This window comes from Actinoplanes sp. NPDC048796, assembly GCF_040650035.1.
Taxonomy (GTDB): domain Bacteria; phylum Actinomycetota; class Actinomycetes; order Mycobacteriales; family Micromonosporaceae; genus Actinoplanes.
Map to the genome: position 1 here is coordinate 136,653 of NZ_JBEZGO010000003.1, position 112,297 is coordinate 248,949.

The 112,297-nt window shown below is 70.2% G+C and carries 112 protein-coding genes and 4 pseudogenes (1 of these 116 running past the window's edge); 44 read left to right on the plus strand and 72 right to left on the minus strand.

What is annotated here, in order from left to right; translation table 11 throughout:
* Positions 1 to 544: 544 nt before the first annotated feature.
* The gene (locus AB0C26_RS14360; protein ID WP_360246793.1) at positions 545 to 1,186 is read right to left on the minus strand and encodes a hypothetical protein; all 642 of its coding nucleotides are present in this window, start codon (positions 1,184 to 1,186) and stop codon (positions 545 to 547) included.
* 96 nt (positions 1,187 to 1,282) lie between these two features.
* Positions 1,283 to 2,197 (minus strand): DMT family transporter, encoded by a 915-nt coding sequence (locus AB0C26_RS14365; protein ID WP_360246795.1) that lies wholly within the window; start codon positions 2,195 to 2,197, stop codon positions 1,283 to 1,285.
* 137 nt (positions 2,198 to 2,334) lie between these two features.
* Between AB0C26_RS14365 and AB0C26_RS14370 the strand changes: the two genes are divergently transcribed.
* Positions 2,335 to 3,045 carry an HAD family hydrolase gene (locus AB0C26_RS14370; protein WP_360246797.1) on the plus strand — a complete coding sequence of 237 codons (711 nt, stop codon included), beginning with the start codon at positions 2,335 to 2,337 and terminating at the stop codon, positions 3,043 to 3,045.
* 9 nt (positions 3,046 to 3,054) lie between these two features.
* Positions 3,055 to 3,552 (plus strand): hypothetical protein, encoded by a 498-nt coding sequence (locus AB0C26_RS14375; RefSeq protein ID WP_360246799.1) that lies wholly within the window; start codon positions 3,055 to 3,057, stop codon positions 3,550 to 3,552.
* Between the two features lie 4 nt (positions 3,553 to 3,556).
* On the opposite strand, the gene AB0C26_RS14380 is transcribed toward AB0C26_RS14375, so the two are convergent.
* Complete coding sequence (locus tag AB0C26_RS14380) at positions 3,557 to 4,429, minus strand: PhzF family phenazine biosynthesis protein (protein ID WP_360246801.1); 873 nt, start codon at positions 4,427 to 4,429, stop codon at positions 3,557 to 3,559.
* A gap of 27 nt (positions 4,430 to 4,456) precedes the next feature.
* Here AB0C26_RS14380 and AB0C26_RS14385 point away from each other — a divergent pair, with 27 nt between their 5' ends.
* From AB0C26_RS14385 to AB0C26_RS14395, 3 genes are read left to right on the plus strand one after another with little or no spacing between them, the layout of a single operon-like run.
* A complete protein-coding gene (locus tag AB0C26_RS14385; protein WP_360246803.1) occupies positions 4,457 to 5,743 on the plus strand; it encodes a magnesium transporter MgtE N-terminal domain-containing protein in 1,287 nt (428 codons plus the stop codon).
* Positions 5,740 to 6,282 (plus strand): DUF1003 domain-containing protein, encoded by a 543-nt coding sequence (locus tag AB0C26_RS14390; protein WP_360246805.1) that lies wholly within the window; start codon positions 5,740 to 5,742, stop codon positions 6,280 to 6,282. Before AB0C26_RS14385 ends, AB0C26_RS14390 begins: the two co-directional genes overlap by 4 nt.
* A gap of 25 nt (positions 6,283 to 6,307) precedes the next feature.
* Positions 6,308 to 7,456, plus strand: coding sequence for an Mrp/NBP35 family ATP-binding protein (locus AB0C26_RS14395; protein ID WP_360246807.1), 1,149 nt, complete (start codon positions 6,308 to 6,310; stop codon positions 7,454 to 7,456).
* Between the two features lie 122 nt (positions 7,457 to 7,578).
* On the opposite strand, the gene AB0C26_RS14400 is transcribed toward AB0C26_RS14395, so the two are convergent.
* Together AB0C26_RS14400 and AB0C26_RS14405 are read right to left on the minus strand one after the other, a co-directional pair.
* Entirely contained in the window at positions 7,579 to 7,992 is a 414-nt protein-coding gene (locus AB0C26_RS14400) for a preprotein translocase subunit TatB (RefSeq protein WP_360246809.1), read from the minus strand.
* Positions 7,993 to 8,103: 111 nt separating this feature from the next.
* On the minus strand, positions 8,104 to 9,372 hold the full coding sequence (locus AB0C26_RS14405; protein ID WP_360246811.1) for a trypsin-like peptidase domain-containing protein: 1,269 nt from the start codon (positions 9,370 to 9,372) through the stop codon (positions 8,104 to 8,106).
* A gap of 248 nt (positions 9,373 to 9,620) precedes the next feature.
* Here AB0C26_RS14405 and AB0C26_RS14410 point away from each other — a divergent pair, with 248 nt between their 5' ends.
* On the plus strand, positions 9,621 to 10,193 hold the full coding sequence (locus AB0C26_RS14410; RefSeq protein WP_360248229.1) for an O-methyltransferase: 573 nt from the start codon (positions 9,621 to 9,623) through the stop codon (positions 10,191 to 10,193).
* Here the strand turns inward: AB0C26_RS14410 and AB0C26_RS14415 are convergent.
* Positions 10,170 to 11,555: a leucyl aminopeptidase family protein gene (locus AB0C26_RS14415; RefSeq protein ID WP_360246813.1), complete on the minus strand. Its 1,386-nt coding sequence runs from the start codon at positions 11,553 to 11,555 to the stop codon at positions 10,170 to 10,172. The genes AB0C26_RS14410 and AB0C26_RS14415 overlap by 24 nt on opposite strands.
* 77 nt (positions 11,556 to 11,632) lie before the next feature.
* Entirely contained in the window at positions 11,633 to 11,800 is a 168-nt protein-coding gene (locus AB0C26_RS14420; protein WP_014694782.1) for a DUF3117 domain-containing protein, read from the minus strand.
* A gap of 259 nt (positions 11,801 to 12,059) precedes the next feature.
* Between AB0C26_RS14420 and AB0C26_RS14425 the strand changes: the two genes are divergently transcribed.
* The 3 genes from AB0C26_RS14425 to AB0C26_RS14435 all read left to right on the plus strand — a co-directional run bounded on the left by AB0C26_RS14425 (position 12,060) and on the right by AB0C26_RS14435 (position 14,544).
* Positions 12,060 to 12,869 carry a PaaX family transcriptional regulator C-terminal domain-containing protein gene (locus AB0C26_RS14425; RefSeq protein WP_360246815.1) on the plus strand — a complete coding sequence of 270 codons (810 nt, stop codon included), beginning with the start codon at positions 12,060 to 12,062 and terminating at the stop codon, positions 12,867 to 12,869.
* Positions 12,866 to 13,654 carry an enoyl-CoA hydratase-related protein gene (locus AB0C26_RS14430; RefSeq protein ID WP_360246817.1) on the plus strand — a complete coding sequence of 263 codons (789 nt, stop codon included), beginning with the start codon at positions 12,866 to 12,868 and terminating at the stop codon, positions 13,652 to 13,654. The genes AB0C26_RS14425 and AB0C26_RS14430 overlap by 4 nt, the downstream gene beginning before the upstream one ends.
* A gap of 95 nt (positions 13,655 to 13,749) precedes the next feature.
* Positions 13,750 to 14,544 (plus strand): serine protease, encoded by a 795-nt coding sequence (locus tag AB0C26_RS14435; RefSeq protein WP_360246819.1) that lies wholly within the window; start codon positions 13,750 to 13,752, stop codon positions 14,542 to 14,544.
* Positions 14,545 to 14,710: 166 nt separating this feature from the next.
* On the opposite strand, the gene AB0C26_RS14440 is transcribed toward AB0C26_RS14435, so the two are convergent.
* The 5 genes from AB0C26_RS14440 to ndhC form a co-directional block, all read right to left on the minus strand.
* A complete protein-coding gene (locus AB0C26_RS14440; RefSeq protein WP_360246821.1) occupies positions 14,711 to 15,238 on the minus strand; it encodes a hypothetical protein in 528 nt (175 codons plus the stop codon).
* Between the two features lie 13 nt (positions 15,239 to 15,251).
* Entirely contained in the window at positions 15,252 to 15,851 is a 600-nt protein-coding gene (locus AB0C26_RS14445; RefSeq protein ID WP_360246823.1) for a DNA-3-methyladenine glycosylase I, read from the minus strand.
* A 37-nt stretch (positions 15,852 to 15,888) separates the two neighbouring features.
* Positions 15,889 to 16,380 carry an SRPBCC family protein gene (locus AB0C26_RS14450; protein ID WP_360246825.1) on the minus strand — a complete coding sequence of 164 codons (492 nt, stop codon included), beginning with the start codon at positions 16,378 to 16,380 and terminating at the stop codon, positions 15,889 to 15,891.
* On the minus strand, positions 16,377 to 16,859 hold the full coding sequence (locus AB0C26_RS14455) for a DivIVA domain-containing protein (protein ID WP_360246827.1): 483 nt from the start codon (positions 16,857 to 16,859) through the stop codon (positions 16,377 to 16,379). The genes AB0C26_RS14450 and AB0C26_RS14455 overlap by 4 nt, the downstream gene beginning before the upstream one ends.
* A 69-nt stretch (positions 16,860 to 16,928) precedes the next feature.
* Positions 16,929 to 17,306, minus strand: coding sequence for an NADH-quinone oxidoreductase subunit A (ndhC, locus tag AB0C26_RS14460; protein ID WP_360246829.1), 378 nt, complete (start codon positions 17,304 to 17,306; stop codon positions 16,929 to 16,931).
* A 210-nt stretch (positions 17,307 to 17,516) separates the two neighbouring features.
* Between ndhC and AB0C26_RS14465 the strand changes: the two genes are divergently transcribed.
* Together AB0C26_RS14465 and AB0C26_RS14470 are read left to right on the plus strand one after the other, a co-directional pair.
* Positions 17,517 to 19,370 (plus strand): 2-oxoacid:acceptor oxidoreductase subunit alpha, encoded by a 1,854-nt coding sequence (locus AB0C26_RS14465; RefSeq protein WP_360246831.1) that lies wholly within the window; start codon positions 17,517 to 17,519, stop codon positions 19,368 to 19,370.
* Positions 19,363 to 20,367, plus strand: coding sequence for a 2-oxoacid:ferredoxin oxidoreductase subunit beta (locus tag AB0C26_RS14470; protein ID WP_360246833.1), 1,005 nt, complete (start codon positions 19,363 to 19,365; stop codon positions 20,365 to 20,367). The genes AB0C26_RS14465 and AB0C26_RS14470 overlap by 8 nt, the downstream gene beginning before the upstream one ends.
* Here AB0C26_RS14470 and AB0C26_RS14475 read toward each other — a convergent pair.
* Positions 20,364 to 21,377, minus strand: coding sequence for a potassium channel family protein (locus tag AB0C26_RS14475; protein WP_360246835.1), 1,014 nt, complete (start codon positions 21,375 to 21,377; stop codon positions 20,364 to 20,366). The two genes, AB0C26_RS14470 and AB0C26_RS14475, sit on opposite strands and share 4 nt — an antisense overlap.
* 120 nt (positions 21,378 to 21,497) lie before the next feature.
* On the opposite strand from AB0C26_RS14475, the gene AB0C26_RS14480 reads away from it, so the two are divergent.
* Complete coding sequence (locus AB0C26_RS14480) at positions 21,498 to 21,989, plus strand: phospholipase (RefSeq protein ID WP_360246837.1); 492 nt, start codon at positions 21,498 to 21,500, stop codon at positions 21,987 to 21,989.
* Here the strand turns inward: AB0C26_RS14480 and AB0C26_RS14485 are convergent.
* The 3 genes and pseudogenes from AB0C26_RS14485 to AB0C26_RS14495 all read right to left on the minus strand — a co-directional run bounded on the left by AB0C26_RS14485 (position 21,979) and on the right by AB0C26_RS14495 (position 26,556).
* Entirely contained in the window at positions 21,979 to 24,096 is a 2,118-nt protein-coding gene (locus AB0C26_RS14485) for an adenylate/guanylate cyclase domain-containing protein (protein ID WP_360248231.1), read from the minus strand. The genes AB0C26_RS14480 and AB0C26_RS14485 overlap by 11 nt on opposite strands.
* A gap of 453 nt (positions 24,097 to 24,549) precedes the next feature.
* Positions 24,550 to 25,017, minus strand: a pseudogene (locus AB0C26_RS14490) (adenylate/guanylate cyclase domain-containing protein); the annotation flags it as partial.
* A gap of 1,317 nt (positions 25,018 to 26,334) precedes the next feature.
* The gene (locus tag AB0C26_RS14495) at positions 26,335 to 26,556 is read right to left on the minus strand and encodes a zinc ribbon domain-containing protein (RefSeq protein WP_360246839.1); all 222 of its coding nucleotides are present in this window, start codon (positions 26,554 to 26,556) and stop codon (positions 26,335 to 26,337) included.
* A 1,341-nt stretch (positions 26,557 to 27,897) separates the two neighbouring features.
* Between AB0C26_RS14495 and AB0C26_RS14500 the strand changes: the two are divergent.
* From AB0C26_RS14500 to AB0C26_RS14510, 3 genes and pseudogenes are all read left to right on the plus strand, one after another.
* Positions 27,898 to 28,557: pseudogene (locus AB0C26_RS14500) on the plus strand (murein transglycosylase); the annotation flags it as partial.
* A gap of 88 nt (positions 28,558 to 28,645) precedes the next feature.
* Positions 28,646 to 29,665 (plus strand): GNAT family N-acetyltransferase, encoded by a 1,020-nt coding sequence (locus tag AB0C26_RS14505; RefSeq protein ID WP_360246841.1) that lies wholly within the window; start codon positions 28,646 to 28,648, stop codon positions 29,663 to 29,665.
* A gap of 150 nt (positions 29,666 to 29,815) precedes the next feature.
* A pseudogene (locus AB0C26_RS14510) lies at positions 29,816 to 32,023 on the plus strand (endonuclease); the annotation flags it as partial.
* Here the strand turns inward: AB0C26_RS14510 and hemB are convergent.
* From hemB to AB0C26_RS14550, 8 genes are all read right to left on the minus strand, one after another.
* Complete coding sequence (gene hemB / locus AB0C26_RS14515) at positions 32,020 to 33,003, minus strand: porphobilinogen synthase (protein WP_360246843.1); 984 nt, start codon at positions 33,001 to 33,003, stop codon at positions 32,020 to 32,022. The pseudogene AB0C26_RS14510 and the gene hemB overlap by 4 nt on opposite strands.
* A 9-nt stretch (positions 33,004 to 33,012) precedes the next feature.
* The gene (locus AB0C26_RS14520; protein ID WP_360246845.1) at positions 33,013 to 34,599 is read right to left on the minus strand and encodes a uroporphyrinogen-III synthase; all 1,587 of its coding nucleotides are present in this window, start codon (positions 34,597 to 34,599) and stop codon (positions 33,013 to 33,015) included.
* Positions 34,596 to 35,525 (minus strand): hydroxymethylbilane synthase, encoded by a 930-nt coding sequence (hemC, locus tag AB0C26_RS14525; protein WP_360246847.1) that lies wholly within the window; start codon positions 35,523 to 35,525, stop codon positions 34,596 to 34,598. Before hemC ends, AB0C26_RS14520 begins: the two co-directional genes overlap by 4 nt.
* Complete coding sequence (locus AB0C26_RS14530) at positions 35,522 to 36,811, minus strand: glutamyl-tRNA reductase (protein ID WP_360246849.1); 1,290 nt, start codon at positions 36,809 to 36,811, stop codon at positions 35,522 to 35,524. The genes hemC and AB0C26_RS14530 overlap by 4 nt, the downstream gene beginning before the upstream one ends.
* Positions 36,808 to 37,560 carry a redox-sensing transcriptional repressor Rex gene (locus tag AB0C26_RS14535; RefSeq protein ID WP_360246851.1) on the minus strand — a complete coding sequence of 251 codons (753 nt, stop codon included), beginning with the start codon at positions 37,558 to 37,560 and terminating at the stop codon, positions 36,808 to 36,810. Before AB0C26_RS14535 ends, AB0C26_RS14530 begins: the two co-directional genes overlap by 4 nt.
* A 171-nt stretch (positions 37,561 to 37,731) precedes the next feature.
* Complete coding sequence (locus AB0C26_RS14540) at positions 37,732 to 38,376, minus strand: HAD hydrolase-like protein (protein WP_360246853.1); 645 nt, start codon at positions 38,374 to 38,376, stop codon at positions 37,732 to 37,734.
* 10 nt (positions 38,377 to 38,386) lie between these two features.
* The gene (locus AB0C26_RS14545) at positions 38,387 to 38,635 is read right to left on the minus strand and encodes a glutaredoxin family protein (protein ID WP_360246855.1); all 249 of its coding nucleotides are present in this window, start codon (positions 38,633 to 38,635) and stop codon (positions 38,387 to 38,389) included.
* Positions 38,632 to 40,080, minus strand: coding sequence for an AMP-binding protein (locus tag AB0C26_RS14550; RefSeq protein WP_360246857.1), 1,449 nt, complete (start codon positions 40,078 to 40,080; stop codon positions 38,632 to 38,634). Before AB0C26_RS14550 ends, AB0C26_RS14545 begins: the two co-directional genes overlap by 4 nt.
* Before the next feature lie 493 nt (positions 40,081 to 40,573).
* On the opposite strand from AB0C26_RS14550, the gene AB0C26_RS14555 reads away from it, so the two are divergent.
* Together AB0C26_RS14555 and AB0C26_RS14560 are read left to right on the plus strand one after the other, a co-directional pair.
* Entirely contained in the window at positions 40,574 to 41,443 is an 870-nt protein-coding gene (locus AB0C26_RS14555) for an ECF subfamily RNA polymerase sigma factor, BldN family (RefSeq protein WP_360248233.1), read from the plus strand.
* Positions 41,444 to 41,612: 169 nt separating this feature from the next.
* Positions 41,613 to 42,458, plus strand: a pseudogene (locus tag AB0C26_RS14560) (DUF5667 domain-containing protein); the annotation flags it as partial.
* 422 nt (positions 42,459 to 42,880) lie between these two features.
* On the opposite strand, the gene AB0C26_RS14565 reads toward AB0C26_RS14560, so the two are convergent.
* From AB0C26_RS14565 to AB0C26_RS14585, 5 genes are all read right to left on the minus strand, one after another.
* Entirely contained in the window at positions 42,881 to 43,882 is a 1,002-nt protein-coding gene (locus tag AB0C26_RS14565; RefSeq protein WP_360246859.1) for a lysophospholipid acyltransferase family protein, read from the minus strand.
* Positions 43,879 to 44,949 (minus strand): NAD-dependent epimerase/dehydratase family protein, encoded by a 1,071-nt coding sequence (locus AB0C26_RS14570; protein ID WP_360246861.1) that lies wholly within the window; start codon positions 44,947 to 44,949, stop codon positions 43,879 to 43,881. Before AB0C26_RS14570 ends, AB0C26_RS14565 begins: the two co-directional genes overlap by 4 nt.
* Before the next feature lie 81 nt (positions 44,950 to 45,030).
* Positions 45,031 to 45,132: a 30S ribosomal protein bS22 gene (locus AB0C26_RS14575; protein WP_007465623.1), complete on the minus strand. Its 102-nt coding sequence runs from the start codon at positions 45,130 to 45,132 to the stop codon at positions 45,031 to 45,033.
* A 149-nt stretch (positions 45,133 to 45,281) separates the two neighbouring features.
* Complete coding sequence (locus AB0C26_RS14580; RefSeq protein ID WP_097317749.1) at positions 45,282 to 45,494, minus strand: helix-turn-helix domain-containing protein; 213 nt, start codon at positions 45,492 to 45,494, stop codon at positions 45,282 to 45,284.
* 212 nt (positions 45,495 to 45,706) lie between these two features.
* Positions 45,707 to 46,585 (minus strand): proline dehydrogenase family protein, encoded by an 879-nt coding sequence (locus AB0C26_RS14585; RefSeq protein ID WP_360246863.1) that lies wholly within the window; start codon positions 46,583 to 46,585, stop codon positions 45,707 to 45,709.
* A gap of 89 nt (positions 46,586 to 46,674) precedes the next feature.
* Here AB0C26_RS14585 and AB0C26_RS14590 point away from each other — a divergent pair, with 89 nt between their 5' ends.
* Complete coding sequence (locus tag AB0C26_RS14590; RefSeq protein WP_360246865.1) at positions 46,675 to 47,235, plus strand: CGNR zinc finger domain-containing protein; 561 nt, start codon at positions 46,675 to 46,677, stop codon at positions 47,233 to 47,235.
* Between the two features lie 241 nt (positions 47,236 to 47,476).
* Here the strand turns inward: AB0C26_RS14590 and AB0C26_RS14595 are convergent, their stop codons facing one another.
* A complete protein-coding gene (locus tag AB0C26_RS14595; RefSeq protein ID WP_360246867.1) occupies positions 47,477 to 48,298 on the minus strand; it encodes a sugar phosphate isomerase/epimerase in 822 nt (273 codons plus the stop codon).
* A 111-nt stretch (positions 48,299 to 48,409) separates the two neighbouring features.
* Between AB0C26_RS14595 and AB0C26_RS14600 the strand changes: the two genes are divergently transcribed.
* Entirely contained in the window at positions 48,410 to 49,276 is an 867-nt protein-coding gene (locus AB0C26_RS14600) for a hypothetical protein (protein ID WP_360246869.1), read from the plus strand.
* Here AB0C26_RS14600 and AB0C26_RS14605 read toward each other — a convergent pair.
* A complete protein-coding gene (locus AB0C26_RS14605) occupies positions 49,273 to 49,956 on the minus strand; it encodes a response regulator transcription factor (RefSeq protein WP_097317745.1) in 684 nt (227 codons plus the stop codon). The genes AB0C26_RS14600 and AB0C26_RS14605 overlap by 4 nt on opposite strands.
* Before the next feature lie 31 nt (positions 49,957 to 49,987).
* Positions 49,988 to 51,253, minus strand: a complete 1,266-nt coding sequence (locus AB0C26_RS14610; RefSeq protein ID WP_360248235.1) for an ATP-binding protein — start codon at positions 51,251 to 51,253, stop codon at positions 49,988 to 49,990.
* Positions 51,254 to 51,476: 223 nt separating this feature from the next.
* Here AB0C26_RS14610 and phoU point away from each other — a divergent pair, with 223 nt between their 5' ends.
* Positions 51,477 to 52,130, plus strand: a complete 654-nt coding sequence (gene phoU / locus AB0C26_RS14615; RefSeq protein WP_360246871.1) for a phosphate signaling complex protein PhoU — start codon at positions 51,477 to 51,479, stop codon at positions 52,128 to 52,130.
* A 65-nt stretch (positions 52,131 to 52,195) separates the two neighbouring features.
* On the opposite strand, the gene AB0C26_RS14620 is transcribed toward phoU, so the two are convergent.
* Entirely contained in the window at positions 52,196 to 52,942 is a 747-nt protein-coding gene (locus AB0C26_RS14620) for a phosphoglyceromutase (RefSeq protein ID WP_360246873.1), read from the minus strand.
* A 143-nt stretch (positions 52,943 to 53,085) separates the two neighbouring features.
* On the opposite strand from AB0C26_RS14620, the gene AB0C26_RS14625 reads away from it, so the two are divergent.
* Together AB0C26_RS14625 and AB0C26_RS14630 are read left to right on the plus strand one after the other, a co-directional pair.
* Positions 53,086 to 54,579, plus strand: a complete 1,494-nt coding sequence (locus AB0C26_RS14625) for an MFS transporter (protein WP_360246875.1) — start codon at positions 53,086 to 53,088, stop codon at positions 54,577 to 54,579.
* 77 nt (positions 54,580 to 54,656) lie between these two features.
* Complete coding sequence (locus AB0C26_RS14630) at positions 54,657 to 55,892, plus strand: MFS transporter (RefSeq protein WP_360246877.1); 1,236 nt, start codon at positions 54,657 to 54,659, stop codon at positions 55,890 to 55,892.
* A gap of 1,243 nt (positions 55,893 to 57,135) precedes the next feature.
* Here the strand turns inward: AB0C26_RS14630 and AB0C26_RS14635 are convergent.
* The 3 genes from AB0C26_RS14635 to mshA all read right to left on the minus strand — a co-directional run bounded on the left by AB0C26_RS14635 (position 57,136) and on the right by mshA (position 59,741).
* Positions 57,136 to 57,909 carry a hypothetical protein gene (locus AB0C26_RS14635; RefSeq protein WP_360246879.1) on the minus strand — a complete coding sequence of 258 codons (774 nt, stop codon included), beginning with the start codon at positions 57,907 to 57,909 and terminating at the stop codon, positions 57,136 to 57,138.
* Positions 57,910 to 57,990: 81 nt separating this feature from the next.
* Positions 57,991 to 58,479, minus strand: coding sequence for a YbjN domain-containing protein (locus tag AB0C26_RS14640; protein ID WP_360246881.1), 489 nt, complete (start codon positions 58,477 to 58,479; stop codon positions 57,991 to 57,993).
* Complete coding sequence (gene mshA, locus AB0C26_RS14645; protein WP_360246883.1) at positions 58,473 to 59,741, minus strand: D-inositol-3-phosphate glycosyltransferase; 1,269 nt, start codon at positions 59,739 to 59,741, stop codon at positions 58,473 to 58,475. Before mshA ends, AB0C26_RS14640 begins: the two co-directional genes overlap by 7 nt.
* Before the next feature lie 154 nt (positions 59,742 to 59,895).
* Between mshA and AB0C26_RS14650 the strand changes: the two genes are divergently transcribed.
* Both AB0C26_RS14650 and AB0C26_RS14655 read left to right on the plus strand, forming a co-directional pair.
* Positions 59,896 to 60,651: an SDR family NAD(P)-dependent oxidoreductase gene (locus AB0C26_RS14650; protein WP_360246885.1), complete on the plus strand. Its 756-nt coding sequence runs from the start codon at positions 59,896 to 59,898 to the stop codon at positions 60,649 to 60,651.
* On the plus strand, positions 60,648 to 61,451 hold the full coding sequence (locus AB0C26_RS14655; protein WP_360248237.1) for a class I SAM-dependent methyltransferase: 804 nt from the start codon (positions 60,648 to 60,650) through the stop codon (positions 61,449 to 61,451). Before AB0C26_RS14650 ends, AB0C26_RS14655 begins: the two co-directional genes overlap by 4 nt.
* A gap of 129 nt (positions 61,452 to 61,580) precedes the next feature.
* On the opposite strand, the gene AB0C26_RS14660 is transcribed toward AB0C26_RS14655, so the two are convergent.
* Together AB0C26_RS14660 and AB0C26_RS14665 are read right to left on the minus strand one after the other, a co-directional pair.
* A complete protein-coding gene (locus tag AB0C26_RS14660) occupies positions 61,581 to 61,967 on the minus strand; it encodes a response regulator (protein WP_360246887.1) in 387 nt (128 codons plus the stop codon).
* A gap of 71 nt (positions 61,968 to 62,038) precedes the next feature.
* Positions 62,039 to 62,935 carry a S8 family peptidase gene (locus AB0C26_RS14665; protein ID WP_360246889.1) on the minus strand — a complete coding sequence of 299 codons (897 nt, stop codon included), beginning with the start codon at positions 62,933 to 62,935 and terminating at the stop codon, positions 62,039 to 62,041.
* Positions 62,936 to 63,179: 244 nt separating this feature from the next.
* On the opposite strand from AB0C26_RS14665, the gene AB0C26_RS14670 reads away from it, so the two are divergent.
* Positions 63,180 to 63,392, plus strand: a complete 213-nt coding sequence (locus AB0C26_RS14670) for a hypothetical protein (protein WP_097317735.1) — start codon at positions 63,180 to 63,182, stop codon at positions 63,390 to 63,392.
* A gap of 78 nt (positions 63,393 to 63,470) precedes the next feature.
* Positions 63,471 to 64,874, plus strand: a complete 1,404-nt coding sequence (locus AB0C26_RS14675; protein WP_360246891.1) for a PAS domain-containing sensor histidine kinase — start codon at positions 63,471 to 63,473, stop codon at positions 64,872 to 64,874.
* 12 nt (positions 64,875 to 64,886) lie between these two features.
* Here AB0C26_RS14675 and AB0C26_RS14680 read toward each other — a convergent pair whose 3' ends face one another.
* The 8 genes from AB0C26_RS14680 to AB0C26_RS14715 all read right to left on the minus strand — a co-directional run bounded on the left by AB0C26_RS14680 (position 64,887) and on the right by AB0C26_RS14715 (position 71,827).
* The gene (locus AB0C26_RS14680; RefSeq protein WP_360246893.1) at positions 64,887 to 65,666 is read right to left on the minus strand and encodes an SRPBCC family protein; all 780 of its coding nucleotides are present in this window, start codon (positions 65,664 to 65,666) and stop codon (positions 64,887 to 64,889) included.
* Positions 65,667 to 65,748: 82 nt separating this feature from the next.
* Complete coding sequence (locus AB0C26_RS14685; RefSeq protein WP_360246895.1) at positions 65,749 to 66,483, minus strand: hydrolase; 735 nt, start codon at positions 66,481 to 66,483, stop codon at positions 65,749 to 65,751.
* Between the two features lie 101 nt (positions 66,484 to 66,584).
* Positions 66,585 to 68,144, minus strand: coding sequence for a methyl-accepting chemotaxis protein (locus tag AB0C26_RS14690; protein WP_360246897.1), 1,560 nt, complete (start codon positions 68,142 to 68,144; stop codon positions 66,585 to 66,587).
* 90 nt (positions 68,145 to 68,234) lie between these two features.
* Positions 68,235 to 68,477, minus strand: coding sequence for a carbon storage regulator CsrA (gene csrA, locus AB0C26_RS14695; RefSeq protein WP_360246899.1), 243 nt, complete (start codon positions 68,475 to 68,477; stop codon positions 68,235 to 68,237).
* An 82-nt stretch (positions 68,478 to 68,559) separates the two neighbouring features.
* A complete protein-coding gene (locus AB0C26_RS14700) occupies positions 68,560 to 68,958 on the minus strand; it encodes a flagellar assembly protein FliW (RefSeq protein ID WP_360246901.1) in 399 nt (132 codons plus the stop codon).
* A 41-nt stretch (positions 68,959 to 68,999) separates the two neighbouring features.
* On the minus strand, positions 69,000 to 69,899 hold the full coding sequence (locus tag AB0C26_RS14705; protein ID WP_360246903.1) for a flagellin: 900 nt from the start codon (positions 69,897 to 69,899) through the stop codon (positions 69,000 to 69,002).
* Between the two features lie 33 nt (positions 69,900 to 69,932).
* Positions 69,933 to 71,342: a flagellar hook-associated protein FlgK gene (gene flgK, locus AB0C26_RS14710; RefSeq protein ID WP_360246905.1), complete on the minus strand. Its 1,410-nt coding sequence runs from the start codon at positions 71,340 to 71,342 to the stop codon at positions 69,933 to 69,935.
* A complete protein-coding gene (locus AB0C26_RS14715; protein ID WP_360246907.1) occupies positions 71,342 to 71,827 on the minus strand; it encodes a flagellar protein FlgN in 486 nt (161 codons plus the stop codon). Before AB0C26_RS14715 ends, flgK begins: the two co-directional genes overlap by 1 nt.
* Before the next feature lie 267 nt (positions 71,828 to 72,094).
* On the opposite strand from AB0C26_RS14715, the gene AB0C26_RS14720 reads away from it, so the two are divergent.
* From AB0C26_RS14720 to AB0C26_RS14785, 14 genes are all read left to right on the plus strand, one after another.
* Complete coding sequence (locus AB0C26_RS14720) at positions 72,095 to 73,348, plus strand: flagellin (protein ID WP_360246909.1); 1,254 nt, start codon at positions 72,095 to 72,097, stop codon at positions 73,346 to 73,348.
* Positions 73,349 to 73,476: 128 nt separating this feature from the next.
* Positions 73,477 to 74,823 carry a flagellar filament capping protein FliD gene (gene fliD / locus AB0C26_RS14725; protein ID WP_360246911.1) on the plus strand — a complete coding sequence of 449 codons (1,347 nt, stop codon included), beginning with the start codon at positions 73,477 to 73,479 and terminating at the stop codon, positions 74,821 to 74,823.
* A 60-nt stretch (positions 74,824 to 74,883) separates the two neighbouring features.
* Complete coding sequence (fliS, locus tag AB0C26_RS14730; protein ID WP_360246913.1) at positions 74,884 to 75,264, plus strand: flagellar export chaperone FliS; 381 nt, start codon at positions 74,884 to 74,886, stop codon at positions 75,262 to 75,264.
* Between the two features lie 10 nt (positions 75,265 to 75,274).
* On the plus strand, positions 75,275 to 75,610 hold the full coding sequence (locus AB0C26_RS14735; protein ID WP_360246915.1) for a hypothetical protein: 336 nt from the start codon (positions 75,275 to 75,277) through the stop codon (positions 75,608 to 75,610).
* Between the two features lie 205 nt (positions 75,611 to 75,815).
* On the plus strand, positions 75,816 to 76,163 hold the full coding sequence (gene flgB / locus AB0C26_RS14740; protein ID WP_360246917.1) for a flagellar basal body rod protein FlgB: 348 nt from the start codon (positions 75,816 to 75,818) through the stop codon (positions 76,161 to 76,163).
* A gap of 2 nt (positions 76,164 to 76,165) precedes the next feature.
* Positions 76,166 to 76,558: a flagellar basal body rod C-terminal domain-containing protein gene (locus AB0C26_RS14745; protein ID WP_360246919.1), complete on the plus strand. Its 393-nt coding sequence runs from the start codon at positions 76,166 to 76,168 to the stop codon at positions 76,556 to 76,558.
* A gap of 10 nt (positions 76,559 to 76,568) precedes the next feature.
* Entirely contained in the window at positions 76,569 to 76,925 is a 357-nt protein-coding gene (fliE, locus tag AB0C26_RS14750; RefSeq protein WP_360246921.1) for a flagellar hook-basal body complex protein FliE, read from the plus strand.
* Position 76,926: 1 nt separating this feature from the next.
* The gene (fliF, locus tag AB0C26_RS14755; protein ID WP_360246923.1) at positions 76,927 to 78,552 is read left to right on the plus strand and encodes a flagellar basal-body MS-ring/collar protein FliF; all 1,626 of its coding nucleotides are present in this window, start codon (positions 76,927 to 76,929) and stop codon (positions 78,550 to 78,552) included.
* A 78-nt stretch (positions 78,553 to 78,630) separates the two neighbouring features.
* A complete protein-coding gene (fliG, locus tag AB0C26_RS14760; RefSeq protein WP_245922739.1) occupies positions 78,631 to 79,662 on the plus strand; it encodes a flagellar motor switch protein FliG in 1,032 nt (343 codons plus the stop codon).
* Positions 79,646 to 80,320: a FliH/SctL family protein gene (locus AB0C26_RS14765; RefSeq protein WP_360246926.1), complete on the plus strand. Its 675-nt coding sequence runs from the start codon at positions 79,646 to 79,648 to the stop codon at positions 80,318 to 80,320. Before fliG ends, AB0C26_RS14765 begins: the two co-directional genes overlap by 17 nt.
* Positions 80,321 to 80,329: 9 nt before the next feature.
* Complete coding sequence (locus tag AB0C26_RS14770) at positions 80,330 to 81,643, plus strand: FliI/YscN family ATPase (protein ID WP_360246928.1); 1,314 nt, start codon at positions 80,330 to 80,332, stop codon at positions 81,641 to 81,643.
* A gap of 569 nt (positions 81,644 to 82,212) precedes the next feature.
* A complete protein-coding gene (locus AB0C26_RS14775; RefSeq protein ID WP_360246930.1) occupies positions 82,213 to 82,659 on the plus strand; it encodes a cell envelope biogenesis protein TolA in 447 nt (148 codons plus the stop codon).
* Positions 82,656 to 83,669: a transglycosylase SLT domain-containing protein gene (locus AB0C26_RS14780; RefSeq protein ID WP_360246932.1), complete on the plus strand. Its 1,014-nt coding sequence runs from the start codon at positions 82,656 to 82,658 to the stop codon at positions 83,667 to 83,669. The genes AB0C26_RS14775 and AB0C26_RS14780 overlap by 4 nt, the downstream gene beginning before the upstream one ends.
* A gap of 21 nt (positions 83,670 to 83,690) precedes the next feature.
* The gene (locus tag AB0C26_RS14785) at positions 83,691 to 85,724 is read left to right on the plus strand and encodes a flagellar hook-length control protein FliK (protein ID WP_360246934.1); all 2,034 of its coding nucleotides are present in this window, start codon (positions 83,691 to 83,693) and stop codon (positions 85,722 to 85,724) included.
* Between the two features lie 52 nt (positions 85,725 to 85,776).
* Here AB0C26_RS14785 and AB0C26_RS14790 read toward each other — a convergent pair whose 3' ends face one another.
* From AB0C26_RS14790 to AB0C26_RS14910, 25 genes are all read right to left on the minus strand, one after another.
* Positions 85,777 to 86,022 carry a hypothetical protein gene (locus AB0C26_RS14790; protein ID WP_360246936.1) on the minus strand — a complete coding sequence of 82 codons (246 nt, stop codon included), beginning with the start codon at positions 86,020 to 86,022 and terminating at the stop codon, positions 85,777 to 85,779.
* The gene (locus tag AB0C26_RS14795; RefSeq protein ID WP_360246938.1) at positions 86,019 to 87,602 is read right to left on the minus strand and encodes a hypothetical protein; all 1,584 of its coding nucleotides are present in this window, start codon (positions 87,600 to 87,602) and stop codon (positions 86,019 to 86,021) included. The genes AB0C26_RS14790 and AB0C26_RS14795 overlap by 4 nt, the downstream gene beginning before the upstream one ends.
* The gene (flhA, locus tag AB0C26_RS14800) at positions 87,580 to 89,622 is read right to left on the minus strand and encodes a flagellar biosynthesis protein FlhA (protein WP_360246940.1); all 2,043 of its coding nucleotides are present in this window, start codon (positions 89,620 to 89,622) and stop codon (positions 87,580 to 87,582) included. Before flhA ends, AB0C26_RS14795 begins: the two co-directional genes overlap by 23 nt.
* 84 nt (positions 89,623 to 89,706) lie before the next feature.
* Entirely contained in the window at positions 89,707 to 90,798 is a 1,092-nt protein-coding gene (locus AB0C26_RS14805) for an EscU/YscU/HrcU family type III secretion system export apparatus switch protein (protein ID WP_360246942.1), read from the minus strand.
* 13 nt (positions 90,799 to 90,811) lie between these two features.
* Positions 90,812 to 91,576 (minus strand): flagellar biosynthetic protein FliR, encoded by a 765-nt coding sequence (locus tag AB0C26_RS14810; protein ID WP_360246943.1) that lies wholly within the window; start codon positions 91,574 to 91,576, stop codon positions 90,812 to 90,814.
* On the minus strand, positions 91,573 to 92,436 hold the full coding sequence (gene fliP / locus AB0C26_RS14815; protein WP_360246945.1) for a flagellar type III secretion system pore protein FliP: 864 nt from the start codon (positions 92,434 to 92,436) through the stop codon (positions 91,573 to 91,575). Before fliP ends, AB0C26_RS14810 begins: the two co-directional genes overlap by 4 nt.
* On the minus strand, positions 92,433 to 92,864 hold the full coding sequence (locus AB0C26_RS14820; protein WP_360246947.1) for a flagellar biosynthetic protein FliO: 432 nt from the start codon (positions 92,862 to 92,864) through the stop codon (positions 92,433 to 92,435). The genes fliP and AB0C26_RS14820 overlap by 4 nt, the downstream gene beginning before the upstream one ends.
* 4 nt (positions 92,865 to 92,868) lie before the next feature.
* Positions 92,869 to 93,627, minus strand: coding sequence for a flagellar motor switch protein FliN (gene fliN, locus AB0C26_RS14825; RefSeq protein WP_360246949.1), 759 nt, complete (start codon positions 93,625 to 93,627; stop codon positions 92,869 to 92,871).
* On the minus strand, positions 93,624 to 94,544 hold the full coding sequence (locus AB0C26_RS14830; protein ID WP_360246951.1) for a flagellar motor switch protein FliM: 921 nt from the start codon (positions 94,542 to 94,544) through the stop codon (positions 93,624 to 93,626). Before AB0C26_RS14830 ends, fliN begins: the two co-directional genes overlap by 4 nt.
* 139 nt (positions 94,545 to 94,683) lie before the next feature.
* Complete coding sequence (locus AB0C26_RS14835; RefSeq protein WP_360246953.1) at positions 94,684 to 95,136, minus strand: flagellar basal body-associated FliL family protein; 453 nt, start codon at positions 95,134 to 95,136, stop codon at positions 94,684 to 94,686.
* A 14-nt stretch (positions 95,137 to 95,150) separates the two neighbouring features.
* Complete coding sequence (locus tag AB0C26_RS14840) at positions 95,151 to 96,167, minus strand: flagellar motor protein MotB (RefSeq protein ID WP_360246955.1); 1,017 nt, start codon at positions 96,165 to 96,167, stop codon at positions 95,151 to 95,153.
* A gap of 3 nt (positions 96,168 to 96,170) precedes the next feature.
* Positions 96,171 to 96,962 (minus strand): motility protein A, encoded by a 792-nt coding sequence (locus AB0C26_RS14845; RefSeq protein ID WP_360246957.1) that lies wholly within the window; start codon positions 96,960 to 96,962, stop codon positions 96,171 to 96,173.
* A 2-nt stretch (positions 96,963 to 96,964) separates the two neighbouring features.
* Positions 96,965 to 97,243, minus strand: a complete 279-nt coding sequence (locus AB0C26_RS14850; protein ID WP_097318682.1) for a flagellar FlbD family protein — start codon at positions 97,241 to 97,243, stop codon at positions 96,965 to 96,967.
* 197 nt (positions 97,244 to 97,440) lie between these two features.
* Positions 97,441 to 98,718 (minus strand): flagellar hook protein FlgE, encoded by a 1,278-nt coding sequence (locus AB0C26_RS14855; RefSeq protein WP_360246959.1) that lies wholly within the window; start codon positions 98,716 to 98,718, stop codon positions 97,441 to 97,443.
* Between the two features lie 28 nt (positions 98,719 to 98,746).
* On the minus strand, positions 98,747 to 99,298 hold the full coding sequence (locus AB0C26_RS14860; protein ID WP_360246961.1) for a flagellar hook capping FlgD N-terminal domain-containing protein: 552 nt from the start codon (positions 99,296 to 99,298) through the stop codon (positions 98,747 to 98,749).
* 126 nt (positions 99,299 to 99,424) lie between these two features.
* Entirely contained in the window at positions 99,425 to 99,913 is a 489-nt protein-coding gene (locus tag AB0C26_RS14865; protein WP_097317699.1) for a hypothetical protein, read from the minus strand.
* Between the two features lie 7 nt (positions 99,914 to 99,920).
* Positions 99,921 to 100,283, minus strand: coding sequence for a response regulator (locus AB0C26_RS14870; protein ID WP_097317698.1), 363 nt, complete (start codon positions 100,281 to 100,283; stop codon positions 99,921 to 99,923).
* Positions 100,280 to 100,765 (minus strand): chemotaxis protein CheX, encoded by a 486-nt coding sequence (locus tag AB0C26_RS14875; protein ID WP_360246963.1) that lies wholly within the window; start codon positions 100,763 to 100,765, stop codon positions 100,280 to 100,282. Before AB0C26_RS14875 ends, AB0C26_RS14870 begins: the two co-directional genes overlap by 4 nt.
* The gene (locus tag AB0C26_RS14880) at positions 100,762 to 101,148 is read right to left on the minus strand and encodes a response regulator (protein WP_360246965.1); all 387 of its coding nucleotides are present in this window, start codon (positions 101,146 to 101,148) and stop codon (positions 100,762 to 100,764) included. Before AB0C26_RS14880 ends, AB0C26_RS14875 begins: the two co-directional genes overlap by 4 nt.
* 7 nt (positions 101,149 to 101,155) lie before the next feature.
* Positions 101,156 to 102,001, minus strand: coding sequence for a CheR family methyltransferase (locus AB0C26_RS14885; protein ID WP_360246967.1), 846 nt, complete (start codon positions 101,999 to 102,001; stop codon positions 101,156 to 101,158).
* Positions 101,998 to 103,191 (minus strand): chemotaxis response regulator protein-glutamate methylesterase, encoded by a 1,194-nt coding sequence (locus AB0C26_RS14890; protein ID WP_360246969.1) that lies wholly within the window; start codon positions 103,189 to 103,191, stop codon positions 101,998 to 102,000. The genes AB0C26_RS14885 and AB0C26_RS14890 overlap by 4 nt, the downstream gene beginning before the upstream one ends.
* Before the next feature lie 14 nt (positions 103,192 to 103,205).
* Positions 103,206 to 104,078, minus strand: a complete 873-nt coding sequence (locus tag AB0C26_RS14895) for a hypothetical protein (RefSeq protein WP_360246971.1) — start codon at positions 104,076 to 104,078, stop codon at positions 103,206 to 103,208.
* Positions 104,078 to 104,515, minus strand: coding sequence for a chemotaxis protein CheW (locus AB0C26_RS14900; RefSeq protein ID WP_097317692.1), 438 nt, complete (start codon positions 104,513 to 104,515; stop codon positions 104,078 to 104,080). Before AB0C26_RS14900 ends, AB0C26_RS14895 begins: the two co-directional genes overlap by 1 nt.
* Position 104,516: 1 nt before the next feature.
* Positions 104,517 to 106,895: a chemotaxis protein CheW gene (locus AB0C26_RS14905; protein WP_360246973.1), complete on the minus strand. Its 2,379-nt coding sequence runs from the start codon at positions 106,893 to 106,895 to the stop codon at positions 104,517 to 104,519.
* Positions 106,896 to 106,986: 91 nt separating this feature from the next.
* Complete coding sequence (locus AB0C26_RS14910) at positions 106,987 to 107,685, minus strand: response regulator transcription factor (protein ID WP_097317690.1); 699 nt, start codon at positions 107,683 to 107,685, stop codon at positions 106,987 to 106,989.
* Between the two features lie 403 nt (positions 107,686 to 108,088).
* On the opposite strand from AB0C26_RS14910, the gene AB0C26_RS14915 reads away from it, so the two are divergent.
* Positions 108,089 to 108,568: a CAP domain-containing protein gene (locus AB0C26_RS14915; RefSeq protein WP_360246975.1), complete on the plus strand. Its 480-nt coding sequence runs from the start codon at positions 108,089 to 108,091 to the stop codon at positions 108,566 to 108,568.
* 47 nt (positions 108,569 to 108,615) lie between these two features.
* On the opposite strand, the gene AB0C26_RS14920 is transcribed toward AB0C26_RS14915, so the two are convergent.
* Positions 108,616 to 109,635 (minus strand): UDP-N-acetylmuramate dehydrogenase, encoded by a 1,020-nt coding sequence (locus AB0C26_RS14920; RefSeq protein ID WP_360246977.1) that lies wholly within the window; start codon positions 109,633 to 109,635, stop codon positions 108,616 to 108,618.
* 69 nt (positions 109,636 to 109,704) lie between these two features.
* Here AB0C26_RS14920 and AB0C26_RS14925 point away from each other — a divergent pair, with 69 nt between their 5' ends.
* The 3 genes from AB0C26_RS14925 to AB0C26_RS14935 form a co-directional block, all read left to right on the plus strand.
* On the plus strand, positions 109,705 to 110,436 hold the full coding sequence (locus AB0C26_RS14925; RefSeq protein ID WP_360246979.1) for a hypothetical protein: 732 nt from the start codon (positions 109,705 to 109,707) through the stop codon (positions 110,434 to 110,436).
* A 103-nt stretch (positions 110,437 to 110,539) separates the two neighbouring features.
* Positions 110,540 to 111,961 carry a GH1 family beta-glucosidase gene (locus AB0C26_RS14930; protein ID WP_360246981.1) on the plus strand — a complete coding sequence of 474 codons (1,422 nt, stop codon included), beginning with the start codon at positions 110,540 to 110,542 and terminating at the stop codon, positions 111,959 to 111,961.
* A gap of 6 nt (positions 111,962 to 111,967) precedes the next feature.
* On the plus strand, positions 111,968 to 112,297 hold the 5' end (the start) of the coding sequence (locus AB0C26_RS14935; protein ID WP_360246983.1) for a LacI family DNA-binding transcriptional regulator. It continues 681 nt past the right edge of the window; only the first 330 of its 1,011 coding nucleotides appear in the window; the start codon lies at positions 111,968 to 111,970; its stop codon lies off the right edge, out of view.

Genomic DNA, 112,297 nt, shown 5'->3' on the forward strand with positions numbered 1-112,297 from the left:
CAAGGGCAAGGCACGACGGGCAAGGCGCCAAGGGCAAGGCACGACGGGCAAGGCGCCAAGGGCAAGGCACGACGGGCAAGGCGCCAAGGGCAAGGCGCCAAGGGCGAGGCGCCAAGGGCGAGGCACGACGGGCAAGGCGCGCGGCGCGAGGTGAGGCACGAGGCCGAGGCGCGGGGCGAGGCGCGGGGCGCGGGGCGAGGTGAAGGGCGATGGCGCGAGCGGCGGCGGCGCGATGGCGCGAGGGGCGATGGCGCGAGGCGCGATGGCGCGAGGCGCGATGGCGCGAGGCGCGATGGCGCGAGGCGCGATGGCGCGAGGCGCGATGGCGCGAGCGGCGATGGACCAGGGGCGGGCGACGAGGGGCGGGCGACGAGGGCATGACTCCGCCCGGGCGCGGGGGCGCTAGGCGTGACCGCGGGCGGAATGGCGGAACGCCGCGGGAGAGGCCGGCGGGCGGCAGAGGCTCCGCGCGCGTGCCCGGCTCGGGGAGGCGGCGGCCTTCGGCGTGGGGTGGAACTTTGCCGGGCACGGGGGCGGAGCAGGATCAGTTGGGGTGGGGCTTTGCGGTGGGGCTCCGTAGGGGATGGACCGGGCCCTCCTCGATGAACAGCAGGGGGGCTCGGGCGCCGTAGCGGGCCGGCAGTTCGAGGCGGGCTCGGTCGAGGTCGCGGGTGCCGATTTCGAGGCCGGTGCCGTCGTGGCGGGCTCCGATGGAGACCAGGCGGATGCCCCGGTGGCTCCAGAACTGGATGTCGGCCAGTACCCGGTCGTGCCAGAAGGCCAGGTCGGTTGCGGAATGGTCGGCGTCGCGGACGACGATGCAGGCGTCCTCGGCGGCGCGGCGGATGAACTGGTCGAAGGCCGCCGACGGCACGCGGTAGACGATCGCCCGTACCCGCTGCTGGTCGACCTCGAGGCCGGCGTAGCTGTCGGCGAACTCGGTCCGGCCGCCGCGGTCGATGCGGTCCATCGCGGCTTCCAGTTTGGCCGGGGTGGCCGGCATGAGCAGGCCGGCCACCGGCACGTGTTCGGCTCGGCGGTGGAATTCGCAGCCGGCCGTGCTCCAGCCGCCGGTCAGGCCCGGGCGGTCCACCGGCTGATCCTCCGGCTGATCGCCGCATCCGGCGATCATGAGGATCGCCCCGACCGTCGCTGCCAGTCCGGCCAGGAATCGAGCGCGGTACATCGCATTCCCCCTCTCTACCCCGGCCCGGCGCTGCCCGCCAGGCGAGACCCGCAGGGCTCAACGACCGAAAGCCGCGAACCGCGCATTCAGGGAATCTCAGTCGGTCAGCGCCGGATCGACGGTGGGGCGGGTGGCCCGGGTGGCGCCGAGGATGACCACGGCCACGCCGAGCAGGAGAAGCACCAGTCCCGGCAGCGCGGCCGGGCGCGGCGTCTGCCCCAGCCAGAGCCAGGCGAGCAGGGCGGCACCCGGCACTTCCAGCAGGATCAGGACGCTGACCGTGGTGGCCGACGTGCGCTGCAGGGCGTAGTTGAACATCGAGTGACCCAGCAGCTGGGCCCCGACGACCAGGGCGAGGATCGCGGCCCAGGTGTGCGCGTCGTAGCCGCCGAGCTGAACGCCGGAGACCAGGCAGACGATCAGGAGCAGTACGGCGCAGACGCCGTAACAGATCCAGGTGTACGTGGTCGTGCTCAACGTCGCCCGCGCCTGCTCGCCGAGCGCGGTGTAGGCGGCCGCGAAGATCGCGCCGAACAGGGCCAGCACGTCGGCCAGAACCGCCTGCCCGGAAACGCCGACGTCGGCGCCCGTGGCCCAGGCCGCGCCGGCCACGGCCAGCACGATGCCGGCCCATCCGGCCGCCGAGGGGCGGCGGCCCTGAGCCAGGGCGATCAGGCCCTGCCACACCGGCTGCGTGGCGACCAGCGCCGTCGCGGTGGCCACCGAGCCCAGCTGCACGCTCGGCATCCAGGTGGCGAAGTGCGCGGCCAGCGCCACCCCGGCCAGCACGCCGAAGAGCACGGACCGGCGGGACGCGCCCCTGATCTCGGAGCGCCGGGGCCCGTACGTGATGGGTGTCAGCGCAACCGTCGCCAGGAAGTTGCGCCAGAAGGCGATGGCCAGGGCCGGAGCGGCCGCGAAGGCGATCAGCGGCGCCGACGAGGACACCGCGAGGACGGCGACGGCCAGCGCGGCAACCGACCCGTTCACGCGCGATGAGGGCTTATTCATCCCCGGCCGTCGCTTCTTGCGGACTTGTACACCACAGTTCATTGACGCCTATTGAACTGAGAGTGACGCTGTCGTTACAGTCACCGAGGTTTCGCATGACCCCTTTGAACCCCTGATGCCTCGGAGGCTGATTTACCATGCCCGCATACCGTGCGGTCGTGTTTGACTTTTTCGGCACACTCACCCGCTCGGTCCAGCGCGGACCTCAGCACGCCGAGATCGCCCGGGCCCTCGGCGCCGATCCGGAAGCGGTCCGCGGGGTGCTGGACCGGACGTTCCGGGCACGCGCCCGGGGCCGGTACGGCTCCGCGGAAGCCACCCTACGATGGGTGATCGAGCAGGCCGGTGGCCGCCCCCTGACCGACCAGGTGCGAGCCGGCGTGCCGGCCCGGATCAGGGCGCTCAAGGCCGACACCCGGCTGCGCGACGACGCGGTCAGCGCCCTCGCCGCGATCAAGCGCCGCGGCCTGTCCACGGCGGTGATCAGTGACTGCACACATGAGCTGCCCGCCTTCCTGCCGAGCCTCCCGGTGGCGCCGCTGCTGGACGCGACGATCTACTCCGTACGGCTGGGAATCTGTAAGCCCGACCCGCAGATCTACCTGGCGGCGTGCGACGAGCTCGGCGTCCAGCCGAGCGATTGCCTGTACGTCGGTGACGGCGGCAGCCACGAACTGACCGGCGCCGCGGCGGTGGGCATGACGCCCGTCCGGCTGGCCGCTCCCGACCTGGCCAACCACCTCACCTTCGACGCCGACACGAACTTCGCCGGCCGTACGGTCCGCTCGCTGACCGAGATCGTCGGGCTGGTCGATCAGGCCCGGGTCTCACAGCCCGCGGCCGCTTAGGATGACGCGGTGACTTCACCGCTGCTCGACGAGGCCCTGAAGAAAGCGGCGCTGGCCTGGATCTCGGTCGGGGACGGGCCGGCGCTGGCGCTCTGGTGCCTGCCGCTGGAGGGCACGCTGATCGTGGTCAGCGGCCCCGGCGAGCAGTTCGCGCCCGGGCTGGCCGAGGCGACCCGGGCGACCGTGCGGCTGCGCGGCGACAACGGCGGCCTGATCCTGGTCACCGAGGCGACAGTGACGCGGCTGACGCCGGGCAGCGAGGAGTGGGAGACGGTCGCGCCGCAGCTCGCGGTCAAACGCCTGAACGCCTCGGGCACCGCCGAGCAGGTGGTGGCCCGATGGGCGGAGACGGGCTGCGCGGTCGTACGGCTGACGCCGGCGCCCGGCCAGGCCCCGCTCAGCCGCCCGGACCTGCCCAAGGACTCCGGCGCCGCGCCACCCCGCGAGACCCCGGCCCGGGTCGAGGTGACCCGCCCGTTCCGCCTGCACAAGGTCCGCAAGCGCTGACCCGTCAGCCGACGAACGGTGGTACGGCGATCTCGCCGGCCGCGACCGGCCACACGTGGCCGGCGACGGTGGCCGCAGTGGCCGCGCCGGCGAGGGCCGTGACCGTGCAGTCCAGCCGCGACGGGCGTTTCATCTCGATGCCCTGGTGGATGCGGTACGACCAGATGCCGTCGGCGGGGAGCAGGCCGGCGTCGACCAGCCACACGCCCAGGGCCAGCGCCGCCGACCCCGTGGCCGGGTCCTCCGGGACCGCGCCGCCGGGGATGAAGACGCGGCTGTGGGCCTCCGCCGTCTCCGGATCCCAGGCCACCACGCTGAGGTCGCTGATGCCGTGTGACTCGGCGGCGTGGGGGTCGATGCGGATTTTGGCCAGCGCTTCCCGGCGTACGGGGAAAACCACCCAATCCAAGCCGCACCCGGCCCACCGTGCCGCACCGCCCGCATGGTCCTCGGCCGTGAGGCCGGTGACGGCCAGCAGGTGCTCGACCGGCACGGGAGCGCCCAGCGACGGCTTGCCGCCGGTCAGCGTGGCCTCGCCGTGTGACGTCACCGTGATCGGCAGCAGGCCGGCGCCGCACTCCTGGGTCACGTCGCCGGCCGGGAACAGGCCCCGGCGCATCGAGGTCACCGCGGCGCCCACGCTCGGGTGACCCGCGAACGGGATCTCCGACTCCGGAGTGAAGATCCGCACACGATAGGTGGCCGTAGGGTCGGTGGGCGGGAGCACGAACACGGTCTCGGACAGGTTGAACTCGCGGGCCAGAGTGTGCATCTGATCTGCGGCGAGACGGTCCGCGCCGTAGACGACCGCGAGTGGATTGCCCGCGAACGGGCGATCGGTGAATACGTCCACGATCTCGTACGCCACACCTGACATGTCCGGACCCTAACCTAGGCTGAAGGCGTGACCATGGGGACGAGGGTTTATGTGGCCCGCCTCGCCGGTCTGCCCGTGTTCGACCCCAACGGGGACCGGGTCGGGCGGGTACGCGACGGCGTGGTCCGCCTGCGCACCACGACCCGGCCGCCTCAGGTCGTGGGACTGGTGGCGGAGATGGCGCTGCGCCGGCGGATCTTCCTGCCGATCGGGCGGGTGACGTCGATGGACGCCGAGAACGTCGTGCTCAGCAGCGGCAGTCTCAACCTGCGGCGGTTCGAGAAACGGCCCAACGAGCTGCTCGTCATCGAGGAGCTGCTCGACCGCCGGGTCGAGGTGGTGCCCGAGCACGGCGAGGGCCCGGCCACGCCGGGCACGGTCGTGGACATCGGAATGGATCTCAACCGCAACAACGAGTGGCTGGTCACCCGGGTCGCCGTGCGGGAGCACACCGGGCGGCTGACCCGCCGCGGGCACGTCTTCCAGGCCGAGTACGAACGGGTGCGCGGGCTCGTGGGCCCCACCGACACGCAGGGGACCTCCAACCTGCTGGCGCTGCTCGAGCAGATGCGCCCGGCCGACATGGCGAACGCGCTGCAGGACCTGCCGGACGCCCGCCGGAACGAGGTCGCGGCCGCGCTCAGCGACCGGACGCTGGCCGACGTGCTGGAGGAGCTGCCCGAGCACGATCAGGTGGAGATCCTGGTCCGGCTCGACCGGGAGCGCGCCGCCGACGTACTGGAACGCATGGATCCGGACGACGCGGCCGACCTGCTGGCCGAGCTGCCCCAGGCCGAGCAGACAGTGCTGCTCGACCTGATGGAGCCGGAGGAGGCGGCGCCGGTCCGGCAGCTGATGAACTACCGCCCGGGCACGGCCGGCAGCGTGATGACCTCGGAGCCGGTGATCCTCACCCCGGACACGACGGTGGCCGAGGCGCTGGCCCGCATCCGGGAGCCGGAGCTCTCCCCGGTGGTCGCCGCGCAGGTTTTCGTCGCGCGGGCGCCGTCGGCCACGCCGAGTGGGAAATACCTGGGCATGGTGCATTTCCAGCGGCTGCTGCGCGAGGCCCCGGCGTCGATCCTGGGCGGGATCGTGGACAACGACATCGAGCCTCTGCGTCCCGACGCGAGCCTCGCCGAGATCATCAAACGGATGGCGACGTACGACCTGGTGGCGATGCCGGTGATCGACTCGACGCACCGGCTGGTCGGCGCGGTGACCGTGGACGACGTGCTCGACCACTCGCTGCCGCGGGACTGGCGCGAGCGGGACAGCCTGGGCACCGATGAGACGGACGAGGTCACGCTGTGACGGAGCCTCGGCGGGACCGCCTGGATCAGCCCGTCGAGCCGGGACGGGTGCGGCTGCCCCGGTTCAACCCGGAGGCGTTCGGGCAGTGGTCGGAGAACATCGCCCGCTACATGGGCACGGCGCAGTTCATCGTGTGGATGACGCTGGTCATCGGGGTCTGGTTCCTGTGGAACACGTTGGCGCCGGCGAACCTGCGCTTCGACCCGTACACGTTCACGTTCCTGACCTTGATCTTGTCGTTGCAGGCGTCGTACGCGGCGCCGCTGATCCTGCTCGCGCAGAACCGGCAGACCGACCGGGACCGGCTGGCGATGGAGGAGGACCGGCGGCGGGCCGCCATGCAGAAGGCCGACACCGAATATCTGGCCCGGGAGATCGCCTCGCTGCGGATCGCCCTGGGCGAGGTCGCGACCCGCGACTTCCTGCGCTCGGAACTGGCCCGGCTGGCCGACGAACTGGACGAGGCGGCACACCGCCGGGACAAGCGGGCGCGGCAGGAGTGGGAGGACGACCGCAAGGAGTGGGAGGCGGAGCACTAGTAAGGAGCGACGTAGCATGGCATCCATGTCCGCTCCCGCCTCCACCATCGAGGACGCGATTCAGGCCGCTCTGGCCACGGTCGACGACCCCGAGATCCGCCGCCCGATCACCGAACTCGGCATGGTCAAGGGCTTCACTGTCGCCGACGGCTCGGTCCGGGTCGAGTTGCTGCTCACCGTGGCCGGCTGCCCGCTGCGCGACAAGCTGAACAACGACATCACCGCCGCCCTGACGAAGATCCCCGGCATCTCCTCGGTGAGCATCGATTTCGGTGTGATGTCCGAGGAGCAGCGCAAGGCGCTGCAGACCACGCTGCGCGGTGGTTCCGCTTCGGCGGAACCGGTCATTCCGTTCGCCCAGCCCGGCTCTCGCACGAGGGTGTACGCCGTGGCCAGCGGCAAGGGCGGTGTCGGCAAGTCCAGCGTCACCGTCAACCTGGCGGCCGCCCTGGCCAAGCGGGGCCTGTCGGTGGGTGTGATCGACGCCGACATCTACGGCCACTCGGTGCCGCGCATGCTGGGCGTCGAGGCCCGCCCGACCCGGGTCGAAGAGATGATCATGCCGCCGCAGTCGCACGGCGTGAAGGTGATCTCGATCGGCATGTTCACCGCCGGCAACGCGGCAGTGGTGTGGCGCGGCCCGATGCTGCACCGCGCGCTGCAGCAGTTCCTGGCCGACGTCTACTGGGGCGACCTCGACGTTCTGCTGCTCGACCTGCCGCCGGGCACCGGCGACGTGGCGATCTCGCTGGCCCAGCTCCTGCCGAACGCGGAGATCCTGGTCGTCACCACCCCGCAGGCGGCCGCGGCCGAGGTGGCCGAGCGGGCCGGGGCGATCGCCCTGCAGACCCACCAGCGGGTCATCGGCGTCGTGGAGAACATGTCCTGGCTGGAGCTGCCGGACGGCTCGCGCATGGAGGTGTTCGGCGCGGGCGGCGGGCAGACCGTGGCCGACTCGCTGACCACCTCGATCGGCGCCTCGGTGCCGCTGCTGGGTCAGGTGCCGCTGGACACCCGGGTCCGCGAGGCGGGCGACGCCGGCGACCCGATCGTGCTGGCCGCTCCCGACGCGCCGGCGGCCAAGGCCCTCGACGCCGTCGCCGCCAAGCTGGCCGTCCGCCGCGACTCCCTGATCGGCAAGCCGCTGAGCCTCTCGGTCATGGCCAAGAAGTAACGCGATCGCCGCCGGTGAGATGGCAGTCGGTTTTTCGACGCCCGCGGGGTTTGCGGGTGGCGGAAAATCGCCTGCCATCTCACCGGCGGCGATCGCCCGCGGAGCGAAGCGGAGCCAGCCAGCTAAGTAGCGTCCAGGTCCAAGGTTCGCGCCTTCGGTGCCGCCGGTGAAACCGACGGGGCCGAGGGCGCTTTCTTGATGTCGGCGGCGTCGGCCACGTCGGCCAGGTCGCTCCGCACGCCGCTCAGGTCGGACTTCACGTCCTCGAGGAGGCCCTGCAGCGGCTTGCGGATCGCCGCTTCCTCGTCCTCGCTGATCAGGTGCTTGCGGATGAACGCCTTGGGGTGAAGGTCCTGCAGCTGCAGGTCGGTGCCGAGCTCGCGGTTGAGGTCGCTCGTCGCGTTCTGCGCCATGGCGCGCAGGCCGCGCAGCATGCGCATGCCGTCGCCGATGACCTTCGGAAGCCGCTCGCCGAAGATCAGCAGCGCGAGCAACAGCAGCGCGCCGATCTCCCACCAGTTCAGGTTTTCGAACATGAGGGCTGCCTCCCTTGTCTCCGCGCCCAGCCTACGCACGGAACCTGTCGGGTGGCAGTCCCGAGCGAGGGTTTGTCCTGTCGCTCCCACGTGACCTGCAGGACAAACCCTCTAGTTGGAGTCCGCGACCAATGTCACGGAGGCCGTCTGGGTCTTGGTGCCGCGACGGTACTCCACCGAGACGGTCGAGTCGGGAGCGTACTTGCGCACGAGGGCGATCAGGTCGGTGCCGTCCTCGACCGCGTGACCGTCGATCTTGGTGACCACGTCGCCCGCCTTGAGGCCGGCGGTGGCGGCCGGGCCCGAGGGCTCGACCGAGCGCAGCCGGGCGCCGGTCGCGCTGGTGCCGCCGGTGGCGACCTCGGCGCCGATCACCGTACGCCGGGCCTTGCCGGTGTCGATGATGTCACCGGCCACCCGGCGGGCCTGGTTGATCGGGATGGCGAAGGCCAGGCCGATGTTGCCGGCCTCGGTCTCGGTGCCGCCGACCGAACGGATCACCGAGTTGACCCCGACCACCTGACCGGCCGCGTTCACCAGCGGGCCGCCGGAGTTGCCCTGGTTGACCGCGGCGTCGGTCTGGATGGCCGCGTAGTACCGGGTCGTGCCACCCGACTCGCCGCCCGCCTCGATGGCCCGGTCGAGCGCGCTGACGATGCCGGCGGTGACCGTGTTGACCAGAGCCAGCGGCGATCCGAAGGCGAGCACCGGGTCGCCCACCGCGAGCGAGTCGGAGTTGCCGATGGCGACCGGCGTGAGGTTGGACTTGGCGACCTTGATCACGGCGATGTCGGACTCGGGATCGCGGCCGACCACCTTGGCCCCGGCCGTCGAGCCGTCGCTGAACGCGACCGACATGGTGTCGTCGTCGGCGCCCTCGACCACGTGGTCGTTGGTGATCACGTAGCCGTCCTTGGACACCACGAAGCCGGAGCCGATCGCGCCGGTCACCCGGACCGTCACCACGCTGGGCAGCACCTTCTTGGCCACGCCGGCCAGCGAGTCGGGCGCCCGGTTGGCCGCCGCCGGGGCGTCCTCGGCCGGCGCGCCCAGGCTGGACGAGGCACCGCCGCCGACCCCGCCGCGCACGGCGAAGACATAGCCCAGCGTGCCGCCCAGGCCACCCGCGAGCAGCGCGGTGACCAGGCAGATCAAGAGAATTGGGGTGTACGAACGACGGGGCGCGTCCGGGTCGGTGACCGGCTCCGGAGGCGGGCCGGGGGTCTGCGGGCCGCTCGGCACGACGACGGCGGCCGGAGCGTACGGGTCGCGCCACGGGTCGGCCATCGACCCGGACCACAGCGCGTCGGACCCCCAGGGCGAGGGTGGCTGACCATTGGCAGGCGGCGGAGTGGGACGCGCGTTCCAACCGTCGGTCACGTCGGTGCCTCCACTCATGTTCCGCCCGGCTCCCCCTCCAGAATGACACGGATCCCTCGCACTGCCTCTCCCCGGCCCTTTTATCCCATCGACGCCCGGCTGCGTGCTAGAGGACCATCGTCTTACTCTTTATGCGCATCCTCAGCCGCTCCCGGAGGTTCGTCATCGTCCCGTCAGCCCGCTCCATCGGTCCCCAGCCGGCCACCAACGGTTCCCAGTTCGCCGAGGCGTACGCGGACGAGGACATCGTGCTCCAGACCGCGCGCAGCCTTGCCCACGAGCTCGGCCTGTTCAGCGTCACCCCGGCCGCCGGGTCCGTGCTGCGCCTGCTGGCTGCCGCGGGCAGCGCCAAGGCGGTGGTGGAGATCGGCACGGGTACGGGCGTGAGCGGTGTCTGGCTGTTGCGGGGCATGCGGGCGGACGGGGTGCTGACCACCATCGACGTCGAGAACGAGCACCAGCGGATCGCCCGGCGGATCTTCGTCGAGGCCGGGTTCGCGGCGTCGCGCACCCGGATCATCACCGGGCGGGCGCTCGACGTACTGCCCCGGCTCGCCGACGGGGCGTACGACCTGGTCTTCGTCGACGCCGACCCGACCGAGTTCGGTGCCTGCGCCGACGAGGCGCTGCGACTGCTGCGCCCGGGCGGCGCGCTTGTGATCAACGGCGTGCTGGCCGGCGGCCGGATCGCCGACCCGTCGGCCCGCGACGTCGACACGCTCACCATCCGCGAGACGGTCCGCTCGGTGCGCGAGTCCGAGGAGTGGATCCCCGCGGTGATCCCGTCCGGCGGCGGGTTACTGACCGCCGTCAAGCGCTGAGAGGTAGCGCAGCAGAGTCCGGGTGCCCCAGCCGGTCGCGCCGCGCCGGGTCGCCGGCTCCTCGGTGTCGCTCCAGGCCGGTGCGGCCATGTCCACGTGAGCCCAGCGGTTCGCGTACGGCCCGAGGAAGTCACGCAGGAACAGGGCGGCCACGACGGCGCCGGGGCCGCCCGTGGGCGAACTGTGCCGGTCGGCCACGTCGCTGCGGAGCAGGTCGCGGTATTCGGCCGGCAGTGGCATCCGCCACATCTTCTCCCCGGCCCGCTCACCGGCCGCCCGCAGGGCGCCGGCCAGCTCGTCGTTCTCGGTGAAGAGGGCGGAGATCTCGGGGCCCAGCGCGACCTTCTGCGAGCCGGTCAGGGTGGCCAGGTCGACGATCACGTCGGGATCGAGGCCCTCGACCGCGTAGCCGAGCGCGTCGGCCAGCACCAGGCGGCCCTCGGCGTCGGAGTTGGTGGTCTCGGTGGTGCTGCCGTCGTACTGGGTGATCACGTCGCCGGGGCGGAACGCGGAGCCGCTCATCGCGTTCTCGGCCAGCGGCATCAGGGCGGTGATCCGTACCCGCAGTCCAAGGTCGGCCGCGGCGAGCGTGGCCGCGGCCACTGCGGCCGCGCCGGCCATGTCGTTCTTCATCCGCTTCATGCCCTCGCGGGTCTTCACCGAGAGGCCGCCGCTGTCGAACGTGATGCCCTTGCCGACCAGCACCACGTGGGTGGTCGCGCCGGGCGGCCGCCAGGTCATCTCGACCATGCACGGGCGCCACTTGGAGCCGCCGCCGACGGCGCGCAGGCCGCCGAAGCGCTCGATGCCGGGGCCGGCGTGGACACGTACCTCGACGCCGGGCCGCCGGGCGGACGCGCCGGAGATCTCCTCGGCGAACCAGTCCGGGATCTTCAGGTTCGACGGTGTGTTGGTGAGGTCGCGCGCCAGCCAGGTGGCGCGGGCCGCGATCTGCGCCTGGGCCAGGCTCCGGGCGTACACCTCAGGCCTGGTCGTGACCAGATCGATCGGGGCCGTGCGGGGTTCCTCGCGGGCGTCGCGATAGCGGTAGCCGCCGAGCCAGAGGCCCTCGGCGAGGTCGCGGACGTCCTCGTCGACGAGGATCTGCAGCGGCTCGTCGCCCACCTGCCGGACGATGGCCGCGCCGGCGGCACGCCAGCCGGGGCGTACGTCGGCCAGGAGGACTTTCGCCGGACGGCTCAGCGGCCGGCGCAGGACGATCAGCGGATCGGGACCGTCACCCAGAGCGGCGATCTCGTCACCGAGGGCGCCGTCGACGTGCGACAGTGGACCCGACGAGCCGATCGGCACCACGCGGGTCAGGCCGTCGTCGAGGCGGTCGGTCAGCCGGATCGGAAACACGGGAGCATGACCTTTCTCGAAGACGTGGAAAGCCCGCCGGTACGGGCGGTACCGTACCGGCGGGCTCGCGTGAAACGTCAGCCGGCGATCGACTTCAACGCGTCACCCAGCGCGCTGGCCTCGTCCGGAGTCATCTCAACGACGAGACGGCCACCACCTTCCAGCGGGACACGCATGACGATGCCCCGACCCTCCTTGGTGACCTCCAGCGGACCATCGCCCGTCCGCGGCTTCATCGCCGCCATCTTGTCTCCCCTCAGACCCACATCAGGGTGTCGGTGGGTTACCCCACAGCCACTTGTCAACGGTCACGTGCTCAGCCCCACGTGACGTGGTACCTCGTATCCGACCGGCGGCCGAGGGGCCTTTGCGCGTCATCACGCAGAGCGGCCCACCGTGCCGATCAAACATTTTCCCTGATGAACACCGGCGAACCCAAACCCAGCCCGGGCGGATGTGACAGCGTCTAGCATATCGTCTTTTGGGCTGTCACAATGTGCGGTCATGCAGGCGCGGTCCGCACTCTTCGACCTGTACGGCGACTACCTCCGTCCCCGAGGGGGCCGTGCGCCGGTCGCGGCCCTGGTCAAGCTGCTCGCGCCACTCGGCATCGCTCCTCCCGCTGTGCGCACCGCGGTGTCCCGCATGGTGCGCCAAGGCTGGTTGCACCCTATGCGATTGGTCTCAGGACCGGGATATCTCCTGACCCCGAAAGCCGCCCGGCGGCTCGACGAGGCGGGGGCGCGAATCTACCGGACCGGGCGGGTGAGCTGGGACGGCAAATTCGACCTGATCCTGCTGCACGGCCCGCTGGCCAAGCGGGACGCCGCCCGGCTGGCCTACCTCGGCTACGGGTCGCTGGGCGAGCACGCGTGGGTCGCGCCCCGGGCCGTCGAGGAGGCGGACACGGTGCTGACCGACGCCGGGGTGCCGTACGAGCGGTTCAGCGCCGCCCACGCGGCCGGCTCCCCGGGCGCGGCCGAGGTCGTCGGCAAGGCGTGGGACCTGCCCGAGCTGGCCCGCTCCTACGAGGACTTCGTGTCCGACCTGCGACCGGTGGTGACCACGGTGAACGCCCGGAGCAGCGACGAGGAGGCGTACGCGGCCCGCTTCCGCCTGGTCCACTCGTGGCGCTCGTTCCTGTTCCGCGACCCTCAGCTGCCCACCTCCCTGCTGCCGGCACCCTGGCCGGGCACGAGCGCGGCCGGCTTCTTCGACCGGCACGCGGCCCGGCTGCGCCCCGCGGCCGACCGCTATGTGGAACGTTGCCTGCAGTCCGTGACTCGCTCCCGTGTGGGATTCTCAGACTCATGACAGACTCCCTGCTGGTCGACCGCAGCGACGCGGTGGTCACCCTCACGCTCAACCGGCCGTCGGCGATGAACGCCCTCGATGTGGACCTCAAGGAAGCGCTGCGGGACACGCTGGCCTCCCTGGAGTCGGACAAGTCCTGCCGGGCGATCGTGCTGGCCGGGGCCGGCACGGCCTTCTGCGTGGGCCAGGACCTGCGCGAGCACGCCGAGCAGCTGGAGTCGGGGCGCACCGACCTGGACACCGTCCGGGTGCACTACAACCCGATCGCGCAGCGGCTGGCCAGCATGCCCAAGCCGGTGGTGGCCGCGGTGCGGGGCATGGCCGCCGGCGCGGGCGCCTCGCTGGCCCTGCTGGCCGACTTCCGGATCGGCGGGCCGAAGACGGGCTTCCTGATGGCGTTCGCCAACGTGGGCCTGGCCGGCGACAGCGGGGTCTCGTGGTCGCTGCCGCGGATCGTGGGGCACGCGCGGGCGCTGGAGCTGCTGCTGCTGGCCGAGCCGGTACGGGCCGAGGCCGCGTACCAGATGGGCCTGCTCTCGCGTCTGACCGAGGACGACGAGCAGGTGCTGCCGGTCGCCCAGGAGCTGGCGGCGCGGCTCGCGGCCGGTCCGACGGTGGCCTACGGGGCGATCAAGCGCGAGCTCTCGATCGGCGACGCCGGCACGCTGTCGGACGCGCTGGCGGCCGAGGCGCAGGCCCAGGCCATCTGCGGGGCGACGGCCGACCACAAGAACGCGGTCAACGCCTTCGTGGCCAAGCAGAAGCCCGCCTTCGAAGGCCGCTGATATTACCCATTTGGGATCGCCAAATTCATAGGTCTCGATACATAGGCTCCTCCTGACGCGTCCTACCGGGCGCGCGTACCCCGTGGGAGGACCGAATGGTCAAGTGGCGGATCTTCTTCGGCGCGGCGATGGCCGCGCTGACCATGGCGGCCGGCGGCGCGATCGCGTCCCCGGCCGCCGCGGCGTCGGCCGACCCGGCACCGTCCGTCGTCGGCGGCACGCGCGCCGCGCAGGGTGAGTTCCCGTTCATGGTGCGGCTGTCGATGGGCTGCGGCGGCGCCCTCTACAGCCCGACGCTCGTCCTCACCGCGGCCCACTGCGTGAGCCGCACCGGCACCAACACCTCGATCACGGCCACCGCCGGGGTGGTCGACCTGAATTCCACCAGCAAAATCACGCGCAAGTCGAACTACGTCTACCGCGCACCCGGATACACCGGCTCCGGCAAGGACTGGGCCCTGATCCGCCTGTCCAGCCCCATCACCGGCCTGGCCACCCTGCCCATCGCGACGACCACGGCGTACGACTCGGGCACCTTCACGATCGCCGGCTGGGGCGCGGCCGGCGAAGGCGGCTCGCAGCAGCGCTACATGCTGAAAGCCACGGTCCCGTTCGTCAGCGACACCACATGCAACTCCTCGTCCATGTACGGCGGCGAAATCATCGCCACCGACGAGATCTGCGCCGGCTACACCTCCGGCGGCGTCGACACCTGCCAGGGCGACTCGGGCGGCCCGATGTTCCGCCGCGACGCCAACAACGCCTGGATCCAGGTCGGCATCGTCAGCTGGGGCGACGGTTGCGCCCGCCCGAACAAGCCGGGCGTCTACACCCAGGTCAGCTACTTCGCGTCCGCGATCCGCTCCGCCGCCACCTCCCTGGGCGGCTGAGCCGAGGGCTTGCCCGACCCCGTGGTTCGACCGCGACCCAGATCGCGCTTCGCCCGTCGTTGTCGAGGGCGCCGAAAAGTACGAGGCGCAGCCGAGGTGCTTTTTGGTGTCCTCGACAACGACCTCTAGGGGCGAAGTGCCCGCCGAGCGAAGCGAGGCCAGCAGCTCAGTCTTCGTCTTCTTCTTCGGGGTCCTGGTTGGCTTCGGCGCCCAGGACGAAGGCCTGCATGGCCAGTTCGTCGCCGGAGGGCCAGACGTAGGTGGGGAGCTCGGCGGGGCCCAGCTCCAGGACGTGGGACCAGAACTGGCGTACGGCCTCGGCGGGGGTTGTCGCCTCGATGGGGAGCGCCACGCTGACCAGCCACGTGGGGCGGTGCGGGCCGGTGGGGTCGGCGCCCAGGGCCGTCGCGAAGCGGCGGAACGTTTCCGGGTCGACCGGGGTGATCTCGCCGTCGGTCAGGGTGGGAGCGGGGAGCGGGTTGTCGAAGGAGCGGCGCAGGTAGGTCAGCACCAGCTCGTCGCCGTGGGGTTTGGCGGCTCGGGCCAGAGCCACCACGTTGCCGTCGGCGACCAGTAACACCTCGTCGTCCGCCGCCACCGCGGTCGCGCCCGCCGACACCGTGACGGTGTCGTGGTGGAACAAACGCTCGTCGGCCCACCTGTCCGCCGGAATGATCACCGCCCACTGACCCATGGGCTCCATCCCATCATGCGCGGGGGTGGGCGGTGAGCGGTGGGACCCAACAACCGGCCACGTGGTCGTCGACCATGCCTGTGGCCTGCATCAACGCGTACGCCGTGGTGGGGCCCACGAAGCGGAAGCCGCGCTTCTTGAGATCTTTGGCCATGGCCGTGGACGCCGGTGTGATGGCCGGGACGTCGGCCCGGGTCTTGGGCCGGGCCGGGCGCGGGTCGGGGGCGAACGACCAGAGCAGCTCCGTGAGCCCGTCCGGCAGGTCGGCGGCGGCGCGGGCGTTGGCGATGGCCGCCTCGATCTTCATGCGGTTGCGGACGATGCCGGTGTCGGTCATCAGGCGGGCCGCGTCGGCGTCGGAGAAGGCGGCCACCTTGTCGATGGAGAAACCGGCGAAGGCGGCCCGGAACGCCGGGCGCTTGCGCAGGATGGTGATCCAGGACAGGCCGGACTGGAACGCCTCCAGGCACAGCCGCTCGTAGAGCGCGTCGTCGCCGCGCACCGGCTTGCCCCACTCGTTGTCGTGGTAGGCCGCGTAGTCGGGGCTGGAACCGCCCCAGAAGCAACGGGCGCGCCCGTCCAGGCCGATCACGAGGCCGGGGTCATCTGTCATGGCGACCACCGTAGAACGGGCGTACGACAATAATTCCTCAGGGCAGTTTGCCCTGCTCCACGAGGCGGCCGAACTTTTTCAGGGCGCCGGTGAAGCTCAGCTTGGAGCCGGGCCAGAGCACCGGCCAGGCGATCTTGCCGACCGGGCCGGCCGGCAGGTGGAACCACTCGTGCAGGACCACCTGCGTACGGTTGCCGGACATCGCCGTGCAGCGCATCGCGCCGGGCCCGCGGAGGAAGCGGCCGCAGTGCACGACCTGTACCTCATAGGGAGGGTTGACCTTGACCACGCGCAGCTCGTCGCGGAGCGCGGCCGGGCCGATGGCGGTGATCGCCTCGACCAGGCTGCCCTCGCCGCCGTCGCCCTCGACCACGCGCACCTTGGTGAACGGGATCCACGCGGACTGTTTCTCCCAGCTCATGAACGCGGCGAAGACCTGCTGGGCGGGGGCGTTGACGATGACCGTGGCGGTGACCTCGCCGGTGCCGGGGGTGGCGGCGTCGCCGAGACCGGGCTCGGTCGCGCTCACTGCTTGGCCACCGGCTCGTCGGCGGGCACGGCGGTGATCTCGATGACCGGCGGGGCATCGAGTTCGGGCGCGGGGGCCGGTGCGGGAGCCGGCGTGGCGGCCGGAGCGGGCGTGACGGGGGCTATCGCCGCCTCGCGGGCGCGGCGGAGCACGTCGGCGTCGGCCACCCGGCCCTCGCGCAGGGCGGCCACCTCGGCCTCGAGCACGCCGATGAGCTCGCCTTTGTATCCGATGTCGTACGCCGCGCGCTGCAGCGCCTGGTCGACCTGGGCCATCCGGTAGCCGCGCCAGGCGGTGTCGAACTTCGTGTGCACCACGTCCTCCTCACCGAGCGGCCGGTCGCTGGGCAGCGGCACGGCCCGGCCGTCCGGCTCGACCGGCGTCAGCGCGCTGTCGTTGCCGCCGATCATCACGGTCACACCGAACACGATCGCAGCCACGACCAACGCCACGACGATGAAGAGGAAAAGCTGGCCCATGCGCAAGATGTTGGCACGGCGCGCGCAGCGTGGCGAGCCCGCCACCCCGACCGGTACGCGGGCGTGATCTCAGGTCCAGGTGAGGATCTTTTTACGCCAGGCGTAGAGGATGCCCAGGGCCAGCACCGCCACGAACACGCCCATCTCGGTCACCGTGGTCAGCCCGAAACCCGGCAGGTCGAACACGACCGCCCAGGGGAAGAGAAAAACAGCCTCCACGGCGAAAAGCACATAGAGGTACGCGTACACGTAGTACCGGATCTGCGCCTGCGCCCAGTCGCCGCCGACCGGGTCGATGCCGCTCTCGTACGAGACGTACTTGCCGGCCGGCTGGGCCGGGTCGGCCGGGCGCAACAGCCGGTTGGCCGCGAACGCGCCGACGAAGACCAGCACGCCGACGGCCGCCACCAGCCCGAGCGTGGCGTACGACCCGAGATACCCGTCCACAACCACGGAGCCTAGTCGAACCCCGTAAGTGGCACTCGCCCGCCGGATAGTGGACTCTGCTGGTTCACGCAAGCCTCACGTGGCTACTGTGGTCAACGGCTCACGCCCGGTGAGTAAGGAGCGCCGACGTAGTCTGGAAGTGACGAGTTCTGCGGGCCGGCTCATAGATGACCATCCCCGGCCGGCCGGCAACCTTTGGAGGTTGGGAACGTGTCCGCTGGAGCGAAACGGGTCGAGCAACTGGACCGGGTGGTCATCCGGTTCGCCGGCGACTCGGGCGACGGCATGCAGCTGACCGGTGACCGATTCACATCCGAGACGGCCCAGCTGGGCAACGACATATCGACGCTGCCCAACTTCCCGGCCGAGATCCGCGCCCCCGCAGGCACCTTGCCGGGCGTGTCGAGCTTCCAGGTGCACTTCGCCGACTACGACATCCTCACGCCCGGCGACGCGCCGAACGTGCTGGTCGCCATGAACCCGGCCGCCCTCAAGGCCAACCTGGCCGACCTGCCCGCCGGCGCCGACATCATCGTCAACACCGACGAGTTCACCAAGCGCAGCCTGGCCAAGGTCGGGTGGGCGACCAACCCGCTCGAGGACGGCTCGCTGCGCGAGTACGCGGTTCATCCGGTCGCCCTGACCTCGATGACAGTGGGCGCCCTGGCCGACCACGGCATCTCGAAGAAGGACGCCGAGCGGGCCAAGAACATGTTCGCGCTCGGCCTGCTGAGCTGGATGTACTCGCGGCCGCACCAGTCGACGATCCGGTTCCTGGAGCGTAAGTTCGCCAAACGGCCCGAGCTGGTCGCGGCCAACAAGGCCGCCTTCCAGGCCGGCTGGAACTTCGGTGAGACCACCGAGGACTTCGCGGTGCGCTACGAGGTCAAACCGGCCAAGATGCGCCCGGGCACCTACCGGAACATCACCGGCAACCAGGCGCTGGCCCTCGGTCTGGTGGCGGCGGCCGTACGCTCCAAGCTGCCGCTCTTCCTGGGCGCGTACCCGATCACCCCGGCCTCGGACATCCTGCACGAGCTGTCGAAACACAAGAAGTTCGGCATCACGACGATGCAGGCCGAGGACGAGATCGCGGCGATCGGGGCGGCGCTGGGCGCCTCGTACGGCGGCGCCCTGGGTGTGACGACCACGAGCGGCCCCGGTGTGGCCCTCAAGGGCGAGACGATCTCGCTGGCCATCGCGCTGGAGTTGCCGCTGGTCGTGGTCGACGTGCAGCGGGCCGGCCCGTCGACCGGCATGCCGACCAAGACGGAGCAGGCCGACCTCAACATGGCCCTGTTCGGCCGGCACGGCGAGGCGCCGCTCGCGGTGGTCGCGCCCAAGTCCCCGTCGGACTGCTTCCACGCGGCCATCGAGGCGGCCCGGATAGCGCTGACCTACCGCACGCCGGTCATCCTGCTCTCGGACAACTACGTGGCCAACGGCTCCGAGCCGTGGCTGCTGCCGTCGGCGAGCGAGCTGCCCGACCTGTCGGTGGAGTTCGCGACGGCTCCGAACGGCGAGGACGGGCGCTTCCTGCCGTACCTCAGAGATCCGCGGACGCTGGCCCGCCCGTGGGCGATCCCGGGCACGCCGGGGCTGGAGCACCGCATCGGCGGCCTGGAGAAGGCCGACAAGACCGGCGACATCTCGTACGACCCGGCCAACCACGAATTCATGGTGCGCACCCGGGCCGCGCGGATCGAGGCCATCGAGGTGCCCGACGTCGAGGTCGAGGACGCCGACGAGGCGGCGCGTGTGCTGGTGCTGGGCTGGGGTTCGACGTACGGCCCGATCGGCGCCGCCTGCCGTGCCCTGCGCCAGCGGGGGCTGCCGATCGCCCAGGCGCACCTGCGGCATCTGTCCCCGTTGCCGGCGAATCTCGGTGAGGTGCTGAAGGCGTACGACAAGGTCGTGGTCCCGGAGATGAACCTCGGGCAGCTGGCCCAGGTGATCCGGGCGCGGTACCTGGTCGATGTCCTGCCCTTCAACCAGGTCAACGGCCTGCCGTTCACGGCCGCGACGCTGGAGAACATGCTGGAGGACGTGGTCAAGAATGGTTGATCTGAAGCTCACGGCCAAGGACTTCAAATCCGATCAGGAGGTCCGCTGGTGCCCGGGCTGCGGTGACTACGCGATCCTGGCCGCCGTGCAGGGCTTCATGCCCGAGCTCGGCATCCCGCGGGAGAACATCGTCTTCGTCTCCGGCATCGGGTGCTCGTCGCGCTTCCCGTACTACATGAACACGTACGGCATGCACTCGATCCACGGCCGGGCGCCGGCGATCGCCACCGGCCTGTCAGCGTCGCGGCCCGACCTGTCGGTCTGGGTGGTCACCGGCGACGGCGACGCGCTGTCGATCGGCGGCAACCACCTGATCCACGCGCTGCGCCGCAACGTGAACCTGAAGATCCTGCTCTTCAACAACCGGATCTACGGGCTGACCAAGGGGCAGTACTCACCCACGTCCGAGCTCGGCAAGATCACCAAGTCGACGCCGGCCGGCTCGGCCGACTCGCCGTTCAACCCGCTGTCGCTGGCGCTGGGCGCCGAGGCGACCTTCGTGGCCCGCACGATCGACTCCGACCGCAAGCACCTCCAGTCGGTGCTGCGGGCGGCGGCCGACCACCAGGGCTCGGCGTTCGTCGAGATCTACCAGAACTGCAACATCTTCAACGACGGCGCGTTCGAACTGATCAAGGACGCGAGCAGCCGGGACGATCACCTGATCCGCCTCGAGCACGGGCAGCCGGTCACCTTCGGGGCCGACAACCAGTTCTCCGTGATCCATCCCGCGGGCGGCTTCGGGCTCAAGGTCCAGGAGGGCGGCGAGGCCATCGTCCACGACACCTCGGTGGACGACCCGGCGTACGCCTTCGCCCTGTCCCGCCTCTCCGGATCCGACCTGGGCACGACGCCGATCGGGGTGTTCCGCGACGTGCAGCGGCCCACCTACGACGAGCTGATCGCCAAGCAGCTGAACGACGCCCGCACCGACGGCAGCCCTGATCAGATGCTCGACGAGCTTTTGAACGCCGGCGACACCTGGACCATTCTCTAGACGGCTACATCGACGCTGGCTTCGTCGTCTCGTATGTAGACGAGCATGTCGCCGGTGTCGATGCTCAGCGACTGCTCACCGCCGAGCGGCAGCACCTTGCCGCGGCGGATCAGGGCGACCACGAGCGTGCGCAGCTCGCGCGGGTTCCGGCCGACCTCGGCCCGCTCGGCGCTGCGCATCGCCAGCGCCATGCCCTGGCCGGGGGTGAGCAGGTCCTCGACCACGTCGATGAGCGGCGGCGCGGTGGTGGTCAGGCCGAGCAGGCGGCCGGCGGTGGCCGACGAGACGATCACGTGGTGGGCGCCGCTCTGCTTGAGCAGCGCCGAGTTCTCCTGCTCACGGACGGCGGCGATGATCCGCACCTGTCCGGCGGTCAGCTGCCGTACGGTCAAGGTGATCAGAACCGACGCCTCGTCGCTGTCCGTGGCGATGATGACGGCCTTGCAGTTCTTGACGTCGGCCTCGAGCAGCACGGCCGAGCGGGTGGCGTTGCCCTCGATGGTGGCGAGCCCGTTCGCGGCGGCCTGGCGCACGCCGTCGGGCCGGTTCTCGACCACGACGATGCGCGACTTGTCGTAACCGGTCTCCACCAGGGCGGCGACGGCGGCCCGGCCCTTGGTGCCGTAGCCGCAGATGACGATGTGGTCCTTCAACTTTCGCCTCCACCGGCTGACGCGCAGGCTGTTGCGGTACTGATCGGTGAGCACCTCGAGGGTGGTGCCGACCAGGATGATCAGGAAGAGCACGCGAGCCGGGGTGATGATCAGGATGTTGACCAGGCGGGCGTGCGGGGTGACCGGCGTGATGTCGCCGTATCCGGTCGTCGAGAGCGACACGACCGCGTAGTAGAAACAGTCGAGGAGGGTCAGACCATCCTCGTTGACGTCCCGGTAACCGTTGCGACCGGCGTAGATGACCACGACGGTCGAGACGACGAGCGCCACCGCCAGCGCGAGCCGGACAGCGAGCGCACGAAGGGGCCCCTGCCGGACCCGAGGTAAATGGATCATGTGACTCCCCGCACGTCCCACACCATAGCGACCGATGCCCGGCAAAGTTCGATTCGGCAGGATCCGAAAATGCGCGGGCGCGTCGTTGTATCCACCGGCGCCGATCGAAAAGTCTGAGTCATGTTGCGACGCATAGTGGTAGTTCTCGCCTTCGTGGCCGCGGTGCTGATCCCCTCGCTGCCCGCCTCGGCCGCCGTCGACCGCCTCCCCGTCCTCGACTCCTGGACCCAGCCGACCGCGGCCAGCACCGCGGCCTGGAACGACGCCCGGCTCAACCGGGACAAGTGGGCGGCGTACGGCTTCGACTGGACCACCGACTACTGCTCGGCCAGCCCGGAGCGACCGCTCGGGTTCGACTTCACCAACGCGTGCGCGCACCACGACTTCGGCTACCGCAACTACCGGGACGAGGGCCTGTTCGACCAGAACAAGGCGCGCGTCGACGACACGTTCTACGCCGACATGCGGCGGGTGTGCGCCGAGTACCGCTCGGTGGCCCGCTCGGCCTGCCACAGCGTCGCGTGGATCTACTACCAGGCCGTGCACGTCTTCGGCTCGCTGGCCAAGGTTCGCGGCGCCGACCTCGACCGGGCGGCTCGCATCATGCGCTGACCTGGGCGAACCTTGCCGCGCCGTCCTCGAGATCCGGGTGGTCGACGGCCAGCGCCATGGCGACGATCCGGTCGAAACCCAGACCGACCCCTTCGGCGTACGCGGCGTCGAAGGCGGCATCCCCCAGGGCCGTCCGCAGCGACAACTGCCGCGCCGACCAGAACCGCCCGAACATCTCGGTGCGGCGGGCGCCCTTCGCGGCCTCGGCCCCGCCGAACAGCACAGCGGCCGACGTGGGGTCGCCGCCGAGCGAACAGCGCACGGCGATGGCGGCGACCGCGTCGGCCGCGGCGCCCCGGAATCCGTGCCGGAGCCGGGAGCGCAGCGCCACCACCAGGTGATCGTGCGCGGCGACCAGGTCACCGCGGCGCAGCGCGACCATGCCGAGCAGCCAGTCGACGGTGCGCCGGCCACGATCCTCGGGGCGGCCGGCCTCCCACTGGCGGGCACCGCCGAGCAGTTCGGCCGCCTCGTCAAGCGCGTCCCGGCGCCACAGCAGCTCGGCCAGGGCGACGACGGCGGGCATGGCGGCCTCGGCCACACCCAGCCGCTCGGCGGTCGCGATCACGGTGCGGCAGAGGAGTTCGGCGTCGTCGTACCGCCCGGCGTCGAGCAGTGTGGCCCGGTGGCCGGCCATCGCCCGTACGAGAAGAGCCGGATCGTCCCCCGCCAACTCCCCCGCCCGTTCGAGGAACCGGGTCCGTTCGGTCTTGTCGGCGGCCAGGCCGGCGTGGACCAGATAGGCGTCGGCCACGACGGCCGGCTCGACGTCGGCCCCGTCGAGCCGCCGGTAGAGCCGGAAGAGCAGGTCACGCCCCTCGCCGGCGCCGCCGTGCTCGCGCCACCACGGGTCGAGGGCGATGGCGAGCCGCAGCCCGGCCCGCACACTGCCGTGAGTGGCGGCCCAGCGCAGGGCGGCCTGCCATTCGGCGACGTAGGGTGCGAAGGCGGTCAGGCTCACCGTCCGCGGCTGCCCGTCGGTGTCCACGGCGACACTGTCCAGCGTGTGCAGCGACCAGGCGGCATGCCGGTCACGAGCTTCACGCTCGTCCCCGCCGGCCACGAGCCGCCGTGAGGCGAACGCCTTGACCTGCCGGGAGAGCCGATAGCGGGGACCGGGTACGACGTCGACAAGCGAGTTGTCGGCCAATTCCCCGAGCGCGCCGAGAGCATCGACGCCGCACCACTCCACGATCCCGAGATCGACCGAGTCGGCGAAGACGGCGAGCCGCCGCAAAAGCCCCCGCGCGCGCTCGCTGAGCCGCTGATAGGACCAGTCCAGGTTGGCCTCGAGGCTCGCGTGCCGGTGGCCGGCCGCGGTCACCGGGTCCAGCGCGGCCAGCGGGTCGTCGAGGCGGGACGCCAGCTGCGAGGCGGAGAGAAGCCGCAACCGGGCCGCCGCCAGCTCGACCATCAGCGGCGAGCCCTCCATCCGGGCCGCGACCTGCGCCAGATCGACGCCGTCCTCACCGAAGGCGGCCTGACCGCCGCGCGCGGCGGCGGTCCGCTCACTGAGCAACGCGAAGACATCAGCCGGCGACATGGGCGGAATCCGCCACACCACCTCACCGGGCACGCCGACCGGAGCCCGTCCGGTGACCAGCACGCCGACGCCGGGACAGCGGGCGAGCAGCCGCCGGATCAGAGGCGCGCACTGCGCAACCTCGCTGCCCTGCAGAATGAAAAGCATCCGCCGCTCGGCGCAATGCTCGAGCAGCGAGTCGAGAATCGGGCGCCCCGGCTCGCGGCGCACGCCGAGAACCGAGGCGAGCCCTTCGTCGGCGCCGAGAGCTTCGACGGTCCAGACCCCTTGCGGGTACGCGGTGAGAACCCGCTCCGCGACGGCAAGCGACAGCCGGGTCTTGCCGGCCCCACCGCCCCCCGTGATCGTGACAACCCGGTGGCGGGACACGAGATCGGCCACCTCGGCCACCTCGGCCCGCCGCCCGACGAAAGGGCTGAGCTCGGCGGGAAGATTGTGGACGGGCGCCTTCTGAGTACGGGGCGGCGGGAAGTCGCTGTCCAGCCCCGGGGCGAGCACCTGAAGAAGCCGCTCATGGTCGTCGAAGCCCCGCAGGCGATGCTCCCCCAAATCTAGCAGGCGCACCCCACACAGGTCATCCCCAAGCCGCCGCGTTCCCGCGCCGCTGATTTCCGCCCCGCATACTTTCGCCCCGCTTATTTTCGCCCCGCTGCGGTGCGCCCCGCCTGCGTACTTCCCGTCTTCGTGTGCCCCGCCTGCGTGATTCCCGCCTGGGTACTTCCCGCCTTCGAGCGCCCCGCCTGCGTGTGCCCCACCTTCGTGCGGCCGGTTCCTGTGCGCCCCGCCTTCACCCGGCCCCGACCCGCGCGCCTCGCCATCGCCCGGCCCGGACCCGCGCGCCTCGCCTTCACCCGGCCCGGACCCGCGCGCCTCGCCATCACCCGGCCGCCCGGACCCGCGCGCCTCGCCATCACCCGGCCCGGACCCGCGCGCCTTGCCTTTGCGGCTTTCTACTTCCGCCGCAGGGCGTGGGTGCGGGGAGGCGCCTACCAGAGTCGGCGCGGTATAGGCCTGCGTTACCGATATTTCGGATGTGAGCCGAACGGCGCGGGCCGTGGCGCCGGAGCAGAGGATCTGACCGCCGTGGGCCGCGGCGGAGACGCGGGCGGCACGATGCACTTCGACGCTGGCGTATTCACCGCCGCGCTCGCCACAGGTGGGCCGAGCCCAACCCGTGTGCATGCCCATCCGCACTCGCGGTGCGACTTCCGGGCTGAGCCAGTCGTGTGCGGACAGTCGCCGCTGCGCCTCCACACACGCCGCCACGGCCGCGACCGCATCCTGGAAAGCGATGAAAAAGGAGTCACCCTCAGTGAAAAGCTCAACACCACCGAAGTCACGCAGAGCAGCGCGCATCACTGAGCGGTGATCATTGAGAACCGCGCCGTAGTCGTCGCCGAGCATCCGGGCCAATCGTGTCGAGCCTTCGATATCGGTGAACACAAAGGTCACCAGCCCACTCGGCAGCTCGGTCCGTCCCGACACGGTGGAACCTCCGCCCCCTTCGGCAAGTCGCGATCTCATGCTGCCGTATCACAGCGTCACCGGCCATCGTAGAAACGGACGGTAACCATCCGCCCGCTGCGGCCGACCCCGGACGGAGGACACCCGTAGGGGTCATCGACGTTTCCACACGGCACTACGCGTGACGTAACGAAATGGATCGAGCCAAGACACGCCGCGATCGACCACTTCCGCCCGCCCGTTCGGCCGCCCTCGCGCGAGTAGCTTTGTGCGACCTCTCCAACACGCCCGCTTGACCGCCACCGACTCGCTCGGTCACGGCGTTTGCCCAGCTAACAGCTCTGGCGGCATCCCGTCACGCCATTTCCCGCCGCCTGCGGCCCATGGGCGTACACCGAAAACCAAGGTCGTGGAATTGCCCACAATCAAGCGTCCGACCAGGCCAGACGCCCACCCCACCACGAGCTCAGACCCGGGGCGCTTCCCTCATGTCGGATTAATCCACCAGTCGTACGTGACACCGCACGGGATGACGATCAAGGCGCGCCTTCGATCACTCTGTCGGCCAGAACGACGAGCCGTCTTTCGCGGCCGCCTCATGCGGTCAATCCGCCACTCAGCCACAGCGCGGCCGGACGGCCGGGGATGCCGCTCCCTATTCGCCGTCGCCGGCTGCACACTCATCTCGCAACCGAGCGCAGCGTGCAGTCGGCAGGCGCAGAGCCGGCCGACCGGCGTACGTCAAGCAACGCAGCATCGGCTGACTGGGGTTCCGGCAGGCGCACGGTTAGCAGGCCTGACATTGAGCAACGTACTATCGGCCGACTCGAGATCGGACAGGCGCGGGGGCAGCCGCTTGGGGGTCGTCAGACCCTCGGTCAGCGGCCTGGAATCGAGCGACGCAGTATCGGCCGACCCAGGCTCCGCCGGCCCAGAGCCCGGCCAACCCAGGGCCCGGCCAACCCAGGCCCGGCCGATCGGAATCGGCGGGGCAGGGGCAGCCGACTTGGATTGGCTAACGCGGAGTCGAGCAGCGCCGGATCGGCCCGCGCGAGGTCGGCAAACGCAGGATCGGGCAGCGCGAGGCCGGACAGGGCCAGATCGGTCAGCACGAGACCGGGCAGGGCCGGATGGTCAGCACGAGACCGGGCAGGGCCGGATGGTCAGCGCGAGGCCGGGCAGCGCGAGGCGGGCAGCGCCGGATCGGCCAGCGCGAGGCGGGCAGCGCGGGGTCGGGCAGCGCGAGGCGGGCAGCGCCGGATCGGGCAGCGCAGGATCGGCCAGCGCGAGGTCGGGCGGATGGGGCTCGACGGCGCAGCTTGGTTGGCGCGCGGGCGGTCAGCAGCCGCAAGCGCCTCCGCAGCAACCGCCACCGCCGCCGGCGGAGGGGCCTGGGGTGGGGGCGCCGCCTGTACGGCCGGTGACGGCGACCGCTGACAGGAGCTTCACCGTGTCGGCATGGCCCTGGGGGCAGCTTGTGGGCTCGGAGGACTCGCGCATGGGGCGGTTGACCTCGAAGGTGTCGCCACAGGCGCGGCAGCGGAACTCGTAACGCGGCATGGAAGAAGAGTAGGGCCTCCGACTGACAAGAATTCACCCTGTGGACAGCCGGGTCTGGGTTATCCACAGGCTTCGAATCGGGTTCTCGCGGGCATGCTCCGGTTGGGTAGTGTCGTCCGCGTGGTGAAGCGGCAGAAGGACCAGGTGACCAAGCCCGAGCTGCGCGCCGCGGCGCCGCACCAGGGTGGGCCGCTGGCGAGTTCCGGCGCTGCCCCCGATGGGTCGACGACGTCGAGCGCCGCCACCACGCGGAGCGAAACCGACAACAAGGTGGAGCCCGCGGGTAAGGTCGGCCGCGACGCCTCGACGCCCGTCGCGGCCGCTGAGACGTCCGCTCCTCAGACGGCCGGCGCGGCTTCGCCGGTCGGAGCGGGGCCATCGATCGGCGCCGCGCCGTCGATCACAGCGGACGGCTCCGCAACAGCCGAGTCAGCGCTGGCCGACCCCGCCGCCGGAACAAAGGCGGCAAAAGCGGCGACAGGTGTTGAACGGCCCTCTACCGCGACTTCGGATGAGGGCTCGCCCTCGACCGCGACCGAAAGCGCTAGCAAGAGCGGCAGCGACGGTAAGGCCGATGCCGCGGGCAAGAGCGACGCCGCGGGGAAGAGCGACGCCGCGGGCATAACGGCCGGCGAGGCGGCAGCTTCGGGCGCCGGGGTGCAAGAAAACCAGGACGCCAAGCCGCCCGAAGCGGCCAAGCCAGGCGCAGAAGCGAAGCCGGGCGAAGGGGCTAAGGCAGGCGCGGACGCCAAGCCGGGCGATACAGCCAAGCCACGCGATACAGCAGCCAAGCCGGGAGACACAGCCAAGCCAGGCGACACAGCCAAGCCAGGCGAAGAAGCTAAGCCGGGCGCGGACGCCAAGCTGGGTGAAGCAGCCAAGTCAGGCGAAGCAGCCGAGCTGGGGAAAGCAGCCAACCCGGGAAGTGGCGCAGTCAAACGGGGTGGTGGGCTTCGGCAGGCGGCTCCGGTTCGGCTGGTGGGGCGGGCTGGGCGGAGCACGGCCGCCTGGGCCAAGCGGCCCAGTGGGCGGCTTGTCGTGCCGGCGGTTGTGGCCGTTCTGCTGTTGGGGGCGGCGGGTACCGCCGGGGCCTATCTGGTTCCCGAAGCGCTCAAGGCAGCCCCCAACCCCAGCGCGACCCCCGCGTTCCCGCTGGAGGCCGGTGGCGGGGCCGCCCAGTCGGCGGGTGGGCTGCCGGTGGGCAGCGCGCCGGCCGGGGCGCCCGGTGGGGTGCCGGCGGGTGGGGCGACCGGGGTGCCGGGCGCGGGGTCGACCGGGGTGCCCGGAGGCGGGATACCGGGGGCCGGGGCGCCCGGAGGCGGGGTGCCAGGGGCCGCCGGGGTGCCGGGTGCGGGGACGACAGGTCTGCCCACGCTCGGTCCGACGGGTGCGACCGTGGCGCCTACGCAGCCCGCTCAGACCGGTGGGCGGCCGGCCGACGCGCTGTCCGGGTGGGCGGGGCAGGTCGGTACCAAGGTCGGCATTCCCGTCGTGGCGGTGCAGGCCTATGCGTACACCGAACTGGTTCTGGCCCGGACCACGCCTAACTGCCACCTGAGCTGGACCACGATCGCCGCCATCGCGAAGGTCGAGTCGGATCACGGCAGCGCCAACCGGTCGCTGCTGGGGGCCGATGGGGTCGTCACGCCGGGGATCTTCGGGTTGCCGCTCGACGGGAAGGGTGGGCGGCAGCTCATCCCGGACTCGGATCGGGGTGCTCTCGACAAGGACACCACCTACGACCGGGCCGTCGGGCCTCTGCAGTTCATTCCGGCGACCTGGAACCAGTACAAGGTGGACGCCGACAACAATGGTGTGGCCGATCCCAATGACATCGACGATGCGTCACTGACCGCTGGTACCTACCTGTGCCAGGGTGGGCGGGACCTGAGCCGGGCCGATGCCTGGTGGGATGCGATTTTCTCGTACAACGCCGTGCGGCCGTATGCGCAGAAGGTGTTCGAGGCGGCGAACGATTATGGGCGGCGTAGCCGCGGTTGAGGCCCAAACTTGCACGCACGGTGACGATACCTACACATTTACGGTCTCAGACCTTCCCAGAAGGCACCGTTACCGGCAAGCTGTACGGGTGAGGGTGCGTGAGTGGGATCCCCGGACCGCTTCGGCGGGGGAGATCCGGTCGCTCGTCGAGACGGTGAACGCGGTGCTGGCCACCGACCTTCCCGACGACCCGCCGTGGCAGGACGTTCAGGTTCGTGACTATCTTGCCGAGACCATGCCCGGTGAGCGGCGGATCAGCTGGGTGGCCGAGGACGACCGGTTACCCGAGGGCGAGAGCGAGATCTTCGCGCACGTCAGCATGCTGCTGCTGGGCGACATCGGCGTGCTCGAGATCATGGTGCATCCGCGGCTGCGGCGCCGGGGGCTCGGGCGGCAACTCGTGGCCGTCGCCGCGCGCCGCGCCTACCTGGAGGGCTTCTCCACCATCGGGGTCGAAGCCATCGGCGGGACGCCCGCCATCGCCTTCTACGAGGCGCTCGGCTTCGAACGCGAATATGTCGAAACCCGCAGCGTGCTCACCCTGTCCGGGGTGGACTGGCCGGCCCTCGACGCCATGGCCACCGCCATCGGCGGCGGCTACCGGGTCGAGTATCACCCGGGCGGACCGCCGGATCATCTGCTCGAGGCGTACGCGCAAGCCAAACTCGAAGCGCAGGACGACGACGAAGATCTCGACCTCGCGCCCCGCTCCTCCGACCCGCAACGGCTGCGCGACTCCCTCGAGACGCTGCACAAACGCGGCCTGAAGCCGTACATCGTGCTGGCCATCCACGAGTCCACCGGGGTCGTCGCCGGGCTCACCGAAGTTGTCGTCCCGGCGCAACATCCGGAACGCGCCGACCAGTACGACACGATCGTCGTGCGCGATCATCGCGGGTACGGCATCGACCGGGCGATCAAGGCGCGCATGCTGTTCGAGTTGCGCCGGGCCGAGCCCGGACTGCGCGAGGTGCAGACCTGGAACGCGCAGCACAACGAATCCATGCTCAAGGTCAACGCCGAGCTGGGCTATCTGCCCGATCGGGACTGGTTTGAGTACGGGGCCGACGTGTCACAACTCGTACAGAGCCTCGAACCCATCGACTAGGTTCGACCTCTCCTCTAGTGTCGGCTTATGGTCGGCAGTGGAGGACGTCACCGGTTCTACCCGCTCCTCCTGGCGCCGCTCCTCGCCCTCGGCGTTCCGGCCGTGGCGCACGCGGCCGAAAACACACCACTCACGGTCGGCGCCGTCCAGGGCGCCGCCGCGAGGTCCCCGTACGCGCCGGCCGGCGGCAACGGCTCCAGCAGCGGCAAACACCAGGTGCGCGGCGTCGTCGCCCAGCTTGCGCTCTCGCACACCGACGCCGGTGTCGACCAGCGCGGCTTCTTCCTGCAGAGCCGCAAGACCGACACCGACGGCGACCCGGCCAGCTCCGACGGCGTCTTCGTCTACATGGGTTCCTTCACGACGCTCATCGGCGGCTACGCGCCCAAAGTCGGCGACGAGATCGTGGTCAACGCCCGCGTCGCCGAGTACTTCGACTTCACCGAGCTGACCGGCGCCGAATGGGTCACCACCCTCGCCACCGGCCTCGATGTGGCCACCGAGATTCAGATCGACGACGCGGTTCCGCCGATCGACTGGGAGCGCTACGAGGGCGCCCAGCTCCGGGTGCGCAAGGGTTCCGCCGCCGTCTCCAACACCAAGACGTACGCGTCCACGGACGACGCCGAGACGTGGCTCATCGACCGCGACGATCCTCTTCTGAAGCGCGACGACCCGTACAGCCGAAGGGTCTTCCGCGACGCCCACCCGCTGGATGACCTTCCGGGCACAGTGGACAACGGCAACCCGAACCGGATCCTGCTGGGCCCGATGGGCGTGAAGGCCGCCGCCGGCGACAGCGGAGTCGTGCTGCCCGCCGCCCGCACGTTCGATCGCGTCCGGGACGACGCGGTCGGCGGGGTCTACTACGCGTTCGGCAAGTACGGCATCCAGGTCGGCGCCATCGCGTACGACAGTGGCCCGGACCCGGCGGGGAACCACCCGCCCGCACGCGGCGGCCCCAACCTGGCCATTGCCACATTCAACCTGGAGAACCTCTACGACTTCCGCGACGACCCCACCGACGGCTGCGACTTCGCCGGCAACACCGGCTGCCCGGGCGTGCGGCCGCCGTTCGACTACGTGCCCGCGAGCCAGGCCGCCTACGACACCCGGCTGGCCCGGATCGCCGGCCAGATCCGGAACGACCTGCACAGCCCCGACCTGCTGCTCGTGCAGGAGGCCGAGGACCAGGACATCTGCCGGGTCGCCGGGGGCACGCTCACGTGCGACGCGGCCGACGGCAAGCCGGACACGTTGCAGGAGCTGGCTTTGAAGATCGGCCCGCGGTACGACGCGGCGTTCGACCGGAGCGGAGCCGACGCCCGCGGCATCGTCGCCGGTTTCCTCTTCCGTACGGATCGTCTGCGGCTCGCGCCGGCCCGGCCGACCGACCCCGTTCTCGGCCTCATCCCGCAGGTCACCTACCGTGGCGCTCCCCTGCCGAGCAACGCCGAGGTGTCGAACCCGAAGACGCTGAACGCCGTGCTCCCGGCCGACGTCGACGTGTCGACCGGCGTCGACGGCGCCAACGTCTACACCCGCGCCCCGCAGGTCGCGCTCTTCGAGGTGACGGCCGCCCCGGGCGGCACGCTGTGGGCGATCAGCAACCACTTCTCGTCCGGCCCGGCCACCCGGGTGGGGCAACGGCGGGAGCAGGCCGCGTACGGGGCGGCGATCGTCGACGCCATCGAGGCGGCCGACCCGCACGCCCGCGTCATCCTCGGCGGCGACCTGAACGTCTTCCCGCGACCCGACGATCCGGTACCGACCGACCCGGGCGACCAGCTCGGCCCGCTCTACGGCGCCGTCCTGCACAACCTGTGGGACGACCTGGTCGCCGACGCGCCCGCGGCCGCCTACTCGTACGTCTTCGAGGGCCAGGCCCAGACGCTCGACCACCTGTTCGTCAACGACGGCTTCCACCGCGACCTGATCGAGATGCGGGCGGCGCACATCAACGCCGACTTCTCCGACGGCACCAGCGACCACGACCCGCAGGTGGCCCGTTTCCAGGCCCGCGCCGGCGTCAGCGTCGGCGATGCCCGCGTGACCGAGGGCGACGCGGGCAAGGTGGCGCTGGTCTTCCCGGTGACGCTGACCCGGCCGCTGAGCCGGGGGATCACGGTGTGCGCCACGACCGTGCCGGGCACGACGACGTTGCCGCTGGCCGACTTCGACCCGTACCTGGGTTGCCGGATGATCCCGGCCGGCGCGGTCACCGTCGACTTCCCGGTGCAGGTGCGCGGTGACCGGCTGCGCGAGACCGACGAAACGCTCACGCTGGAGATCGTCGCCCTCGACGCCGTCCGCCTGATCGACGGAAGCGGCGCCGGGACGATCGTGAATGACGACTAGTAGCGGAGCTTCTGCGCCACTTCGGTCGCCCAGTAGGTGAGGGTGATCTGCGCGCCGGCCCGCTTGAGCGAGGTCAGCGACTCGAGGATCACCCGGTCCCGGTCGATCCAGCCGTTGCGGGCGGCCGCCTCGACCATCGCGTACTCGCCGGAGACCTGGTAGGCCGCGACGGGGACGGTGACCCGTTCACGGATCGCCGCGATCACGTCGAGGTAGGGCAGGCCCGGCTTGACCATGACGATGTCGGCGCCCTCGGCGATGTCGAGGTCGACCTCGCGCAGGGCCTCGCGCAGGTTCGGCGGGTCCTGCTGGTACTGCCGGCGGTCGCCCTGCAGGGTCGACTCCACGGCCTCGCGGAACGGGCCGTAGAAGGCGCCCGCGTACTTCGCCGAGTAGGCCAGGATCGAGACGTCCTGGTAGTTCGCCTCGTCGAGGGCCTTCCGGATGACGCCGATCTGGCCGTCCATCATGCCCGACGGCCCCACCATGTGGACGCCGGCGTCAGCCTGCGCCACGGCCATCTGGGCGTAGAGCGGCAGCGTGGCGTCGTTGTCGACCGAGCCGTCGGCGGCCAGGACCCCGCAGTGCCCGTGCGAGGTGAACTCGTCCAGGCACAGGTCGCCCATCACGACCGTGGAGTCGCCGACCTCGGCGATCAGGTCGCGGATGCCGACGTTGAGGATGCCGTCGGGGTCGAGGCCGGCCGAGCCGGTCTCGTCCTTGTGCTCGTTGGTCGGTACGCCGAACAGCATCAGGCCGCCGACGCCGGCCGCGACCGCCTCGTGGGCGGCCTTGCGCAGCGACTCGCGCGAATGCTGCATGACGCCGGGCAGCGAGCTGATCTCCCGTGGCTCGGTCAGCCCCTCTTTCAGAAAGAGGGGCAGGACCAGCTCGGCCGGCGAGAGCCGAACCTCTTCCACGAGCCGCCGCATGGCCGGCGACCGGCGCAGGCGGCGGGGACGAACCTCGGGGTAGGACATGAACAATCCTTAGCGGAAGCGAAGGGCTGTGGGTCCCTGGACCTTCGAGCCGCGGCGCTGCTTGGCCGGCATCGCGGCCAGCTTCTCGCGCAGCTCCACCGCGTACGACGCGAGCGCCTCGACCAGGTCCGGCACCGACGCGTGCTGGGGCTGGACGTCGACGCGCAGGCCGAACTCGGTGGCCGTCTCGGCGGTCTTCGGGCCGATCACCGCGACGACCGTGCGGGCGTGCGGCTTGCCGGCGATGCCGACCAGGTTGCGGACGGTGGAGGACGAGGTGAACAGCACCGCGTCGAAGCCACCCGACTTGATGGCGTCGCGGATCTCGGCCGGCGGCGGCGCGGCCCGGACCGTCCGGTAGGCGGTCACGTCGTCCACCTCCCAGCCCCGCTCGATCAGGCCGGCGGCCAGCGTCTCGGTGGCGATGTCGGCGCGCGGCAGCAGCACCCGGCCGACCGGGTCGAGGATCTCGTCGTGCGGCGAGAACTCGGCCAGCAGGCCCTCACTGGACTGGTCGCCCGCGGGCACCAGCTCGGGCTGGATGCCGAAGGCGCGTACCGCCTCGGCCGTGGCCTCGCCGATGCAGGCGATCTTCACGCCGCCGAAGTGGCGGGCGTCGAGACCGTGCTCGTCGAACTTCTCCCAGACCGCGCGGACCGCGTTGACCGACGTGAAGACGACCCAGGCGTACCGGCCGTCGACCAGGCCTTTGACCGCGCGTTCCATCTGGGCCGGGGTACGCGGCGGCTCGACCGCGATGGTCGGCACCTCGCACGGGATGGCGCCGTAGGCCCGCAGCCGCGCGCTCATCGCGCCCGCCTGCTCCTTGGTCCGCGGTACCAGGACCTTCCAGCCGTACAGCGGGCGGTTCTCCCACCAGCTCATCGCGTCGCGCTCGGCGACGTCGCCGCCGACCGTGAGCACGACCCGGCCGGTGAAGCCGAGCGCCGCGGCGACGAAGCTGTCGACCGTGGACGTCGTCGTGTACTGGGTCTCGCCGGTGCCGTCGCCGGTCACCGCGACAGTGGTGCCCGGCTCGACGCCCGAGGCGAGCAGGCCGTCGCGGATGGCCGCGAGGTCGCCGGCGTCGACGGCCACCGCGAACGAGCCCTTGAGGGCGGCCGCGGCCAGCGCGTCGAAGTCGAGGGTGGTGACGTCGCCGACGTCGGCGGTGACGCGGACGCCGGGCAGCGGGACACCGGCGTACGTGGCGACGCCTTCGGCCTGGCCCAGGCCCGGCACGACCTCGAAGTGCACAGCGGTGCGGGCGACCGCCTGCACCTCCTTGACCACTGACTCGTGGCCGAACGGGTCACCGGCCACGAGGTGCACGGCCGACAGGCCGGACTTCGCGGCGGAGAGCAGCACCTTGGCGACGTCGCCGGGCGCGCCCTCGGCGGGGCTGAACTGGGTGTCCGGCTTGGCCTCGGCGCGGATCGCGGTCAGCAGCGACTCGGGAACGCCTCGGTCGTAGACCACCTGGTCAGCGTCGGTGAGCGCCGCGTGGGCGCGACGGGTCAGCAGCTCGGGGTCGCCGGGTCCGGCGCCGACGAACGCGATGCGTCCGGCTGGCTTGCGGGCGGTGCGGGTGGTCATTCTGTGCTCCCCATCAGGGTATCGGCGCCGTTCTCGAGGAGATCGGCGGCGAGCGCCTTGCCGATCTCCGCCGCGTCGGCGGGCGTTCCGGTGCGCGACAGCCGGATGGCTCGAACCCCATCCGGGCTGATCACCGCACCGCGCAGGTAAATCTCGTCGCCGTTCTCGCCCTCGGCGAGCTCGGCATGTGCCGCGACCGGGGCCGAGCACCCGGCCTCGAGCGTGGCCAGCATCGCCCGCTCCGCCACGACGGCGGCGCGGGACGGTGCGTGGTCGAGCGCGGCCAGCAGCTCGACCAGGTCGGCGTCGTCGGCCCGGCACTCCACGGCCAGCGCGCCCTGGGCGGGGGCCGGCAGCATGAGCATCGGGTCGAGCGTTTCGCTGATCTCAGCCGTGCGGCCGAGACGCGCCACGCCGGCCCGAGCGAGGACGACGGCGTCCAGGTCGGCCTCGGGTCCGTGCACCCGGGCAATCCGGCTGTCGACATTCCCGCGGATCGGCGTGACCTGCAACTCTAGGCCCAAAGCATGCAGTTGCGCGATTCGGCGCACCGCGCCGGTTCCGACGACCGCGCCCGGCGGGAGCTCGGCCAGGGTACGGTTGCCCTTAGTGATCAACACGTCGCGCGGATCCTGGCGCGGCGGCACGGCCGCGATGTGCAGTCCCGCGTGCTGGCCGGTGGGCAGGTCCTTGTACGAGTGCACGGCGAAATCGATCTCCCGCGCGAGCAGCGCGTCGCGCAGCGCGGAGACGAAGACACCCACGCCGAGCTGGGCCACCGGGGCCGACGAGCGGTCACCCGAAGTGACGATGCGCACAAGCTCGACCGGACGGCCGGTGGCCGCGGTCAGCGCGTCCGCGGTCTGTTGCGACTGAGCGAGCGCCAGCGCGCTGCCTCGCGTACCGAGGCGCAGCGGGGTACTCACGCTTTCCCTCCGATCTCAGGCACCGCGTTGGCCGGCGTGGCGTGCGGCACGTCCAGGTCGAACAGCTCGCGCAGCAGGGCCGCGTACTGGTCACCGCCGGGTTCGGCGGCCAGCTGGCGCACCCGCACGGTCGGTGAGTGCAGCAGCTGCTGAACAACCCGGTGCAGCGTACGGGAAATGTCGCCCCGTTGCTCCTCGCTGAAGTCCGGGCGCTTTCCCCACAGTTTGCGCAGCTCGGCGCTGACCACGTCCTCGGCCCGGGTGCGCAGAGCGGCCACCGTCGGGGCGATCTCGGCCCCGCGCAGCCAGCCGAGAAAGTGATCAACCTCGCTCGTGACGATCTGCTCGACCGCTGCCGTCTCCGCGGCCGCGGGGGCCGAGCGGCGGGACGCGGCCAGGCTGTCGATGTCGATGATGGTGACACCCGGCACGTCGTACGCGTCCGGCGCGACGTCACGCGGCACGGCCAGGTCGAGCACGACCAGCGGCGCCGCCGCCTCGAGCCGGGCCCGGGTCAGCACCGGGTCGGTGGCGGCGGTGGCCGTGATCACCAGCTCGGCCTCGCGCAGCGCGGCGTCCAGCTCCTCGTAGGGCACGGCCGTGGCGCCGTACGCCTCGGCGAGCCGATCGGCGCGGGCGGCGCTGCGGTTGGTGATCCGCAGCGGGCCGACGCCGGCCCGGGTCAGCGTGGCGACCGAGAGCGCTCCCATCGCGCCGGCCCCGATGACCAGAGCCTTCTTGCCCGCGAGCGGGCCGAGATGGCTCTCGGCGACCTCGAGGGCGGCGGTGACGACGCTCTGGCCGGCCCGGTCGATGCCGGTCTCGGCGTGCGCCCGCTTGCCGACCCGCAGCGCCTGCTGCATCAGCTCGTGGAGCAGCCGGCCGGCCGAGTCGGTCTCGGTGGCCACGTGGTAAGCGTCGCGCAGCTGCCCGAGGATCTGCGACTCGCCCACGACCATCGAGTCGAGACCGGCCGAGACCTTGAACGAGTGCTGGACCGCGGCCTCGTCGTAGTGCACGTAAAGATGCCCGGCGAGTTCGGTCGCCGGGATGCCGGAGACCTCGGAGAGCACGTTGCAGATGTCGCCGAGGCCACCGTGGAACGTGGTGACCGCCGCGTAGATCTCCACTCGGTTGCAGGTGGACAGGACGACCGCCTCACCGACGTACGGCTGGGCGACGAGCTTCTGCAGCAGGTCGGGCACCGATGAGTCGGGGATGGCGAGGCGTTCCAGCGTGGCGACATCGGCGGTGCGATAGGACGCACCGACGCTGAGGAGATTCACGACCCGACCGCCTCCTGATTGCCCGCCGTCGCGGCGGACCGGCCGCCCGGCAACGCGGTCAGCGATGCCTTGCGGTGTTCGTGGAATGAGAGAATCTGCAGTTCGATGGCGAGGTCGACCTTGCGGACGTCGACGTTCGACGGCACCGAGAGAACGCAGGGTGCGAAGTTGAGGATGCTGGTGACGCCCGCGTCGACCAGCACGTCGGCCACGGCCTGGGCGGCGCCGGGCGGGGTGGCGATCACGCCGATGGCGATCTTTTCCTCGACCGCGACCCGGCCGAGGTCGGAGATGTGCCGCACGGCGAGGCCGTGGATGCGCTCGCCGACCTTGGACTCGTCGGCGTCGAAGAGCGCGACGATCTTGAAGCCGCGGCTGGCGAAGCCGTCGTAGCCGGCCAGCGCGTGACCGAGGTTGCCGAGGCCGACCAGGCAGACCGCGCGGCGCTGGTCGAGACCGAGCACGTACTCGATCTGCTCGATGAGCAGGCTGACGTCGTAACCGACGCCGCGCGTGCCGTACGAGCCGAGGTGGGAGAGGTCTTTACGAAGCTTGGCGGAGTTCACCCCCGCGGCCGCGGCCAGCCCCTCGCTGGAGACGGTGTCCGCGCCGGCCTCACCCAGGTTGTGCAGGGCCCGAAGGTACTCGGGAAGGCGCGCGATAGTCGCCTCCGGCAGATCCGGGAAGGCCTGGACGGCACCGTCGCCACGGACGGGGCCGGGCGTGCTTCCGTGACGCTGCTGACTCATCTGACTCCGTGCCGACGAGGTTGCGAACCTGCGGGGAACCCACGAACGCCTGGTTGAACCGGCTGTGCTAGCGGGGCTCTTCGAAGTCAAAGAGTAGGCGCTTGTGAAGGCGTGCACAAATCGCGATCTTGATCGGATGGCTGGACAAAGATCCATCTGGGTGCTATTCGATTATGCCAGCGTCCGGGCGATCTCGACAGCCTCGACCAAAGTGTCAGCCACCGGGCGACCGGACGCCCGCAAACGGACGGGGTCGGTGAATCCCCCCGTATAGAGCACCGAAACGCCGCCGACCGACTCGGCCGCCGCCGCGTCGTCCAGCGAGTCGCCGATGAGCACCACGTCCGATCCGGCCAGGCCCAGCTCGGCCAGATGCTGGGCGAGGTGGCCGGCCTTGAGGTGCCCGCCGATCTCGGTGCGCAGGCCGTCCACGCGGGTGAAGACGCCGGTCAGCCCGTACGTCTCGATCGCCGGCACCAGCTCCTTGTGGAACCACATGGACAGCAGCGACTGGGTGCCCGGCCACGACTTGAGCGCCTCCGAGGCGTCGGCCGCGAGCGTCATGTTCGTCAGGCCGAGCCGGTACGCGTCGTGAAAGATCCGGTCGAGCTCCTGGAACTCCTCCTGGTCGACCGCGCGCTCGAGGATCTCGGCGTAGAACTCGGCCACCGGGCGCCGGAACCGGGAACGGTGCTCGTCGGCGCCGACCGCCCGGCCACCGACCGCGGCGAAGGCCGTGTTCGTCGAGGAGACCACCAGGTGGAGGTCGTCGAGCAGGGTGCCGTTCCAGTCCCAGACCAGGTGCTTGCGCGTCACGGCGAACAACCTACAGGCGCGGCTGACCCGCCGGCCTGGCCAAATCCCGCAGCAACCGGGCCTCCTCGACCTTCCAGTAGCCGTGCTCGGCCCCGTCGAGCAGCACCACCGGGACCCGGTCGCCGTACTCGCGTTCCAGCTCGATCGACGACTCGACGTCGACCCGGCTCCACTGACCAGGGATGATCCGGTCGAGCGTGGTCTCGGCGACCTCGCACAGGTGGCAGCCGTTCCGGCTGATCAGGGTCACGCGGCTCACGATGACAACTCCCTCTTGCGTACCTTGCCGGTCGCCGAGTGGGGAAGCTCACGCACCAGCTCGATCGACGGCACCTTGAACCGGGCGAGCTGCCCGGCACAGAAGACCTGCAGCTCGGCCGGGGTCGGCGGCGGATCGAGAGCGGTCACCACGTACGCGTGGGGCCGCTCCCCGGTCTCCGGATCGGGCACGCCGACCACTGCCGCCTCGATCACGCCGGGATGGGTGTCGAGCACCCGCTCGATCTCGGCCGGATAGACGTTGAAGCCCCGCACCAGGATCAGATCGTCGACGCGGTCGACCAGGTGGAGGTCGCCGTCGGCGTCCGCGTAGGCCACGTCGCCGGTCGCCCACCAGCCGTCGGGGCCGGGGCCGCCGCGCCCGTCCGGCCAGTATCCGGAGAAGAGGTTGGCCCCGCGGACGACGATCTCGCCGGGGTCGGTGCCGGCCGAGTCCTCGACGGACAGGTCGAGCTCGGCCAGGTCCTCGTCGGGCGACGGCGTGCCGTCACGCCACAGCACCTGGCCGGCCGCCGAGCGCAGCAGCAGGGAGACGCCGGGCAGGGGCCGGCCGATCGAACCGGGCTTGCCGCGGTCGCTGACGGCCGTGGTGGTGAGCACCGGGGCGGTCTCGGTCAGCCCGTAGCCGACCAGGACGCTCTTACCGGTGGCGGCGGCGAACCGGGCCCCGTCGTCCGGCGACAGCGGGGCGGCGCCGCAGACGGCCGTCCGCACGGAGCGCATCGCGATGCCGGCCCCGGGCTGCTGCGACCACGCCGCGTACATGCCGGGCACGCCCACCACGACCGTCACCGCCCGCGAGGCGATGACCTCGAGCGACGCCCCGGGGTCGAACCGGTCGACCAGCACACCGGTCGCGGCGTGGTGCACGACCGAGCCCAGGCCGGTGTTCAGGCCGTACGCGTGGAACAGCGGCACGGCGAGCAGCACCACGTCGTCCGGCCCGACGACCGCCGACTCGATCGCGTCCAGCTGATCGTGGTTGGCGGCCAGCGCGGCGTGGGTCAGCATCGCGCCCTTCGGCCGCCCGCTCGTCCCCGAGGTGTAGAGGAGGACGGCGAGGTCGGGCGGGGTCTCCGTCCGTACCGGCTCGCGCGGGCCCCCGGCACTCGCGATCACGAGCGCGGCCCCCGAGTCCCGTAGCGCGTAATCCCGCTCGTCGGCCGTGTAGGCCGGATTGAGCGGCACCGCCACCCGCCCCGCCCGCAGCACGCCGTAATACGTCGTCACGAACTCGATCGAGTTGCCCAGCACTATCGCGACCCGGTCGCCCGGCGCCGTCGCGGCGGCGATGGAGCGCGCGGCCGCGTCCACCCGTTCGTGGACGTCCGACCAGGTCAACGCGGTGTCGTCGGTGATCAGGGCAAGACCGTCGGGCCTGCTCGCGGCGGCCCGGGCGACCGGGTCGCGGGCTGCTTCGTCCACGAGGCAGAAGTCTCGCACAAAGCACCACGGAAGTGGATGCCGCACAGGTTGTCCGTCGCGCGCCGAGCCGTGTCGGCCATGGTGGCAGACGTTCCTTGTGTCTTGTCTGCGCCACTTCGTACTATTTTTGCGCAGCGCACACGGTGTGCGACTCCGTGTGTTCGGTGTCCGTGATACTTCGCGTCTGTGTAACGGACTCCACAGCCCTGGGTGAGGTCGGTCTGATGTTTTAGGCCACCCCACCCCTTTTGCTATGAGTGATCACCCCTCATCCCGAGGAGGCCGCTGTGCCACAAAATGCACGCCCATGCTGCGTATCCACGTCTGGCGGGACGGATCAGCAGCAGTCGAAGCAGCAGCCCCGCCGGGTGAAGGAGGCGCAGTGAGCCATGTCTACGCCGGGGACCCGTACCACCGCGACCTGTTCGCGGCCCGCCTCGCATTGGCCGACGGTTTGACCGTCCTCCGCCGCTCGGTCGGCGCGTTCGACGGCCTGGTCGTCAACACGATCCGCGGCGACGGCCCCAAGCGGACCCGCAACCGCCCACACGTCAACGAGTCGCCCGGGCACCGGATCCCCCCGACCGGCAACGCGAAGCCGATGGCCGGCGGCGGACGCGTGGCCGTGCCGGGCCGGCCCGGCATGCCGCCGCCGCAGCCCACGGCCGGTCAGCGCAGCCAGCTGCCCGAGACCGCCCCCGGCGAGCAGACCGTCGTGGTGCCGGCGCAGAGCACCACAAGCCCGCCGACCGAGCCGTCGCAGCAGCCGAAGTACCCGGCCCGCCCCGACCCGGGCGACGCCGCGGCCGAGGTCTGGGCGCTGGTGGAGCGCGCCCAGGCCGGCGAGGCCGAGGCGTTCGGCCTGATCTACGACCGGTACGTCGACACCGTCTTCCGGTTCGTCTACTTCCGGGTCGGCAACCGGCAACTCGCCGAGGACCTCACCTCGGACACCTTCCTGCGCGCGCTCAAGCGCATCGGCAGCTTCACCTGGCAGGGCCGCGACCTGGGGGCCTGGCTCGTCACCATCGCCCGCAACCTGGTCGCCGACCACTTCAAGTCGGGCCGCTACCGGCTCGAGGTCACCACCGGCGACGTGCTCGACGCCGACCGCGAGGACCGCGGCCCCGAGGGCAGCCCGGAGTCGGCGGTGGTCGACCACATAACCAACGTCGCCCTGCTCACCGCGGTCAAGCAGCTCAACCCGGAGCAGCAGGAGTGCATCGTGCTCCGCTTCCTGCAGGGCTTCTCGGTGGCCGAGACCGCGCAGACCATGGGCAAGAACGAGGGCGCCATCAAAGCCCTGCAATACCGGGCCGTACGAGCGCTGGCCCGCCTCCTGCCGGAAGGGTTCCAGGCGTGACGGGGGCCACCTCCATTACCCGATGCCGGGCGCTCGCCCCCGTAACCGGGGACGCGTGTCGCGCGTTTGTCCGAGTGCGACCCCGGGCGGCCCTGGAGGCCCCCGATTTCGTCGCGACCGTCGGCGACGCCGCCGACGAGACACTCACGAGCGAGGGGAGGTGCCCGCGGTGAATTTCGACTTTCTGGATCGGCGGAGCGCCGAGCGCTTCGCGGAGCTTCTCGACGAGAACACCGGCGGCCGCCGGCACCACAGCCGCGGCCAGGCCGATGAGCAGCTCGCCGAGCTGGTCGCCATCGGCAACAGCCTTTCCGGTGCACGGCCCGGGGTCCGGGTGGACTCCGAGTTCCGCACCGGTCTGCGCTCCATGCTGGTGGCCACCGCCGAGCGGGACGGCATCGGCCGTACCGCCACCGCCGTCGAGAAAGAGCCCGCCGCCAGGCAGGCGTCGACGGCCCGGGCCGGCTTCATGGGTCACGCCGGCCGTATCCGGGCACGCGGCGCGATCGTGATCGGCGTGGCCGCCGGCGCGCTGGCGGTCTCCGGAATCTCCGCGGCAAGCGAAAACGCATCACCGGGCGACGCCCTGTACGGGGTCAAGCGCTCGACCGAACGCGCCCAGCTGGCCATGGCCGGCTCGGACGTCAGCCGGGGTCAGCTGTCCCTGGACTTCGCCCGCAACCGGCTCGCCGAGGCGGCCGCGATGAAGGGCGGCGACACCGGGTTCGCCGGCGTCCTGGACGACATGGACGCCGACACCCGCAAGGGCGTCAAGCAGCTCACCACGGCGGCCGTCGCCAACCGCGACGCCAAGCCGCTGACCACCATCGACGGTTTCGTCGACCGGCAGCGCGGCCTGCTGGTACCCAAGCTCGACCAACTCGGCCCGGACAACCGGGAGCGGGCGACGAGCTCGCTGACGCTGCTGGAGTCGGTCAGCAAGCGCTCGAGCGACCTGCGGGCCGGTCTCAAGTGCTCGCCGGTGACCCCGAACGGCTCGGACACGCTCGGCCCGAAGCTCAAGGGCTGCGCCGATGACGAGGACGTGCCGCCGGCAACCTCGTCGCGCCCGTCCGCCGAGCCGAGCGGCAAGGTGACGGCCAAGCCGAGCAAGGGCGCCAAGGCCACGCCGCGCGTGACCGATCCGACCCCGGGGACGACGGCCGGTACGGGCCGGGTCAAGAGCAACAGCGGGGTCACCGGTCAGGTCGCTCCGTCGACCTCGCCGGAGCTGCCGCTCGGCGGCAGCCCGGTGCCGTCGGAGACGCCGCTGATCGACCCCGGCACGGGCGACCCCAGCGAGAAGGGCCCGCTGGGCGGCCTGCTGGACGGGATCCTCGGCGACTAGAGGGACCAAGACATGGCGAGGGGCGGTTGCCGGGAATTACCGGACCGCCCCTCACTGTCATTATAGGGCGAAACCGCCCACCCGGGGCCTCAGCGGGCGAACGGATCGGGCCGTTTCTCCAGCAGCTCGAGAAGCGTCGCCTGGATCGTCTCGCGCACCTGGTCGGCCAGGTTGTAGACGACCATCGGATCGTCGGCCAGCTCGGTGAGGTGCGCGGTCGGAATCGGCGGGCAGACCTGGATCATCCACTTGCTCGGCAACGGCACCAGGCCGAGCGGGCCCAGCCACGGGAAGGTCGGCGTGACCGGGAAGTACGGGACGCCGAGCAACCGGGCCAGCGGCTTGATGTCGGCCAGGATCGGGTAGATCTCCTCGGCGCCGACGATCGCCACCGGCACGATCGGGGTGCCGGTGCGCAGCGCCGCCGAGACGAACCCGCCGCGACCGAAGCGCTGCAGCTTGTACCGGTCGGCGAAGCGCTTACCGATGCCCTTGAAGCCCTCGGGGAAGACGCCGACCAGTTCACCGGTGCTCATCAGGCGCTCGGCATCCGGGTTGCAGGCCACCGTCACGCCCGACTTGCGGGCCAGCTCGCTCACCACCGGCATGCGGAAGACCAGGTCGGCGCCGAGCAGCCGCAGGTGGCGCTCGCGGGGATGCTGGTCGCGGATCGCCACCGAGAGCATCAGCGCGTCCAGCGCGAGCGTGCCCGAGTGGTTGCCGACGACCAGCCCGCCGCCGGTGTCGGGGATGTTCTCGATGCCGAAGACCTCGGTGCGGAACCAGTCGTGGTAGAGCACCCGCAGCAGCGGATGGAAGACCGCGTCGGTGAGCTCGGGGTCGAAGCCGAACTCGTCCACCTCGTACGTCCCGGCGAGCCGGCGCCGGAGGAAGGCGAGCCCGTTGGCCACCCGCTGGTCCCAGACGTCCAACGTCGCCGCGGGCTCGGGCGGCGGAGGCTCGGCGTGCCCGTTCATCCGCGGCTCCTCGGGGATGGGCCGGCGGCCGTTCACCCGCACGGGCTCGGCCGGCCCGGGCAGGACGAAGTCGGCGTTGCCGGGCAGCATGTCGCGGAACTCGTCCTGGCTCATAGCCGCTCCCCCGCGGCGGTGGTCTCGGCGGCGCCCCGCACCCGCCGGATGCCGTCGAGGATGGCCCGCTCGGCGACGGCCAGCCGGTCGTCGGTCAGCGAGCCGCCCGCGTGGCCCTTGACGAAGTCGTCGAACGCCTCGGACGTGGTTCGCGGGGTGAAACCGAACTCGCGGACCAGCCGCGTGGTGTCCACGACCCGGCCGTGCACGAAGAGGTCGATCTGGTCCAGGCCGATCTGCCCGATCCCGACGTTGCGGGCCAGGCCGGCGACGGTGGAGAGCGTGCCCTCGGGCAGCGGCACCGAGATGCGCCCGGCCCGGCGGACGGCCTGCGACAACGCGAGCACGCCGGCGCCGGCCACGTTGAACGTGCCCGGGTGGTCCTCGATCACCGAGCGGTGCAGGATCTCCAGCGCGTCCTCGACGTGCACGAACTGGAGCCGGGCGTCGCGGCCGAGAACAGTCGGCACCACCGGCTGCGAGAAGTAGCGGGTGAGCGTGGTGTCGGCGGTCGAGCTGATGAACGGCGCGAAGCGCAGCACGGTGGCCGCCACCTCGGACCGGCGGCGGCGGAAACCGCGCACGTACCCCTCGATGTCGAGGATGTCGCGCGCGAAGGAACCCCGCGGCACGGCCCGGGGCTCGGTGTCCTCGGTGAAGACCGCGGGGTCACGGAACGACGCGCCGTACGCGGCGGTCGACGAGCGCACCACAAGCTTGCGCAGGCGGGACGCGCCCTGCGCGGCGGCGAGCAGCTGCATCGTGCCGATGACGTTCTGCTCTTTCATGGCGGCCCGCCCGCCGTGCTGCGAGTCGGGCGCGCTGGTGACCGCCAGGTGCACGAGAGCCTCCGCACCCAGCTCGGCGATGGCGCCCGAGGCCGCGCGGGCGTCGGCCCGGATCAGCTCGACGTCCGCCATGAGGTCGCGCAGGGCGGCCGGCGGGTCATGCGGATCCAGGCCGACGACACGGTCGACCCGGGGATCTGCGGCGAGGCGAGCGGCCACCCGGGCGCCGAGGTATCGGCTGACTCCGGTGACCACGACGACGCTGGGCGGAGAGGTCACGTCGGGCGCACCTTCCGATGCGTACGGGTGCGATACGTGCGGCAAGAGACGGTGCGGCTGGGAATCACTCCCAGCCAACCATCACTTGCCCAAACGGCGACGCTGGACGCGGGTCTTGCGCAGCAGCTTGCGGTGCTTCTTCTTCGCCATACGCTTGCGGCGCTTCTTGACCACGGAGCCCATACGACATGCCTCTCGAAACTGGTGGATCGGACCGGCGCGTGCGCGGTGGCACGTCCCGCATCCGAGCTGAACGGGGGCCCAGGCGCGCGAGCAGTCCGGAGCCAACCGCACCAGCGTACAAGCCCGGCCAGCGCCGGGCCAAAACGGCCCTAGGCCGTTTGCGAGAAAGCGCCGCGCAAGTACTCGTGCACGGCGTGCTCGGGCACCCGGAAGGACCGGCCGACCCGGACGGCGGTGAGGTCACCGCCGTGCACCAACCGATAGACCGTCATCTTGGAGACCCTCATCAGAGAGGCCACCTCGGCGACGGTCAGGAACCGCACCTCCGAGAGCCGTTCCTCGGTCTGGGCTGGACCCGTCATCTCGTACGCACCGATCCTTTCGCAGGCACGGGCCGCGCGAGAAAGTGAGCGTTTGCGACGCGGCGGAGAACGTGCGTGTCATCAGAACGGTATCGATACGGCTGTGACCAACGCGATGCGTTCCGTGAAAAAGGCCGGAAAAAGTCAAGGCCAACACGCCGGTTGTGCACCGTTTCTGCCCCAATTGTTGCTTTTGGGGACGGACACGGTGTCTACCGTCGGTCGGCGAGCCGGCGCACGACGTAGCCGTACCAGTGGGTTCCGTACGGCAGGTAGACCCGCACGACGTTGCCGCCGGCGGCCAGCCGGGCCTGCTCCTGCGGGCGCACCCCGTACAGAAGCTGGAACTCGTACTCCTCCGGCAGACGGTCGAACCAGCGGGCGCGGTCCTCGGCGATCGCGATCAGACGGGGGTCGTGCGTCGCCACCATCGGGTAGCCGTCACCCGACATCAGAATGTTCAGGCAGCGCACGAACGACTTGTCGATGTCCAGAGCGGACTGGAACGCCACCGACTCCGGCTCCGCGTACGCGCCCTTGCAGAGCCGCACCCGCGAACCGGCCGTGGCCAGCTCGCGGCAGTCGCCCTCGGTGCGCCTCAGATAGGCCTGAAGCACCGCGCCCGTGCCCGGGTGGTCCTTGCGCAGCTCGGCCAGGATCTCCAGGACGGCGTCGGTGGTGGTGTGGTCCTCGGCGTCCAGGGTCACCGTCGTGCCGGCCTCGGCCGCGGCCGCACAGACCGCCTGGGCGTGCTCGTAGGCCAGCCGCTCGTCGAGGCGCAGGCCCAGCGCCGACAGCTTGAGGCTGACCTCGGCGGCCGGGGTCAGGCCGGCCGACTTCGCGGCCGCGAGCAGCGCGCGGTACTCGTCGCGGACGGCGACCGCCTGCTCCGCGCTGCGCGTTTCCTCAGCCAGATGGTCGAAGGTCACGTAGAGCCCGTCGTCGGCCAGGGCGCGGCCGGTGCGCACCGCGTCGCCGGCCCCGTCGCCGGCCACGAAACGGCCGGCGACCTTCTTGCTGACGGGAACGGCGGCCGCGAGACGCCCGAGGCGGTCCGAGCCGGCGGCGGCCAGGAACAGGGAGCGGAGCATGCCCCGAGCGTATCGTCCGGCCCACCCCCGATCGCGGGAGTGGCGCGCGGGCCATGTTCGCCGGAGCCCGGTGCGGCTACCTTTGTCGGGTGGACTTCGATGCGTACGCCCGAACCGCCGTTGACCTCGTCAACGCCGAGGTGAGTGATCTCGCCGCGCTACGGGCCCTGTTCACCGACGAGCAGGGCTGGATGCGCGAGGAGGTCGCGGAAAAGGACGTCGCCGTCTTCCGCCGCGCTCAGCGGCGCCTGCGCGACGTCTTCGAGTACGGCACGAGCGGCCGCGACGCCGAGGCCGTCACCGAGCTGAACTCGCTGCTCGAGGTGTTTCCCGTGCAGCCGCGCATTTCCGGGCACGACGCCGCCGACTGGCACATGCACGTAACCAGCCGCGGTTCGTCGGTCAGCTCCGAGTACCTGGCCGGCGCCGCCTGGGGACTGTCGGTCTGGCTCTGCGAGTACGGCAGCGCCCGCTTCGGCATCTGCGCCGACGAGCGCTGCGGCAACGTCTACCTCGACACGTCGTCGAACAACTGCCGCCGCTTCTGCTCCGAGCGCTGCGCCACCCGCTCCCACGTGGCCGCCCACCGCGCCCGAAAGAGGGCCGAGCTGGCCGGCTCCGCTTCGCTCCGCGAGGCCGTCGCTCTGTAGCTGGCTCCGCTTCGCTCTGCGGGCAATCACTCTGCAGCTGGCTCCGCTTCGCTCCGCGGGCAATCACTCTGCAGCTGGCTCCGCTTCGCTCCGCGGGCAATCACTCTGCAGCTGGCTCCGCTTCGCTCCGCGGGCAATCGCCTTGTAACCGGTGAGATGGCAGGCAATTTCCCAACGTCCGCAAACCCCGCGGCCGCCGGGAAATCGACTGCCATCTCACCGGCGGCGATTGCCGTGGTGGTCAGCCCCGGGTGATGGCGGGTGTGGGTGACTCTGCCGGCTTCAGGTGACGGCGGGCGAACTCCAGGGACTCGCGCAGGTCGGCCTCGCGGGCCGCGCGGCTGGCCGCCTTGCGGGTGGAGACCTCCAGGGCGACCGAGCCGGTGAAGCCGCGGGCCGACAGGGAGCGCAGAAGCTCGGCGCAGGGCTGGTTGCCGCGGCCGGGCACCAGGTGCTCGTCGCGGCCCTCGCCGGTGCCGTCACCCAGGTGCACGTGCTTGAGGTTGGCGCCCATCTTGTCGGCCATGGCCAGCGAGTTGACGCGGGACGCGGCGCAGTGCGACAGGTCGAGCGTGTAGGCGTCGAAGCCGGTCTCGGTCGGGTCCCAGCCGGGCGTGTACGGCACGAACCAGCGGCCGGCCATCTTCACCGGGAACATGTTCTCGATGGCGAAGTCGAGGTCGGGGTGCCGGGCCTGGATCTTGGCCAGGCCGGCCGAGAAGTTCTTGGCGTAGTCGCGCTGCCAGCTGAACGGCGGGTGCACCACCACGGTGGGGGCGCCCAGCGTCTCGGCGAGCTGGGCGGCGCGGCTCAGCCTTTCCCAGGGGTCGGTGCTCCACACCCGCTGGGTGACCAGCAGGCAGGGCGCGTGCACCGACAGCACCGGAACGTTGTAGTGATCGGCCAGACCCTTCAGCGCGCCGGCGTCCTGGCTGACGCGGTCGGTCCAGACCATGACCTCGAGACCGTCGTAGCCGGTCGTGGCGGCCAGCTCGAACGCGGCCGCGGTCGGCTCGGGGAAGACCGACGAGCTGGACAGAAGCACGGGGACGCGGGAACTCACGTCATCAAGCGTAGACCCGTTTGTCGCGTACGCCGTCTCCTCTACCGGGTATATGCGACCATACCGGGCGGTGACATGGTGCCGGTCCCCTGCGCGCGTAGGCTGAGCCTGGTGAGCCGCCGTCAACAGATCCGCATCGTCCTCGACGCTGCGGCAGCCGCCCGTGCTGCCGAGGTCGACCTCGATTTTCCTCGTGAGTGGATCGAGTTCCTCGACCCCGACGACGACAAGCACCTGGTCCGAGCCGATCTGACCTGGTTGCTGTCGCGATGGACGTGCGTGTTCGGCTCGGCCTGCCACGGCATCGTGGCCGGGCGGGCCCAGGACGGCTGCTGCTCGCACGGCGCGTTCTTCACCGACGCCGACGATGAGAACCGGGTGAAGGCGGCCGCGGCCAAGCTCACTCCCGAGAACTGGCAGCACTACCGGCGCGGCTTCAAGAACTACACCGAGCTGGACACCATCGACGGGGCCAAGCCGGCTCGCCGCACGGCGATCCAGTCCGAGAACGGCCCGTGCGTCTTCCTGAACGATTCCGACTTCGCCGGTGGTGGCGGCTGCGCCCTGCACGCGCAGGCGCTGCGGGACGGCGTACACCCGCTGACCTACAAGCCGGACGTCTGCTGGCAGCTTCCGGTGCGCCGGGAACAGGACTGGATCAACCGCCCGGACGGTACGAAGGTGCTCCAGTCGACGCTCACCGAGTTCGACCGGCGCGGCTGGGGCCCGGGTGGTCACGACCTCGACTGGTGGTGCACGTCGTCGCCGGACGCCCACGTCGGCACCGAGCCGATGTACCTGTCGTACGCGCCGGAGCTGATCGCCCTGGTCGGCCAGGCCGCCTACGACAAGCTGGCCGAGCTCTGCGCCGACCGCCTGGCCAAGGGCCTGACCGCGGTGCATCCGGCCACGGTGAAAGCGGGGGCACCGAAAAAGCGCGGCGGACGTGAGCCCGCCGCGCCCCCCGAGTCGGTTTAAGGCTCGAACTTGTAGCCGAGGCCGCGCACCGTGACGATGTAGCGCGGGGCCGACGGCTCGGGCTCCACCTTGGAGCGCAGCCGCTTCACGTGGACGTCGAGGGTCTTGGTGTCACCGACGTAGTCGGCGCCCCAGACCCGGTCGATCAGCTGACCTCGGGTCAGCACCCGGCCGGCGTTGCGCAGCAGCAGCTCGAGCAGCTCGAACTCCTTCAGCGGCAGCTGCACGCCGCTGCCGTCGACGGTGACCACGTGCCGCTCGACGTCCATCCGGACCGGGCCGGCGGCCAGCGTCGGGGTGGAGACCTCGGCCGCCTCGGTGCCCTGCCGGCGCAGCACGGCGCGGATCCGGGCGACCAGCTCGCGCGGCGAGTACGGCTTGGTCACGTAGTCATCGGCGCCGATCTCCAGGCCGACGACCTTGTCGATCTCGCTGTCCCGGGCGGTGACCATGATGATCGGGACGGCCGAGCGCTGACGCAGCTGGCGGCAGACCTCGGTGCCGGACATCTCCGGAAGCATGAGGTCGAGCAGCACGATGTCGGCACCGGTCCGGTCGAACTGCGTCAGGGCGGAGGTTCCGGTCGGGGCGACCGAGACCTCGAAGCCCTCCTTGCGCAGCATGTACGACAGGGCGTCGGAGAACGACTCCTCATCCTCGACCACGAGCACGCGGGCCAATGTGGTTCCTTCCATCTTCCGGCTCACGGGCTCAACGCCCGCCAGCACCGGATTCGATCTCAATTGCCGTCGGTAACGGCAAGGGGGCTTCCGGGGGACGCGCCGGTAGGCGCAGGGTGAACGTCGAGCCGTCGCCGAGGCTGCTGGTCACGTCGACCCGGCCGCCGTGGTTGGTGGCGATGTGCTTGACGATGGCCAGGCCGAGACCGGTGCCGCCGGTCGAGCGCGACCTGGCCTGATCGGCGCGGTAGAACCGCTCGAAGATCCGGTCGACGTCGTGCGGCGCGATGCCGATGCCCTGGTCGGCGACGTCGATCTCCACCCAGTCGTCGTCGTGACGGAGCGTGAGTTCGACCTTCGTGTCATCTCCGGAGTACGCGATCGCGTTCTCCACGAGGTTGGTCACCGCGGTCGCCACCTGACTGTCACTGCCGTAAACGGTAGCGCCCTTGGGACCGGAGTAGACGACCTCGATGTTCTTGGCCGAGGCGGTGGTGCGGGTGCGGTCGATGACCTCGGCGATCACCCAGTCGACGGCGACCGGCTCGGGGGTGGGCAACGGCTCGGCGCCCTGGAGCCGGGTGAGCTCGAGCAGTTCGTTCACCAGGCGGCCCATGCGCGCCGACTCGTGGTGGATCCGCTCGGCGAACCGGCGGGCCGCCAGCAGGTCCTCGTTGGGTTCCTCGTTGTCGACGGCCTCGGCCGCCGGCACCTCGGTCGCGTCCAGCAGCGCCTCGGCCAGCAGCTGGAGCGCGCCGATCGGGGTCTTGAGCTCATGACTCACGTTGGCCACGAAGTCACGGCGGACCCGGGCCAGCCGGTGCGACTCGGTGACATCGGCCGCCTCGACCGCCACGTGCGTCGAGTTCAGCGCCACCGCCCGCAGGTGCAGACCGAGCGGCGCCTGAGCGGCCCCGGCACGGCCATGCGGAAGATCAAGTTCGACTTCCCGCCGTACGCCGGTCCGCCGCACCTGCCCGGCCAGAGTGCGCAGGATGGGGTGGGCCGCGATGGTGCCCGGGGCGCCGCCGGAGCGAAGCAGGCCCATGGCCCGGGCGGCCGGGTTGACCAGCACCGGATGATCCTCGGCGTCGAGGACCACCACGCCGACGCGCAGCGAGTCGAGGCTCTTGCGACCGAGCCCCTTCATGCCGTGCTTGCCGGTGTGCTCGTTTTCCTGGTCGATGGCGCGTCCTCCCTCATCTTTCCGGGAGGTGGCATCCGACCCGGGCGACCTACGGGCACGGGCGATGACGATCCCCGCAGCCACGCCGACAGCCAGCGCGACGAGGGTCAGAAGAGTGCCGTACACCAGGTCCACGCTGCGATCGTAGGGTCATTGTTTACCTGGGCCCTAGGGGGATCCGGACAAACCGGGCGCGTGTCGAATAATGTTCACCACCGCGCCCAGCGTCGTTCATTGCCGTTCACGTGTCCGCTGCTGGGCACCCCTAGCCTGTACATCAACCAAGGTCGCGCCCTGTTTCGGGGCGACCGCGAGCCCCTGGGGACGAGACAACATGCGCGAGGAGTTCCAGGCCGACCTCAACGAGGTCACCCGCCTGCTGGTGACCATGGCAGAAGGGGTGCGCACCGCGCTGCGGAACGCGACCACCGCGCTGCTCACCGCCGACCTCAAGGCCGCCGAGTCGGTCATCGAGCGCGACCTCGAGATCGACGCGATCTACAGCCAGGTCGAGACGAAGGTGGCCGACACCATCGCCCGCCAGGCGCCGGTCGCCTCCGACCTGCGGATGGTCATCACCGCCCTGCACATCTCGGCCGACATCGAGCGGATGGGCGACCTCGCCGAGCACGTGGCCAAGACCGCCATGCGCCGTCACCCGTCGCCGGCGGTACCGGCCGAGCTGCGCCCGGTCTTCAAGAGGATGGCCGAGGTGGCCGACGAGATGGCCGGGGAGATCACCAAGCTGCTGGCCAACCCCGACGCCGAGTTGGCGGCGGCCCTCGAGCAGGCCGACGACAAGATCGACGACCAGGAGCGCGAGCTGTTCCGCATCATGCTGGCCGACGACTGGCCGTACGGTGCCGAGACCGCTATCGACGGCGCCCTGCTGGGCCGCTTCTACGAGCGCTACGCCGACCACGCCGTGAACGTCGGCGCGCAGCTGGTCTACCTGATCACCGGAGACAAGGTGGCCGACCAGGGCTGAGCACGCGCTCGCCAGGTCGGGGCAGGGCCGGGACACCACGGGGGTGTCCCGGCCCTTCGCCGTTTCTAGCGGCCCTGGTTGGCGACCGCGGCCGCCGCTTCCTTGGCTGCGTCGGGGTCGAGGTACGTGCCGCCGGCGGTGACCGGGCGCAGGTTGTCGTCCAGGTCGTACCGCAGCGGGATGCCGGTCGGGATGTTCAGCTTGGCGATCGCCTCGTCGGAGATGCCGTCGAGGTGCTTCACGATGGCCCGCAGCGAGTTGCCGTGCGCGGCGACCAGCACGGTCTTGCCGGCCCGCAGGTCCGGGACGATCTCGTCGTACCAGTAGGGCAGCGCGCGGACCAGCACGTCCTTGAGGCACTCGGCCTTGGGCAGGACCTCCGGCGGCAGCAGCGCGTACCGCGGGTCGTCGAACTGGGCGAACTCCGAGTCGGCCTCGATCGGCGGCGGCGGTACGTCGTAGGACCGGCGCCACAGCATGAACTGCTCCTCGCCGTACGCCTCAAGCGTCTGCTTCTTGTCCTTGCCCTGCAGAGCGCCGTAGTGGCGCTCGTTCAGGCGCCACGAGCGCTTCACCGGGATCCAGTGGCGGTCGGCGATGTGCAGAGCGATCTCGCTGGTCCGGATGGCGCGGCGCAGGACGCTGGTGTGCACCACGTCCGGCAGCACGCCCTGCGCCTTGAGCAGCTCGCCGCCGCGGCGGGCCTCGTCCTCACCCTTGGCGTCGAGGTCGACGTCGACCCAGCCGGTGAAGAGGTTCTTGGCGTTCCACTCGCTGTTGCCGTGTCGCAGCAGCACCAAAGTCCCTGTCATGGGATCCATCCTGCCGCAGGCGCATTTGCCGCGGGCGCGGACCCACTAGTGGCGACCACCACGTGGAAACGGAGTTGCGCGTACACCTAGGTTGTAAGGGAATAAGCCTTGATCACTGCTTACCACTAGGAACGGGGTGCGGCGTGCAGCGCTGGTTCAGCCAGGCCATCGGTGGTCTCCCACGGCAGTTCTGGCTCCTCTGGACCGGCACGCTGATCAACCGCCTCGGCTCGTTCGTCGTGATCTTCCTGGCGATCTATCTGACCGGTGAGCGCGGCTTCTCACAGAGCCAGGCCGGCCTGGTCATCGGCCTGTACGGGGTCGGCGGCGCCCTCGGCACCACGGCCGGCGGGGTGCTGGCCGACCGCTGGGGACGCCGGCCGACGATGCTAGTCGCCCAGTTCGGCGCGGCGGCGCTGATGCTCGCGCTCGGCTTCGCCCACGAGTACGGGCAGATCCTGGCCACGACGTTCCTGCTCGGCTTCTTCAGCGAGGCGGTGCGCCCCGCCTTCTCGGCGATGATGGTCGACGTCGTGCCCGAAAAGGATCGCGTACGGGCGTACTCACTCAATTATTGGGCGATCAACCTGGGCTTCGCGCTGTCGTCGGTCGGCGCCGGCCTGGCCGCCAAGGCCGACTACCTGCTGCTGTTCGTCGTCGACGCGGCCAGCACCCTGATCACCGCCACCATCTTCCTGATCTTCGTGAAGGAGACCAGGCCAACCCGCTTGGGAGTACGGCGGCAGGCCCGCTCCGGCGGCCTCGGCACGGCCCTGCGGGACCGGATCTTCGTCGGCTACCTGCTGATCTCGCTGGGCGGCGTCGTCGTGATGATGCAGCACATGTCGACGCTGCCGATCGCGATGACCGCGGACGGCCTGTCGGCGGCGACGTACGGCGCGGTCATCGCGGTGAACGGCGTGCTGATCGTGCTGGGCCAGCTCTTCATCCCCAAGCTGATCGGCGGCCACGACAACGCGCGGGTCCTGGCCGTGGCCTCACTGATCATCGGCGTGGGTTTCGGGCTGACCGCCTTCGCGAACGCGGCGTGGTTCTTCGCGCTGACCGTGGTGATCTGGACGCTGGGCGAGATGCTCCAGTCCCCGTCGAACGCGGCGACGGTGGCGGGCCTGTCCCCGGCGTCGCTGCGGGGTCGCTACCAGGGGCTGAGCTCGCTGTCCTGGTCGGCCGGCACCGCCCTGGCCCCGATCCTGGGCGGCTTCACCCAGGAACACCTCGGCGACGCGGCCCTGTGGCTGGGCTGCTTCGCGGTGTGCGCCCTGGTCGCGGCCGGCCACCTGCTGGCCGCCCCCAGCCGCCGCCGTCGCATCGCCGCGATGGCCGAGCTTCCCCCTTCCGAGCCCGCCGCCGCCCTGTCCGCCGCAACGCCGCCGCCCTCTGCCGCCTCCGCCCCCACCTCCGCCGCCGCCATCTCCTCGGCCACCTCCACCGCCTCCGCCGCTGCCGCCTCCACCTCCGCTGGCGCCTCCACCGACTCCGCCGCGACGCCGCCCTCCTCCGCTGCCGACTTGGCCGCGGCGGCTGCCACGGTGGCGCTCGGTGCTACGCCGCCGGCTGAGGCCGAGCCCGTGGCGGACATTCCGCCCGAGATCATCAAAGAACCCTCGTCCCGATAGGAAACCGAGAAGACAGACCGCGTTCCGCGCGCTAGCCTCCGCATGGACTGTTAACAAGGTTTCCTAACGGGGGCGCGGTGCGCGGCTGGCTTCGGGACACGGCGGGCGGACTCCCGGCGACCTACTGGTATCTCTGGACCGGCATCCTGATCAACCGGGTCGGCGGCTTCGCGGTCCTGTTCCTCTCGCTCTACCTCACCGCCCAGCGCGGCGCCGGCACCGCACAGGCCGGTCTCATCGTCGGCACGTACGGCATCGGCGGCATCCTCGGCACCCTGACCGGCGGGGTTCTCACCGACCGCTGGGGCCGCCGCCGCACCCTGCTGCTGTCCCACTTCGTCGTGGCAGCCACCCTGGTCGGCCTGGCCCTCACCCCGAACCTGGCTGTGATCGCCACTCTCTGCCTGCTCCTGGGCGTGTTCCAGTCGATGCCCCAGCCCGCCTTCGTAGCCGCCATCATCGACGTGGTCCCCGCCGACCGCCGCTCCCGCGCTTTCAACCTCCAGTTCTGGGCCTTCAACCTCGGCATGGCCTTCGCCTCCCTGATCGCCGGCGTCCTGGCCACCTGGAGCTACGTCGGCCTCTTCCTGATCGACGCCGCCTCCACCCTGGCCACGGCCCTCCTGATCGCCTGGAAGATCCCCGAAACCCTTCCCCGCCGCCGCTCGCCGTCGCGTCCTTCTCACCCCCGGCCGAGGGGCCTGGGAGTGGTGCTGACCGACCGGATCTTCCTGGTCTTCGTGGGGCTGACGGTGCTGCAGGCGCTGATCTACACGCAGGCCAGCACGATCGTGCCGCTGGCGATGCAGGACGACCGCCTGAGCCCGTCGGCCTACGGCCTGGTCGTGGCACTGGGCGCGGCCTTGATCGTGATCGGCCAGCTCTTCGTGCCGCGCCTCATCGACGGCCACCACAAACACCGGGTGCTCGCCGTCGCCCTGCTGATCAACGGCATCGGCTTCGCGGTCCTGGCCCTGGCCGACCACCTGTGGCTCTACCTGATCGCCGCCGTGATCTGGACGATCGGCGGCATGCTGGCCGCCCCACCCAACGCCGAGATCAACTCAGAGCTGGCCCCCCTCGACCTGCGAGGCCGCTACCAGTCGGTCTTCTTCCTGGCTTTCCCGGCAGCCTCTTTCCTGGCCCCAGCCTTGGGCGGCGCGGGCCTGCAGTACCTGGGCGACGCCCACTGGCTGATAGTCGGCGCCCTGGGCGCCGCCGCCGCGGCCCTGCACCTGCTGGCCGGCCCGGCCCGCGAACGCCGCGTGGCCGCCCTACGCTCCGAGACCGCCCAGACAGTGACCACCTCCTGACCGACCCCGCCAGCCACGAAGCCGGAGAGAAGTCACCGCCCGCCGCAAGCAGCCCAGCCCGCGCATCACCACAGAAACCCCAACGCACACGCCGACTGGCGCCTAGCCCACCCTCGCCCACCCGCGCATCCGACAGGTTCCTCGACCCGCGCATCACCGCAGGCAGCCCAACGCACGCGCCGCCTCGTCCCTAGCCCAGGCAGCCCAACGCACGCGCCGCCTCGCCCTAGCCCAGGCAGCCCACGCACCCGCCGACTCACGCCCAGTCCAGGCAGCCAACGCACGCGCCGACTCACGCCCAGTCCAAGCAGCCAACGCGTAGAGGGCGGCGCGCAGGGCGGCGGCGGTAAGGTCGGCGGCCAGGGCGATGGCGTTGTAGGCGCCGCGGAACTTGAACGGCCCGATCCGCCGCACGCACCGGCTCACGGCCCGGTCCGGGCAGCCCAGCGCGTAGAGGGCGGCGCGCAGGGCGGCGGCGGTAAGGTCGGCAGCCAGGGCGATGGCGTTGTAGGCGCCGCGGAACTTGAACGGCCCGATCCGCCGCACGCACCGGCTCACGCCCACTCCAGGCAGCCCAACTCACGCGCCGGCTCACGTCCTATCGAGGCATCTCAGCCGCGCCTCCCACAGGCGCCCCCTACCCGCGCAAAGCGGAAGCACAGACCAACCGGCGCGGAGCGGAAGCACAGATCAATACCAGCAGCTCGGAAGCACAGATAAACCCGCGCGGAGCGGAAGCACAGACCAACCCGCGCGGAGCGGGAGCGTAGATCGACACCGGCGGAGCCGAAGCGCAGGTAGGCACGGGCGGCGTGAATGGGCGGATCAACCCGTGCGGTGGCCGGTCGGTTCGAGGGCGGCGCTCACGGCGTACGGCCGAAGTCGCAAGTGAAGGCAGAAAGGAGCGGCCGCCAAGTCAGGCCCCGTCGAGAGCTGTTGCACCGGCGGCGGCGGACGACGCCCATCCCCATAGGCGTCGCCCGCACTAACCGCCGGTCTCGGGTCGCGCCGTCCCCCAACGGCATATGCCACCCGTCCCCAAACGCCGGCCGCGGTGACCGTCTCCGGTCAACCAGTTCCCCGAACTAACGGTCCGGCGTCCATTGATTACGCTAGTTGGGGCGGTCAAGCCTTACAAGCCACTTGGCTGTCTGCCATCTGTCTGGACCGTCACAGTCACCGACTTTTGGCCGATCGGCGGATGACCAATCACACATAAGTCCTGCTGACCGGCCCGAGATGGTCACTCGTCCGGGTTCTCGAGCTGGAAGAAGTTGCTCCTCTTGCCGCTCGTCAGCCGCTGCTGGTAGATGAAGTTCAGCCGGCGCTTGTCGAACGCCTCGAACCACTCCGACCAGCTGACCTCGACCAGGCGGTCACTTTCGTCGTATCCGGGGAAGTCGAATCGCAGTACGCCGAGGTGGCCGTCGTGCTGGGTGCCGGCGATCGTCGCGGGCACGGCCTTGCGCGCCTTCGCCCACTGGCGGATCACCTCGTGGTCGGTGGTGACCAGGGAACGGCCCAGGCGTTCGGGCTTCTCACTGGTCGACTTGATCTCCTGGCTGTACTGGAGGGACTTCGAGGCCTTCTTACCGGTGCGCTTGCCGCCGGAAGCGGATGCGCCACCGGAAGTAGTGGGCTTGCCCTTGGTCAACGTCTTGACGAGCTTCGCCACCAGCTCGGGCTTCTTCAGATCGCCGGTGCCCTTGACGCCGCGCGCGGACAGGCGGGCCCGCAGCTCGGGCACCTTGAGCCGGGCGATCTCGCTCTCGTTGACGTCCGGGGTGTTCGGGGTGTCGTTGCGACTGGTCGGGTTCTTGCCGGCGGCGTCGCGACGAGCGGCCTTGACCATCTTCTTGACGAGTTCCGGCTTCTTCAGGTCGTCGGTGTTCTTGACGCCACGGTTCTTCAGCTCGCGGCGCAGGTCGGCGGCCTTCATCCGGGCGATCTTGCTTTCGCTCACGTCGGGGGTGTTCGGAGTCTCGTTTCGGCTCTTGGCGGTCTTCGTGGCAGCCACGCCGCTTCACCTCACTCAATCCATCGGCGTTGTCCGATCACTCCAGTCAGTACCCGGACATTTGACGCCGACACACCTGCGTCAGGAACCGTCCTCCGATGGGGCGAGGTGTTTGAACGCCTGCAGATTGGCAACTGATTCGCCGCGCTTCACCCGCCACTCCCATTCACGGCGGATCGACGAGCCGAAGCCGATCTCGAGCATGGTGTCGAACGATTCGTCCGAATAGGTCAGTACCGAGCCGAGCAGCCGGTCCAGTTCGTCCTCGTCCAGGCCTTTCAGCGAGACCCGGCCGGTGAGGTAGACGTCGCCGGCGGCGTCGATGGAGAAGGCCACCCCGTACATCCGGGCGTTTCGGCGCAGCATCCACGCCCACAGTTCCTCGTGCCGTTCGTCGGGGCGGCGCATGACGAACGCCTCGACGCGCAGCGCGTGTTCGCCGACGATCAGGTTGCAGGCCGTCTTCAGTTTGTGGTTTCCGGGCAGGGTGACCACATAGGAGCCGGGACCGGTGCTCTCCCATTCGAGCTCTCGTTCCGAGAGCGTCTTCTCGATCAGATCGGTCACCATGCGTAGGCCTCCAGGCGTTGTCTGATCAGCTCGCGGTGCTCGGTCACCGCCTCACGGTAGACCCGGAGCAGGCCTTCCGCCGTACGGTCCCAGGAGAAGTCGGACGCGTGCGCGACAGCCGCCGCCGACAGGAGTTCGCGGCGGCGTGGAGCGGCCAGCAGGTCGTCCAGCACGCGGCCCCAGGCCGCCGGGTCGTGCCCGTCGACCAGTACCCCGCTGACGCCGTCGCGGACCGCCGTCACCAGGCCGCCGACCGCGGCCGCGACCACCGGGGTGCCGCAGGCCTGCGCCTCCAGGGCGACCAGACCGAAGGATTCGTTGTACGACGGTACGGCCACCACGTCCGCACTGCGGTAGAGCGCGGCCAGCCCGTCGCCGTTCTGCGGGGGCAGGAACCGCACCGAGTCGCTGACGCCCAGGGAGGCCGCCAGTTCGATCAGCGAGGTCGGCCGGTCGAGACCGCTGCCGCTGGGGCCGCCGCAGATCACCACTGTCACGTCTTTCGTGCGCATCTCGGCCAGGGCCGCGATCAGCACGTCGGGCGCTTTGAGGGGCTGGATCCGCCCCACGAAGGCGATGACCTTGCCGTCGGCCGGCAGTCCGAAGCGGGCGCGGTCACCGGGGCCGGGCCGGAAGCGCTCGAGGTCGACGCCGGGCTGGACCACCGTCGTGCGGGCCGGGTCGGCGTCGTAGTAGGCGACCAGGTCGCGGGCCTCGAAGCGGGTGTTGGCGACCAGCCGGTCCGACTCGGCGATCACCTGTTCCTCGCCGATCACGCGGGCGCGCGGCTCGGGCCGGTCGCCGAGCGCGATCAGCCTGTTCTTCACCTTGGCCAGGGTGTGCGCGGTGTGCACGTGGGGCACGCCCCAGCGTTCGCGGGCGAGCCAGCCGACCTGGCCGGAGAGCCAGTAGTGAGAGTGGATGAGGTCGTAGTGGCCCGGCGGCTGGGCCGCCTCGGCCCGCAGCACGCCGTTGGCGAAGGCGCAGAGCTGGGCGGGCAGCTCTTCCTTGTCCAGGCCTTCGTACGGGCCGGCGGTGACATGCCGGACCAGCACGCCGGGCGACATCTCGACGCAGGGCGGCAGGTCACCGCGGGTGGCCCGGGTGAAGATCTCCACCTCGACGCCGCGCTGGGCGAGCCGCTTGGCGACCTCGACGATGTACACGTTCATGCCGCCCGCGTCGCCGGTGCCCGGCTGTTCGAGGGGGGACGTGTGCACGGAGAGGGTGGCAATGCGCCGGGGGGTCGGCCATTCTGCCACGATTTATCCTCCATTGTCCGGCAAATGCGTGGGGACTAGTGCGCAATCATTAATCTTCCCCGTCCCGATGGGCCGAACCACTATGCAGCCCACCCGGGGTGACCCATCTCATCGGGACGCCAGTGGGAAGGACGCCAGAAGGAAGGATGGGGGCATGCAGAACATCGCAGTGGTCACGGGCGCGTCCAGCGGCATCGGCGCGGCGACGGCCCGCCGCCTCGCCACCGAGGGCTTCCACGTCGTGGCGGCGGCCCGGCGCGCCGATCGGCTGGACGAGCTGGTCAAGGAGATCGGACCGGCCGCGACAGCTGTCGCGTGCGACGTCACGTCCGACGAGTCGGTGTCGGCTCTGGCCGCGACGGTGACCGCGCTCGGCGGCCCGGTCACGCTGCTGGTCAACAACGCGGGCGGCGCCGCCGGTCTCGACCCGGTGGAGTCGGGCTCGGTCGACGACTGGCAGTGGATGTACGACGTGAACGTCCTCGGCTCGCTGCGGATGACCAAGGCCCTGCTGCCGGCGCTGGAGGCGAGCGGCGCGGGCACGATCGTGACGGTCGGTTCGACCGCGGCCTTCACGGTGTACGAGGGCGGCGGCGGGTACACGGCGGCCAAGCACGCACAGACCGCGCTGGTCGGGACGTTGCGGCTGGAACTGTCGGGCAAGCCGGTGCGGATCATCGAGGTCGACCCGGGCATGGTCCGTACGGACGAGTTCGCGCTCAAGCGCTTCGGCGGTGACCGGGCCAAGGCCGACGCGGTCTACCAGGGCGTCAAGGAGCCGCTGGTGGCCGACGACATCGCGGACATCATCGCCTTCGCCGCGACTCGTCCCCACCACGTCAACCTCGACCGCATCGTGGTGCGGCCGATCGCCCAGGCGGCCCAGCACAAGGTCTACCGGGAGAAATAGTGAAACCGGTCGGCGAGATCACGCGGGGGACGACGAATCCCAACCGGCTGCGTCGCGTCGACAACTTCATCGCGTTCCGCTGCGGCGCGCGGCTCCGCGACGCCCCGCAGCCCCTGGTCGTCGACCTCGGCTACGGCGCCACGCCGGTCACGGCCGTGGAGCTGCGGGGCCGCCTGGCGGCGGCGGTCCGGCCGGACGTCGCCGTGGTGGGTCTGGAGATCGATCCGGTACGGGTGGTGGCCGCGCAGCCTTACGCCGACCCCCCACTGCTCGACTTCCGGCGCGGCGGTTTCGAGCTCGCCGGCCTGCGCCCGGTCGTGGTGCGGGCGTTCAACGTGCTGCGCCAGTACCCGGAGGAGGACGTCGGCGCGGCCTGGCGGCAGATGACCGCGACCGGCGCCGTGCTGATCGAGGGGACCTGCGACGAGCTGGGCCGCATCGCCACCTGGGCGGTGATCGAGGACGGCGCGCCCAGCACCCTGACGCTTTCGGCCCGGTTGTCCGATCTGGATCATCCGGCGACCTTCGCCGAGCGGCTGCCCAAGGCCTTGATCCACCACAACGTGCCGGGTGAGCCGGTGCATGAGCTGCTGCACGCGCTGGGCCGGGCCTGGGAGACCGAGGCGACCCCGTTCGGGCCGCGTCAGCGCTGGATCGCCACCGTCCGCCGGATGCGCGAGGAGGGCTGGCCCGTTCAGGACGGCCCCGCCCGGTGGCGGCTCGGTGAGCTCACGCTGCCGTGGCCGGAAAACAGGTCGGGCCGGTCCTCCGCAGCGGACCGGCCCGACCCCAGGGGGTGAATAACGTCTGCCCCCAGAGTCGGGTGCGGCGGGTGCGGACCCGGGCGCGGCGCGGTTGCCGATCGGGAGCGGACATGGAGAAGGCGCCGGCGTCAGGGGACGGCGGCGCCTTCTCGGGGACGGGGCGGGTCAGAGCACGGAACGCAGCGTCTCCACCAGGGCCTCGCTGCTGAAGGGCTTCTTGACGAGCAGGGCGTCCTCGGCGATCAGGCCGTCGGCCACCGCGATCTCCTTGGGCAGCCCGGAGATGTAGACGACGCGCATCTCCGGGCGCAGCTCGGTGGCCGACCGGGACAGCTCGCCGCCCGAGACGCCGGGCAGCCCTAGGTCGGTGATCAGGATGTCGATGTCGCCGGGATGTTGCCGGCAGGCCTCGATGGCCTGCGTCGAGTCACCGGCGATCAACGTGTCGAAGCCACGCCGTTCCAGCATGCGCCGCATGATGTCGCGCAGGTCCTCCTCGTCGTCGACGACCAGGACGGTGGGTCGCGTGTCGGTTTCGGGCGCCTGCGACATGGGTCCTCCTGTGACTAACGAACCGAGCCGAGACCTCACGCTATCCGCGCGAGGTTGCACGAATGGGCCTTTCAGCGACTGAGGTAACCGGTGTACAGCATCCGGTTGGGCGAACCCGGGCCCGGATTGCGGATCGAGCCCGTTCCGGCCTGCGCCACCAGCTCGTCGCGCACCTGCGCCGGCGTGTACGACGGGTGCGCGGCGAGCACCAGAGCGGCCGCCCCGGCCACGTGCGGTGCCGCCATCGAGGTGCCGCTCATCAGCTTGACGGCGGTGTTCGACGCGGTCGACGCGCCCTGGATCCGGACGCCGGGGGCGAAGATGTCGACACAGGACCCGTAGTTCGAGGACGACCACCTCGTGTCTTTCTGGTCGGTGGCGCCCACGGTGATCGCCGACGGGGTGCGCGCCGGTGACTGCGTACAGGAATCGCGGTTGTCGTTGCCCGCCGCGACGACGACGGTGACGCCCTTGGCCACGGCCCGCTCGACCGCGTCGTCGAGCGCCTTGCTGGTGGTGCCGCCGAGGCTCAGGTTGGCCACCGCGGGACGGGCGGTCTGCTGGGCGACCCAGTCGATGCCCGCGATGATCTCCTTGTAGGAGCCGGTGCCCTTGCAGTCGAGCACGCGCACGCCGACCAGCTTGACGTCCTTGGCCACGCCGTACGTCATACCGCCGATGGTGCTCGCGACGTGGGTGCCGTGGCCGTTGCAGTCGCCGCCGGGCCCGTATCCGCCGGTCGCCCGGCCGTCGAATTCCCGGTGCGTGGTGCGGATGCCGGTGTCGACCACGTAGACGGTGACGCCGGTGCCGGCGGGCGCGGCGTACGACGACGACAGCGGCAGGGCGCGCTGGTCGATCCGGTCGAGACCCCAGGTGGCCGAGGCCGCCGGTGCGGCTACGGCCACTCCGGGCAGGGCACAGGCGAGCGCGACGGCGGCTGCGGTCAGCGTCGTGGCGATGCGCAAAGGTTGTTCCTCTCAGTTGTTTCGGCCACTTCACCGGGGAGAAGGGCATGCCGAAGGTCATCTGAGGGAAAGGGTGCGGTGGGCCGCGAAGCGCTCCGGGATCCACAAGGTTGCACGTGGGTTGCAACACCCTCGGAGCGGTACTCCGCGCCAGGAAGATCGAAGTGAAGAGCTAAAGCCGTGCGGCGGAGGACCGATCTACCCGGAGTACCGCTACACACCGCCACCGAGCAAGGAGAGCGATATGTCCAGCCTGCTGTCGCCCGAGATCGTCACCGTCGATTCGCTGACCGACCGCTGTGACCGTTGCAGCGCGGCCGCCCGTCTGACGGTCACCCTGACCAGCGGCGGCGAGTTGGCCTTCTGCGGGCACCACGCGAACCGCCACCACGAGGACATCAGCCGCGTCGGCGAGCGGATCACGCTCGAGCAGGGCTTCGAGTGGGCGGGAAAGTAACCGCTTAGTAGGCATTCGCCGCGTTATGCTCGTTTCCTCATATCTTGAGGGGACCGTGTGCAGAGTGCGGCGCATGACGTGGGCAGGCTGTCCCGGCTGACCGCCGGGTGCGCCGGTGTCGCGGTCGCCGTCTTCGGCGCCGCGGCGCTGCTCATGTCTCTTCGAGGTGCTCCGCCGGACGGCCTGCTGGCCGATCCGGCGGCCGCGCTCGTCCCGGCCGGACTGAGTCTGCTGCTCCAGGTTCTGCCGGTGCGGCACCGCGGGACCGGCCGGGTCGTACACGGGCTCGGCCACCTTCTGATGATCCTCGCCGCCGCCGTCGGCGCGCTCGGCATCGCCGGTCAGCCCGGCCCGGCCATCGCCACCCTCGTGGCGGTGGCCGTTCTCGTTCTGCTGGCCCGTCTCATCCGTACGCTGCACGGCGCCGAGCGGCGGCAGCGCCGGCTCGTCGGCGAGCTCGAGGACCGCGAGAAGTTCGCGGCCACGCTGCTCCAGTCGATGAACGAGGCGGTCATGGTGATGGACGCCAACTACCACGTCATCGACGTGAACCGGCGCTGGCGCGAGCTCACCGGGCACGGCGCCGACGAGCCGGTCCGGTTCGATCCGCCGCCCGTGCCGCCGGCCGGCGGCGACTGGCTCCTCCCCCGGGTCGACGGCAGCACGGTCCCGGTGCTGGCCACCGTCGCGCCGATCCCCGACGAGCGGGGCGCGCCACGGGCGTACGTGGCCACCTATGTCGACATCGCCGACCGCAAGCGGGCCGAGGAGACGCTCAGCGAGCACGCCGCCGAGCTGGAGCGCGGCAACACCGCCCTGCGCGAGGCGAACACCCGGCTCGAAGCGGCGCTCACCTTCAAGAACGACCTGACCTCGATGCTCACCCACGACGTGGCCCAGCCGATCAGCTCGATCGCCAGCCTGGCCGAGCTGCTTCGCGCGGACTGGGACGACCTGCCGGACGACATCCGGCTCGAGCTCGCCACGAAGATCGACAAGAACACGCAACGGCTCATCAAGATGATGAACGACCTTCAGCTGCTGTTCCGGCTCGACATGGGCTCGGTCACGGCCCGGCGGGCGCCGGTGCCGCTGCGCGAGGTGGCCGAGGCGGTGGCGGCGGCCACCTCTTCCCAGGTTCGGGTCCTGGTCGGCGACGACGTGTCGGCCCTGGCCGACCGGGGGCACGTCACGGCCGTACTCCAGAACCTCGTCAACAACGCGGTCGCCTACGGGTCGCCGCCGATCGAGGTGAGCGCCGAGCGACGGGGTGAGACGGTGGAGCTGGCGGTACGGGACAACGGGCCCGGCATCTCGGACGAGCTCCTGCCCAACCTCTTCGGGCGGTTCATGCGCGGGGCCGGCCTGGGACTGTTCATCGTCCGGCACCTGGTCGAGGCGAACGGCGGCTCGGTCCGCTACGAGCAGGCGACGCCACAGGGGGCGAAGCTCGTCGTCACCTTCGAGCTCGCCCCCGTCTGAGCAACCGGCGCCCTACAGATCCTGGGCGCTGCCCCGGTCCTCTTCGTTGATCATCCCGTCGCCCCAGGCGTCCTTCTGCGGGGTGCGCCCGCCCATCGGGGCGGTTCCGGCCGCGCCGCTGATCGGGCCGGTCTTCGTGATCCGCCGTCCCGGGGGCAGTACGTCGTCGAGGTCGCTGGCGCTGCGGATGCCGGGCGCCGAGGTGATGTCCACATTGGTGCCCCGGTTGGCCGCGAGGCCACCGTGGTGGGGGAGGTCGATGGTGCTGCCGTTGCTGCGCTCGGCCGCGCTCGTGCCCCAGCCCGCGCCGGGATGCGGCGGGCGGTGCCTGGCCCGGGCGGCGACGGCGGCCGGCGACGGGGCGAGGCGCTTGGTGCTGGCGCCACCCTCGACCATGCCCTTGAACGCGGTCAGGTCGTCCTTGAGCCGGCGGTTGAGCGACTGCTGCCCGTGCCGGTCATTGGGCATGAGGAAGGCGATGTCGGCCTCGAGCTGGGCCACCACCTGCGTCTTCGTCTCGCCCAGGGGCCGCAGCGTGAGGGTCTCGGCCAGCAGCGGGCCCTCCATGGTCGACCACGAGACGCGCTCGTCGACCCGGCGCTCGGTGATCTGGGCGTCGAACTCGCGCGTCTTCCCCTCGACATCCATGATCCAGTGGGTCTGGTCGCCACCGATGGTGGTGACTTCACGGACGCCACTCATGAACCGTGGGTAGTTCTCGAACGCGGCGAGTTGCTCGTACACCGTGTGCAACGGTGCACTCACCTCGATGGCCTGCTGAACCATACTCATCGCATCTCTCCCATGCCTGCGCGTGTTGACTGTCGGCATGACTGAGAGTACGTATGGGATAACTAAGCGAAGCCGGTTTCGATCAGACCCGACGTACGTACTGCCACTGCCCGACCTCGGCCGCGTACCGGGCGTCACTCGCGGGCACCATCGCCACCCCCGCCGCACGCAGCATGGCCACGATTCGGCCCGACGGGCTGCGCCACGCCTCGCTGATCTCGACCAGGGTGCCGGTCTCGCGGCAGGCCGCGGCGAGCGCGCCGACCAGTTCCTCGGAGAGCACCGCGTCGTCCAGCCCGACCTCGGTCAGCAGGCGCAGCGGGCGGGCGAGCTGGGTCGGCGCGTACCGGCAGGCTCGCCGTAGACCGAGGATCGTGGTCGCCACCAACCGCTCGGTGACCTGCTCGGCGGTCATCTCGCCGGTGGAGATCAGGGCGCGGACGTCCCGGGCGCCGAGCACGCCGCGCTCCAGCGGCAGGCCCGACACCGCCACCGAGACCGCCTCGACGTGCCCGAGATCGGCCGGCAGGGCCAGCCAGCCGTCGGGCCGTACGACCTCGATCTCGGCGGCCACCCGCAGGGTGAGATCGGTGCGGCGGCGGGCCCGGGCGATCGCGTCCGCGTACGCCGGCAGCCAGCCGGAGTCGGGGCCGACCTGGTCGGCGAACGTGATCGCGGTGAGGCCGGCCTGATCGGCCGCGGAGACGATCACTCCGACGCTGTCCCGCCCGGCCGAGAAGCCGGTGTGCACATGCGCGTCCGTCATCAGATCCAGCGCGTCGACGGCGCTGACGACTGATTCCCGCTCTGCGGTCACATTCTCTCCCGGCTGGTCGGCTTTCCCTACAACCAAGAGATTGCGGCAGGGGCGTTGTCAACCCCGGTGTGCGGCCGGTGCGGCTCGGTTTCTTGTGCCTTTCACAGGCGGAAGGTTCCGACCAGGTCGCGCAGCTCGTCGGCGGTGCGGGAGACGTTGCCCGAAGCCTGCCGCGTCTCCTCGACGCCGCGCAGCGACTCGGCGCTGGCAGCCGAGACGTCGGAGATGTTGGTCGCGATCCGCGAGGAGCCGTTGGCGACCTCGGCGATGTTGCGGCTCATCTCGCCGGTGGTGGCGGTCTGCTCCTCGACGGCCGAGGCGATGGTGGTCTGGAAGTCGTTGATCTGCGCGATGACCTCGGAGATCCGGGAGATGACCTCGACCGCGCCGCTGGTGTCCTGCTGGATGGCGGCGACCCGGCTGCCGATGTCCTCGGTCGCCCGTGCCGTCTCCTGGGCCAGGTCCTTGACCTCGGAGGCGACCACGGCGAAGCCCTTGCCGGCCTCGCCGGCGCGGGCGGCCTCGATGGTGGCGTTCAGCGCGAGCAGGTTGGTCTGCTCGGCGATCGAGGTGATCAGCTTGATGACGTTGCCGATCTCGGCCGACGAGTCGCCGAGCTGGCGCACGGTCTCGGTGGCGCGAGCCGCCTCGGAGACCGCCACCGAGGCGATCTGGGCCGACTCGCTGGTGTTGCGCGAGATCTCGCGGATCGCCAGGCCCATCTCCTCGGAACCGGCGGCGACCGACTGCACGTTGCGGGCGATCTCCTCGGCCTCGGCCGAGGCCGCCGCGGACTGACGGTCGGTGTTCTCGGCCGCCTCGGAGATGCGCACGGCCACCACGGAGAGCTGCCCCGCGGCCTCGGCCAGGGCGTCGGCGTCCCGGCCGATCGTGGCCATGGAGGTACGCATTGACTCGAGCGCGCCGTCGAGTCCCGCCGCCATGCGGCCGAGCTCGTCGCGGCTCGTGATGCCGCTGCGCCCGGTCAGGTCGCCGCGGGAGAGCGAGTCGATGACCGCGCCCAGCGTGCGCACCGGCACGAGGATCGAACGGGCCAGCGGGATGGCCAGGGCGACCAGCAGGATCAGCCCGGCGATGGCGACGGCCAGCGAGAGCGTACGGATGCGGTTGACCGTCTTGGTCATGTCCGCCTGCTCGGCGGCGACCGTGGCCGTCACCTGGTCGACGAGCGCGCCGAGCTCGTCGTCGGTCTTGTTGTTCCGCTCGGAGATCTCGCCGAGCCGCGACGTCACCGATTTCGGGTCGGCCTTGGCCGCCGTCGTGAACTCGGTGATGAAAGCGCTGAAGTCGACGAAGTCCGGCCGGTCGTCGGCGAACGTGGCCGCCATGTCGCCGGGCAGGTTCGCGGCCACCACCGCGTCGGCCGCCTCGGTGGACGACTGCACGTCGTCCAGGACGTCCTGGGTGACGTCCTGCCCCAGAGCGGAGCGGTAGGCGTCCACCTTCAGCTCGCTCTGGCGAGTGTCCAAATGGTTCAGTGCGGCCTGGCCGGATTGCAGGCGCGACACCAGATCCGCCTGGTCGGCCAGCTTGTTCTGCCCGACCAGCGAGATCGTGGCGAGGGTGGCCAACATGACCGCGCCGACCACGACGATCAGCGTGAGCCGCTTGGCGATCCCCAGGTGGGCGAGTCTCGACATCGCATCTCCTTTGGCAACTGTTCCGCACCTGCCCGGAGACGCCGCCGGCAACCCGTGTCGCGCACTCTATGAGTGCGCGACCGCCACGTTTCAGGCCGGTGAGTCCGGCGACTGCAACAACTTCGAGACCGCTTGAACCTCGTCCTCGGTGGGCGAGGCGGCCTCCTGGTTGGCAGCCCGTAGCTCCCGGTACACCTCTTCGCGATGCACCTGCACGTCACGCGGAGCCTGGATGCCCAGCCGGATCACATCGCCGCGCGCCTCGAGCACAGTGATGATGACGTCGTCGCCGATCATCACGCTTTCCCCGGCGCGCCGGGTCAGTACGAGCATCGTCGGTGCCCTCCTCCATCCGTGGACGGACAGCATCGCGAGACGGCGCGGTCGCGGGGACCGCGACCGCGCCCGAGACGGTTCAGTAGGCCCGGTTCATGATCGCGCGGACCGGGAGACCGGAGCCGCTGAGCACGACCTGCATGGCCCGCATGCTGTCCCGGTCGACCACGATCGGCGCCAGCAGGTTCGCCGTGGTCTCGTTCTGGCCGGCCGTGATGACGGTCAGCAGGAGCAGGCGGTCCGGGTCCTTGCTGTTCAGGGCCGCGAAGACCTCCTTCTCGATCTCCGGCGCGTAGTCCGGGAAGAAGGGCTCCGGCGGCGCGACGAGGAAGCGGAGCTCCGGGTCCTCGATGGACGTGAACGCGTAGAGCAGACCGTCCTCGTTCAGCCGCACCAGGACGAACTCCCGGTGGGCCGGGAAGCCCGGCATGGGCACCGCCATGGTGATGGTCGGCAGGCCCATGGACGCGTCGGTCATGGAGGCCTCGATGGGTCGGTACGCGGTGCGAGTACTCATGGTCACCTCAGGAAATCGATGAGCGAGGGCTGGATCACCTTGGCCGAGGCGGCCAGGGCGGCCTGATACGAGGTCTGCTGGATCTGCAATTCCATGATCGCCTTGGGCAGGTCGACATCCTCGATATCGGACAGCTGCGACGTCACGGACAGCAGATGGTCGTCTGCTGACTGCTTCATCTGCGTAATCCGATTATATCGGGCGCCAACGTCCGAAAGGGTGGACTTTAGTAAATCGTGGGCCGAATCGAGCCGACCCAGTGCGTCGTCCAATGCCTCGTGCTTGTTGTTCTCCAACGCATCCGAAATGTCACTCAGCACCTTGAAGAGCTGAGTGTCACTGGTGTTGTCACCGAACGCGTCGACACCGTTCGACTCGATGCGGACGCGGGCGTTCGGCCCGACCGTCCGGGTGGTCTCGGCGGTGTTCCCGACGAACTTGCCGCTGTCGTCGAAAGCTATGTCGCCCGGCGTGGTGCCGCCGAAGACGGGCCGGCCCATGTACTTGGTGTTGGCCTCGCCGATCAGCGCCTGGCGAATGTTGTCGATCTCGTACTTCAGCGCCATCCGGGCGCCGTCGTCGCCGGAGGCCGCGTTCAGGCCCTGCACTGTCAGGTCGCGTACCCGGATGACCTGGCTCGAGGCGGCCCCGAGCTTGTCCTGGATCGTGCCGAGCCAGCCCACCCCGTCGTCCGCGTTGCGCGTGTACTGCTGGGTGGCCCGCAGCTCGCCGCGCAACTGCAGCGAGGTGACCGTGCCGGTCGGCGAGTCCGACGGTTTGCTGAGCAGCTTGCCGCTGGAGATCTGCGCTTGCAGCTTCTGCCCGCGGCCCATGCTGCGCTGGAGGTCACCGAGCATGCGATGCGACATGCTGGTATCGGTGACGCGGCTGGGAATCGTCATGCTGCCCTCCTCACCATGCGGTCCTGCTCACCGTCATCGGCCGACCAGGCCGGTACGGTTGATCAGCTGATCGAGCATCGAGTCGATGGTGGTCAGCACGCGGGAGGCGGCCTCGTAACCCCGCTGGAAGGTCAGCAGGTTGGTCATCTCCTCGTCGAGGTTGACGCCCGACTCGGCCTGGCGCGCGGTGTCCACCTGGTCGGTGACCGCGTCCTGGATGTCGCTGCGCCGGGCGGATGCCTGCGAGGCCACGCCCAGCTTGCCGATCATGCTCTGGTACGCCGCGTCCGGGCCGTCCGGGGAGGTTCCCATCTCGGACAGCGAGTCGGCGATGCCGTGGTCCAGCGCGGCCTTCGTCTCGTCGAGATCCTTGGGGTTGCCGGCCGAGAACGCCACCTTGTCGGGGGTGGTGATCAGCACCTTGATCTCGCCGGCGGTGGTGCCCTCGAAGAAGGCGGTGCCCTCCTCGCCGGTCTTGGTGTACCCGGCCGTGACCGCGTCGTTGACGGTCTTGGCGAGAGTGGCGGCCACGTCGTCGAGCTGACCCGAGATGGTCGGGATGATGTTGTTCATCGTGTCGAGCATCGCGCCCATCTGGCCACCGGCGGCCACGGGCGCGTCGGTGTCGGTCCACTTGAGAGCGATCGGGTTGTCCTCGGCCCACAGCGCGAGCGACGGCGGTCCGGTCAATTCCACTGTGCGCGTGCTGAAATCGCTGACCAGCGGGGCCGTACCGAGGTAGACGTTTATCGCGCCGTTCGTCTTGCTCTGCGTCGTCGCCCCGGTCAGCTCGGACAGCTGCATGATCTGCATGTCGCGCTGGTCCATCAGCTCGTTGGCCTCGAGGCCGGAGGCGTGCGCCACCACGATCTGCTGGTTCATGTCGGCGATCCGCGACGACAGGTTGTTGACCTGGCTGACGAACGCCTGTGCCTGGTCACGGTTGGCCGTGAACTGGTTGTCCAGCGAGGCGTGGGTGTCGTTCAGGGTGGTCGCCACGGTCTGGCTGCGCTCGATCAGCGCGGTCCGGGTCGACGGATCCTGCCAGTTGTTGGCGACGTCGTTCCAGGCGTCCCACATGTCGTGCATCCGGGCCTGGAGGGCGGTGTCGCTCGGCTCGGCGAGCACGCTTTCGATCTGCTCGTACGTCGCCTTCTGGGTCGAGAGATACGAGGAGTTGGCGTGCTCGGTGCGCCCGCGCTGCTCCAGGTACTCGTTGCGGCCGCGCTCGACCGACGAGACCGTGACGCCGTTGCCGACCTGGGTGGTCGTCGCGTAGACGCCCGGGTTCAGGCTGCCGGTCTGCGACTGCATGCGGACCTTCTGCCGCGTGTAGCCCTCGGTATTGGCGTTGGCGACGTTCTGGCCGGAGATGTCCAAGCCTCGGCGCTGCGCGTAGAGCGACGTGAGCGCCGTGTTCAAACCGCCGAAGGAACTAGCCATCAGATTGCCTCATCAACCAGGCTGGAGCGGCGGACGCCGCCCGATACGGTCTGCCCCTGCGGTCCGTACGTTTCCACAGTTTCGGCGAACGCGAGCATGGTTTCGCGGGCCGCGCGCTGACCCGCGGTGAGCAGGTCCCGGTTCACGTCGGCGAGGGCACTGATCTCGGAGGTCAGGAGCAGGAAGGCCTTGCGGTGCTGGTGCAGCAGGTCGCCCCAGGGCTCGGGGGCGGCGTCGGCGAGCTCACCGAGCGAGGCCTCGGCCGGCAGGCCGAGCTCGACGGCGCAGTCCTGGGCGTAGGCGGCCCGGATGACCTCGGTCTGCCGGATCTGGTCGAGAACCACCTCGACCTCGCGGGTGGCGTGGCTCAGCCAGCGCGAGCGGTTGGCGGCGAGGAGCAGCTGCTCCTCCTCAAGCTTGAACAACAGCATCTCGAGCAGCTCACGTGACCGCCACAGGACGCTGGCCAGGTCGGTCAGACTCACCCCTGGACCTCCGTCTCGCCTCGGGTCGGGCACGTCCCCACTGACGAGCCCGCTCATTCGGACAGGTCGGCACGTCCCCGACTCCGCTGAGGGATTTCCCCCGATCGGGCCAATTCCGGGTCCGCCGCCTTTCTGCGGGTTCGCCGGAAAAGGGCGAAGAAATCTCGCACACTGCTCAGGAACCGTCGGCGTCGCGCCGAACGGAATGGCGTACGCCTCGGCTCCAAGGACGGGCCGGCATAGAGACCCCTCAGGGAGGAACCACCAATGGGTCTTCGTATCAACCAGAACATCGCCGCGCAGAACGCCTACCGGAACCTGTCGGTCACCGACAGCCAGATGTCGAAGTCGCTGGAGAAACTGTCCAGCGGTTTCCGGATCAACCGGGCGGCGGACGACGCGGCCGGTCTCTCGATCTCCGAGGGCCTGCGCTCGCAGATCGGCGGTCTCAAGGTCGCCGTCCGCAACACCCAGGACGGCGTGAGCGTCGCGCAGACCGCCGAGGGCGCGCTGAACGAGGTCACCTCGATCCTTCAGCGCATGCGTGACCTCTCGGTGCAGACGGCGAACTCGGGCGCCACCGACACCGAGGCCGCCAAGGCCTCGAACAAGGAGATGCAGCAGCTGAACGCGGAGCTCGACCGGATCGGTGAGACCACCGCGTTCGGCAAGTCGAAGCTGCTGGGCGGCGCCTTCGGCGCGGTCGAGAAGACCACCGCCACCGCGGTCAAGGACACGGACGCGCTGAAGGAGGTCAAGGACAACGGCGTCGCCATCAAGATCGACCAGATCGGTGGCAAGGACGTCGTCGACCCGGCCGACGGCACCACGGCGAAGCCGATCACGCTCACGATCGCCAAGGAGGACTTCGCCGACGCCACGACCGCTCAGGACGTCGCGGCGATCGTGAACGAGAAGCTCCAGGGCGCGCTGAAGGAGGCCGGTTACCAGGGCACCGAGGTGTCCATGTCGGCCCGCACCACCATGGCCGTCGACCCGGACGACACCAACACGCCGCCGGCCAAGGTGCCCACCTCGAAGTTCGAGTTCTCGGCGGCCTCGGCCGGCCTCAAGATGGACGACATCGGCGGGCTGGGCGTCGACGCCACCGCGAACAAGGCCATCGAGGGCGGCAACAGCGGCAAGTTCCAGGTCGGCGCGAACCGCACCGAGAGCATCAACATCAACATCGGGGCCGTCGACTCGGAGACCCTGGGCACCGGCGCCCTCGACCTCACGAAGGACCCGGACGCCGCGATCGACGTGCTCGACAAGGCGATCCAGTCGATCTCCGACAGCCGCGCCTCGCTCGGTGCGGTCCAGAACCGCTTCGAGCACACGATCAACAACCTGAACGTGGCGGTGGAGAACCTGTCCGCGTCGGAGTCGCGTATCCGTGACACCGACATGGCGCAGGAGATGGTGTCGTTCACCCGGTCGCAGATCCTGACCCAGGCCGGCACCTCGATGCTGTCGCAGGCCAACCAGTCGGCGCAGAACGTTCTCTCGCTGCTGCGCTAACCGAATTGCCACCGTCCGGAGCTGAATCTTCCGGCCGCGTGACCGAATAGGTGGGGGAAGCCGGCGGAACATGCCGGCTCCCCCACTTGCTTTTTCAGCACCTCTTTCGCACCGGAAGGCAGGCGTCCGTGTCTACTTCGGTTGACGGCCTCGTCAGTGGTCTCAGCACCTCGTCCGTGATCTCACAGCTCATGCAGGTCGAGGCGGCCCCGCAGACCCGGCTCAAGAGCAAGGTCTCCACGGCACAGACCGCGGTCACCTCCTACCAATCGGTCAACACCAAGCTCTCCGCCCTCAAGACCGCCGCCGAGGACATCGGCAAGCTCGCGACCTGGCGCTCGGTCAAGCCGACCTCGAGCTCGACCACCGTGACGGCCACCGCGACCGGCGGCACCAACACCGCCTCCGGCACCACGATCTTCAACGTGGGCGCCCTGGCCGGCAACCAGATCAACACGGCCAAGGTCGCCAAGGAAGGCGACATCACCGCCGCCACCACTATCGAGTTCACCGTCGGCGGCACCCCGAAGACCGTGACCCTCGGCGAGAACAAGACGGCGCAGGGCGTCGCCGACGCGATCAACGCGGCCGGCATCGGCGTCAAGGCCGTCCTGGTCACCACCGGCGGCAACGAGAACATCCTGCAGTTCAGCGGGGCCAAGACCGGCGCCGCGGCCGCCTTCAGCATCGACAGCGGGCTCGACAGCCTCAACCTGGTCGAGGTGGCCCAGGCCAAGGACGCCCGGCTCGACATCGGCGGCGGCGAGGGGATGGCCGGCGGGTACAGCGTCACCAGCAACACCAACACCTTCACCACGCTGATGCCGGGCGTCTCGATCACCGTCTCCAAGCTGGAGAGCGACGTCACGATCAGCGCCGAGCCGGACGTCAGCGGCATGGCCGCGAAGATGCAGGCGCTGGTCGACGCCGTCAACGGCACCCTCACCGAGGTCGCCACCCAGACCGCGTACGACGCCGCGACCAAGAAGGGCTCGCCGCTGACCGGCGACTTCATGGTCCGCAACATGTCGCAGGCAATTCTCAGCAAGATCAGCCTCGGACTGAGCTACGAGAACCCCGCCTACGACGCCACGACCAACCCGGGCGCCGACAAGATCATCAACACCACGCTGGCCAAGCTGGGCGTCGAGCTGTCCCGCAGCGGCCAGCTCACCTTCAACACCAGCACCTTCAAGGCCAAGTACGCCGAGGACCCGTCGGCGTTCCAGGCCGCGGCCATCGCGTTCGGCGACCAGATGCGGGGACTCTCGGTCGACCAGTCCAAGAACGTCACATCGGTGATCACCGGCCGCAAGAACGAGATCGACAACCTCAACAGCCAGATCGACAACTGGGACCTGCGCCTCGAGGCGCGCAAGTCGGCTCTCCAGAAGAAGTACTCCGACCTCGAAGTCTCCCTCGGCAAGATGAAAGAGCAGTCCAGCTGGCTCGCCGGACAGCTCTCCGGTCTCTGATCCGCCCTGGCCCACCAGCCTTTTCCGCACCAGCCCGTCCGCACCTGACCGAGGAGAACCATGGCCGCACCGAACATGCGTGACCGCTACCTACAGGACTCGATCAACACCGCCTCGCCCGCCAAGCTGCTGATCATGCTGTACGACCGGCTGATCCTGGACCTGATGCAGGGCGAGGAGGCGTTGCACGCCGGCGAGCTGGAGACCGCGCACGAGAAGATCACGCACGCCCAGGAGATCGTCATCGAGCTGCAGGTCAGCCTCGACGTCGAAGCCTGGTCCGGTGCGCCCGGCCTGGCCAACCTCTACGGCTACGTGCTGACCGAGCTGATCGGGGCCAACATCGCCAAGGACGCCGCCCGGGTGGCGGCTTGCCGCACCTTCCTCGAGCCGCTGCGTGACGCCTGGCGAGAGGCGGCCGCCTCGGCGGTCGCGGGCTGAGCGGGCTTCGGTGAGCGGCGAGGAGTCCGGCGGCGGCTGGCACGGCGCCTGGAACGCGGCCCTCGACGAGCTGGAGCTCGACGTGGCCACGGTCGAGGCGATGCTGGCCGACGAGCACCGGCACGCCGAGACGCCGCCGGCCAGCCTCTGGAAACCGCCGACCGAGCTCGGCGCGCTGCCGCTGGAACTCAAGCCGCGCGCCGACGAGATCCTCACCAGGCAGCTCAAGGCCGCCCAGGAGATCGCGCGCCGGCTGACCGCCAACCGTCAGCAGATCGCCGTGACGACCCGGATCGAGACCGGCGAGGCGGTCAAACGGCCGCTCTACGTCGACCGGGCCATGTAGCTCGCCTCGCTCGCCGGCCCTAAAAAGCAGACAACGTCCCGGGACCCCCTATGCGGGGTTCCCGGGACGTTTTTGCGTGCAACCAGTCAGCAACCGTTTGGCGCTCAGCGGATCGCCGGTCAGGCCGAACTGCATGGTACGAGCAACGGATTGCTCCCCGGAACGCCACGGAACGGCACCTTGACTCTCCCAGCAAGGAGCTGCTGTGTTCGACGACATCTCCTCGAACTCGTTGAAGGTCGCGGTCGCGGGTCTCGCGCAGCGGCAGAGCGCCATCGCCAACAACATCGCGAACATCGAGACCCCCGGCTACCGGGCCCGTAAGGTCGAATTCGAGGACGCGCTGCGCAGCGCCGTCGCCAAGGGCATGTCCCCGCTCGGCGTCGCCCCGAACGTCCAGAACTCGCTCGAGCCGACCCGGCTCAACGGCAGCAACGTCAACCTCGATGAAGAGACGCTCTCCCACATCGACACGACGATGCGCTACCAGCTGACCATGCGGGCGCTGGACTCCAAGTACTCGATGCTGCGCGACGTCATCAAGGGAGCCTGATCATGAGTACCTTCAACGCTCTGGGCGTGGCCGGCACCGGCGTCACCGTCTACCGCAAGTGGCTGGACGCGGTGTCCGACAACATCGCCAACATGAACAACGTCAGCCGGACCTCGGAGAAGGCGTTCCAGGCCCGCTACGTCGTGGCCCAGGAGGCCGCGGACGGCAACGGCGCTCAGGTCGGCGGGGTGCAGTTCGGCAGCGCCGAGGGCGTTCTCGTCGAGGAGCCGGACAACCCGCTCGCCGACGCGCAGGGCTACGTCCGTAAGCCGGACATCGACCTGGGGTCCCAGATGGCCCAGATGATGATGGCGCAGCGCGCCTACCAGGCCAACCTCGCCGTGGTGGACCGCGCCAAGGACTCCTACACCGCGGCGATCAACCTCGGGAAGTGAGGTATAGGCCATGACTTCCGCGATCAACCCGATCGGCGGGTTCTCCAGCGTTGCCGGCCTCGACGCCGTCACCGGCGGCATCACCGGGGCGGGCGGCGCCGACTCGCTGGCCGCCGGCACCCGCGCCCAGGAGGCGCAGGGGCCCAACGAGAGCTTCGCCAGCATGCTCTCCCGTGGCCTGGAAAGCGTGCAGGCCAGCCAGAACAACGCCGAGGACCTCGCGACCAAGGTCGCCACCGGCGAACTTCAGGACCCGGCGCAGTACACCATGGCCGCCAACGAGGCGCAGCTCGGACTCCAGCTCACGCTCGCCGTCCGCAACAAGGCCGTGGAAGCTTTCCAAGAGATCATGAGGATGCAGGCCTGACATGACCGACCGCCTTCCCGCTCCGGTTCGCCGCGTCACGGACACGTTCCGGTCCTTCACTCCGGGACAGAAGGCCGTCACGATCGCGGCAGTGATCGCGCTCATCGTCGGTGCGTATTTCTTCGCCACCTGGGCGTCGAAGCCGAACTACTCGATCCTCTTCAACAACCTGTCGAACAAGGACGCCAGCGCGATCGTCGAGTCGCTGCAGAAGGCCGGCACCAAGTACGAGCTGGCCAACGACGGCCAGACCGTGCTGGTGCCGCAGGACCAGGTGAACGAGCTGCGGCTGTCGCTGAGCAGCGAGGGCCTGCCCGGCGACGCCGGCACCGGTTACTCCCTGCTCGACCAGCAGGGCATCACCACCAGCGACTTCATGCAGCACACGAACTACCAGCGCGCGCTGGAGGGCGAGCTCTCCAACACCATCAAGTCGATCGACGGTGTCGAGGCGGCCACCGTGCACCTCGTCATCCCGCAGAAGGACGTCTTCGCCGACAACCAGGACGTGCCCACCGCCTCCGTGCTGGTCGCGTCGAGCTCGACCCAGCCGCTGAGCAGCGACCAGGTGCAATCGATCGTGCACCTCGTGGCGTCCAGCGTCGAAGGCCTCGACCCGACCCAGATCACCGTGGCCGGCGCCGACGGCAAGATCCTGTCGACCGGCGGCGGCGCGAACGTCGGCACCGGCGGCGACAGCGGCACCGAGGCGCAGACCGTCGCCTTCCAGAACCGGATGAACAGCTCCCTGCAGAAGCTGGTGGAGAGCGTGGTCGGCCCCGGGCACGCCGTCGTGACGACCACGGCCGAGCTCGACTTCGACCAGACCCAGACGCAGACCAAGACCTACAACTCCGACCCGTCGGTGCCCGCGCTCTCCGAGAGCAACAGCCGCGAGGCGTACAACGGACAGCAGAACTGCGCCGGCGGCGTGCTCGGCCCGGACAACGTCTCCGGCCCCGGCTGCACCACCGGCGGCACCGGAAATGACGCCGGGCAGTACGAGAACAGCACGAACGTCAAGAACAACGCGCTCAACGAGACCCAGGAGACCCGCAAGAGCGCCCCCGGCAAGATCGCCAAGCTCAACGTGGCCGTCCTGCTGGACAGCAGCGTCGCCGGCACCGTCGACCCGGCCCAGGTGCAGCAGCTGGTCAGCGCGGCCGCCGGCATCGACGCCACCCGCGGCGACACCATCGCGGTCAGCGCCATGCCGTTCGACACCAGCGCCGCCCAGGCCGCGCAGAACGCCCTGAGCGCCTCGACCACGGCCGCCCAGCAGGCCAAGCAGATGTCGCTCATCAAGACCGGCGCGCTGGGCGCGATCGTCCTGGCGCTGCTCTTCCTGGCCTGGCGCTTCAGCCGCAAGAGCAAGAAGCGCCGCGGCCTGACCCCCGAGGAGCGCAAGCACCTGGAGGACATGCAGGCGGCGCTGGAGGCCCAGCGGCTGGCCGAGCTGAACCAGGCGATCCCCGCTCAGATGCTGGAGGCGGGAACCGCCATGGACGACACGAACGTGCAGGCTCGCCAGGAACGCCAGCGCGAGATCGAGCAGATGGTCAAGGATCAACCTGACGAGATGGCGGTGCTTCTCCGCGGCTGGCTGGCCGCGGACGCGACGCACTGACGCTTGGCGGCGGCCGGTTCGCCGGCCGCCGCCTTTTCTGCTGACGGTCTTTCCGCCGACGGTCCGAGGGAGTACGCGTTGACCACACCCACACCGGCGCTCACCACCATGTCGATGACGGGCGTGCGCAAGGCCGCCATAATGCTGGTCCAGTTCGGCAAGGAACAATCCGCGCAGATCATGTCGCAGATGTCCGAGAAAGAGGTCGAGATGATCTCGGCCGAGATCGCTCGGCTCGGCAAGCTCGACCCCACGCAGGTCGACGACGTGATGGACGAGTTCTACGCCATGGCGACGACCCGCTACGCCGGGTCGGGCGGCATGGACTACGCCCGCGAGCTGCTCGAGGCCTCGCTGGGCAAGGAACGGGCCGCGCTCATACTGGACCGGCTCGAAGCCTCGATGAACGACATCCCCTTCAACTTCCTCAGCCACGCCGACCCCCGGCAGCTGCTGTCGTACGTGCAGTACGAGCACCCGCAGACGATCGCCCTGGTGCTCGCGCACATCCCCTCGGCGCTCGCGTCGTCGATCCTGGCCGGTCTCTCGCTGGAGGTCCAGACCGAGGTCGCGCACCGGATCGCGGTCATGGACCGTACGTCGCCCGAAATCATCCGCCAGGTCGAGCAGGCGCTCCAGCGCAAGCTCTCGACAGTGCTCCAGCCGGACGAGCTCTCCACCGTCGGCGGCCTGCAACCCCTGGTCGACATCATCAACCGCGCCGACCGGACCACCGAACGGCTCATCCTGGAAGCCCTGGACGCCCGCAGCCCCGAGCTGGCCGAGGAGATCCGGCGCCGGATGTTCATGTTCGAGGACATCGTCAACCTCGAGGACCGCGCCATCCAGCTCGTGCTGCGCCAGGTGGAGCCGGCCGACCTGGCCACCGCCCTCAAGGGCGTGCCCGAGACGGTCCGCGAGAAGGTCACCAAGAACCTGTCCGAACGGGGCCGCGAGAACCTGCTCGAGGAGATCGACCTGCTCGGCCCGGTCAAGGTCAAGATGGTCGAGGAGGCCCAGGCCAAGATCGTGTCGGTCATCCGCTCGCTCGAGGACTCCGGTCAGATCGAGGTTCAGCGCGGCGGCGAGGCCGATGAGCTCATCGCCTGACAGCCGGCCCGTCCTGCGGGGCTCGATGGCCGACTCGGCCGCCGCCGCCCGCTTCTCGGTCGACCTGCGCACCGGGATCCCGGCCGACAGCGACGCCATCGAGCGGGCCAAACAGCAGGCCCGCACCGCGGGCTACGCCGAAGGCTGGGCCCAGGGCCAACGCGAGGCCGCCGTCGAGGCGCAGGCCGCGGCGGCCCGAGCCCAGGCCGGCGCCCAAGCGTTCGAGCAGCGGCGCGCGGCCGCCCTCGTCCAGGCCGTCAACGCCCTCGGCCGGGCCGTCACCGAGCTGGAGAACCAGCTCATGCCGACCTTCGCCGAACTGCAGGAGGTGCTGCTCGCGCACGCCTTCGAGCTGGCCGAGGCGATCATCGGGCGGGTCGTGGACGACCCGCAGGGCCGCGGCATGGACGCCCTGCGCCGGGCCATGGCCGCCGCACCCGAAGCCGGCCGGCTCGTCGTCAGCCTGCACCCCGACGACTTCCACACCCTGGTCGGCGAGAACGGCGAAGCCGACTTCGAGTACGAGGGGCGCCAGATCAGCCTGCGCCCCGACGGCGGCCTGCGCCCCGGCGACGCGGTAGCCGAAACCGGCATGGGCACAGTCGACGCCACCATCGCGGCGGCGGTGGACCGGGCCCGCGCAGCGCTGCGGATCTAGGAGGCCAACATGACCGATGTCTTCCGGCATCGCATGAACGCGGCGCTCGAGGCGGCCCGGCCGCTCACCCGCGGCAAGGTCGTCGGAGCGGTCGGCCTGCGGGTCACCGTGGCCGGCATCGACGCCCGAGTCGGCGACCTGCTCCAGATGGGCGAAGGCCCGGAAGCGGTCTACGCCGAAGTGGCCGCGCTCGACGGCGAAAAGCTGTCCTGCCTGCCGCTCGGCCCGATCGCCGGCCTCGGCACCGGCACCCCCGTCGTCAACACCGGCGGGCCGCTGCGCGTCGCCGTCGGCCCCGACCTCCAGGGCCGCATCCTGGACGGCCTCGGCCGCCCGATGGACGGCGGCCCCCCGCTGCGCGGCCAGATGGTGAGCATCGACGCGGCACCGCCGTCCGCGATGGAACGCCAGCTCGTCGACGCACCCATGCCCCTGGGCGTACGGGTCCTGGACACCCTCGTCCCGTGCGGCCGCGGGCAGCGCATCGGCATCTTCGCCGGCTCCGGCGTCGGCAAGTCAACACTGATGAGCATGATCACGCGAGGCACGTCGGCCCAGCTCAACGTGGTGGCGCTGGTCGGCGAACGCGGCCGTGAGGTCCGCGAGTTCATCGAACACGACCTGGGCGAGGAAGGCCTGGCCCGGTCCGTCGTGGTGATCGCCACCTCGGACACGCCGCCGCTGGTACGGCTCAGAGCGGGCGCGGTGGCGACCCGGATCGCCGAGTACTACCGCGACGAGGGCGCCGACGTCCTGCTGATGATGGACAGCGTGACCCGGGCCGCCATGGCCCAGCGCGAAGTCGGCCTGTCCGTCGGCGAACCGCCGGCCACCCGCGGCTATCCGCCGTCGGTCTTCGCGATGCTGGCCTCCCTGCTGGAACGGGCCGGGCCGGGCGCGCGCGGCAGCATCACCGGCCTCTACACCGTGCTGGTCGAAGGCGACGACCACAACGAGCCCATCGCCGACGCGGCCCGCTCCATCCTCGACGGCCACATCGTGCTCGACCGCAAACTGGCCACGGCCGGCCACTTCCCGAGCATCCAGTCCCTCGACTCGATCTCGCGCGTGGCCAACAAAATCACCACCCCGCAGCAGAAGGCGGACGCCACCGAGCTGCGCCGGCTGATGGCCGCCCACCGCGACATCCGCGAGCTGGTCGAGATCGGCGCCTACGTGCCCGGCACCAACCCGGACGCCGACCGGGCCACCGCCATCTGGCCGCACATCAACGCCTTCCTCCGCCAGGGCCTCGACGAACGCGTCACCGCCGAACAGGCGTGGGCCCAGCTACACGCCCTGATCCAGGCCGCCGGCGCCTGACCACCCTCCCACCCCACCACCGTCACCGAGATAGCCCGCACCCCGACCCACAACCCACGACCCGCCGGCAAGCCCTCGCGCCTCTAGGCCGCCCCACAAAGACAGCCCGCGGAGCAAAGCAGGCCCCACTCCCCCGGCCACCGCCAACGAGCCGGCCGCGCCGCGAAGCGAAGCCGGCTCTCACCCTCACGGCCACCCCCGACGAACCGGCCAGCCGAGCGCAGCCGGCTCTCACCCTCGCGGCCACCCCCGACGAACCGGCCAGCGAAGCGAAGCCGACCCCACTCCCGCGATTCACTGTCGACGAGCCGGCCTGCGGAGCGAAGCGGAGCCGGCCCCCACTCCCCGCGATCGCCGCCGGTGAGTTGGCAGGTGATTTTCCGCCGCCCGCGGGGTGTGCGGGTGACGGAAAATCACCTGCCAACTCACCGGTTACAAGGCGATCGCCCGCGCAGCGAAGCGGAGCCATCAGCTCAGTTGCAGCTCGGGTGCAAGGACTCAGCGAAACGGTGTGTGGGCCGACCTTCTGTAGTGAGGGCGCCATATGCCCGTGTGCCAGGGAGGCGATCTTGAACCGATTCTTCCGACTCTCGCCCGTACTGCGCGCTCGCAAGGCGCAGGAGGATGTCGCGCGCGGCGCCGTGAATCAGTCGCGCGCGGAGATCCGGGACGCGCAGGCTCTGGTGAAGCGCCGGCATCTCGATCTGGTCGGCGCCGAGGCGCCCACCGAGGGGACCGCCCGGTCGATCGTCGCGTCGATTGTCGCCCGGCAGTCGCTGGCCGCCTCGCTCATGGGGGCTCAGCGCATGGTGGCCGAGGCCGAGGAGCTGGAGCGCGAGCGCATGGCCGTGCTCGCCGATGCCGCCAAGCGGCGCCGGGCCGTCGAGATGATGGCCGAGCGGCACGCCGACATGGTGCGCGCCCACGATCTGCGGAAGGACCAGGCCAACCTGGATGAGCTGGCGATGACGAGCAAGGCGCGTAACGCCGCCCGGGGTGGCGGGAGCGAGGCGTGAGGGGCGTCGCCGGGGTGCTCAACCGCATCCAGGAGTTGCAGGGCCAGCTCGGCCTGACCCCGGTCAGCCCGGCGCCGGGTGCCACCGGCACCGCCGCCAACGGCACGGTGACCACGGTCGGCGGCAACACTTTCGCGTCGGCGCTGGCCACCGCTACCGGTGGTGCGCCCAGCATGCGGCTCAACAGCGCGGCCACCGGGCAGTCGGTGGTCGACGCCGCGAAGAAGTATCTGGGTACGCCGTACGTCTTCGGCAGCACCGACCCGGACAAGGGCCTGGACTGTTCGTCGCTGGTGCAGCGGGCCTTCGCCGACCTCGGCATCAAGGTTCCGCGCCTGTCGTACCAGCAGGCCAAGGTGGGTGAGACGGTGCCGAATCTGGCCCAGGCCAAGCCGGGTGACATTCTCGCCTTCGACTCGCCGGTGGATCACGTGGCCATCTATGTCGGCGACAACAAGATGATCGCGGCGCCCAAGCCGGGCGATCAGGTCAAGATCCAGAGTGTGTACGAGAAACCGACGCACATCCGCCGGGTCGTGCCGGAGACGGACACGAGCGCGGTGGCCGCGCAGAACGGTGCCGCTGCCATCCGCCCGGCGAGCCTGCGGGGCGGCGATTCCCTGTCCGGCGTGCCCTACGCCGATCTTTTCGTGCAGGCCGGCAACCGGTACGGCGTCTCGCCGAAGTTGCTGGCGGCGGTGGCCAAGGTCGAGTCGGGCTACAACCCGGACGCGGTCAGCAAGGTCGGCGCGCAGGGCCTCATGCAGATCATGCCGTCGACGGCGAAGGGCCTCGGCGTCAAGAACGCGTTCGACCCGGAGCAGGCCATCAACGGCGCCGCCAAGCTGCTCGCCCGCAACCTCCGGGAGTTCAAGTCGTTGCCGCTGGCCTTGGCCGCCTACAACGCCGGTGGCGGTGCGGTGCACAAGTACGGCGGTATCCCGCCGTTCTCGGAGACCCAGGCGTACGTCCCGAAGGTCCAGAAGGCGCTCGCCAACCTGGGCGGTTGAGCCACACCGAGGAGAGGTCTCATGAAGAGCCCGAATTCCGTCAGCGGAGCGGACCGGATCGCCGACATCGGCCGCCGGCCGGGGGCCAAGCGCGGTGAGGGCGGGGAGGAGTTCGACTCCGCGCTGTCGGCCGAGCTGAGCCGCCCGGGTCAGGACGACGGGCAACGGGCGGCGCGGGGCCGGGCCGACGAGCAGCGCGCCGACCAGCGGGCCGCCACCGACCGCGCGGCCACGGACCGGGCGGCCGAGCGGACCGCTGACCGGGCCGCCGAGCGCGCCGCCGACCAGGCGGCCGACCAGCGGGCCGCCGCCGGCCGCAACGCGTTGCAGCGCGAGGCGGCGGAGCGGGCCCGCCTCAACCGGGCCGACGCCGACCGGGCGGCGGCAGACCGGCGGACCGGCCGGGCCGAGCGGCCGGACAAAACCGACCGAGCCGACCGAACCGACCGAGGTGACCGGGCGGATCGGGCGGACCGGGGCGACCGCGCGGAGAGGACCGACGGCAGCGACCGGGCCGGCGGAGGGGACCGGGCCGAGGGAAGAGACCGGGCCGAAGGAAAAGACCGGCCTGAGGGAAAAGACCGGCCTGAGGGAAAAGACCGGGCTGAGGGAAGAGACCGGGCCGAAGGAAGAGACCGGACCGACCGGGCGGACGGCCGCCGTACCGCCGACGGCGACGCCGCCCAGCCGGCCGGCACCCAGCCGGCCGACGGTGAACTTGAGGGCAAGCTCATCGCGGGTGCAAGCGGCGACGCCGAGCAAGCGGGCGACGAGACCGCGGCGCCGACCGGCGAGAAAACGGCCACGCCGGAGGTCAAGGCGGCCGAGACAGCACCCGTACCCGGCGCGGCCGCGCTCGCCCAGGCCGGTGCCCTGGCCGCCGCCACCACCGCGCAGGTGCCACCCACCGTCCAGCCCGACCAGGCCTCTCAGCCGGCTGCGGCCGGCGGCGCCCGGGCCGCAGCGGGTGGCCCGGATCGGGCGATCGGCGGGGTCGCGCTGGCCGGCGGCCCGGCGACGACCTCCTCCGCCACCCCACTGCAGACCGGCAACGGTCTGCCGCCGACCGGCGCTCACCTCAACCCCGAGGCGCAGGCCGCGGCGGTGCAGGCGGCCACCGGCCGTTCGGCGCTCGGCCTCGGCACGATCTCCGGCGCTCAGCCGGGCGCCGGCGGGGCGGCCGGCCTGCCCATTCCGGCCGAGTTCGCCGCGCAGCTGGCGCAGGACGGCGTCTCGGTGATGACGCCGGCCACCGCGCCCGACGGTTCGGGCCGGCTCGCCGTTCAGGACGCCGGGGCGCCGGCCGCCGACGCGGCCGCCACCGCGACGGCTACGGCGCCGGCACCGCCGGCGGCCGACGCGGGCGGGGCCGCACCTGCCGCCGTACCCGGTGAGGGCGAAACCGCACCGCCCGCGGTGACCACGACCGAAGCCGCGCCGGCTCGTGCCGGTGACGCCGCCGCGCCCACCGCGAATCCGGTCAATCCGGCCGCGGCGCCCGGTGTGGCGGCCGACGGCGCCGCCAACCCGGGCATGCTCGGGCAGGCCGGGATGGCCGGTGTCTCCGGACCGCAGGCCGCCGCGCCGGCCGCGCTCACCGCACCGGCCGCGCCGCCGCCTCCGCCCGGTCAGCTGTCCAGCCCGCCCGCCGCCCAGCTGGCGATGCGGATCGTGCCGCTCAAGCTGGACGCCGACGGCGTACACCGGCTGACCGTCCACCTGCATCCGGTCGATCTCGGACCGGTCCAGGTGGTGGCCGAGATCCGCAACGGCGACATCACCGTGCAGCTCACCGGCAGCACCGACGCCGGCAACGAGGCGTTGCGCAACGCCATGGACGACCTGCGCCGTGAGCTCAACGACGCCGGTTTCGGCAACACGAACCTCGACCTGCGGCAGGGCAACCCGCAGCAGGAGCAGGCGCGGCAGCAGTTCGCGGCGAGTTTCCCGGGAATGGGCCGCGGCGAGCGGGCCGAGACCGCCCTGCCGACCGAGCCGGCGCCGGCCGTCCGGCGGGCCGTGCCGGGCGACAGCCGCCTGGACATCCACGCCTGACGCACCACAGCGGACAGCGAAGAGACCGGCGGCCTGGCGGCCGCCGGTCTCTTCATGCCTGGGTCAGGCCGTCCTGGCCTTCGAGCGGTGTCGGTGTCACCGGTGTGCCCTTGTCCTCGTCCTTGCGGCCGTAGCCGGCGGTGACGAACCGCAGCCCGGCCAGGAGCAGGGCCGCTATCGGCACCGCGATGATGAACCGGATCAGCACCTGGGTGATGTCGACCTCGTCGAGCACGTAGCGGTACAGCGCCGGCGCGCTCATCAGGAGCGCGAACAGCAGGACCGACGGGCGTATCACGGCTGGCGTGCCGATCGGGTGACCCGGCGGGGCGCGGCCGCGACCGGTGCCACGTCGGAGGCGATCCGGGCGCACAGCATGGCGGCCCAGGCGTGCGGGGTGGCCGGCTTGCCGTCCAGCGAGTGGATCGGCAGGTCCAGGCCGAGCACCGAGCCCGGGTCGGCGGTGAGCTCGACGCCGTGCACCACCAGGGCCTCGACCTCGCCCAGAGTACGCAGGTGGCGGCCGGTGTCGGCGGTCTTGCGGGTGGCGTCGACGACCGCCCACAGCGCGGTGGCGCCGATCGCGTCGCACATCTCGTTGACCCAGAGCGGGTCGGTGCCGCCGACCGGGGCGTCGAGGACGACGACCCACGACTGCTCGGCCTGGTGCAGCTTCTCGGCGCGGGTCTCGGCCGCCTCCGGGGTGGAGATCAGCCGGGACGAGTGCAGCCCGGTGCCGGCCGTCGACGGGGCCGCCAGCAGCAGGTGGTTCTCGGGAACGTCGATGTTCTCGAGGAGCTGCCGGGCGATCGGCACCGCGATGTTGATGTCGCCGGCCAGGACCAGGATCTCGCCCGGCCCGTCCGGGATGCCGGGCGCGGACGGGCGGGCCGCCAGCACGCTCAGCACACCGGCGTAGGTGTCGCTGCCGGTGATCTGCCGGGCCATGGCCTCCGGCATGCCGACCGAGACGAGGTTGTTCACCACCTGCTCCGAGGCTGACTGCGGCTCCGGGGTGGCCGGCACCGCCGGCGCCGGGGTGACCTGCTGGAACTCGTAGGGCTCGGGCGTGGGCGCCGGCGGCTCGTCCACCTCGACCTCGGTGGCGGCGAACCCGCCGATGTGCTCGGCCAGGTTGGGCGTGTGGGCCGGCGCCTGCGGCGCCACCTCGGCCACCGGGGCCGGTGGCGGCATCGTGGCGGCGACCGGAGCGGCCGGGGCCGGGGCCGGGGCGACCGGCGGCGCGGCCGGCGACTGCGGCTGGATGTGCTGCACCGGTGGCGGCTCGAAGGCCTGCGGCATGGCCGGCTTGGCGCCGGCGTTGACGGCCGACTCGGTCGCCGCGGCCGGGCGGAACGGCCGTACCGTCGGCGTCTCCTCCCGCGGCGGCGGCTTGGGCCGCGACCGCTCGGTGGCCGTGCCGCCGGTGGCGTCGAGCCCGGCCATGAGCTCGGCGAAGGCGGCGCCGGTGTCGCCGATGGCGGCGTGCCGGCCCTCGTCGGCGCCGAACTCCGCCGGCGGCTTGGGCCGGGCCGTGGCGAACGACGCCGGGGTCACCGAGCGGGGCGTGGCCGTGCCGAACGCCGGTCGGGCCGGTTCGTCCATCCGGTCCTGCGACTCGGCCCGCTCGAGGAGCCGTTCCAGGCTGTGCTGGCCGTTGTCGGCCGTCTTCGATCGCTGTGGCATGTCGTTCCCGTCCTCGTTCCCGTCCGGCACTTCCACGGAAAGCTCGTAATGCTGCTTCGCGAAGAAGCCGCCGACGCCGCCACTGCGGACCTTGTCGGCTGAGATGATCCGGACCCGGGAGCCGTACTCATCGCGCACCTGAGCCAGCAACGGCTCGATGGCCGGCCCCTCAAGCAGCACCCGCGTAGGCACCGTTCACCACTCCTATCGTCTCGATCTGTGCTGTGGAACCAGAGATTTCGCCGTACGACAGCACCTGCACCCGGCGTGAGCCGGCGCGCAGGAGCCGCATCAGTGGCAGCCGCAGCTGTGGCGAGCAGGCCAGCACCGGTGCCAGTCCCTGCTGTTCCGCGGTCTCGGCGAGCCGGGCCGCCTCGGTGACGATCGCCTCGGCACGCATGCCGTCGATCGCCATGAAGGCGCCGGTCTCGCTGGGCCGCAGCGATTCGAGCAGTTGTTGCTCGAGCATGGGGTCGAGCGTGATCACCGTGAGGCGGCCGCCGGTCGCGTACTGGGCGGCGATCGCCGGTCCCAGCGCGCCGCGAGCGGCCTCGACCAGGGAGTCCGGGTCGACGGTGTGCTTCGCTCGAAGGGAGAGCGCTTCGAAGATGCGGACCAGGTCGCGGATCGGCACGCCCTCGTCGAGCAGCGCCTGGAGCACCTTCTGGATCTGGCCGAGGCTGAGGATCGACGGGGTCAGCTCCTCCACCACCACCGGGTGGGTGCGCTTGACCATCTCGGTCAGCGCGCGGACGTCCTCGCGGCCGAGCAGGCGGCTCGCGTTGCTCCGGACGACCTCGGCCAGGTGCGTGATGATCACGCTGGCCCGGTCGACGACCGTCGCACCGGAGAGCTCGGCCTGATAGTGCAGCTCGGAGGGCACCCACTTGCCGGGCAGGCCGAATACCGGTTCCACGCCGGCCCGGCCGGGCAGGCCCTGGAGGCCGTCGCCGATCGCCAGCACGGTGCCGGGCGGCGCCTCGCCGGTGCCGGCGTCGACGCCCGAGATCCGGATCGCGTACGAGGAGAGCGGCAGGTCGAGGTCGTCGCGGGTGCGCACCGGCGGCATGATCACGCCGAGCTCCATCGCCATCTTGCGCCGTAGGGCGCGGACCCGGTCGAGCAGGTCCCCGCTGCTGGCGTCGACCAGGTCGACCAGGTCGGGCGAGAGGGCGAGCTCGAGCGGGTCGACCCGCATCTCGCCGAGCAGTTGCTCCGGCGAGTCGGCCGGTGGCATCTCGACCGCCTCGGCCGCGGCCACCTCGGCCTCCGGCACCGGGTCCTTGATGCGCTGGGCGAAGACCAGGACGGCCACACCGACCAGCAGGAACGGCACCTTGGGCAGGCCCGGGATGATGCACAGGGCGAGCGCGGCGGCGCCGCCGATGCGCAGCGCGAGTTTGTTCTGGCTGAGCTGGGCGGTGACGCTGGAGCCCATGTCGCCGGAGGTGGCCGAGCGGGTCACGATCAGACCGGTGGCCACCGAGAGCAGCAGGGCGGGGATCTGCGAGACCAGGCCGTCGCCGATGCTCAGCAGGCTGTAGTGGTTCATCGCGTCGGTGGCCGACATGCCCTGCTGGGCGACGCCGATCGCGAACCCGCCGACCAGGTTGATCAGGGTGATGATGATGGCGGCGATGGCGTCGCCCTTGACGAACTTGGAGCCACCGTCCATCGCGCCGTAGAACTCGGCCTCCTCGGCCACCTCGGCCCGGCGCTTCTTGGCCTGGTCCTCGTCGATCAGGCCGGCGTTGAGGTCGGCGTCGATCGCCATCTGCTTGCCGGGCATGGCGTCGAGGGTGAAGCGGGCGCCGACCTCGGCCACCCGCTCGGCGCCCTTGGTGACCACGACCATCTGGACGATGACCAGGATCAGGAAGATCACCAGGCCGATGACGAGGTTGCCACCGACGACGAAGCTGCCGAAGGCGTGGATCACCTTGCCGGCGTCGCCGTCGCGCAGGACGAGCCGGGTCGCGCTGATGTTGAGGGCGAGCCGGAAGAGGGTGGCCACCAGCAGCAGCGCCGGGAAGACCGAGAAATCCAGCGGCTTCTGTACGAACATGCTGGTCAGCAGGATCAGCAGGGCCGCCGTGATGTTCACCGCGAGCAGCATGTCCAGCAGGAAGGTCGGCAGCGGCACGACCATCATGAGGATGATGCCGATGACCCCGACAGGCACGGCAAGCCGGCTGAGATTGCGGTTCTTCACGACACCTCCCCGGGGTGCGTCTCACTTACGTGCCGATCTTCTCGCGTTCGCGGTACCGATGTGAGGAAATCTCCGTATTTCGTGTTATGCGGCGGCTGAGGCGGAATTGGGGCTGCGGTGCAGGCCTGCCGCCGATCCCTTCGCCTTCAGGCTCATCACGAACGCCAGCACCTTGGCCACCGAGCCGAAGAAGTCGGCCGGGATCTCGGCGCCGACCTCGGTTCCCGCGTAGAGGGCCCGGGCCAGCGGCACGTCCTCGACCATCGGCACCCGGTGCTCGGCCGCCAGTTCGCGGATCTTGAGGGCGAGCGGGCCCTGACCCTTGGCCACCACCCGGGGCGCGCCCTTCTGCGGCTCGTAGCGCAGCGCCACCGCCACGTGGGTCGGGTTGACCAGCACCACGTCGGCGGTCGGCACGTCGGCCATCTGCCGGTTGCGGGCCATCGCCATCTGCCGGGCGCGGATCTGCGCCTTGATGAGCGGGTCACCCTCGGTGTTCTTGTACTCCTGCTTGACCTCTTCCTTCGTCATCCGCAGCTGCTTGTTGGTGCGGCGGCGAACCACGAAGTAGTCGGCCGCGGCCATCACGATGCCGGCCACCGAGGCGGCCTGAATCAGGCCGACGATGGAGTCGGTGACCTCGCCCAGCAGCGAGGTGAGCGGGAGCTGCCCGGCGGTCATCAGCACCGGGATGACGTCCTTGGTCGTCGTGTACAGCACGCCGGCCAGCACCGCGGTCTTGACCAGCGCCTTGATGCCCTCCCAGAGGGCCTGGGGGCCGAACATCCGCTTGATGCCGGGCAGCGGGTTGAGCCGGCTGAACTTCGGGATGAACAGCTTGGTGGCGACCCGGATGCCGCCCTGGGCGCCGGCCGCCGCCACGCCGACCGCCATCATCGTCAGAGCCAGCGGCAGCACCGCCCAGGCGGCGCCGAACATCGCCTCCTTGAGGATGTACAGGGCCTGCGACGGTTGCGGATCGGCGACCACATCGGGGACCTGGACCATGACTTCCTCGGCGTGCTTCATGGCCGATTCCATGGTCCGTGGCAGCAGGATGCTCGCCGCGAGCATGCCGAACCAGGCGCCGATGTCCTGCGTACGGCCGATCTGTCCTTCGCGTTTGGCTTTCTTGAGTTTCTGTGGTGTCGGCTGTTCGGTCTTCTCGCCCGACATCGCGCACCCCCCTTCAGCCGCCGGTCAGCTGGAGGACCGCGCTGACCGCGCGCTCCACCACCTTGCCGATCACGCCGGGCAGCGCGGTGATCGCGATGCCGGACAGCAGCAGAACCAGGAAAATCTTGGCCGGGAAGCCCAGCTGGAACGCGTTGAGCGCCGGAGCGACCCGGTTGAGCAGGCCGAACGCGCAGTCGGTGAGGAACAGCACGGCGACCAGCGGGCCGGCGATCTGGATGGCCGCCACGAACATGTCGCCGATGCCCTTGAGCAGTACCTCGCTGAAGGTGCCGAGCGAGAAGGTGACGTCCAGCGGCACCGTCCGGAACGACTGGAGAAAACCCCGGAGCACCATCTGATGGCCCTCGGTGACGAACAGCAGGGTCACCGCGACGAGGTTGTAGAACTTGCCGAACACCGAGCTCTGGTTCTGCGACAGCGGGTCGTACCCCATGGCCAGGGTGAAGCCGCCGAACAGGTCGAGCAGGTCGCCCGCGGCCTGCAGGGCGGCGAACAGCAGCGCGGTGACGAAGCCGAGCCCGGCGCCCACGAACACCTGCAGGGCCGCGCTGAACACGATGTCGGAGGTCTCCAGCGAGGGCACCGTGCCGCGCAGGTAGGGCGCGAGCGGCAGGGTGAGGCCGACCGACAGCAGCGCCTTGACCGTGCCCGGGATGAGCCGCGAGTTGAACGGCGGGCAGATCATCAGCCAGGCGCCGGTGCGCGCCGCCCCGAGCAGGATCGCGAGCAGGTCGGCGATCGCGACGTCGAGGTTCATTTGTACGACGCCACGAGCGCGGTGAGAATCAGCCCCCAGCCGTTCACCAGCACGAACAGCAAAAGCTTGAAGGGTAAAGAAATAGTGACGGGTGGCAGCATCATCATGCCCAGCGACATGAGCGACGCCGAGACGACCATGTCGATCAGCAGGAACGGGATGAAGATGACGAAGCCGATGATGAAGGCGGCCCGCAGCTCGGACAGGATGAAGGCCGGGATCAGCGTGGTCAGCTCGACGTCGTCGCGGTTCTTCGGCCGGTCCTCGCCGGACAGCTTGACCAGCAACGCCACCTCGTCCTCGCGGGTGGTGCGCCACATGAAGTCCCGCAGCGGCTTCACGCCGGCCTCGAACGCCTGCGTCTGGGTCTTGTCGCCCTTGAGATAGGGCTGTACGCCCTGCTCGTTCATCGCGGACACGGTCGGCCCCATGATGAACAGGCTGATGAACAGGGCCAGGCCGGCGAGGACCTGGTTGGGTGGCATCGAGGTCAGGCCGAGGGCGTTACGGGTGATGCCGAGAACCATGAAGATCTTGGTGAAGCAGGTGCAGAGCAGCAGCAGCGCCGGCGCGACCGACAGGATCGTCAGGCCCAGCATGATGATCAGCGAGGTGGAGGGCCGGCTGCCGTCCGGGTTGGTGCCGTTGATGTTGAGGTTGATGTTGGGCTGACCGGGCCGGCTCGGCGGGGTCGGCGGCGCCGGTGCCCGCTCGGGCGCTCTTTCCGGCGGGGCCACGACGACCGTGGCCGGCGCACGCTCCATGACCGTGGGCTCGGCCGCGGCCGGCTTCGGGCCGGGCAGCAGGACGAGCGCGAGCCCTAGGCTCGCGAAGATCAGCAGGAGCGCGCGCCGCATCATCGCCGGGTCGTCCGATCACGCAGGAAGCTCATGGTCTGCGACCAGGTGCGGGGTGAGAGGAGCGAGCCGTCGAGCCGGCCCGGCGACCCGGCCGCCGGATGCCGGCCGGGCAGCTCGACGCCGAGCGAGGCGGTCTCCTCCGGGCCGAGGGTGAGGTGGTCGCGGTGTTCGTGCGGGTGCTTCTCGAAGTCCTCGACGTCGGCCTCACCGAGCAGGCTCACGTTCTGGTCGGTGACCCCGAGGATCATCGCCCGGTCGGCCACCCGGACGACGGCCACCGCCGCGCCCCGGGTCAGCTGCTGCCGGTTGAGCACGACGAGCGCGCCGTGCCCACGCCCCAGCGGCCGGCGGATCAGGCGCGCCAGCAGCCACATCATGCCCAGGATGACGAAGAGCGAGAAACCGATCCGCAGGGCCAGCTCGAACAAGGCCTTACCCTTCGGCGCCGGGAGCGACGATCTCGGTGATCCGGATGCCGAAGTTCTCGTCCACCACGACCACCTCGCCGCGGGCGATCAGCCGGCCGTTCACCAGCAGGTCGGCCGGGCTGCCGGCGGCCCGGTCGAGCTCGACGATCGCGCCCGGGGTGAGCGAGAGCAGTTCGCGCACGCTCATCCGGGTCCGGCCCAGCTCGGCCGAGACCTCCATCTCGACGTCGTGCAGCATGTCCAGGCCGCCGCGGATCGCCATCGCCGGCGCCGCCGTCTCGCGGCGGGCCACCCCGCCGGCGGCGGCCGGATCGTCGGTCGGCCAGGGCGTGAGCGACAGCGCCAGCACCGCCCGGATGTCCGGGCCCTCGACCAGCGGGACGGCGATGGCGTCGTCCTTGGTGGCGAGCGCGCTGAGCGCCACGCCGGGCTCCATCACCGTGCCCGGGTCGAGCACCACCGGCCCGAAGGCGCGGGCCGCGGCCTCGAGCGCGGGCCGGACGGCGGCGGTCAGGTCGAGCTCCCCGATCGGGCTCTCCTTGAGCGCGTCCGCCAGGTCCTGACCGACCACCACGACCACCTCGCCGGTGGCCGCGCCGCTGAACCTCGCGGTCACCGCCTGCCCCTCGGACAGGATGTCCGCGGAGGCGGTGATCGGGTCGGCGACGGCCAGCGGACGGCTGGTGGGCAGGACGGCGAGCGCGGCCTCGGCGGCCGTCCGGGCGAGCGCCAGCTGCGGCGCGGTGATGGTGGGCGCGGTCATGGGCGGCCAGACTCCTTGGGCGAGGACTCTTTGGGGGACGGCACCACGAGGCAGGCGAGCCGAGCCCCCTGATTACCGGGAACTGCATGGGCGAAAACGGTCTCGTTGACTGTCACCTCGAGCGGCCGGCTGGTCGGGTGGCCCAGCGGGACGACGTCGCCGGGGCGTAGGTCCACGATGTCATCGGTACGCATGCGAATGGGCTGAAATCGGATTGCCACATCGAGCGGAGCCGCGGAAAGCCCGGCGGTGATGTTGCGCAGCGCCATGTCCTTGGTGGCCCGTTCGGCGTCGCTGAGCACCACCGCCTCGGTGCGGGAGAGCACCGGCAGGATCGTGTTGAAGGGCAGGCAGATGCTGGCCAGGCACTCCTCGGCGCCGATCTTCATGTCGAAGGTGGCGATCACGCAGGCGTCACCGGGCTGGTGGGTGCGCAGGAACTGCGCGTTGTACTCGATGTCCTTGAGCTTGGGCTGGAGTTCGACCAGGTTCTCGAAGCCGTACCGCAGCTCGCCGAGCATCCGCTCCAGCAGGCCGCGCAGCAGGGGCATCTCGACCTCGGTCAGCGGCCGTTCCGGCTGGGGACCGCCAGGCCCGCCCAGCATGTGATCGATAGCGGACATCACGGCCGAGGTAGACATCTCCATGAGAGCCGAGCCCGGGAGCGGGTCGAGGACCACGACGGCGATCACCGTGGGGTTGTTCAGGGACGCCACGTACTCGTCGTAGTTCAGCTGCTCGATCGAGACCAGGCTGACGCTGCTCACGGCGCGCAGCCGGGTGGTCAGCAGGGTTCCGCAACTTCGGGCGTACGTCTCGAAGGCCATCTGCAACGTACGGACGTGCTCGCGGGACAGCTTGATGGGACGGCGGAAGTCGTACGGGGCCGGCCCTGCGCCCTGTCCACGACGCGACATCCGACCCGGGGAGCGTGCGGCGGTGGTCACGTTGTCCCCATCGGCTCGTTTCCGGAACGGCTGAGCCGGAGCGCCGTTTCATCCCCTTAAACGCGTTTCGGGCGGGTCCACCGAAGTGAACCCGCCCGAAGCGTGCGTCTTACTGGGTCACGAACTGCGTGTAGTAGATGCCCATGACCTCTTTGACCTTGTCCTTGGTCGTGTAGGCCTTCTCGATCTTCGCCAGGAGCTCTTCCTTGATCGCGGTGCGGCCCTTCTCGGTCTCCAGCTCGGCGACCTTCCGGCCGGTGTACTCGTCGATCGCCAGCTCGATCGCCTCGCTGGTGTCGACCGCCTCGGCCGCGTCAGCGGTCTGCTGCAGCGAGAAGGCCAGCTTCAGGTAGTGGCCGTCGGCCAGGTTGATCGTCAGCGCCTCGTCGATCGCGGTGACCACGCCCTTCTCCGGCGCGGCGGCCTCGGCGCTGTCGCCCTTCAGCATGAAGAACGCCCCGCCACCACCGCCCAGCAGCACCACGGCGGCGATCACGATGATCATCAGCATCTTCTTGGACTTCTTCGGCGCCTCGGCGGCGGGCGTCTGCTCGTTGCTCATATCGGAACTCCCCCTCAGTCGTGTGCGGTAGACGTGGTGCTGGACTTAGTCGTGCTTTCGGCCGCGGAAGCCGCGTCCTGAGCCGCCTTGGCCTGAGCCGAGGTCTGGCCGGTGTGCAACTTGCTGTCGGAGCCGGAGGCGGCCGGCAGAAGCGCGGCCTGGTCGGCGGTCAGAGTGGTCAGGACGACGATGTCGACGCGGCGGTTCATGGTGATCGACCGGGGGTCGGCCGGGTCGATCAGCGGCTTGGTGTCGGAGTTGCCGACGGCCGTCATGCGGTTCTTGGCGAGGCCCTTGCCGGTCAGGTAGCGGACCGTGGTCGAGGCACGGGCGGCGGAGAGCTCCCAGCCGCTCGGGTAGTACGTCGTCTGAGCCTTGAGCTGGTTGGTGTTGCCGTCGACCTCGATGTTGTTCGGCAGCTTCCGCAGGGTCGGCGCGATGGCGTCCAGGATCTTCTTGCCACCGGGCTTGAGCTCCGCCCGGTTGCCGGCGAAGACCACGTCGTTGGTGAGGACCGTGACCACCAGGCCGCGCCGGTCGATGGTGAACTTGACCGAGCCGAGCAGCTTCTGCGCGGCGAGCACGTCGGAGATCTGGTTCTCGATCTTCTTGAGGTTCTCGGCCTCCTTGGTGGCGGCCTGAGCGTTCTTCGAAGCCTTGGCGCGGTCCTCCGCGGCCATCGCCGCCTTGACCGCCTCCTGCTGCTTGGCCGTCAGGTTGGACGAGCCGGCCTTGCCGTCACCCGGGTTGGCGCCCGGGTCGATCTGGACGACCTCGGCGCTCTGACCGGCACCGTCCAGGGTCGAGGTCTGGCCCGAGAAGGCGGCGCTCTGCGCACCGAAGCCGGAGGAGAGACCGGCCGCCAACTCGGCGAACTTCTTCATGTTGACGTCACTCATCGAGTACAGGACCACGAAGAGAACGAACAGCAGGGTGAGCATGTCGGCGTACGACACGAGCCAGCGCTCGTGGTTGACGTGCTCCTCGTGCTCCTCATGACGCTGCTTACGCTTGCCCCCGCCTGAACTCATGCGTTACGCCGCCTTCTTGGTGTTCGCGGCCGCCTCGGCCTTCTTGGCCTCGTCCGGCGGGAGGAGGCTGCGGAGCTTCTGCGCCACCAGGCGCGGGTTGGAGCCGGCCTGAATGGCCAGGACACCGTCGACGACCAGCTCCATCTCCTCGGCCTCGATGCCGCTGAGGCGGTCGAGACGAGCGGCGAGCGGCAGCCAGAGAACGTTGGCGCTGAGCACACCCCAGAGGGTGGCGACGAACGCGGCGGAGATCGAGTGACCCAGCGTCTCCGGCTGGTTCAGGTTCTCGAGCACGTGCACGAGGCCCATGACCGTACCGATGATGCCGATCGTCGGGGCGTAACCGCCCATGTTCTCGAAGAGCTTCTTGCCGGCCTTGTCGGCCTTCTTCTTGGCCGCGATCTCGGCGTGCAGGACGTCGTGCAGCTCCTCCGGGTCGGTGCCGTCGATCGCCAGTTGAAGACCGCGCTTGAGGAAGGGGTGCTCCACGGTCTTGACCGCGTCCTCGAGGGCCAGCAGACCCTCGCGGCGGGCCCGCTCGGCCAGCTTGACGATGCTGTCGACCAGCTGCGTGGGCGGCGTGACCTTGGCCAGGAACGCCTTCTGGAGGTTCTTGCCGATGCCCGTCGTGTCCTTGAGGACACCGCCGGCCATACCGGCCATGAGCGCTCCACCGAACACCAGCAGCATCGAGGGGATCAGGATGATGGAGGCCGGTGAGCCGCCCTCCAGGATCTGCACCGTGAAGATGATGATGAAGGCAACAACTACACCGACGATCGTTGAGATATCCATGTTCAGCGGTCCTTCCGGTGCAGCGTGAGCACCTGGGCGTCGTGGTCGTCGTCAGACGGAATGGCGGCGGCCGCGGGCTGGGCCTCGAGGCGGGAAGCTTGGGAGATCAGCGAGGCGCGGTAGTGGCGCACTGAATCGATGAACTCGGGCACTGACTCGGCAATGACGTACTTGGTGCCGTCTACCAGGGTGATGACCGTGTCGGGCGTGCACTCGGCGCGCTCGATCAGGTCGGGGTTGAGGGCGAACACGGCACCGTTGATGCGGGTTACAAGGATCACTGTCATCCGTCCTTGGGTGGTGGTGTGGTCCTGGGCTGTAGGACCCTCCGTGGCCCTTCACCGTGTACTTCGGCGACCTGACGGTTGCCGATGAGATCCATACGGTCGCGCTTCGGGTGCAGCCGATCGGTTACACAGAACGGCCGGGACAGGCACTCAAGTGCCCGTCCCGGCCGCCGGCCGGACTGCTGCTACGACTAGCGCTTCATGCTGACGAGCTCCTGCAGGAGCTCGTCGGAGGTCGTGATGACGCGGGAGTTGGCCTGGAAGCCACGCTGGGCGATGACCAGGTTGGTGAACTCCTGGGCCAGGTCGACGTTCGACATCTCGACGGCGCCACTGATCACCTGGCCGAGGCCGGAGCTGGTGGGTGTGCCGACCTGGGCCAGGCCGGAGTTGACGGTCGAGCGGTACATCGAGTCACCGGTCTTCTCGAGACCGTTCACGTTCTTGAAGGTGGCCAGGGCGACCTGGCCGAGCACCTTCTTCTGGCCGTTGCTGAAGGCGCCGATGATCTGCCCGGTGTCCGACACGGTGTACGACAGCGAGGCCAGCGTGCCGGCCGCGTTGCCGTTGGAGTCGGAGACCCGGGCCTCGGTGAGGCCGTGGAACATCGTCAGGTCGGCGCCGTCGACGGTGAGCTCGTCGTTGAGGTTCGAGTTGAGATCCGAGAGACCGGAGAAGGACAGGGTCTTCGCCGTGTCGGCGAGCTTGCCCGCCGTGAACTCCAGGACGCCGCCGTTTTCCGTCATCGGCTTGGCCGTCGCCGAATTACCTGACACACCAACGCTGACCTCGTACTTCCCGGGGTCCTCACCGGCCTCGGTGGTGCGCTTGAAGTACGCCGAGAGGCTGACCGGGGTGCCGAACTTGTCGAACGCCTTGAACGGGATCTCGATCGGATCCAACGTCGAGACGTCGGTGACGCCCTCGGGCACGTCGAAGGTCAGATTGCCCTTCATCTCGATCTTGTCGGTGGGCTTCGGGTCGATGCTCTGGCCGAGCGGCATCTTGATGTCGTCCGGCTTGCCCGCCGGGTTGACCACACCCTTCTCATCGGCGGTCCATCCCTGCACAGGCTCACCGGTGGCGGTGGACAGCGTGCCGTTGGCGTCGAAGAAGAACGAGCCGGCCCGGGTGTACAGCTCCTCCTGGCCGCGGCGGGTGATGAAGAAGCCGTCGCCCTGGATCATCATGTCGCCGGCCTTACCGGTCGTCTGCGCCGATCCCTGGCTGAAGTTGGAGGTGATGCCGGCGTTGCGGACGCCGAGGCCGACCTGGGCCGGGTTGGTGCCGGCCATGCCGTCCTGCGGCGAGCCGGCGGCGCCGACCATCTGGCTCAGCGTGTCCTGGAACTGCACGGAACTGGCCTTGTAACCGACGGTGTTGACGTTCGCGATGTTGTTACCGGTGACGTCCATCATCATCTGATGGGCGTGCAGGCCACTGATGCCCGAGTAGAGAGAGCGCAGCATGAGTTGGGTCCTTCGCGGTGAAGAGGGACTACGGCTTGGGTGTCTCTGAGGTCTTGTCCGTCGGCGCGGCCTTCGGCGCCGGCGCCGGCGGTGCCGCCGGTGCCGCGAGCGGCGCGGTCATCGCGGCCGCCTGGGCCGCGGCGTCCGCCTGCGTCTGGACTTCCATGACCTTGGACAGCTGTACGTCCGTGTTCCCGACCCGCAGAGTCGGTTCGCTGTCGCCGTTGAGCTTCGCTGCCGATATGACTCCCGTGAACTTGGCACCGTTGTCGTCCATGTAGGTGACCGTCTTGCCGACCAGGGAGCTGGCACCGACGAGTTGCTGGGCCTTGAGCATGTCGGCCACCTCACCCAGCTTCTCGACCTGGGTGAACTGCGCCGTCTGGGCCAGGAACTGGGTCGAGTCGGCCGGCTTGCTGGGGTCCTGATACTTCAGCTGGGCCACCAGCAGCTTGAGGAAGGTGTCCTTGTCGCCGAGCGACTTGGGTTTCTCGGGAACGCCGGCCTTGGCCGCGGCCGCCGCGGCCCCCGCCGCGAATGTCCCCGATGGTCCCGTGGAGCCGGAAGTCGGTGAGGTCATCACGCACTCCTGTCCTGATAGCTAGCTCGAACTACGCTTCGACAGGTCTGCGGCTTTGCTTAGCCCCAAAAACAATCGTGGGGCCGCCCCGAGAGAGGCGGCCCCACGATTTCCTGCTTCGTCAGATCACGGTGCGAGGGAAAGGCTGAACTTTCCCTTTCCGTAGCGGTTGACCTCGACCATGAGGTCGACCCGCCGGCCGAGGGCCATGAGGTGGGCGCGGGCGTCCGCCGGCAGCGGGTCGCCCGGGTAGATCACCTGGTACATCTTGATGTGCGGGCCACCCTCGCGGTTGAGGAGGCTGGTCAGCACGTTGCAGAGCTCGAAGACGTTCTCGGCGAGGTTCGGGAACAGTTTCTTCTCGTCGATGCTGTCCTCGGCGGCGCCGGCCGGCAGGAGGCCGAGGGCGGCGCCGGCGTTGGCCGACAGATTGAGATCCATCCCGAGCACGCCGTAGATCTGCTGTGCGTTGTCGGTGAAGATGGCGATCGTCGAGGTGTTCACCTCGTCCGCGGAGAGCGGGTCGCCGGGGCTGACGGTCACTTCCCGGCCGAGCAGGTCCTCGAAGAGGTTGCGAACGGCCAGGGTGCCTGGAAGAACCGAGACATCAGACATGTCGTAATCATCCCAAAATAGGAGCGAAGACCTCATCGAATCGCTCAGCCGAGAAGGGCTTCACGATGAAAAAAAGTGCACCGGCGGCATCGGCCTGATCTTTCATCTCAGGCGTGCTCTCCGATGTCACGAAACCGAACTTGATGTCGTTGCCGGCGGCACGGAGTTGCCGCAGCACCTCGATGCCCGTCATTCCGGGCATGTTCCAGTCCGACAGAACCAGATCCGGGTTCTCCGACTTGGCCATGTCGAACGCCTGCTGGCCGTCCGCGGCCTCGATCAGCTCATGGTCACCGAAGCCGGCCTGACGGAGTGTGCGGACCACGATCTGCCGCATCACCCGACTGTCATCAGCGATGAGAATCTTCATTCCGCGCCCTCCTTGTTGTCGCCGCGGCTATGCCACATGGAAATGGACACCGGTTCGCCGTCCCAGACCCCGTAGACGCCACTGATGCGTTCGGTGTTGGGAAAGCGAGCGGTCGATTCGGGCGCGAGCACCACCTGCGGCAGCGAGAGCAGCGCTCCCGGGGGCAGCATGGCCTTCACGTTGCCACCAACGATGTTGGCGAGTTCACCGAGCACATCCGACACGTCCTCCTCGCTGACCTCGTCCATTTCCATGGCGAGGAACGCGGCGGCGGCGCGGCGCGCCGCCGACGTCGAGGAGGCGTAGACGATGTGCCCGGTCCATGATCCGGTGATGGAGACCGAGGAGTGCACCTCGGAAGGCTGGTTCTCGTCGTACGTCGGGATCAGGGGGCTGATGCCCTCCGGATCCAGGTACGACTCCCACACCTGTTCCACCATCTCCGTGAGGTCGTTCTCATTGACCTCGACTTCGACGCTCATGAATTCGCTCCGGTCGGCACGAGGCCCAGCAGGGCCAGCTTTTCGATCATGGCGCCCTCGGTGAAGGGCTTGATCACGTACTCGTGGGCGCCCGCGGCGAGCGCCCGTACGATCTGGCTCTGTTCGCTCTCGGTGGTGACCATGACCAGCGTCATCTCACGCAGACGCGGGTCGGCCCGGACGTTCGTCACGAACTCGAGCCCGTTCATGTTGGGCATGTTCCAGTCGATGAGAGCCAGTTCGGGCACCTCATCCAGGGTGGCCAGCAGGTCCAGGGCCTCCCGGCCGTCGCCTGCCTCCAGTGCCTCGAAGTTCAGCTTCGAGACAATGCGCTTGAGGATCATGCGCATTGCGCGGGAGTCGTCGATCACCATGGCGCGCATCGCGGCTTCATCCCCTTCTCGCGGCGCCCGCGGGCGCTCCGGTACGGACTCGGTAGGCGGACGTGCGGCCGGCGGCCACCCGCTCGTAGTTGTCGTCGATCCCGATCGTGGTCTCGGCCGCGCCCAGGAACAGCCAGCCGTCGGGCCGTAGCACCTTGGCCATGTTCTGGAGCACGTTGCGCTTGGTGGCGACGTCGAAATAGATCAGGACATTGCGTAGGAAGATCACGTCGAACGGCTGCATGGCCGGGAACGGCGCGGTCAGGTTCATCAGCTTGAACGACACGTTGCGGCGCAGTTGCTGGCTGATCCGCCAGTGCGCGCCGGCCCGCTCGAAGTACTGCACGAGCTGCTGGGCCGGCAGACCACGGTTCACTTCGACCTGGCTGTACTCGCCGGTCTCGGCACGCTTGACCATCTCGGTGGAGATGTCGGTTCCCATGATCTCGTACGACCATCCCGGCGGCAGGTTCTCCTGGAGCAGGATGGCCAGGCTGTACGCCTCCTGGCCGCTGGAGCTGGCCGCCGACCAGATCCGCACCTTGCGGTTCGCGGTGCGCGACTTGATCAGCTCGGGAAGGATCACGTCGGTCAGCGCCGCGAACGGCTCCCGGTCCCGGAACCACGAGGTCTCGTTCGTGGTCAGCGCGTCGATGATCTTGCGCTGGTTCTGCGGGTTCGGGCGGCGCTGGAGTTCCGCCAGGAACTCGTTGACGTTGGGCGCCCCGACGGCCCGGGCGACCGGGATGAGCCTGGCCTCGACCAGGTACTCCTTGCCCGGGGCGAGCACGATCGAGGCCTCGCGGCGCACCAGCTGCGAGACGAAGGCGAACTCGGCTTGCGAGAGAGTCATCGGGCCACCGCCGCCGACCGGCTGCTCTTGATGCGGTTGACCAGGTGGGCCGAGATCCGGTCGAGCGGAAGGATCTCATCCGCCAGCCCGGCACCGACGACCGCGCCCGGCATGCCCCACACCACCGAGGTGGCCTCGTCCTGCGCCAGCACCTCGGCGCCCGCGTCTCTCAGCACTTTCGCACCACCTCGTCCATCGTGTCCCATTCCAGTCAGCACGGTCGCGTACGCCGAAGCGCCGTAAAGGGCCGCCACCGACCGGAACATCACGTCCACGGCCGGGCGGCAGGAGTTCTCCGGCGGCGCGCCGCTGAGCTGGGTCAGCGTCGCGGTGCCCCGGCGGTGGAACACCAGGTGGTTGTCACCCGGTGCGATGTACGCCCACCCGGGCGTCAGCTCCATCCCGTCACCGGCCTCGACCACCCGCAGCGGGGTGCTGCGGTCCAGTCGCTCGGCGAACATCTTGGTGAAGACGGGCGGCATGTGCTGGGTGACCACGATCGGCACGGGAAAGTCCGCGGGCAGGCCCTGCAGCACCTTGGTGAGCGCGTCGGGCCCGCCGGTGGAGGAGCCGATGCACAGGATGTCGATCCGGCCGCCCGCTCCGGCTTTCTTGGCGGGACGGGCCGGGGCCGCTCCGGGTGGCGCCGCGCCGGGTCGTCCCGGTCCGGCCGGCGGCAGGCCGGCCCGGGGCGGGGCCGCGCCGGGCCGGGTGGGGGTGGCCGGGCGGGCCGGCGCGGTGGCGCCGGGGCGGGCCGGGGCGCTCGGCGGTGCGGCGCCCGGGCGCTTCCGGCCGGCCAGCGCGTAGATCTTGGGGACGAGCTCGTTGCGTACGGCCGCGATCGACTCGTTCACGGACCCGACGTTGCTGGGCTTTGTGACGTAGTCGGTGGCGCCGGCCGAGAGCGCCTCCAGCGTCGCCGTCGCGCCCGCGGCCGACAGCGTACTGAACATGATCACCGGGATGTGCTTGTGACGCTTGCGCAGCTCACGGACCGCCTCGATGCCGTCCATCTGCGGCATCTCGATGTCCATGGTGATGACGTCGGGCTTGAGCTGGTCGATCTTGGCCTGAGCCAGCTGGCCGTTCGACGCCGTGCCGACGACCTCGATGTTCTCCGCTCCGCCCAGAGCGTCCACGATCAAACGCCGGACCACCACGGAGTCGTCCACGACGAGGACCGAAATCATCTGACCACCTCCTCTCACCCGAGCCACGCGGGGCCGAGAGCGGCGACGACAGGTGCGAGAAGGCGATGGGCGGTGGAGGTATCCAGCAGATCCCGCACCACCAGCGCCTGCACCGCGCCGCTGAGCATGTTCCAGACACCGCCGGCCCGGTCGGCCAGCGGAATCGCGGCCGTGTCGACGGCCTGTACCAACAGCATCTGCGCCGCGGCGGCGGTGCGGACCCGATCGGAGAGATACGCCGCCCAGGAGGCGGAATGCACCGCCGGCGACCAACCGCCGGCGTTGCGGCGGGCGTCCTCCGCCGAGGCCACCAACCGGCTGAGATCCGATGAGCGCAGCGAGCGCAACCGGTCGAGCAGCGCGGAAACCGTGTAGTGGTGCGGGCCGAGGTCGATCGGCGCGCCGGTGGGCAGCCGGCGCATCGCCGCCACCCAGCCCGCGCCCAGCCGCCGGCGCGTGTCCGAGTCGAGGACCTCGCGCAGATAACTGGCCACGGCCGCGTCGCAGATCAGGCCGGTGGCCGCGGCGGCCACCTCGGTCTGCGTCGCGTCCCGGCCGGTGCCGGTCCACGTCCAGGCCATCACGTCGTACCGCACGCAGGTCAGCAGCGCGTCGACCGAACCGATCGGCGCGCGCTCGACCAGGGCCAGGCTGCCCGCCGGGTCGTCCTTGGACATGCCCTTGAGCGAGGGCATCCGGCGGGCCGCGCTCTCCACCTCGACCCAGAGCGGGCCGCGGACCCCCTCGTCGGGCAGGCGCTCGGCCAGCACCGGCAGATCGTCCACGCTCAACCGGAGTCCGCGCAGCACGACCTCGGCCGTCGCCGACCCGCCGCTGAGGCGGGTCAGGTCGAAGCCGAGCACCGGCGCGCTGACGAGGCTGTACATCAGGTGGTGGCGCGGTGCGTGTCGACGGCCTGGTTGACGTCCAGGGCCAGCATGAGCCGGCCGTCCAGCTTGAACGTGCCCACCACCAGCTCCCGGGTCGGCCCGCTGAGCGTGTCCGGTGGCGGCTCGAACGTCGCCTCGTCGAGGTCGACCACCTCACCGATCTTGTCGACGACCAGACTGACCGGCTCGCCGTCGCCGCGCAGGATCACGTTCATCACCGGGCCCTGCAACGCCTTGCGGACCAGCCCCAGCTGGACCCGGAGGTCGACCGCGGCGATCACCTGACCGCGCAGGTTGAACAGCCCGCCGACGGCCGGCGGCGCGAGCGGCACCGGGGTGTACTCGTTGTACGAGAGCACCTCCTGCACCGTGTGCACCTCGACGCCGAAGAGCTGGTCGGCCACCTCGAAGGTGGCGAACTGCCGGCTCGCCATCTCAGGCCTCCACCAACATCTCGTCGTTCTCCAGGTCGGTGTAGAAGTTCGGATCGGCGGCGAGGATCGCGCGGCGGACGTCCAGCAGCTCGGTCACCCGTTGCTGGATCACCGCGGTGCCGACCAGGCCGTCCTCCTCCGCGTCGCGGCGGGCCGTGGTCGAGTTCTCGGCGATGTCGACGATCCGGTCGACGACCAGGGCGACGCTGCGGCCACCCTCGCTGTAGACGACCACCGACACGGTGTCCCCTTCGGGCTCTTCGCCGTACGCGCCGAGCAGGTGGGACAGGCGCACGAGGGGCAGGATCTGCCCTCGGTACTGGACCACCTCCCGCGAGCCGGCGTGCTCGATGCGGTCGCGCGGGAACTCCTCGAGCCGGGTGACCGTGTCCAGCGGGATCGCGACCCGCCGCTCGCCCACCGCGGTGACCAGCAGACGTTCGCCGGTGCCGCCCACACCCGCCGCCCGCGACGACGAGTCCATGCCCTTGCGTTCGGCGTCGGCGGCCAGGTGGCTGCGGCGGGCCAGCGACGAGACGTCGAGGATCAGGCCCACCTTTCCGTCGCCCAGGATGGTCGCGCCGGCGTACAGGCCGATGTCCTTGAGGCGGCTGTTCAGGGCCTTGACCACGACCTCCTCGGTGTTCAGGACCCGGTCGACGACCAGTCCGAACCGCCGGCCGTCGGCCTGCAGCACCATGATGTAGACACCCTGGTCGCCGGCCACCTCGAAGCCGAGCGCCTTGTCCAGGCGCACCAGCGGGAGCAGCTTGCCGCGCAACCGGTAGACGGGCGCGCCCGACGCGTACTCGATCTTCGTCGACTGCCCGTCGATGAAGACCAGCTCGAGCACCGCCACCTGCGGAACCACGTAGCGCTGGTCGCCGCAGTCGACGGTGAGCGCCTGGATGATGGCGAGCGTGAGCGGGATGGTGAGCCGCCAGACCGTGCCCTCGCCGGGCGTCGAGTCGACGCTGACCGCGCCGCCGATGTTCTCGATGTTGGTCTTGACGACGTCCATGCCGACACCGCGGCCGGAAACGTTGGTGACCTTGGCCGCGGTGGAGAAACCGGGCTGGAACACCATAGCCATGATGTCGCGCTTGTCCATGTTGGGGATCTGCTCGGCGCGCAGCAGGCCGTTCTCCACGGCCTTCTGGGCGATCCGCTCCACGTTCAGGCCGGCGCCGTCGTCGGCGACCTCGACCGCCACGTGCCCACCCTCGTGATAGGCGCGCAGGGTCAGCGTGCCCTCGGGGCCCTTGCCGCTCGCCTGGCGGCGCTCCGGGTCCTCGATGCCGTGGTCGACCGCGTTGCGCACGAGGTGGGTCAGCGGGTCCTTGACCGCCTCGAGCAGGCTCCGGTCGAGCTCGGTCTCCTTGCCCTCCATGACCAGCTCGACCTTCTTGCCGAGCGAGTTCGAGAGGTCGCGGACGACTCGGGGCAGCTTCGACCAGATGTGCTCGATGGGCTGCATGCGGGTCTTCATGATGCCCTCTTGCAGCTCACTGGTGATCATGCCGAGCCGCTGGGCGCTGCGCACGAGCGTGGCGTCGCCGATCTCCATGACGCCCCGGACCAGCTGGTTACGGGCGAGCACCAGCTCACCGACCATGTTCATGAGGGTGTCGAGCAGGTCGACGTCGACGCGGATGGCGCTGTCGGCGATGCTGCGCTTGGGCGCCTGCTGCTGCAGGGCCTCGTTGACCGCGGCCGGCTGCGCCTTGCCCTCGTCGAGCAGGATCGTGCCGAGCTTGCGCTCGTCGCCCTCGATCTGCTGCTGGAGCGCGGAGCTGACGTCGGCCGGCTGGGCCGCCCCCGACTCGACCAGGATCTCGCCGACCGGCTTGCGCTGGTTCTCCACCGGTTCCGGAGCGGGCCGGGCGGGTGTCTCGGCGATCGGCTCGGGCGCCTCGGCCTCGGCCGCCGGCTCGGCGGCGGCCTCCGCGCCCTCGCCGCCCTCGGCGGCCGGTGCGGCGGCGGCCGGCTCGGCGCCGGCGTTCATCTGCGCGTGGACCTGCGCGATGATGCTCTCGATGTCGACGTCGCCCTCGTTGCTGTTCTCCTCGATGGAGGCGAGGATCGAGCGCACACCGTCGATCGTGGCCAGCAGTGTGGTGATCGTCGACGGCGTGACCGGCATGACGCCGTCGCGCAACTTGGACAGCAGTGACTCGCCGGCATGGGCGAGCGTCTCCAGGCGTGTGAACGCCAGGAAGCCGCTGGTGCCCTTGATCGTGTGAATCGCCCGGAAGATTCGGGAGATCAGATCGCGGGAGTTGGGCTCCTGCTCCAGATCCACCAGGTCACGGTCGATCTGGTCCAGGTTCTCGTGGCTTTCCATGAGGAATTCGCCGACGATTTCACCAAGATCTTCCACGCTTACTACCTCCTGCTCGCCTTCCCACAGCCCTCATCGACGGTTAGCCGCGTCATCTGAGGACACCCGGAGGTCGACCGAATGGGAAATTTCAGCCCTCTCCGCCCGGACGGCGGTAGCGGTAGCCGAACCCGCGTACGGATTCGATGGGTGAGTCGTCGGGATCGGACCAGCCGAGCTTGCGGCGCAGCCGCAGGACGGCGAACTTCACCCGTTCCTGGCCGATGCCGGTGGGGTCGTCCCACGCCTGCGTCAGCAGCTGATTGGGGCTGAGAACCGCGCCGGCGTGCCGGACGAGGGCGTTCAGCAGCCGGAACTCGGTGGGCGTCAGACGCTTCTCATCGCCCTTGACGTAGACCCGGCGCTTGGTCGGGTCGAGATGCACCAGCCCGTCGTCGTAGACCTGGCTGGCCCAGCTGTTCTGCCCACTGGACGAGCGGCGCAGCAGGGCCTCGACCCGGGCCAGCAGCTCGTTGTTGGCGAACGGTTTGGTGAGGTAGTCGTCGGCCCCGCCGCGCAGGCCGCGGACCTTCTCCGCCTCCTGCCCGTGCGCGGTCAGCACGAGCACCGGCACGTCCGAGACGTCCCGCAGGCGCTCCAGCACCTGCCAGCCGTCCATCTCGGGCAGGCCGACGTCGAGCACCACCAGATCGGGGTGTTCGGCGTACGCCTCCTTGAGCCCGGTCCGGCCGTCGCCGGCATGCGCGACCTCGTAACCCGCACGGCTGAAAAGCAACCGCAGAGCGAGCGCGATATCCGGATCGTCCTCGACCACGAGTAGGCGACTCATGCTGTGCTCACCCTGCCCCCACCCCTCGCTCGCGCTCTCGCCGCCGGGCACGACGGTTCGACCGGCTACGCCGGGTCGGCGTCCGGTGAACTGTCGATGTCTTGCTCGGCGTCACTCGCGCGACCGCGAGCTTCGGAATCAACCGCGCAAACCCACGATAGCGTGATGTCACGGCCTATTTACGGACAGTCACAGTTTAGCGGGCTAATCGCCCGCCGGGGCGGGTTCTCCGCGCCCGCCGAACGACCGCCCCCACCCCCGGCCACGCTCGCAATCCCCTCAGCGTGACACGGAATCCGACGTACATTCCGGTTTCGGGCAAATAAGGGACGTACGCCCGATAAGCCGCTGCGATAGGCCAGGTGGGCGACTCGGCCCACGCATTCGGGGATTGGGGGCAACCGTGCTGCGACGTCTCTTACCGCTCGCCGTCACTCCGGCTCTTCTGCTCACGGCGGCCGAGCCGGCCCAGGCGGAAGTGCCGACGCTACCGGTGGCCCCGGCGGTCCTGATGTCGCAGGTGGTCACCATGACCAACCAGCAACGGTCGGCCAACGGCTGCGGCCAGCTCACCGTCGACCGGGAGCTGATCGTCGCCTCGGTGCGGCAGAGCTACTACATGGCCCGGACCGGCCGGTTCAGCCACGTCTGGAACGACGGCACCACCTTCGTGCGCCGCTCGCACCAGGCCGGCTACGAACAGCCGTCCGGCGAGAACATCGCCTGGGGATACCGGACCGCCGGCGAGGTCGTACGCGCGTGGATGGCGAGCCCGCGGCACCGCGCCAACATGCTCAACTGCGGCGCCCACTCGATCGGCACCGGCGTCGTCTACGCCGCCAACGGAGTCCCGTACTACACCCAGGTCTTCGGCTGGGAGTGACCCATCCGACCACCCCACCGCCGCCCTTGACCGGACTGAAGGCTCCCCTAGATCTCGCAGTTGATGAGCACCGGCTCGGGGTGCAGCTCCACCCCGAAACGGCCGCGGACACCGTCGCGGACCGTACGGGCCAGGGCGAGCAACGACTCCGTCGTACCCGTGCCGCGGTTGGTCAGCGCCAGCGTGTGCTTGGTGGAGATGGAGACGCCGTCGCCAGCGAAGCCCTTGGGGAAGCCGGCGTTCTCGATCAGCCAGGCCGCCGGGATCTTCACCGAGCCGTCGGCGGCCGGCCAGTGCGGAGCCTCGAGACCGAGGACCGCCCACTCCTCGGCGCTCACCACCGGGTTGGTGAAGAAGGAACCGACCGACCAGGTGTCCTTGTCGTCGGGGTCCAGGACCATGCCCTTGCCCGCGCGCAGCTTCAGGACGGTGTCGCGGGCCTGGCGCAGCGGCACCCGGTCGCCGGCCTCGACGCCCAGGTTGCGGGCGAGCTCGGCGTAGCGGATCGGGGCCGACTCGTCCGAGCGCTCCAGGCGGAAGTCGACCTCGAGCACCACGTAGCGGTCGTTGTGCTTGAAGACGCTGGCCCGGTAGGCGAAGCCGCACTCCTCGGGCGTCATCGCGCGGACCGTACCGGTGCGCCGGTCGTACGCGTGCACGGCCACGATCGTGTGCGCCACCTCGGACCCGTACGCGCCGACGTTCTGGATCGGGGTGGCGCCGGCCGAGCCCGGGATGCCGGAGAGGCACTCGAGCCCCGAGTAACCGTTCTCCACGGCGTACGACACGAAATCGTCCCAAGGCTCCCCCGCGGCAACCCGCAGCACCCCCGGCTCCACCTCGCGAACGCCTCGCGTGCGAATCAGCACGACAGTGCCGTCGAAGCCCTTGTCGCCGATGACGACGTTGCTGCCGCCCGCCAGAAGGAGGATCGACGAGGACTTACGTACCGAAGCAACCAATTGGTCCGTTTCGGTGGCCACCGTGAGGTCGCCGGAGGGCCCGCCGAGGCGTAGCGTCGTGTACGCCGACAGGTCGGTTTGCGGTGCGGCACTAAGGTCATGCACGGCACCAACCCTAGGCTCACGAGTTTCGGGACATCTCATCGGCGGTCCGGTGGAGCGGAGAGCATCGCGATGAACAGGCTGCACGCGACGAAGGACTTCTGGCTCGCGGCGCTGCGGGCTGACAGCCCCGCGCTGCAGGACGCTGTCGCCCAGGCGGGCCCGGAGGCCGCGGGTTCCCTGGTCGAACGAGTGACCTCCTATCTGCGCTTCGTCCGCGACTACACGCCGCGCGGCGTCACCACCCGGCCCGAGGAGCTGCCGCTCCCGCCCCGCCCCGACTGGGAGACCCAGCTCGACGGCCTGCGCCGCGAGCTGACCGGCACCATCGAGACGCTCGAGGCGGTCGAGGCCGACCTGCCCGCCTGGAACTGGGCGCCGCAGGCCAAGACGGCCGGTTTCTGGCATCGCCGCACGGCGCACGAGATCTCGCTGTCCCGCTGGGACGCCGAGCTCGCCGTGGGCCGGCCCACCCCGATCGAGACCAAGCTGGCCGCCGACGGCATCGGTGAAGTGCTCGACACCTGGCTGCCGGCCGGCCGGCGCACGGGCCCGACCGACCTGCGCGGCGTGGCTCAACTGGTGGCCAGCGACGCCGGTCATGAGTGGTTCGTCCGGTTGCGCGGCATGGGTGTGGCGCTGCTCGACACCAGCACGATCCTCGACGACGACGACCATCACGCCCGCGCCCAGGCCACCGGCACCGCCAGTGACCTGCTGCTGGTGCTGATGGGGCGCCAGCGCACCGACCGCCTGGTCGTCACCGGAGACCCTCGGCTGATCTCCGCCCTGCAGGCTGGGTAGCCGCTTAAATTCGACTTACGGAACATCCAGGGACCGATTTCGTCCCTATGATGAACCGGTTAAGTTCGAATGACGAGCAGCACACCCAGGAAGCGGGGAACGCATGACGGCAACCGTCACAACGTCGGCCCAGCCGGCCCTCGCCGGGATCACCTTCCCCGACGGCTTCATCTGGGGCGCCGCCACGGCGTCGTACCAGATCGAGGGCGCGGCGCGGGAGGACGGTCGCGGCCCGTCCATCTGGGACACCTTCAGCCGTACGCCGGGACGCGTCTACCGCGGCCACACCGGCGACGTCGCCTGCGACCACTACCACCGCTACGTCGACGACGTGGCGCTGATGGCGGACCTGGGCCTGAAGTCGTACCGGTTCTCCGTCGCCTGGCCGCGCATCCAGCCCGACGGCAACGGCCCGGTCAACGCGGCCGGCCTCGACTTCTACGACCGCCTCACCGACGAGCTCCTCGGCAAGGGCATCGACCCGGTCGTCACGCTCTACCACTGGGACCTGCCGCAGACCCTCGAGGACCGCGGCGGCTGGCCCAACCGGGAGACCGCGGAGGCCTTCGCCGAGTACGCGGCGATCGTGTACGGCCGGCTCGGCGACCGGGTCGGCACCTGGACCACGCTGAACGAGCCGTGGTGCTCGGCCTACCTGGGATACGGCAGCGGCGTCCACGCGCCCGGACGGCAGGAGCCCACGGCCGCCCTGGAGTCGGTGCACCACCTGCTGCTCGGCCACGGCCTGGCGGCCCGGGCCCTGCGCTCGGCCGGCGCCCGCAACGTCAGCATCACGCTCAACCCGGCCGTCGTCTTCCCGGTCGACCCGGAGAACCCGACCGACCGCGAGGCCGCCCGGATCATCGACGGCCTCTCCAACCGGATCTTCTTCGACCCGCTGCTCAAGGGCGAATACCCGGCGGATGTGCTCGAGCACATCTCCCGGTTCACCGACCTGTCGTACATCAAGGACGGTGACCTGGAGACGATCAACGCGCCGATCGACGTGCTGGGGATCAACTTCTACCAGCCGGCGTACGTGTCGGCGAAGCCCGGAACCCCGGCCTCGCTCGACCAGCCGGGCAGCGAAGGCATCGCCTACCGCGCGCCGGACGGCCCGGTGACCGACATGAACTGGCTCATCGAGCCGGCCAGCCTCACCAGCCTGCTCAAGCGGATCCACGAGGACTACCCCGGCACCCCGGTGATGATCACCGAGAACGGCGCCGCGTACCCCGAGGGACCGTCGGCCGACGGCGAGGTCCACGACACCCGCCGCGTCGAGTACCTCGACGGCCACCTGCGTGCCTGCCATGATGCCCTGGCGGCCGGTGTCGATCTGCGCGGTTACTTCGTCTGGTCGCTGATGGACAACTTCGAGTGGGCCGAGGGGTACCGCAAGCGCTTCGGGGTCGTGCACGTCGACTACGCCACCCAGCAGCGGACCCTGAAGGACAGCGCGAAGTGGTACCGGGAGGTGATCCGGCGCAACGGTATCGAGGCGCCGGGTACTGACGAAGGGTGATCCTCAGTGGTGACGCGGGAGCGGCCGACCCTGGAAGAAGTGGCGCGCCGCGCCGGGGTGTCCCGGGCGACCGTCTCCCGCGTCGTCAACGGATCGACCTCGGTGGCCGCCGGAATCCGGGAGGCGGTCAACCGGGCCGTCGACGAGCTCGGCTACGTGCCCAACCAGGCCGCCCGGAGCCTCGTCACCCAGCGCACCGAATCGATCGCGCTGATCCTGCCGGAGACGGCGAACCGGGTCTTCTCCGACGACCTGTTCTTCCCCGCGATCATCCGCGGCGCCGGCGTCGAGCTCGAGGCGGCCGACAAACAGCTCGTCCTGATGATGGCCGGCTCG

What these genes read in the sequence shown, in the direction of transcription:
- AB0C26_RS14700 (WP_360246901.1), bottom strand. Translation starts at nt 68,958, where the DNA reads ATGACCGACGCGTCCATGGGCCTGCCGACCATCACCATGGCGGTGCCC.
- AB0C26_RS14765 (WP_360246926.1), top strand. Translation starts at nt 79,646, where the DNA reads ATGAGCTCATCGCCTGACAGCCGGCCCGTCCTGCGGGGCTCGATGGCC.
- AB0C26_RS14875 (WP_360246963.1), bottom strand. Translation starts at nt 100,765, where the DNA reads ATGAGCGTCGAAGTCGAGGTCAATGAGAACGACCTCACGGAGATGGTG.
- AB0C26_RS14520 (WP_360246845.1), bottom strand. Translation starts at nt 34,599, where the DNA reads ATGACCACCCGCACCGCCCGCAAGCCAGCCGGACGCATCGCGTTCGTC.
- fliN (WP_360246949.1), bottom strand. Translation starts at nt 93,627, where the DNA reads ATGACCGCGCCCACCATCACCGCGCCGCAGCTGGCGCTCGCCCGGACG.
- AB0C26_RS14880 (WP_360246965.1), bottom strand. Translation starts at nt 101,148, where the DNA reads ATGCGCGCCATGGTGATCGACGACTCCCGCGCAATGCGCATGATCCTC.
- AB0C26_RS14680 (WP_360246893.1), bottom strand. Translation starts at nt 65,666, where the DNA reads ATGAGTATGGTTCAGCAGGCCATCGAGGTGAGTGCACCGTTGCACACG.
- AB0C26_RS14720 (WP_360246909.1), top strand. Translation starts at nt 72,095, where the DNA reads ATGGGTCTTCGTATCAACCAGAACATCGCCGCGCAGAACGCCTACCGG.
- AB0C26_RS14370 (WP_360246797.1), top strand. Translation starts at nt 2,335, where the DNA reads ATGCCCGCATACCGTGCGGTCGTGTTTGACTTTTTCGGCACACTCACC.
- AB0C26_RS14830 (WP_360246951.1), bottom strand. Translation starts at nt 94,544, where the DNA reads ATGTCGCGTCGTGGACAGGGCGCAGGGCCGGCCCCGTACGACTTCCGC.
- flgK (WP_360246905.1), bottom strand. Translation starts at nt 71,342, where the DNA reads ATGGCTAGTTCCTTCGGCGGTTTGAACACGGCGCTCACGTCGCTCTAC.
- AB0C26_RS14885 (WP_360246967.1), bottom strand. Translation starts at nt 102,001, where the DNA reads ATGACTCTCTCGCAAGCCGAGTTCGCCTTCGTCTCGCAGCTGGTGCGC.
- fliE (WP_360246921.1), top strand. Translation starts at nt 76,569, where the DNA reads ATGACTTCCGCGATCAACCCGATCGGCGGGTTCTCCAGCGTTGCCGGC.
- AB0C26_RS14925 (WP_360246979.1), top strand. Translation starts at nt 109,705, where the DNA reads ATGAACAGGCTGCACGCGACGAAGGACTTCTGGCTCGCGGCGCTGCGG.
- AB0C26_RS14445 (WP_360246823.1), bottom strand. Translation starts at nt 15,851, where the DNA reads ATGACAGATGACCCCGGCCTCGTGATCGGCCTGGACGGGCGCGCCCGT.
- AB0C26_RS14620 (WP_360246873.1), bottom strand. Translation starts at nt 52,942, where the DNA reads ATGACAGGGACTTTGGTGCTGCTGCGACACGGCAACAGCGAGTGGAAC.
- AB0C26_RS14835 (WP_360246953.1), bottom strand. Translation starts at nt 95,136, where the DNA reads ATGAGCAACGAGCAGACGCCCGCCGCCGAGGCGCCGAAGAAGTCCAAG.
- AB0C26_RS14495 (WP_360246839.1), bottom strand. Translation starts at nt 26,556, where the DNA reads ATGCCGCGTTACGAGTTCCGCTGCCGCGCCTGTGGCGACACCTTCGAG.
- AB0C26_RS14670 (WP_097317735.1), top strand. Translation starts at nt 63,180, where the DNA reads ATGTCCAGCCTGCTGTCGCCCGAGATCGTCACCGTCGATTCGCTGACC.
- AB0C26_RS14805 (WP_360246942.1), bottom strand. Translation starts at nt 90,798, where the DNA reads ATGTCGGGCGAGAAGACCGAACAGCCGACACCACAGAAACTCAAGAAA.
- AB0C26_RS14430 (WP_360246817.1), top strand. Translation starts at nt 12,866, where the DNA reads ATGACAGACTCCCTGCTGGTCGACCGCAGCGACGCGGTGGTCACCCTC.
- AB0C26_RS14785 (WP_360246934.1), top strand. Translation starts at nt 83,691, where the DNA reads ATGAAGAGCCCGAATTCCGTCAGCGGAGCGGACCGGATCGCCGACATC.
- AB0C26_RS14575 (WP_007465623.1), bottom strand. Translation starts at nt 45,132, where the DNA reads ATGGGCTCCGTGGTCAAGAAGCGCCGCAAGCGTATGGCGAAGAAGAAG.
- AB0C26_RS14810 (WP_360246943.1), bottom strand. Translation starts at nt 91,576, where the DNA reads ATGAACCTCGACGTCGCGATCGCCGACCTGCTCGCGATCCTGCTCGGG.
- fliP (WP_360246945.1), bottom strand. Translation starts at nt 92,436, where the DNA reads ATGATGCGGCGCGCGCTCCTGCTGATCTTCGCGAGCCTAGGGCTCGCG.
- AB0C26_RS14420 (WP_014694782.1), bottom strand. Translation starts at nt 11,800, where the DNA reads ATGGCGGCGATGAAGCCGCGGACGGGCGATGGTCCGCTGGAGGTCACC.
- AB0C26_RS14840 (WP_360246955.1), bottom strand. Translation starts at nt 96,167, where the DNA reads ATGAGTTCAGGCGGGGGCAAGCGTAAGCAGCGTCATGAGGAGCACGAG.
- AB0C26_RS14910 (WP_097317690.1), bottom strand. Translation starts at nt 107,685, where the DNA reads ATGAGTCGCCTACTCGTGGTCGAGGACGATCCGGATATCGCGCTCGCT.
- AB0C26_RS14365 (WP_360246795.1), bottom strand. Translation starts at nt 2,197, where the DNA reads ATGAATAAGCCCTCATCGCGCGTGAACGGGTCGGTTGCCGCGCTGGCC.
- AB0C26_RS14455 (WP_360246827.1), bottom strand. Translation starts at nt 16,859, where the DNA reads ATGGGCCAGCTTTTCCTCTTCATCGTCGTGGCGTTGGTCGTGGCTGCG.
- AB0C26_RS14705 (WP_360246903.1), bottom strand. Translation starts at nt 69,899, where the DNA reads ATGACGATTCCCAGCCGCGTCACCGATACCAGCATGTCGCATCGCATG.
- AB0C26_RS14425 (WP_360246815.1), top strand. Translation starts at nt 12,060, where the DNA reads ATGCAGGCGCGGTCCGCACTCTTCGACCTGTACGGCGACTACCTCCGT.
- AB0C26_RS14870 (WP_097317698.1), bottom strand. Translation starts at nt 100,283, where the DNA reads ATGAAGATTCTCATCGCTGATGACAGTCGGGTGATGCGGCAGATCGTG.
- AB0C26_RS14650 (WP_360246885.1), top strand. Translation starts at nt 59,896, where the DNA reads ATGCAGAACATCGCAGTGGTCACGGGCGCGTCCAGCGGCATCGGCGCG.
- AB0C26_RS14890 (WP_360246969.1), bottom strand. Translation starts at nt 103,191, where the DNA reads ATGATTTCGGTCCTCGTCGTGGACGACTCCGTGGTGGTCCGGCGTTTG.
- AB0C26_RS14660 (WP_360246887.1), bottom strand. Translation starts at nt 61,967, where the DNA reads ATGTCGCAGGCGCCCGAAACCGACACGCGACCCACCGTCCTGGTCGTC.
- AB0C26_RS14435 (WP_360246819.1), top strand. Translation starts at nt 13,750, where the DNA reads ATGGTCAAGTGGCGGATCTTCTTCGGCGCGGCGATGGCCGCGCTGACC.
- AB0C26_RS14395 (WP_360246807.1), top strand. Translation starts at nt 6,308, where the DNA reads ATGTCCGCTCCCGCCTCCACCATCGAGGACGCGATTCAGGCCGCTCTG.
- fliF (WP_360246923.1), top strand. Translation starts at nt 76,927, where the DNA reads ATGACCGACCGCCTTCCCGCTCCGGTTCGCCGCGTCACGGACACGTTC.
- fliS (WP_360246913.1), top strand. Translation starts at nt 74,884, where the DNA reads ATGGCCGCACCGAACATGCGTGACCGCTACCTACAGGACTCGATCAAC.
- AB0C26_RS14470 (WP_360246833.1), top strand. Translation starts at nt 19,363, where the DNA reads ATGGTTGATCTGAAGCTCACGGCCAAGGACTTCAAATCCGATCAGGAG.
- AB0C26_RS14895 (WP_360246971.1), bottom strand. Translation starts at nt 104,078, where the DNA reads ATGTACAGCCTCGTCAGCGCGCCGGTGCTCGGCTTCGACCTGACCCGC.
- AB0C26_RS14845 (WP_360246957.1), bottom strand. Translation starts at nt 96,962, where the DNA reads ATGGATATCTCAACGATCGTCGGTGTAGTTGTTGCCTTCATCATCATC.
- AB0C26_RS14690 (WP_360246897.1), bottom strand. Translation starts at nt 68,144, where the DNA reads ATGTCGAGACTCGCCCACCTGGGGATCGCCAAGCGGCTCACGCTGATC.
- AB0C26_RS14860 (WP_360246961.1), bottom strand. Translation starts at nt 99,298, where the DNA reads ATGACCTCACCGACTTCCGGCTCCACGGGACCATCGGGGACATTCGCG.
- AB0C26_RS14535 (WP_360246851.1), bottom strand. Translation starts at nt 37,560, where the DNA reads ATGAGTCAGCAGCGTCACGGAAGCACGCCCGGCCCCGTCCGTGGCGAC.
- AB0C26_RS14640 (WP_360246881.1), bottom strand. Translation starts at nt 58,479, where the DNA reads ATGGTGACCGATCTGATCGAGAAGACGCTCTCGGAACGAGAGCTCGAA.
- AB0C26_RS14580 (WP_097317749.1), bottom strand. Translation starts at nt 45,494, where the DNA reads ATGACGGGTCCAGCCCAGACCGAGGAACGGCTCTCGGAGGTGCGGTTC.
- AB0C26_RS14855 (WP_360246959.1), bottom strand. Translation starts at nt 98,718, where the DNA reads ATGCTGCGCTCTCTCTACTCGGGCATCAGTGGCCTGCACGCCCATCAG.
- AB0C26_RS14865 (WP_097317699.1), bottom strand. Translation starts at nt 99,913, where the DNA reads ATGTCTGATGTCTCGGTTCTTCCAGGCACCCTGGCCGTTCGCAACCTC.
- AB0C26_RS14565 (WP_360246859.1), bottom strand. Translation starts at nt 43,882, where the DNA reads ATGAGCCAGGACGAGTTCCGCGACATGCTGCCCGGCAACGCCGACTTC.
- AB0C26_RS14440 (WP_360246821.1), bottom strand. Translation starts at nt 15,238, where the DNA reads ATGGGTCAGTGGGCGGTGATCATTCCGGCGGACAGGTGGGCCGACGAG.
- AB0C26_RS14930 (WP_360246981.1), top strand. Translation starts at nt 110,540, where the DNA reads ATGACGGCAACCGTCACAACGTCGGCCCAGCCGGCCCTCGCCGGGATC.
- phoU (WP_360246871.1), top strand. Translation starts at nt 51,477, where the DNA reads ATGCGCGAGGAGTTCCAGGCCGACCTCAACGAGGTCACCCGCCTGCTG.
- hemB (WP_360246843.1), bottom strand. Translation starts at nt 33,003, where the DNA reads ATGTCCTACCCCGAGGTTCGTCCCCGCCGCCTGCGCCGGTCGCCGGCC.
- AB0C26_RS14380 (WP_360246801.1), bottom strand. Translation starts at nt 4,429, where the DNA reads ATGTCAGGTGTGGCGTACGAGATCGTGGACGTATTCACCGATCGCCCG.
- AB0C26_RS14400 (WP_360246809.1), bottom strand. Translation starts at nt 7,992, where the DNA reads ATGTTCGAAAACCTGAACTGGTGGGAGATCGGCGCGCTGCTGTTGCTC.
- AB0C26_RS14770 (WP_360246928.1), top strand. Translation starts at nt 80,330, where the DNA reads ATGACCGATGTCTTCCGGCATCGCATGAACGCGGCGCTCGAGGCGGCC.
- AB0C26_RS14585 (WP_360246863.1), bottom strand. Translation starts at nt 46,585, where the DNA reads ATGCTCCGCTCCCTGTTCCTGGCCGCCGCCGGCTCGGACCGCCTCGGG.
- AB0C26_RS14745 (WP_360246919.1), top strand. Translation starts at nt 76,166, where the DNA reads ATGAGTACCTTCAACGCTCTGGGCGTGGCCGGCACCGGCGTCACCGTC.
- AB0C26_RS14360 (WP_360246793.1), bottom strand. Translation starts at nt 1,186, where the DNA reads ATGTACCGCGCTCGATTCCTGGCCGGACTGGCAGCGACGGTCGGGGCG.
- AB0C26_RS14900 (WP_097317692.1), bottom strand. Translation starts at nt 104,515, where the DNA reads ATGGCGAGCCGGCAGTTCGCCACCTTCGAGGTGGCCGACCAGCTCTTC.
- AB0C26_RS14475 (WP_360246835.1), bottom strand. Translation starts at nt 21,377, where the DNA reads ATGATCCATTTACCTCGGGTCCGGCAGGGGCCCCTTCGTGCGCTCGCT.
- csrA (WP_360246899.1), bottom strand. Translation starts at nt 68,477, where the DNA reads ATGCTCGTACTGACCCGGCGCGCCGGGGAAAGCGTGATGATCGGCGAC.
- AB0C26_RS14480 (WP_360246837.1), top strand. Translation starts at nt 21,498, where the DNA reads ATGTTGCGACGCATAGTGGTAGTTCTCGCCTTCGTGGCCGCGGTGCTG.